Below are 113057 nucleotides of genomic sequence, written 5' to 3' on the forward strand. Positions count from 1 at the left end.
GCTTAAATTAGTACTTACAATCGGAACATAAGGTGAACAAGTGGCCGTAAGAATGAACCATCCGGGCCGGGGAGCGGCATCAAATTCAGCAGGTCGATTCGAGAAATATTTGACCGAACTGACCGAGGATGGGTGGGATTTCTCCGAAGATCTACCTCCGCTGCGGACCGAGGTTCAGGACGAAGTGGCCCGCAGTCTGATCACCTACAACAAATCACCGGATTTACCTTTTGATCGTTCGATCAATCCATATCGGGGTTGCGAGCATGGTTGCGTTTATTGTTTTGCCCGGCCAACCCATGCATATCTGGGCCTGTCGCCAGGGTTGGATTTTGAAACACGTCTGATCGCGCGCCCCAATGCCGCAGAGATATTGCGACGGGAGCTTTCTGCGCGACGCTATAAGGTGGCTACGATTGCGTTGGGCACTAACACCGATCCATATCAACCGATTGAGAAAAGCCGCGAGATAACAAGAGGCTGTCTTCAGGTGTTAAGTGATTTTCAGCATCCAATCGGCATCGTGACAAAAGGTACATTGATCGAACGTGATCTCGATATTCTAGCGCCCATGGCCCGCAACGGTCTTGTGCGGGTCGGGATTTCGCTGACCACTCTGGACGCTAATCTTTCCCGTCAGATGGAGCCACGTGCACCTTCTCCACTGCGCAGGTTGCGCACGATTCGCGTCTTGACCGAAGCAGGGATACCGGTGCGCGTTATGACCTCTCCTGTCGTGCCGGGATTAACCGATCATGAGCTTGAGAAGCTGTTGGAAGCCGGCAAGCAGGCGGGTGCAGACGCCGCAAGCTGGATCATGTTGCGGCTGCCGCGCGAAGTGTCCGAGCTGTGGCGGGAATGGCTGACCGAGCATCAGCCAGGCAGGGCCGAGAAGGTTATGGCGCGGCTAAGGGAGATGCATGGAGGAAAAGAGTATGATCCGCGTTGGGGTCATCGAATGCGGGGCGAGGGGACTTATGCCGAAATGATTGCGCAACGGTTCAGCGCCGCCGTGAAACGGCTGGGACTCGCCGTAGACCTACCGCCGCTGAATTGCGCGGATTTCGCGCCACCGCCCCAGTCTGGTGATCAGTTAAGTTTGTTCTGAATTCATGAGTCAGAAGCTGATACCGATTCCGGCCGAGAAACCGTTTACTGTATCGCTTCCATAATAGCGGACCATGAAACGGGTCGTTGATACCCAGGGCACCCAGGTATCGGATAGATCAACCTCAATCCCGCCACCGACGCGGGCGAGCCAATCCGTGCCCAGCACCAGTGCCTGATCCCCGATCAGATAGGATACCGACAGATCACCAACCCATCGAACTGGGCGCCCGAACATACTTTTACCCGTTGGAAATCGATATCGTGACCAAAGGACGGCATTCGCGGCGGTCGATTCAACCAAAAGGTCTTCGTTGTCGCCGATAGGCCAATATTCGATATGCGTATAGCGCAGGCTTGCTTCGAACTCCCGATCATTAGATAGCGATTTCTCGTACGCAACTGTCATCGAGCCACCCGCGCCACCAGCCCAGATACCACCGCTATCAAGGTAATCCCGGTCAAGGCCAAGGCGGTTGGCGATGGCTTGCGCCCCTATCGATGCATCGGATTGCGTGCGCCCGACCGAAATATGGGCCATCGGAGTCAGTTTCCAAAACTCCCCAATGTCAAACTGATAGCCGACTCCACCAGTGAGGGCGAGGCTGGTCCATTTCAGAGGTACACGATTAGTTTCTCCGGTGCCGCTGAAGGTCAGAACGGGATCATAGCGCGCGTATCCGATGTAGCCCTCGAGATAGATCGGTACGCCTTCGGCAAGACGAAATCCGCCACCCAGCTGTGCGGATTTGAAATCGTAGTCGCGATTATCCGTGTTCGATTGCAACGAAATTGCACTGGCAGAATCGTCCGGGATGCCAGCCAGCCCCAAAATCGCGAGCGAGCCAGCAGCATTTTCCTGCTGCTGCTGTTCAAAAGCTCTTTCAAGCAGGCTTTGTGCGGCGGCGGTCTGTGCAAACAGCAGCAAAAGGAACACAAGGGCGGAACGCATGATAACCGGAATCTTATTGCTGGACGCAGCAACACTAGGTTGAGTGGCGTGCCGCGAAAAGAACGAACAGGGCGCTAGTCCAAGATTGCCTCAGAACGGTTTCTTTTAGGTAACGCTAGGAACAGAAAAGACCCCGGCTAGCCGGGGCCTTCATTTCAACTTCTGTCACCGATCAGCGGTTTTCGATATCTACGTAGTCGCGACTTGTCGCGCCCAGATACAACTGACGCGGACGACCGATTTTGTTTTGTGGATCGGCAATCATTTCCTTCCACTGGCTGACCCAGCCAACCGTACGCGACAATGCAAAGATCGGAGTAAACATCGAGGTTGGGAAACCCATAGCTTCCATCACAATGCCCGAATAGAAGTCGACATTTGGGAACAGTTTCTTTTCGATGAAATATGGATCTTCCAGGGCCTGCATTTCAAGCGCCTTGGCGACCTGAAGTTTAGGGTTATCTTCGATACCCAACAGATCAAGAACCTCATCTGCAGACTGTTTCATCACAGTCGCGCGCGGATCGAAGTTTTTGTAAACGCGGTGGCCAAAGCCCATCAGGCGGAACGGATCGTCTTTGTCCTTGGCGCGTTCAATGAACTCGGGGATGCGGTCTACGCTGCCGATCTCTTCCAGCATTTCAAGGCAGGCCTGGTTTGCGCCGCCATGGGCCGGACCCCAGAGGCAAGCGATGCCCGCCGCGATACAGGCGAACGGGTTCGCACCAGACGAAGACGCCAGACGTACCGTCGATGTCGACGCGTTCTGTTCGTGGTCCGCCTGCAGCATGAAGATACGATCCATGGCGCGGGCCAGAATCGGGTTCACCTCATAATCTTCTGCAGGAACCGCGAAACACATTTGCAGGAAGTTTGACGCATAGTCCAGATCGTTGCGCGGATACACGAAGGGCTGCCCAATATGGTACTTATAAGCCCAAGCCGCGATCGTCGGCATCTTTGCAATCAGGCGATGAGACGCGATCTCGCGTTGACGCGGATCCGAAATGTCGGTCGAATCGTGATAGAAGGCAGACATGGCGCCGACCACTCCGACCATGATGGCCATCGGATGCGCATCGCGACGGAAACCGCGGTAGAAATACTGCATTTGCTCGTGCAACATCGTGTGGCGCGTGATGGTAGTCTCGAATTTCTCCAGATCTTTTGCCGATGGCAGTTCGCCATAAAGCAGCAGATAGCTGAGTTCGAGGAAGTGAGATTTCGATGCGATCTGCTCAATCGGATAACCGCGGTGCAGGAGTTCGCCCTTGTCGCCGTCAATAAAAGTGATGGTGCTGTCGCAGCTCGCCGTCGACGTGAAACCCGGATCATAAGTGAATACACCAGCTTGACCATAGAGCTTACGAATGTCGATCACGTCGGGCCCCGCAGTCGGAGAAAATACCGGCAGATCGTAGCTTTCGCCGTGGACAGTCAGTTTGGCTGTTTGTTGGCTCTCGGTCATGTATATCCCTTCCTCATTCGTACAGTTGCCGGATCGCTGTCCGTCAAAGCAGGCAACGACTGCGTGGTGTAGCGCAGTTCGTTCTTAGTGGAGCAGCATTACCCGAATGTGAAATCAGTCAGGGTTCGCTGCATCATCAAGCCGCGCCAGGGTTTCATTCCGCCCAAGCACAAGCATCATGTCAAATACCGAAGGTGTAACTGCCCGGCCTGCCAGCGCGGCCCGCAGCGGGCCGGCCAATTTGCCGAACTTAACCCCGTTCGCCTCTGCGAACGAATTCAGGGTCTCCTCCAGTTCGTTCCGAGACCAGCTAGCATTTTGCAGCTGCGGCGTCAATTCTTTCAGTATACCGTCGGATACTGACGTCAGGGCCTTAGCCGCCTTCTCGTCCGGTTGGATAGGTCTGGACGTCAGAACAAAATGGGCTTTTTCAAGGAGTTCCGGGAAAGTGCGCGCTCGATCCTTGAGGCAATACATCGCACGCGCTAGATCACTCGATTGTGTTTCGGTCAGCTGTGATTTGTTTGCCGCAGACAGATAATCCTGGATTTCCTGCTGCAACGCAGCATTCTCTCCTATGGCAATATGTTGTCCGCATAGGTTTTCCAGTTTCTTCAAATCAAACCGTGCGGGACTTTTGCCGATCCCTTCCAGATCAAACCACTCTTTGGCTTGAGCATCAGTAAAGAATTCATCGTCTCCATGGCTCCAACCAAGGCGCGCCAAATAATTGCGCATCCCCGCGGCAGGATAGCCCATGGCTTGATATTCCTGCGCACCCAATGCGCCGTGGCGTTTGCTAAGTTTTTTTCCATCCGGGCCGTGTATTAGCGGGATATGCGCCCAGACCGGGATGTCCCACCCCATCGCCTCATAGATCATCATCTGACGGGCAGCGTTGTTGAGGTGGTCGTCTCCCCGGATCACATGAGTCACGCCCATATCGTGATCATCGACCACAACCGCCAGCATGTAGACCGGCGTGCCATCCGAGCGCAGCAGGATCATATCATCAAGCTGATCGTTGCGAATGGTCACGTCGCCCTGCACCTGATCGCGGATCACGGTGGAACCCTCCTGCGGCGCTTTGATGCGGATCGCATAGGGGGCATCTGGGTGCGTGGCTGGGTCGGCATCCCTCCATGGGCTGCGAAACAGCGTCGACTTACCTTCGGCGCGCGCCTGTTCGCGGAACGTAGCGATTTCCTCTTGGGTCGAATAGCACTTGTAGGCCTTGCCCTCAGCAAGCAACTGACGCGCAACCTCGGCATGACGGGCGGCACCTTCGAATTGGCTGATAACGTCCCCGTCGTGGTCCAGCCCCAACCACTTCATACCCTGCAGGATCGCGGCCGTTGCTTCCGGAGTCGAACGTTCCCGATCTGTATCTTCGATCCGTAACAGGAACTTGCCCCCGCGGCCCCGCGCATAGAGCCAGTTGAACAGAGCGGTGCGCGCGCCACCGATATGCAGAAATCCGGTGGGAGAAGGGGCAAAGCGAGTGACGACCTGATCGGACATTGTGTGGATTAACCTTTTGGTAACCTTAGCGGGCATAGTTTGGCGACTATCTACCCAGCCCGAAGGACGGGGGCAACCATGCGTGTTCTGACACGGGTCGAGACCGCATTGCTGATCCAGCGGGGATATCTGTTCCCGTGGTCTCCGGTCTGTCTTGCGGTCGGGATCGGCTGGTACTTTAGCCTGAGGTTTGAACCCGGCGCAGGCGTGTACGCAGTGGTTGTTGCGTTTGTGTTGTTGGCGATTGGTTCCAGTCTTTGGCTGAGAGAGGCCTGGCGTCCGTTGCCCATCGGGATGACGCTGATTGCGTTGGGTTTCCTGCTGGCCGGAACGCGGGCCCATATGGTTGCAGAGCCAGTCTTGCAATGGCGCTATTATGGCCCGGTCGAGGGGAGGGTCATAGCGCTGGACCGCTCTGCGTCGGATGCGCTGCGGGTTATGCTGGATCAGATGCGGATTGTCGATATTCCCGCTGATCAAAGGCCCGGGCGCATCCGACTTTCGATACATGGCGATACTGTTGCGTTGTCCCCGGGTCAGCGGATCATGACCACCGCGCACCTTTCTCCGCCGCAAGGTCCGGTCGAACCGGGTGGATTTGATTTTCGCCGCCACGCTTGGTTCCAAAGGCTTGGCGCAGTTGGATATACCCGTGTTCCAGTTTTGTCTTCGGCCCCGGCTCGCGATGGACAAAGCGGCGTTCGTATTACGGCGTGGCGTATGGCGATCTCGGACAGAGTTCGTGCAATTTTACCCGGCGAGATCGGCGGATTTGCTGCCGCCGTCACCACAGGGGATCGCAGCGGTATGAGCAAGGCCTCGCTTGAGTCCTTGCGTGCCTCAAATCTGGCGCATCTTCTGGCGATCTCTGGATTGCATATGGGCTTGCTGACTGGTTTTGTATTCGTGGCATGCCGCATCGGATTGTCGATGGTGCCTATGCTGGCCCTGCGTTTACCTGTACGAAAAATCGCAGCGATCTGCGCCTTAGTCGCTGCCACTATCTATTTATTTCTCTCTGGCGGAAACGTCGCGACCGAGCGCGCATTTGTCATGGTTTGCGTCATGCTAGGAGCCGTGATGCTGGACCGCCGTGCGATCTCGCTGCGGGCGGTGGCCGTTGCCGCATTGATCGTATTGGTACTGCGCCCTGAAACACTGCTGAGCCCCGGGTTCCAGATGTCATTTGCTGCGACGACCGCTCTGGTCGCGGGTTTCGGAGCCTTGAGAGACTATGGTCCAATGCCCGGTCCACTCTGGATGCGACCGGTGTTGGCCTTGTTGATTTCATCGGCGATCGCGGGGATTGCAACTGCGCCCATCGGGGCGGCTCATTTCAACACCGTGTCCCACTATGGATTAATCGCAAACCTCGTCTCGGTCCCGGTGATGGGCACTCTGGTCGTCCCGAGCGCCGTTGTCGCAGCACTTCTTGCGCCATTCGGGCTTGAGGCGATCGCACTGCACGTGATGGGTTTGGGGCTGAATTGGATCCTTGCGGTTGCGTCCTGGGTTTCGGGACTTGAAGGTGCGCGGGGATTTGTTGTTAGCCCAGGCGCATTTGTACTGCCCGTTACAGCAGTGTCTTTCCTCTGGTTGATCCTGTGGCAAGGGCGCACGCGATGGATTGGATTGGCCCCGGCGGTGGTCGCTATTGCGATGTGGGGGCAGGGGAGCCGTCCTGATGTTCTGATCGCAGATACCGGAGGGCTCGTCGGCGTGATGACCGATCAAGGCCGTGCGCTGAGTAAACCAAAAGGCAGCGGTTTTGTCGCATCGGTTTGGTTGGAGAATGACGGAGACGACGCGGATCAGCCAAAGGCGGCGAAGCGCTGGCCTGAGTCCTCAGGCGGTGTCCAACGTTATCTGCTGGGTGACAAAGAGCTAGTGCACCTAACAGGCAAACGCGCTGCGCTTGCCTTTGAAGAGTGCCGGCCAGATCAAGTTATTATCGCGTCCGTTTCGCTGTCTCTGACAGGTGCGTGTCGTATCTATGACCCGGAGGCACTGCGAAGCACAGGCAGTCTTGCCATTTCCAAAGGGAGTTTGCTCACCAGTTCAGAGGCTTCAGGACGCCGCCTGTGGTCACCTCAACCCCGTCAGTAGCTACGGATCAAACCAACCAGCCGACCCTGTACTTTCACCTTATCCTCGGGCAACACACGCGTCTCATAAGCCGGGTTTGCAGCCTCAAGTGCAATGGCCTGACCGCGACGGAAAAAGCGCTTTAACGTGGCTTCTTGATCTTCAACCAGCGCCACCACGATATCCCCGTTATCTGCCGCCGTGGTTTCACGGATCACGACGACATCGCCATCGTTGATTCCGGCGTCGATCATCGAGTCGCCCCGCACTTCAAGCGCGTAATGTTCACCGCTGCCTGAAATCATCGAGCCCGGCACCGCCACGCGGTGCGAAACATGGCTTATCGCTTCGATTGGGACACCGGCCGCGATCCGCCCCATGACAGGCAGTTCCATCGCATCAACGGTGACGGGTTCGAAGTTCGCTGGGCGGGCCCCATCGGGCCGGTCACCTTCAATCACGCGGGGTTTGAAGCCCACCGTCGGCTCACCACCAAGGCTTTCGGGAAGCTTGACGATTTCAATGGCGCGTGCCCGGTGAGCAAGGCGGCGGATAAAGCCACGTTCTTCCAGCGCCGTGATCAGTCGATGGATCCCGGATTTGGAACGCAGGTCCAACGCAGCCTTCATTTCATCAAAACTGGGCGGAACACCGTCCGCTTGCACGCGTTTGTGGATGAATTCCAGCAAATCCAATTGCTTCTTGGTCAGCATCGCTCGCACCTCATCGCTCATGCGTTTTCTTTTGTTCTACGCATGTTCACGTTTTGTGTCAACGGATTTGCTAGATGGGCAGGTAGGTGACCTTATCACCGACAGGGCGCGCGGGATCATTGGGCTGTCTTACCAGCAATGCGTTTGCATGTGCCAAAACACTTAGGAGTGAACTGTCCTGATCGTCACAAGCCCGAATGCCATCTTTGTCCACAATCGCGCGCATATAGTGTTCGCGCCCACCGTTTTCAGTGAGTGGTGCCGTCAGCTGGGCCTGCTGCAGAGGTTGAAGTACATGTTCTATTCCCAGCATGCGCCGCACCATCGGAACCAAAAACAGATACCCACAGACCATTGCGCTAACCGGATTGCCGGGCAGGCCAACCATTGCTGCGTCGCCGAGGCGTCCAGCCATTAGTGGCTTACCGGGGCGCATGCGGATTTTGTAGAACGACTGCTCCAGCCCTAGGCCTTCCGAGACATCTGCTACCAGATCGTATTCTCCGACCGACGCGCCGCCGATGGTCACCACAAGGTCTGCGCCTTGCGCCAGACCAAAAGCCGTTTCCAGAGAGCCAACCGTGTCTTGTGCGATCGGTAGCACGCGCACATGCGCACCGTTGTTTTCAAGGAGTGCTTTCAGGCCAAACGTGTTTGACGCGATGATTTGATCGGGTCCAGGCGTCTCGCCGGGCATCACCAGTTCATTGCCCGTCGATATCAATGCCACCACAGGTTTTCGGGTCACAGGGACGGAGGCAATATTCATCGCTGCCAACAGCGCGATATCTTCGGGCCGTAGCTGGCGTGGGGCCATGATTTTGGTGCCGACGGCGAAATCTATGCCAGCAGGGCGGACATTGGTCTTTTCTCCGGGAGGGTGAGTGATGGTGATCAGGCTGTCTCGGCGCTCGACATCTTCTTGAATAACGACAAAATCCGCGCCGTCAGGCATCGGCGCACCCGTAAATATTCGCACTGCTTGACCGGGCCCGACCGTGCCTTCAAAGCGCTTTCCGGCTGCGGATTCGCCGATCACTTTGAACATCGCATGCAATTCAACTTCGGTCGCTTTCACCGCATATCCGTCCATCGAAGACGCTGCAAAAGGGGGTTGATCACGTGTTGCAGCGACGTCCTGCGCCAAGATGCGACCACCTGCCTCTGCAAGATGAACCGTTTCCGCAGACAGGGGCGTGACCAGATCGAACAATAGGGCTCGGGCGTCTTCGACGGAGATCATGACGCCTCGTAACGACCTGATTTACCGCCGTCTTTCAAAAGAACTCGGATGCCGCCAATCTCCATTGCCTTATCCACGGCTTTAGTCATGTCATAGACAGTCAGGGCGGCGGTTGAGACCGCCGTCAGTGCCTCCATCTCGACACCAGTTTGTCCCGCAGTTTTGACGGTGGCTTCGATCTGCACGCCGGGAAGATCCGGATCCAGGGTCAGCTCAACCGCAACTTTAGTAACGGGCAGAGGGTGGCACAGCGGAATTAAGTCCGGTGTTTTCTTTGCGCCCATGATGCCAGCGAGACGCGCAATACCAAGAACGTCACCTTTCTTAGCGCGGCCTTCTGAAATAATATCATAGGTTTCTTGGGCCATCCTGATGTAACCTGCGGCGATTGCAACCCGGTCGGTGACGGCCTTTTCGGACACATCCACCATGTGTGCCTCGCCCTTGGCATCGAAATGCGTCAGTGGCATCACATCACTCCGGGGATGAGTGGATTAGCCAGTAGCGAACGGGTGGCGCTGGCCACATCGTCTTGTCGCATCAGACTTTCGCCAATCAGGAAGCAGCGCGCGCCATAGCGGGCGATATCAGCAAGGTCAGCAGGCGTGCTCAGACCGCTTTCGCACACGATCGTGCGATCTGCTGGAACCAACTTCGACAGGTGGCGTGTCGTATCAAGTGTGGTCTCGAAGGTCTTGAGATTGCGATTGTTTATCCCGATCAGAGGGCTTTTCAGCTGCGTCGCCCGCTCTAGCTCCTCGGCGTCGTGTACTTCGATCAAAACATCCATATCCCAGTCGAACGCTGTCTGCTCAAGCTCTGAAGCTTGCGCATCTTCAACCGAGGCCATGATGATCAGAATACAGTCCGCACCCAGAGCTCGGGCTTCGACCACCTGATAGGGGTCATACATGAAATCTTTACGCAAAGCGGGCAGAGAACATGCTGCACGGGCTTCAGTCAGGAATTCCTTTGCCCCTTGAAAGCTAGGTGTATCGGTCAGCACCGACAAGCACGCAGCTCCTCCCGCTTCATAAGCTTGGGCCAGAGCAGGTGGGTTAAAGTCTTCGCGGATCAATCCCTTGGATGGGCTGGCTTTTTTAACCTCGGCAATCAGCCCATAGCCGGATCGCGTGGCTTTGTGCAGAGCTTCTGAAAACCCCCGCACCTCTGGTGCATTGCACGCCTCTGACTCTAATGTTTCCAGCGATTTAGCTGCCTTGTCTGAGGCGACTTCTTCAAGTTTGTAGGCTTTGATCCTGTCCAGAACGGTCTCGGTCATGCGGCTTCCTGTGTAATGCGTGCCAGAGCGTTGATCTTTTCACGGGCTTTGCCGCTGTCGATGCTTTCAGCGGCCATAGCGACCCCTTCACGCAGATCACTGGTGGCATCTGCGACAACAAGTGCAGCGGCAGAATTCAGCAGTACTGCGTCACGATAGGCCGATGGCTGGCCGTCCAGCAAGGCACGGAATGCGATGGCGTTTTCTTCCGGTGTCCCGCCGACAATATCCTCGAATGGGTGGACTGGCAGACCTGCGTCTTCAGGGTGAAGCTCGACCTCTTTGACAACGCCGTCCTCAACGGAGGCGATCCAGCTGACGCCTGTAATCGTCAACTCGTCGGTCCCGTCCGAACCATGCACCAACCAGGCATGCTCGGCGCCCAGCAGGCCCAGAGTTTCGGCCATTGGGCGGATCAGATCAGGGCTAAACGCTCCGGTCAGTTGGCGTTTCACACCAGCCGGGTTGGTGAGAGGACCCAGAATGTTGAATATCGTGCGCGTACCAAGTTCTTGCCTTGAAGGCATGACATGGGCAATCGCAGGGTGATGCATCGGCGCCATCATGAAGCCGATACCGACCTCTTGTAACGCCTTTTCAACCACTTCCGGGCCGACCATCACATTAATTCCAAGCTGACCAAGTGCATCCGCCGCACCGGATTTCGAACTTAGGTTCCGGTTGCCATGTTTTGCAACGGTGACACCGGCACCCGCCGTTACAAAGGCCGTTGCCGTCGAGATGTTGAGCGTTCCCTTGCCGTCACCACCGGTGCCCACGATATCCATTGCTCCCGCCGGGGCCTTCACAGCATTGCATTTGGCGCGCATTACAGCGGCGGCGGCGGCGTATTCGTCCACCGTTTCACCGCGTGTGCGCATCGCCATCAGCAATCCGCCGATCTGGCTCGGAGTCGCAGCACCGTCAAACAGAATACCAAAGGCCTGTTCAGCCTCGGCACGGGTCAAAGGTCGATCGGCCGCAGCACCGATCAGCGGTTTCAGAGCATCGCTCATGCGGGGACTTTCATTTCATTCAGGAAATTCTTGAGCAGGGCATGACCGTGCTCGGATGCGATGGATTCCGGATGGAACTGGACGCCGTGAATGGGAAGCTCTTTGTGCTGCAAGCCCATGATGGTGCCATCCTCAAGTTCGGCGGTGATCTCAAGGCACTCGGGCAGGCTTTCGCGTTCAACGACCAATGAGTGGTAGCGGGTCGCCTCGAATGGTGATGGCAAACCAGCGAATACACCTTTGCCGGTGTGATTCATCGTGCCCATCTTGCCATGCACGATCTCATGGCATCGCACGACCTTGCCACCAAAGACCTGACCAATGGTTTGATGGCCCAGGCAAACGCCCATCAGCGGCGTCTGTGTTTCGGCTGCCGCTTCGGTCAGCGCAAGGCAGATACCCGCCTGATCGGGATCACAAGGGCCGGGGCTCAGCAGGATGCCAGCCGGGTTCATCGCCATTGCTTCCTGTACATCCAGCGCATCATTCCGGCGCACGACCATCTCGGCCCCAAGTTCGCCCAGATAATGAACGAGGTTGTAGGTAAACGAGTCATAGTTGTCGATCAGCAGCAGCATTTGGGCACTTATCTTCCTATCGGCATTTCAGACTGGCGATGCAGCCCTTGAGCGCGGTATAATGTCGGGACATACATGCTCAGGCTTGTGCGGCAGCGTCAAGAGGACATACCCAACTTGGCGCAGTGCAAGTGAGCGCCGCAGAAGATGGCGTTTGGGTGGTTGAGGCACGAAACAACGCGAGAGGCGAGATTTCGATGAGCGGATTTTATGGTGGATTGATCGCTGGTGCGGTCTCTGTCCTGGCATTGGGCGCGGTCCTGTCGCTGTCCACCCCCTTGTCGCGCAAGCCAGAAGTTGCGGCAACAGCACCCGAAGTGGCTGATGCGCCTGATGCGCCTGAAACAGCGAATGTCGATAGCATTGGTGTCGATGCAGATCTGGTTGAGTTGCCACCATCGGGTCCCGAAAGCCCGGAGCTATCGTCAGATACTCTGGATGGTTTGGCAGACGTCGAGCTTGCGCCCGGGCCGCCTCCGCAGTCAAGTGACTCGCCTGTTGCCACCGCAGCACCTGCTGGAATTTCGACACCCGCGGTGACCGTTCAGACAGATGCGCCGACAGCACCGCCGGCGCCGCTTGCTGAACCGGAAACGCCCAGACCAGAGGCTGAACCGGCCAGGGTTGCAGACGCGCCTCCAGCACCAGAGCCTGAAGCGGTACCTGAACCCCGGATCGCGGAAGAAACGCCTGAGGAACAAGCACCTCAAGTGGCGGCATTGGAACCCGAGACCGAAGAATTGCCGGACGTAACTTTTGAGGTTCCGGTAACCGAGGGCGTGCCGAACGATAACCCGATTGCCGTTGAGGGCGAAGAAGATACACGCCCGGTCAGCAAGCCGCGCGTGCTGACGCTGCCTCAAATTGGCGGGGAAGGGACCGCGAGCTCTAATTCACTGATCGGCAAACGTGTCGTACCCCTGACCGAAAGGGATGACGCACCCGTTGAGCAAACCGAGGTAGTGCCTGAGGTGGCGGCAAAACCAATCGAAGCGCATGCCGCGATCTTTGAGAACCCCGAAGCCAAGCCATTGATGTCTATCATTTTGATCGACGATGAAGGAGCATTTGGAGCCGAGGCGCTTCAGGATTTTCCATACCCGCTAAGCTTTGCCATTAGCCCGTCAGACCCGGATGCAGCCGAAAAGATGGCGCGCCATCGCGAAGCGGGTTTTGAAGTGCTGGCAATGATTGACATGCACGAAGCCGCCAGCGCTCAGGATGCAGAAGTATCCTTGTCGGTGTGGTTGGATGAGTTACCACACACAGTAGGCATTCTAGAGGGCGTCGAAAGCGGTATTCAGGGCAACCGAAAACTGGCAGACCAGGTCGCCGCCATTGTTGGCGACACCGGCCGTGGTCTGGTGACACAGGATAACGGCCTGAACACTGCGCAGAAACTCGCCGCCCGCAATGGCGTTCCGTCCAGCGTCGTATTCCGCGATTTCGATGGGGCCAAGCAGGATCCCAAGATAATGCGGCGCTTTCTAGATCAAGCGGCATTCCGCGCCGGGCAGGAGGGTGCGGTTGTAATGCTTGGACGATTGCGCCCCGAAACGATCTCGGCCTTGTTGCTGTGGGGGCTTGAGGATCGCGGCAGCCGGGTGGCGATGGCACCGATCTCAGCCGTGATGATGAAAGAAGTCGAAAAAGGTGCTTCCGAAGCCTTGACGGACGGGTAAAAGCGGCACCTTGTTGCCGCTTTCTCAGCTGTTTCCGCTGCCGGTAAAACGCGCCGCATCTGCCGCCGCGCGTCGGATCGCGTTCGATTTGTGCACGGTCTCCATATATTCCGCCTCGGGGTCGCTGTCATAGACAACACCGCCGCCAGCCTGAATATAAAGCTTGTGGTCTTTCACGATGGCCGTACGCAATGCGATGCACATGTCCATGTCGCCACCAGCGCTGAAATACCCGACACCGCCGCCGTAGATGCCGCGTTTTTCGGGCTCCAACTCGTCGATAATCTCCATCGCGCGCACTTTTGGCGCGCCCGAGACTGTACCCGCAGGCATCCCGGCAAAGAAGGCATCCAGCGCGTCTTTGTCTTCGGCAAGTTCTCCGACCACGTTCGACACGATGTGCATCACGTGGCTGTAGCGTTCGATAATGAACTCTTCGGTGGGGCGGACGGTTCCGATCTTGGACACACGGCCCGTATCGTTGCGTCCAAGGTCCAACAGCATGAGGTGCTCGGCCAGTTCCTTTTTGTCGGCAAGCAGATCGATTTCGTTGGCCTTGTCTTCCTCGGGCGTTGCGCCTCGCGGTCGAGTGCCTGCGATTGGGCGGATCGTGACTTCATCCCCAAAGACGCGGACCAGGATTTCAGGGCTCGCGCCAACAACCTGAAAGCCACCGAAGTTGAAATAGAACATGAAGGGCGACGGATTCGTACGCCGCAAAGACCGGTAGAGGGCAAACGGAGATTGCGGAAAGTCCTGCGTCCAGCGTTGGGCTGGGACAACCTGGAAGATATCGCCTGCGCGGATATATTCCTTGGCCTTTTCAACGGCCTCCATGTAGCCCGATTTGGTGAAGTTGGATACTGGAGCGCCAACTTCAATCGCGTCACCCAGATCGCGTGTCTCGGCGGGCATTGCGCGCTCCAGATCACGCACAGCGTCCATGACACGCTCTGCAGCTTGTGCATATGCGGCCTTAGCGGATTGTCCGTCGCTGACCCAGGTCGGAGACACCACAGTGACCTCACCTTTAACACCGTCCAATACGGCGATCACCGAAGGCCGCAGCATGATCGCATCCGGCAGGCCCAGCGGGTCGGGGTTCACATCCGGCAAGTATTCCACAAGCCGCACCATGTCATAGCCCAGATAGCCAAACAGCCCGGCAGCCGCCTGTGGTAGGTCATCCGGCAGCGCGATGCGGCTTTCGGCCAGCAAATCGCGCAGGTTATCCATCGGGTTGCCATCCTGTGGCTGAAACGCGTCGGCATCAAACCGGGCCGACCGGTTCAGGGCCGATGTTTCGCCATGACACCTCCAGACGAGATCGGGTTTCATGCCAATGATCGAGTAGCGACCGCGCACCTCGCCACCTGTCACCGATTCGAGCATGAAGGCGTCTTTTTGTGCGCCCGTCAGCTTGAGCATCAAGGACACGGGCGTGTCCAGATCGGCGGCAAGTCGGGTATAGACAACCTGATTTTCACCCGCGTCATAGGCGCGCGCGAAAGTTTCGAATTCCGGGGTCAGGGCCATGTGCTGTCTCTTTAATAGCTTGACCGTACAGCGTTCAGCGCTTGCTGATCCAGTACAGGGCGCGCGCGGGTCTGGGCGTTGCGCACATAGATATCAAAGATGTTCTGCGCCAGTGCCTGGTCAAACTGCGCTGCAAGAGCATCCTGCATCTGACGCTGTTCGTCGGTCTCGGCTGGTGGCAGCTCTTCATCCAGACGCACGATCAGGGCAGTGCCGTTTCCGGGAATGACACGTAATTCACCCGGTTCCAGCTCGAAGACCTGTGTCATGAAATCTACCGGAGTATCCTCAAGGAACGCGGTACGCGTCAGGGCGTTTTCGACCCGGAAGGGCAGGCTAGTCGCCGTGAAATCTCCATCCGTCGCCAATTGGGTCAGCACCGAGTTTGCTTGATTTTGTAGCGCCTTTGCGGTCTCTGCTTGTGTCCAGGCCTCAGCAACCCGCCCTCGGGCATTTTCAAGCGGTTCGGGGCGGGGCTCAAGCACTTCATTCAGGCGCAAAGCAAAGATTGAACCGTCTTCGAGAAACGCGACTTCGGGAAAATCACCCTCTTGCACGGCCTCGGCGGCGGCACGGAAGCCGTCATAGGCCGCAACGCCATCATCGCTTTGCTGGGTCCAGTCGATCTGGCCAAGTTCCAATTCAGTCTCATCGACCAATTCTTCCAGCGTTGCGCCGCCAGCAAGCAAGTCGTTGATGTCCTCGGCCTGCGCCTCGATCTGACGGCGCGCGCGATCTGAGGCAAGTTCATCACGCAACTCGGGCTCAGCATCTTCAAAGCTTACATTGTTTTCTGCCAGCGATCCGTTGATCCGGAACAAGGCCGGACCAAAAACAGATGGGAGTGGGCCAACGACATCGTCGATCTCGGCAGCGAATACAGCGTCAGCGGCATCGCCAAGGTCCTCTCGGGTGACGTCACCCAGATCTACATCGCCCAGCTCAAGTTGCCGATCGCGGACCAGTTGTTCAAAATCTGTTCCACCAACCTCCAGCTGAGCCAAGGCCTCGGTTGCGGCTTCTTCGCTGGGATAGGTCAGGCGTTCGACCAAACGGCGCTCGGGCTGGAAATACTGTTCTGCGCGCTGGTCGTACAGGCGGCGCAACGAGTCTTCGTCGATCTCAATCGTATCAAGCAGCATCTCTGGTGACAAAATAGCATACGTCAGTTGCTTGGTGCGGGGCAGGGTAAACAGATCAGTGTTCTCGTCATAGAATGTCTGAATCTGATCTTCTGTCGGTTCTGCCACTGGCGTCTCCAACGCGTCGGCGGACAGCGTCGCCACTGTAAAGCTGCGGCGGGCCAGTACATAGTTCGCCATTGCTTCGGTCAGAGTACGTGGCATCTCAACCCCGCCCATGATTGCACCCTGCACGATTGTGCGGGCCGATTCCTTTCGCAGATCCGATTCGAACTCGGAATCGCTCATCCCGACCTGTTCAAGCTGAAAGCGATAGGCTTCGCGGTCGAATGTACCGTTCACCCCCTGGAATGCGGGTATCTGGACGATCTCGTTCTGCAGGTTCTCGTCGCCGATTGAAATGCCAAGCTGCCCGACCTCATTGTCGAGCGCAGCCAGTGCGATCAGGCGCGACAAGGCCAATTGGTCCAACCCAAGATCATGCGCTTGCGAAATCTGCATTGGCTGTCCGGTTTGCGCCTCGACCGCCCTGATTTCGCGCTGAAGTTCGCGGAAGTATTCGTCGACCGAAACGCTTTCATCGCCAACCTGCGCCACAGTGCGCACGGTCCCGGTCAGGCTGGTCGCACCAAATCCGGCTAGACCCAGCATCAGAAGGCCCATGAGAATCCAGACAAAGGTTTTGGATAGGTTTTTCATGCCTGCGGCCATGGTGCCCTCTTGGTTTGGTCGGCAAGTGTCTGCCCTGCTAGTTGCGGCCCTGAATACGATGCGTGCAGCCGAGGGGCAAGCTTAGAAGGACAGGGCCTGCAAACGGTCGAACAATTGCGCGATTCCGGCGCGGTCGAGATTGGCAAACGCGATGCGGACCTGTTGTTTCCCTGCCGGGTCATGCGCGGGCATGAACATGGTTCCGGGCAACAGCAGAATGCCCGCCTCAGGCACCAACTGCCGGGCCAAATCGTCCGATGCGATTTGATAGGGGTGTTTGAGATAGGCGAAGTAGGCACCCAGCCCCAGAAGACGCCAGCCTTTTGCCTCTAGCCGAGGCATTCCTTCGGCAATTGCAGCCCTTCGGTCTAGAATCTCATTACGCTCACCGGCAACCCAATGAGACAGGTTCTGCATTCCCCAAAGCGCAGCGAATTGACCGATCTGGCCGGGGCAGATCGCAACTGTGTCTAAAAACTTCTCAATCTCCGACAAAAGCGGCGAACCGGCAGCAATTGCGCCGACTCGGTGCCCAGTCAGGCGATAGGCTTTCGAAAACGAGTAGAGATGCACAAAGGTTTCGCACCAATCAGGCTGCTGGAACAATTCATGTGGCGCACCAGATCGGCTGTCGAAATCGCGATAGGTTTCATCAACCAGCAGACGAATCCCTGTTTCCTGCGCGAGTTTATGGAAGCGGCGTACCAGGTCTGATGGGTATTCGACACCACCGGGGTTGTTCGGCGTGACCAATGCAATGGCCCGTGTTTTCTCGGTGATCAGTGCGCGCGCCATCTCGGGGTCGGGCAACAGATCGTTACCGGTGGGCAAGTCGATGGCTTTGACACCGGCCATATCCAGCCACATTTTGTGATTGAAATACCACGGGGTTGGCAGAATGACCTCATCACCCTGATCCGTAATCGCCGAGATCACGGCCGAGAAAGCCTGATTGCAGCCCGAGGTAATCGCGACCTGATTAGCCTTAATTCTTGCTTCGTAGTGTTCGCTGATCTGTGCAGCCAGTTCGGTCCGTAATTCATCATTGCCCAGAACTGGGCCATAAAGATGTGCGCTTTCCTGTTCGACTGCGAATTCGGCTATAGCTTGCCGCAAGGCCAGTGGCGGTGGATCGACCGGAGCCGCTTGACTGACATTGATCAGCGGACGGTCTTCAGGAAACTCGACCCCGTCCAACCAACGCCGCGCCTCCATCACCGGAGGGGCAAAGGTGGCGGCGGTACGGGTCATATTCATGGAAAGTCCGTGTTTTTAGCGTTCAAGCAAAACGCTTGATCAATCGGTACCCCGGTAAGGTTCGACATATTGCAAGGCCATATCCCATGGGAAGAAGATCCAGGTGTCTTGGCTGACCTCGGTAATAAAGGTATCAACCATCGGCCGACCCTTGGGTTTGGCATATACGGTCGCGAAATGCGCTTTGGGATACATCTCGCGCACCAGTTCCAAAGTTTTGCCGCTATCGACCAGATCATCTATGATCAGGATACCGGTCCCATCGCCCATCAAATCAGCATTGGGGGCTTTTAGGATCTCAGCCTCTCCTTGTGACTGATGGTGATAGGACCGCACGCTGACAGTATCGACCGTGCGGATATCCAGTTCACGGCTGACGATCATCGCAGGGGCCATGCCGCCTCGAGTGATCGCTACGACGGCGCGCCAAGCACCATCATCGGGACCTTGCCCATCCAGACGCCAAGCCAAGGCGCGCGAGTCGCGATGAATCTGATCCCAGCTAATGTGGAAGCCCTTTTCGTGGGGCAGGCGGTCCTTGGCGCTCATGATCTATTACCCTTTTTCAACGTCCGGCGCATCGACGGCCTTCATGCCGACGATGTGATAGCCCGAATCCACGTGCAGATTCTCTCCGGTCACACCGCTGCTAAGGTCCGACAGCAGGTAAAGCGCCGATTTACCGACATCATCGATGGTCACGTTGCGACGCAGCGGAGAATTATACTCGTTCCACTTCATGATATAGCGGAAATCGCCGATGCCGCTGGCTGCGAGTGTCTTGATTGGACCCGCCGAGATCGAGTTGACGCGAATACCGTCTTTTCCCAGATCCTCAGCCAGATACTTGACCGATGCCTCAAGCGCAGCCTTGGCGACACCCATAACATTATAATGGGGCATGACCTGTTCAGCGCCGTAATAGGTGAGGGTGACTGCGCTACCGCCTTCGCCCATCATCTTCTCTGCGCGCTGCATAACGGCTGTAAAAGAGTAGACCGATACGTCCATCGTCAGATTGAAGTTAGCGCGCGATGTGTCGACGTAGCGCCCACGAAGCTCGTTCTTGTCAGAAAAGCCAATGGCGTGAACAACAAAGTCAAGCCTTCCCCATTTCTCTTCAAGCGAGTTGAAAAGGTTATCAATCGATTCCTCGTCGCTGACATCGCAGGGCAGAACGATTTCGCTGCCCAATTGCGCAGCCAGCGGGTCGACACGTTTTTTCAGCGCGTCTCCCTGATAGGAAAAGGCCAGTTCGGCCCCGGCGTCGGACAAGGCGCGGGCTATCCCCCATGCGATTGATTTGTCATTGGCCAGTCCCATGATGAGGCCGCGTTTTCCGGCCATCAACTGATTTGACATCTTCGGTTCTCCGCCTGTCGTCGCATTGTGTTGAGTTGGTTTATGCCATTGATTGTCCTGCGGCAAGGCCATGCGCTCTTGCCCGCAGCGGGTTCTCGCCTTAGGGTCGAGTTAATTATTTCCAGGGGATGGAAATGAACGAGCATAATGGCATCTTTGCCGGGACTGATCCGTTTGAAATCGCGGGTCGGTGGTTGGCTGAGGCGGAAAAGACCGAACCAAACGATCCGAACGCGATTGCATTGGCAACCGTGGATTCGGAAGGCTTGCCTAATGCAAGAATGGTTCTGCTGAAAGAAATCGAAAAAGACGCATTTGTCTTCTATACGAACTATAACAGCGCCAAGGCACAGGAACTGGACAGTGCCCATAAAGCGGCATTTGTGATGCACTGGAAATCTTTGCGGCGTCAAATTCGAGTTCGTGGTATAGTCAGCAAAGAAGACGGGCCTGGGGCAGACGCGTATTATGCCTCGCGCTCGCTTAAGAGCCGTCTGGGTGCCTGGGCCTCTCGCCAGTCGCAACCTCTGGAGAGCCGGGCATCTTTGATGGCCGAGGTGGCAAAGGTGACGGCAAAGTTGGGACCCAATCCGCCGCGCCCGGAATTCTGGGGAGGGTATCGGGTTTCACCTGTCGAAGTGGAATTCTGGGCTGATGGAGCATTCAGGTTGCATGACAGGTTTCAATGGAAGAGGCGTAACGCCGATTCCGATTGGCAAGTGCAGAGGTTGAATCCGTGATGTTCGCGTACCGTGAAATGCAACTGATTGCTATTAATAGTTTTTTTCAGCTTGAATTTGCGAGTGAATATCATAAACAACAAACCCTTAACGGCTTGCCTATTATCGTAACGGGAAAACAGTGCCAGAAGATTTGAACAGCATGTATCGCGTCCATGGACACGTTAAATGGTTCGATCCCGCAAAGGGATACGGATTTGTTGTGTCCGACGATGGCGGTCCGGACATTCTGTTGCATGTCAATGTGTTGCGCAATTTTGGTCAGAGCTCGGTCGCCGACGGTGCTGGTATCGAGATTATGACGCACAAAACTGATCGCGGTGTTCAGGCGGTCGAAGTGATCAGCGTCGATCCACCCGTACGGGCAGAAACAATGATGCTGGCCGACTTTGCGGAGCTTGATCCGACCGTGATCGGCAATGCTCCATTAGAGGCAGCGCGTGTCAAATGGTTCGACAAAGGCAAGGGATTCGGCTTTGCCAATGTCTTCGGAAGCAGCGAAGATGTATTCTTGCACATTGAGGTTCTTCGCCGTTCAGGTCTTGCGGATCTGCAACCGGGAGAAGCCTTGGCCATGCGTGTGATTGACGGAAAACGCGGACGGATGGCGGCACAGGTTCTTGCCTGGGAAGCGGCGTTGAGCACCTAGGTCTTAAAGTATGAGAACAGCATTACTCGTAGCGGCCCTGACATTTCTGATCAGTGGTGGCGCGCAAGCCGAATGCCGTTCTGACCGTGTTGAGTTGCGAAATGAACTTGCGCAGGTTCGATTTGATATCGAGTTAGCCGTTACCCCTCAGGAACGATCACGCGGGCTGATGTTTCGTGAGAATATGCCCAGCCGCTCTGGCATGCTGTTCATCTTTGATCCACCGCAGCGGGTGGCGTTTTGGATGAAGAACACGCTGATCCCTTTGGACATGATCTTTACCGACAAAGCAGGAACCGTCACCCGCGTGCATGAGGGTGCGATCCCCGGCGATTTGACCCCGATCGAAGGCGGCGATTCGGTTTATGCTGTGCTTGAAATCAATGCGGGACTTGCTGCGCGCTATGGTATTCGACCAGGAACACAGATGCGTCACCAAGTTTTTTCGCAAGGTCCTGCAATTTGGCCTTGTTAGGGCTTTTCAAATCAGATCGGCACGTTTAGGAAGGCGCACGGTCCGGGGCGTGGCGCAGTCTGGTAGCGCACCTGTTTTGGGTACAGGGGGTCGTAGGTTCGAATCCTGCCGCCCCGACCATTTCCACTCTTACACCGGCGTTCCGCCATAGTCGGTGTAGAGTCTGGAAAAATCCCTGTCCAATTCATCGCTTTCGATTGGAATCTTAAGTGTGCTTCCGCTTTTTTGGGGAACGATAAAAAACAATTCCGCATCCACACGGTAGCCTGCTTGATTCTTTGCTGAGCTTAGCCGCGTCACGATCTTCGGCAGATTTTGAGAATATCCATCAAAATTGAGAATCAGATAGGCTGTCGCCTCGGGCGAAAGTATTTCGCGGCATTCAAAACTGCTTGTCCCGGTTTTGACGAATTTGTCGCCAGGGCCAGCGCAGTCTGTCTTGAAGGAATTGAACAGGTTCTGCGGGTACCCATCGAATTGAGCGCTACGAGACGCAGGCGGAACGTCCTGTGCTGTGCAGGACACGATTAAGCCCATAATAGTTAACAACGAAATCAAACGCATGTTGAATAGATTTCCCATCCAGAAATGTCGTGATTTACAAACTATGGCACGCGCCACATTGCGGTGACGATGATTCTCTGAATATGTCCTTAATGCCGGACTGGTTGATCAATTTCCTCTAACTGTGGTGGAAAAAAAGAGAAATCACTCTGACGCAACGAACGTAGATTGATTGGTATCCGGGGATAGGCCTGTGGAGGAATCGCGATCCGGCAAGAAACCGCCGGTTCGTCAGATCAGGTCAAGCTAAAAGATTCCAAAAATGACTGAAAAAGCCCGTTGACCATCTATGGGAATATACGTCAGATTGTATAGGCCGAAGGACGAGCCACTAAATCTGGTAGCAATAACCAGAAATGGCATCGGACGAGGGACGGAATGCAAACCAGTATGACGTGAAACCGTATTTACGGTTCTGCGCTGTTATCGGCAGCGCTTGGTCCCTTGCGTCTCAATATTCCGGCAGGGCGGGCGGCACACCGCGACATCAAGATTTTGTGCCGGGTACTAAAATTTGGACAGATCGTAGCTGGGGCAGCGGACATGAAAATTGAAAGAAAATTCACCAAACCTGGACAGGATGCATATGCCGATCTGGATTTTGTGTCCGCAACATCCGAGATTCGCAATCCGGACGGCACAATCGTATTCCGTCTCGACGAAATCGAAGTGCCCGCAAAGTGGAGCCAGGTCGCCAGCGACGTCATCGCGCAAAAGTACTTCCGCAAGGCGGGTGTTCCGTCCAAGCTGAAGAAGGTTAAGGAAAAGGACGTTCCTGAATTCCTGTGGCGTTCGGTCCCAGCTGATGGCGCTGAATTTGATGGTGAGACGTCTTCGAAACAGGTGTTCGACCGTCTCGCAGGCGCTTGGGCCTATTGGGGTTGGAAGGGCGGCTATTTCTCGACCGAGGAAGACGCGCGCGCCTATTTCGACGAGATGCGCTATATGCTGGCGACCCAGCGTGCTGCACCGAACTCGCCGCAATGGTTCAACACGGGTCTGCACTGGGCCTATGGCATCGATGGCCCGGCGCAGGGTCACCATTATGTCGATTACAAAACCGGCAAGCTGACAAAATCGAAATCCGCCTACGAGCATCCGCAACCACACGCCTGCTTTATCCAGTCAGTGGACGATGATCTGGTGAACGAAGGTGGCATTATGGATCTGTGGGTGCGTGAGGCGCGCCTGTTCAAATACGGCTCTGGTACCGGGACCAACTTCAGCCATCTACGCGCAGAAGGCGAGGCGTTGTCGGGTGGCGGTAAATCCTCGGGCCTGATGGGCTTTCTCAAGATCGGCGACCGCGCCGCTGGCGCGATCAAATCAGGCGGGACAACCCGTCGGGCAGCAAAGATGGTGATCGTCGATGCGGATCACCCGGACATCGAGCAATTCATCGAATGGAAGGTGATCGAAGAGCAGAAGGTGGCCTCGATCGTTGCCGGATCAAAGATGCACGAGAAGATGCTGAATGGCATTTTCGAGGCCATCCGCAGCTGGGACGGCGCGCAGGATGATGCGTATGATCCCAATAAGAATGACAGCCTGAAGAAAGCGGTTCGCGAGGCGAAAAAGGTCGCGATCCCAGAGACTTATATCAAGCGCGTGCTGGATTACGCCAAGCAGGGCCACGACAGCATCGAATTCCCGACCTATGACACGGACTGGGATTCGGAAGCCTACAGCTCGGTTTCTGGCCAGAACTCGAACAACTCGATCCGCGTGACCAACGCGTTTCTGACTGCCGTTGAGAAAGACGCCGATTGGGAACTGATCAACCGTACCGACGGCAAGGTTGCTCGCACCGTCAAAGCGCGCAATCTGTGGGAGAAAGTCGGCCACGCAGCATGGGCCTGCGCCGATCCGGGCATCCAGTTCCACGATACCGTCAACGAATGGCACACTTGCCCCGAAGACGGTGAGATTCGTGGATCGAACCCGTGCTCTGAATACATGTTCCTCGATGACACGGCTTGCAACCTGGCGTCGATGAACCTGCTGACCTTCCTCAAGGATGGTGAGTTCCAGGCAGCCGACTACATGCACGCCTCGCGTCTGTGGACCCTGACACTAGAAATCTCGGTGACGATGGCGCAGTTCCCGTCGAAGGAAATCGCGCAACTGTCCTATGACTTCCGCACGCTGGGTCTAGGTTATGCGAATATCGGCGGCCTGCTGATGAACATGGGCTACAGCTATGACTCGGACGAGGGTCGGTCGATCTGTGGCGCGCTGACCGCAATCATGACCGGTGTGGCTTATGCGACCTCAGCTGAGATCGCCGGAGAGTTGGGGCCGTTCAAAGGCTATGAGCGCAACGCCGACCACATGCTGCGCGTCATCCGTAACCACCGCCGCGCATCGCAGGGCGTGACCGAGGGTTATGAGAAACTGGCGGTGAAGCCGGTGCCTCTGGACCACGGCAACTGTCCGGATAAACGTCTGGTCGATCTGGCCATGTCCGCTTGGGATGAGGCTCTGAGCCTCGGCGAGAAGAACGGTTATCGCAACGCGCAGGCCACAGTTATCGCACCGACCGGCACCATCGGTCTGGTGATGGATTGCGACACGACCGGGATCGAGCCCGATTTTGCGCTGGTTAAGTTCAAAAAGCTGGCCGGTGGTGGCTACTTCAAGATCATCAACCGTTCGGTGCCTTCGGCGCTCGAGAAGCTGGGCTATTCCTCGGCTCAGATCGAAGAGATCGTGGGCTATGCGGTTGGTCATGGAACCATCGGCAATGCGCCGGGGATCAACCACACCTCGCTGACTGGTCACGGCTTTGGTCCGAACGAGCTGGCCAAGGTGGACGCCGCGCTGGAAAGTGCTTTTGATATCCGGTTCGTCTTCAACCAGTGGACACTGGGCGAGGATTTCTGTACCGGCGTTCTGGGCATCCCGGCGACCAAGTTGAACGATCCGACCTTCGATCTGCTGCGCCATCTGGGCTTTACCAAAGCGGATATCGACGCAGCCAACGATCACGTCTGCGGAACGATGACGCTGGAAGGCGCGCCGCATCTGAAAGAAGAGCATTACTCGATCTTCGACTGCGCCAACCCGTGTGGCAAGAAAGGCAAGCGTTTCCTTGGGGTTGATAGTCACATCACCATGATGGCGGCGGCACAAAGCTTCATCTCGGGCGCGATCTCGAAAACGATCAACATGCCCAATGATGCGACCATTGAGGATTGCCAGAAGGCTTATGAACTCAGCTGGTCGTTGGGTGTGAAGGCGAACGCACTCTATCGTGACGGCTCGAAACTGTCTCAGCCTCTGGCCGCGGCGCTGGTCGAGGATGACGACCAGGCGGCGGAAATTCTGGAAAGCGGTTCAACGCAGGAAAAAGCTGTCGTTCTGGCCGAGAAGGTGATCGAGAAGGTTGTGGTCAAGGAAATGATCCGCAGCCACCGCGAGAAACTGCCCCATCGCCGCAAAGGTTATACCCAAAAAGCCATCGTTGGCGGCCACAAGGTCTATCTGCGCACCGGTGAGTTCGAAGACGGCAAGCTGGGTGAGATTTTCATCGACATGCACAAGGAAGGCGCTGGCTTCCGAGCGATGATGAACAACTTTGCCATCGCCGTGTCAGTCGGTCTGCAATACGGCGTGCCGCTGGAGGAGTTTGTCGACGCCTTCACCTTCACCAAGTTCGAACCTGCGGGAATGGTTCAGGGCAACGACTCGATCAAGAACGCTACGTCGATCCTGGATTACATATTCCGCGAACTGGCCGTGTCCTATCTGGACCGTACCGATCTGGCCCATGTGAAGCCCGAAGGCGCAACCTTTGACGATCTGGGTCGGGGCGAAGAGGACGGCCTGTCCAACGTCTCGGAAATCAGTGAAACTGCGGCGACCAAGTCATTGGAAGTGTTGAAACAAATCAGCTCGACCGGCTATCTGCGTAAGCGTCTGCCACAGGATCTGATGGTCTTCAACGGTGGTCAATCTGATGTGACCGGAATGGCGGAGACCGCAGCGACATTCGAAGCTCCTGCTGAAACGGCGGTTGCGACAGGAATGGACGCCCGCACCAAAGCAAAGATGCAAGGATACGAGGGTGATCCCTGCGGGGAATGTGGAAACTACACACTGGTGCGCAACGGCACCTGCATGAAGTGCAACACTTGCGGTGCGACAAGCGGGTGTAGCTGAGTTTAGCGCCCCGGCAACCCGGGGTGCAGGGGTCGGATAGCTGCCACAGGTACCGACCCCGACGAATACGGAGCAAGGCGCTGAGACTTACCATCGATGCCTTGGTCCACTCGGCCGACATGCCCGTGTTGGCCGGGAACAGGGTGGGGCGGAATATTTGCTCCCTCCCACTCTCTCACGGGGCGGGTGCGCTCGTCCCATGCGCAGTCCAGGCCGCAGGCAAAAAAACACCGGGCGGTCAACGAAATGAGCCTGGAAGGCGAAACTGACAGGGGGCTTCGGCCCCCTTTCTTTTTTCAAGTGCGAGTCGGTTTTTGAGCAGGGGATTGCCAGATTATCTTGCCCGGGTCGGGCAAGAGTTGCCGAAACCTGTGTGGGCCATTTTGCCCGGCAAACCTCCGCAGATGCGACTCGGACAAACACGCAGAGATTGGCTCGAATTGAGCAAAATCAATCGGAGCGGGTGACTTGTCCTTTGGGTGGCTTTCTTTTGGCGCTCGTCCGGACACAAACACTTAAGAAAACTCACTCAGGAGGCAAATATGAAACCGCAGAAATTGGCCGTAATCTCGGCGCTGGCCCTTGGACTTCCGACATTGGCGTTGGCCCAGAACGCAGCTGACACCAACGGCGATGGCGTGCTGACAATCGACGAGGTTCAGGCCGTTGTGCCAGAAGTTGACGCCGAGGGTTTCGCGCAGATGGACGCAAACGGCGACGGCGCGCTAGATCAGGATGAGATCACAATCGCCCAACAGGCAGGACTGTTGCCGCCCTCCAACGGTTGATCCACTTAGAAAAATGGCGGCCCGATTTATTCGGGCCGCTTATATTTCAGTAGGTTACGAAGGCAAGTGAATGTTAAACCTGTCGCGGAGTTCGGCATCCAGAAGAGGATCAAATCTGGCCGAGGATGGCACCGCCAGAATCTCTTCTTTCCGCTTCACCGCTTTCTCGATCAGATCAGGTTTTCCAAGTTCAACCCATTCTTTTGGAGACGAACGGTCGCCAAAGGTTGGATAGACGTAGTCCGCCTGCATACGGCCCAGTGTCGCATCTGTCCCTAGATAGTGACCGGGGCCGCCCATGCAGACCTCGGCCATCTGATCCAGCGCCAGAGTTTCATCCGACACTTCAATTCCACGTACGCAGCGCTGCGCTTGTCCGATCAGATCGTCGCTTAGGATTAAGCTCTCATGGCAGAAGCCCAGCAGTGAGGCGTGCATGCCTGCGGCCTCATAAACCATATTCAGGCCCGAAAGTCCGGCCATGACGTTCGAGCACATCTGTTCCCAACCGGCCTGCATATCAGGCAGTTTCGCGTCCGATGCTCCCGCGGCGGCTCCGCCAGGCAGGTCATAGAAATGGTGCATTTGGGCACAACCAGCGGTTAGCAGGGCTTGTTCCCCAGAGCCGATAGACATTGCACCGGTGCGCAGATCCAACCCAAAGGGCCAGGTGCCAAAAATCGCAGGCGCACCGGGCTTTACGGCGTTTACATAAACCAAACCGGCCAGACATTCAGCCGTGGCTTGCGTTATCGCCCCGGCAACTGTCGAGGGCGCTGTCGCTCCGGCCATGCCGGCGGACAGCAGCAGAACCGGCATGCCGGCCTTGATGCATCCCTCCATCACCTCGCAGCTTTCGGTGGCGAATTTCATCGGTGGTACAACAAAACAGTTGGAGTTGGACATGAAAGGCCGTTCGCGCCACTTGTCCTCTCCGCCTGCAATCATGTGCAGCATTTCGATCGCGGGTGCGACATGGCTGGGTTCAGTGAAAGACGTGCCGATGTGTTTGAACGTACCGGAAGTGGTGGCGTAGACCGTGTTCAGGTCCATCTCGAGGTTGTCCGCAATATCGCGGCACACCATAGGACGTTGAACAAAGTGAATGTTTTCAAGCTGTTCACAGATGCGGGATGCATCGTGGAGATCCTGAAGGGTCGAATCACGATATTCCTGCCCGTGCACATCGACCATGCTGACCGCCGCCCCGGCCGTTCCATAGTGAACCCGGTTGCCCGACAGCTCCAGATCGGACTTTCCATCCCGGCTGTACAGCGTGACCGAACGATTTGCTTTGGCGATAATGTCTTCGACCAATGCACGCGGGAAGCGGATGCGGCCATCGTCGCCTAGGAAACAACCGGCGGCCACCAGATAATCGATCCCGCTTTGTGGCGCATCGGCAAGTCCAATAGTTTCCAGCGCGGTCAATGCGGCCTCATGGATACGCTCAATCTGGTGCTGAGTTAGAACCTTTAGCGTTCCACCCTCCATGCCAGGTCGAATAGGGCGCAAATGCTCTGGCAGTGCCGAGGCGCGGGCTGCACGGCGCGCAGCGCGGCCACCGCTACGGGATGAGTTTCGGGTTTGTTCGTTCATTTTGGAATCCGGTCGAAGAAATGCGTATTGGGTTGAGTGAACTCAGACCGCCGCTGGTCGCCCTCGTGCCGCACGTCCACGATCCGCTCCGATGGTGCGGCTAACGAGACGTATTTTCCAAACTTCGTTGTGCATTGTGTTCCAATCTAACTGAGCTCATAGTTTCAACGCTCAGCGTCACAATCTGTTCTGTTTGCGACCTGCAAATGAATTTCCGCGCAAAAATTTCACCGGCGATGGGAACAGGTTAAATTGATATACAGAAATGTTTTTTTTCCGTTACGCTAAAAATCTGTTAACCTATCCCTAGTTAATTTTGAGACAACTGTTGGTTTAAATTGGAAGTAGGTGCGGATTTTCCTTCTGTTGGATATCGCCGCATTCTTTTATGGAACGCTTCTGGTTTGTTGGAGGGCTTGATGAAGTCAACGATTGCCGCACTCGTCATCGCGCTGTTCGCAGGTGTCGGGCCGGTATTGGCAGAAGACTGGACCGGAGCATATGCAGGTTTCAGTTTCGGTTATGCGGATGTTGACGGATCAGGCAATGTTGGCGGAAGCGATGTCGGTTTTGGCCCTGTGATCGGATACGACTACGATTTTGGAAATTTCGTGTTGGGTGGTGAACTGGAATACAACTGGCTCAACCTTGATCTTGGCCAGTCGGAAGGCAGTTTAGACAGCATGTCGCGTTTGAAATTACGCGGGGGCTACGATTTCGGCTCGGCACTGGGATACGTCGTCGTCGGCGCAGCGCGGGCTAGCACATCGGGCGATAGCGACACGGCAGCAGTATACGGCATCGGTGTGGCTTATCCTCTGGGTGATCGCTTCGTGATCAGTGGCGAGGCGTTGAGACAGGATTTTGAGAATGTTCCTCAGTCAGGTGGGAAGCTTGACGCAAACGTCTTCAACCTGCGCACTACATTCCGCTTTTAACAAACGCTTTAGGTAGGTTGAATAAACCACTTCGCGCTCTTCAAAACCACCAATCAGATACGATTGGTTAAGGTTGCTTGAACTTTCTTGGGGAGCGACGTGCGTATGATATCGTAGGATGATTCAAGGCGGTGGCGCATTTCTTCAGATTCTGTTGACCAGGGCAGACGAACCCAACTGCGATGGAAGTATGGTGCCTTGATCCCAACTCCAGCATCGATCAGCATTTGGGCAGTCTCAATGTCAGGTGTCTTGACTGACACCCCATCCCCGACTGAGCCGACGCAGGCGAACATTTTGCCGCCCACTTTCCAAGCGTCGTGACCTCCGCCCCAAGGATCGGAAAGCTCGGCCCCGGGCAGTTCAGCGCAAATGGAATAGACGTATTCACGGCTCATGAGAGGCAGAGTGCCGATACGGCTGGTAAAACTCAAGACTTGGCTCAGCGTAGAACTCGTGCTACCCACGGCGCATGAACCAGAAAACCTGCATCATTTTTTGCTGCATTACCTGCTGATTTATCAAGCGGGCCGGTTTCTTTCGTTTTCATCCCTGAGACAAGTTGCTAAGCCCGCGCCAACGCGTGACGAACATGCTGTTTCAGGAGCACGACCCGATGACGACGATCAAACTGCACAACACGAGGACACGGACGAAAGAGGATTTCGTGCCGATCGATCCAGGCAATGTGCGGATGTATGTCTGTGGTCCGACGGTTTATGACCGCGCCCATCTTGGGAATGCGCGGCCCGTGGTGGTGTTCGACGTGCTCTATCGTTTGCTGCGGCACGCTTATGGTGCGGATCACGTGACCTATGTGCGCAATTTCACCGATGTGGACGACAAGATCAACGCTACCGCTTTGGCGCGAAAACAGGCCGGGGCCGAAGGCTCTCTGGAGCAATTGGTTCAGGAACGCTCGGACGAGACCATAGGTTGGTATCTGCATGATATGGGCGCGCTTGGGGCGATGGAGCCCACGGAAATGCCGCGCGCAACACAGTATATCGCGCAGATGATTACGATGATCGAGAACCTGATTTCCAGGGGGCATGCTTATGCTGCCGAGGGGCATGTCCTGTTTGCGGTGGACAGTTGGAAAGAAGACTATGGCAGGCTGTCGGGTCGCTCGGTCGATGACATGATTGCCGGTGCGCGGGTTGAAGTCGCGCCTTACAAGAAAAACCCGATGGATTTCGTGCTGTGGAAGCCTTCGACCGATGAGTTGCCTGGCTGGGACAGTCCTTGGGGACGCGGGCGTCCGGGTTGGCATATTGAATGCTCGGCTATGAGCTATGAGCTGTTGGGCGAGAGCTTTGATATTCATGGCGGCGGCAACGATCTGATGTTCCCGCATCATGAAAATGAGATTGCTCAGAGCAAATGCGCACATCCGCATGGAGAATTCGCGCGCGTCTGGATGCACAATGAGATGCTGCAGGTCGAGGGCAAGAAGATGTCCAAGTCGCTGGGCAATTTCTTCACCGTGCATGACCTGTTGGAGCAAGGTGTGCCCGGCGAAGTGATCCGGTTTGTATTCCTTCAGACACACTATCGTAAGCCAATGGACTGGACCGAGAAGAAGGCGCGTGAGGCGCGATCAACTCTTGGACGTTGGTACTCGCTGATGTTTGACAATGAGTTTGGCGAAGTAGATTCGAAAGTGATTGATGCACTTTCCGACGATCTGAATACATCTGCGGCGATCACAAGACTTTATGAACTTGAAAAAAATGGTGAAGTCTCTGCACTTCTTGGGTCGTTGAAATTCCTCGGATTCGATATGCCTGCCTTCAAGAGGCACGTCGAGAGTCAAACACAGCATCTTCTTTCTTCGCTAGATAATGGCCTGCTGGAACAGGCGAAACACAAACTTGAGAAAGCGCGATCGCTTGCCTTGCGGAGCAAGGATTTCTCTGAGGTCGATCGCCTTAAGGCGGCTTATATCGCGGCAGGGCTAGAAGTTCGGATGAGTAAGGAGGGTGTGGAACTAGTGAGAGGCTCTGGATTCGATGCCACCAAGCTGGAGGGGGTCGAATGACCAAGGAACGCCTTTATCTCTACGACACCACCTTGCGCGACGGGCAGCAGACGCAGGGCGTACAGTTCTCGACTGCCGAGAAGGTTCAGATCGCGCAGGCATTGGATGGGCTTGGTCTCGACTATATCGAAGGGGGGTGGCCCGGGGCGAACCCGACCGACAGTGCGTTTTTTGAGCGCGCTCCCAAGACCTCGGCCCGTATGACCGCGTTTGGGATGACCAAACGCTCTGGTCGGTCGGCAGAGAATGATGACGTTTTGGCGGCCGTCATGAATGCCGGAACGCCAGCCGTTTGTCTGGTGGGAAAGTCACATGATTACCATGTGACTCACGCGCTTGGCATCTCGTTGGAGGAAAACACTGAGAACGTAAGGGCTTCGGTCGCGCATATCGTGGCGCAGGGGCGTGAGGCCTTGTTCGATGCTGAGCATTTCTTTGATGGCTATAAGGACAACCCGGAATATGCGGTTGAGGTCTGTCGTGCAGCGCTTGACGCCGGTGCACGGTGGGTCGTCTTGTGCGATACCAATGGCGGCGCGTTGCCCGCCGAGGTCGGGCGGATCGTGTCTGAGGTGATTGCGGCCGGTCTGCCGGGGGACCGATTGGGCATTCACACCCACAATGATACCGAAAACGCAGTGGCCTGTTCTCTGGCTGCCGTCGACGCGGGTGCGCGGCAGATTCAGGGCACTCTGAACGGGTTGGGAGAGCGTTGCGGTAACGCCAACCTGACCGCTTTGATTCCAACACTGATGATGAAAGGACCCTATGCTTCACGCTATGAGGTTAACGTGAAGCCCGAGGCTTTGGCTGGGCTGACCCGAATCAGCCGGATGTTGGATGACATCCTGAACCGCGTGCCCAGCAAGCAGAGCGCCTATGTCGGCGCGTCGGCGTTCGCACATAAGGCCGGGCTGCATGCCAGCGCGATCCTCAAGGATCCGACGACCTATGAGCATATCGATCCTGCAAGCGTCGGCAATGCGCGCATCATTCCGATGTCTAACCAGGCCGGGCAATCGAATCTGCGCAAACGTCTGACCGATGCGGGGTTGTCGGTCGAAGCGGGTGATCCAGCGTTAGGGCGTATCCTTGAGCGGATCAAACTGCGCGAGGCCGAGGGCTATTCCTATGACACCGCGCAGGCCAGTTTCGAGCTGTTGGCGCGGGATGAGTTGGGGCAATTGCCCGAGTTCTTTGAGGTCAAGCGCTACAAGGTGACCGTTGAGCGCCGGAAGAACAAATACAACAAGATGGTTAGCCTGTCAGAGGCGGTTGTTGTTGTGAAAGTGGATGGCGAGAAGAAGCTGTCGGTCAGTGAGTCGCTGGATGAAAGCGGCAGTGACCGTGGTCCGGTGAACGCGCTGGCAAAGGCTTTGGCCAAGGATTTGGGGCAATATTCGCAGATACTGTCGGATATGCGGCTGGTCGACTTCAAGGTGCGCATCACTCAAGGCGGGACCGAGGCGGTGACTCGCGTGATCATCGACAGCGAAGACGGGCAGGGACGGCGCTGGTCCACTGTCGGTGTCAGCGCGAACATAATCGATGCCTCGTTCGAGGCGCTATTGGACGCGATCCAGTGGAAACTGGTGAACGATTGCGCCCCGCAGTCCGCGGCAGCCGAATAAGGTGGAGTTCGACGACGACGTCAAGGCTTGTGCAGCGCTGGTGCATCGGGCCGATCCTGATCGCTTTATGGCGGCCATGGCCGCACCGGTCGAGGCACGGGCTGTCCTGTTCCCGATCTATGCGCTGAACGTCGAAGTGGCCCGCGCTCCATGGGTGACTCAGGAGAGCATGATCGCTGAGATGCGGCTGCAATGGTGGCGCGATGCCTTGCAGGAAATTGCCGAAGGTCCATCCGTGCGTCGGCACGAGGTTGTCACGCCGTTGTCGCGTATTCTCTCACCGCATCTGGCGGCGAAATTGGATGAATATGTCGCCGTAAGGCGTTGGGATATATACCGCGATCCGTTTGAGGATGAGGAGCATTTTGACTCCTATATCGATCACAGCGCCGGATCGTTGATGGTTGTGTCGGCGCAGGCTTTGGGAGCGTCGGATGAGACTGTTCTTCGAAATTTTGGTTATGCGGCCGGGATTGCGAATTGGATGCGTGCTATTCCCGAGCTCGAGTCGCGAGGTCGTATCCCATTGTTAGATGGCACACAGGATGGTGTTCGGACCTTAGCGCAGAAAGCGTTGGACCGGCTGGCGCGTGCGCGATCTGCGCGTGGCGAAATATCGGCGGCAGCACGGCCAGCACTCTTTGCAGGGTGGCAGACAGAATGGGTGCTGCAGGCGGCCTTGGCACGGCCAGAACGTGTGGCTGCGGGTGCCTTAGCGCAGGGCGAAGTTCGCCGTCGGTTTTCTTTGATCAAGACAGCCGCGACAGGGCGCTGGTAAGTCAGGCAGTTTGAGGGTCTGACGGCCTTAGCACCAGCCACAACAGCGCGCCTCCTGCCAGTGTCAGCAGCGGGATCATTGCTAAATTCACGGCTGTCCAGCCCTCGACCGCTGAGCCGCCCGAGCAATTCATCAGCCCGCCGGACGCCAACGACGCAAAGGTGACGCCGCCAAAGACCATAAGGTCGTTCAGGCCCTGCATCCGCCCGCGCTCGTGCACTTCGTGCGAGTCGGCGAGCATGCTGGTGGCGCCGATGAATCCAAAGTTCCAGCCGATTCCCAGCAGGATGAGGGCGACGAAAAAGTTACCCAGATCTACACCCTGCAGGGCAACAAGGCCCGCGCCGCCGAGGATGGCCAGACCAAGGGCCACGATTTTTTCAACGCCAAATCTTGCAATTAGGTGGCCGGTGAAAAAGCTGGGAATATACATCGCCAGTACGTGGCTGGTTACGATATCTGCGGCATCACCTTCGGTATATCCGCATCCGACAACGGCCAAAGGTGTCGATGTCATCACAAGGTTCATCAACGCGTAGGAGACCATCGCGCAGATGATCGCCACCGCGATGCGCGGGGTTTTCAGCAGCTCCAGCCGCGTGCGGCCCTTGGGTTCATCCTCGGTGGGCTTGGGTGGAGTGGGAATATCAAGAAAGAAGAAGAGGGTAGAACCCAACACATTGATTGCAATCACAGCCAAATAAGTGCCCAGAAACGGGATCACATAGGCTTGCGAGGTCAGCTTTACGATCTGTGGGCCAATGATGGCCGCCGCGAGCCCCCCGGCCATGACGTAAGAAATTGCCTTGGGCCGGAACGCATCAGAAGCGGTGTCGGCTGCCGCAAAGCGATAGAATCCATGTGCGCTCATATAGATGCCGGTCAGGAAGCTGCCAACAAGGAACACAGGGAATGAGCCGAGATAGAGGCCGTAAGCCCCGATAATGCCACCGGTAGCACCCGCTGTGGAGCCTACAAGGAACCCTGCGCGGCGTCCCCAGCGTTGCATGATGGCCGAGATCGGCGTGGCCGCCAGCATCGAACCCAGAACGATCAGTGAAATCGGCAGCGTCGCGAGGCAGGCGTTGCTGGCCAGCGATTGCCCGGCCAATCCGCCGACAATGAACATGATCGGCATCTGCGCACCCAAGATCGCCTGGGCCGCCACCAGAACGGCGACGTTTCGTTTGGCCTGACTGTCGTCGGGGGTGGCAGTGATCATTGTCATGGGCGAATGGTTATCTACGATTGAGACTAGGCACAAGCGGCTTGCATATGCGGCACATCCGCCTAACGTGCGGACGAGGATCACTTATCGGAGAGCGCATGTCCGTCGGACGCATCATCGAAACCCCGGACTGCGTGAGTGAAGGGGCCGAATGGCTGGCAGGGGCCTGCCCCCGTATGGCCTATGCGATGGAGCAAACCGGCCCTCTGCCGCTCAGGCGCAAGCCTGACGGGTTTGCCCAACTGCTCAGCGCCATTGTCAGCCAACAGGTCAGCGTGGCCTCGGCAAACGCGATCTGGAAGCGGTTGCAGGACGCAAAACTGACCGGCCCGCGCAAGATCATTTGGGCCACGGATGATGATCTGCGGGCGGTGGGTCTCAGCCGTCAGAAAATCCGTTATGCCCGAGCCTTGGCCGAAGCGCGGATCGACTACAAAGCACTTCGTGATGCCCCGGATGACGAGGTGGTCGCAATTCTGACCGAGGTACCGGGAATCGGTGTCTGGACCGCTGAGATTTATGCCATGTTTTCGCTTGGTCGCGCTGACGTGATTGCGCCGGGTGATCTGGCGTTGCAGGAAGCGGCTCGAATTCTTTACGATCTGCCAGAACGACCAAAAGACAAAGAGTTACGTCAGATGGCTGAAGCATGGTCGCCCTGGCGATCGGTTGCGGCCCGGGTGCTGTGGGCCTATTACCGGGTCGCAAAAGACAGAGAAGGGATCAGATGACACGAGTTTTGAATGCGCTCCGAAAAGAGCCGGTTTCGGGGGATACACGCTCGGTCGTTGTGTTCGTTCATGGTTATGGCGCCAATGGGGCTGACCTTTTGGGGCTGGCCGATCCGCTGGGGGAACATCTGCCGGATACTCTGTTCGTGTCACCCGACGCGCCGGAACAGATCCCAGGTATGCCCAATGGGTTTCAATGGTTTCCGATTCCGTGGATTGATGGCTCGTCCGAAGAAGAGGCCCGCCGTGGTATGGAAATGGCCGTCGAGGATTTCAACGCGTTCCTCGACGCGCTGATGGTGGACGAGGATGTCCTGCCCGAACAGGTTGTGCTGTTCGGTTTCAGCCAGGGTACGATGATGAGCCTGTATGTCGCCCCGCGCCGTGAAGATCCTGTGGCCGGAATTGTCGCGTTCTCGGGTCGGTTGTTGGAACCTGACTTGTTGCCGGACGAAACCGTCAGTCGGATGCCGGTGCTGCTGGTGCATGGCGATGCCGATGATGTGGTGCCGCCGCAATCGCTGCCTGAGGCGGCTGAGGCGTTGCAGGCCGCTGGTTTCAAAGAGGTCTACGCCCATGTGATGAAAGGCACCGGCCACGGGATCGCTCCGGATGGCTTGAGTGTTGCACTGGCCTTCATGCGGGATAAGCTCAGCCTCTGATCTCTGGGCGTCTACTAAAGGAGCATTTGATGCTGATCGTGACAGGTATTGTGGAAGTTGCCGAAGCAGGCGTCGAAAAAGCCTCGGTTGCTGCGCAGAAAATGGTCGCGGAAACCCTGAAAGAGCCAGGATGCATGATCTATGAGTTCAGCCAAGTTCTGGGCCATGCGACCCGGTTTCGGGTTTATGAAGAGTGGCAGGATCAGACTGCGCTGGAAGCCCACTTTGCGACCCCGCATATGGCCGCGTTTCAGGCTGAATTGGGTGAGGTCGGCGTGACCTCAAGCGAGATCTACCGCGTGATCGGGGGCGAAAAGCAGCCGCTGCGCTAGCCGGTCAGTCCCATAACCAACCTTCTGAGAACTCGACCGAATTGCCCGCCGGGTCTCGCACATACAGCGACAAGGCCCCATTGGGCCAGTCAAATTCGGCGTCGATAGGGATGTTCCAGTCCAACAGGTGCTTGCGCATCACTGCGATCTCGTCGCGGGTGAGGACAAGACATACGTGACCGGGGCCGCGAGCGCCATGTGGTGGGACCGGAAGTTCCGGGTTGCTCGGCGGTTTTTCAGTCTCGTCGGCAATGAACAACAACAGGACTGACCCGCCGATCCGATAGAAGACATGGCGGTTGGTCGCGCGCTGAATCTTTTCGAGGCCCAGTATTTGACCGTAGAAATCCTCGGCCGCGTCCAGATCGTCGACATAAAGTGCGGCTTCAAGGATCGCCGACGGGGCAGGAATGTCTGGTTTGACTTTCATGCCGTAAGTATATCACATCACGCAGTTTTTGTCATCGACGCGGACGTCGGTCGCGTTTGCGTGCTGGCGCTGCACTTATTGAAGGCATCGGCAGGCTGTCCCACTGACCGGGGTCAAGGCCGTCCAAAAACCAGTCGCCGATCCGTGCACGGATCAGGCGCAGGGTTGGATGCCCGACTGCTGCGGTCATCCGGCGAATCTGACGATTGCGGCCCTCGCGTATGGTCAGTTCGACCCAACTGTCCGGTACGGTCTGGCGGGCACGTATCGGCGGGTTTCGGGGCCATAAGCCTTCGGGCTCGTCAATCAGACGGGCCTTGGCAGGGCGTGTCAGCCCGTCCTTTAGCTCAATCCCATCGCGCAGTGCCTTCAGCACGGCCCCATCCGGGATACCCTCGACTTGAACCCAGTAGGTCTTGGCCATCTTGTGCTTGGGATCGGATATCTGTGCCTGCAACTTCCCATTGTCGGTCAGCAGCATCAAACCTTCGCTGTCCCGATCCAAACGCCCGGCAGGATAGACGCCGGGCAGATCGATGAAATCCGACAGCGTGCTGCGAGGTGAATCCGCATTGGCGCGGTCTGTGAACTGCGGCAACACATCATAAGGTTTGTTAAAGCGGATAAACCAGGACATGCCCCCGCCATACCGCCCGGACCACGGCAGCGCAACCTGTGGATAAATGTTACTTATCTGTTACGGAATCGGCCTAAGCATTACTCGAGATGTTGTGTAAAATCGGGACTTGTCAGAGTTTTAACACGATATATAGTTAAGTTAAGGCCGGGGCGGGTGTTCCCCGCTCTGATGTCACAAACGGGCAGTACAGAGCGAGGAGCGATTCTGTTATGGACGGAGACTTCAGGACCGAATTTGTCAGGGAACCCGGTGCGCTAAGGCATCATCCGGCATTGGTTCTGAACGCTGATTATCGCCCGCTTTCGTATTACCCGTTATCTCTGTGGCCCTGGCAAGAGGCGATCAAGGCGGCCTGGTTGGACAGGGTGGATATTGTGGCCGAGTACGACGAGGTCGTCCGAAGCCCGAGCACCGAAATTCGAATACCTTCGGTCGTTGTCCTGAAAGATTATGTAAAACCCAGAAAGCGCGTGGCCTTCACGCGCTTTAATTTATTTTTGAGGGACGAATTCAAATGCCAGTACTGCGGGAGCCGCGGAGAACTGACCTTTGATCACGTCGTCCCGCGCGCTGCCGGAGGTGTGACCAGTTGGCAGAACGTCGTGGCAGCCTGCAGCCCATGCAATCTGCGTAAGGGGTCAAAGTCGCTTCGGCAGGCCAGAATGTCTCTGAGTAAACCGCCGCGTCAGCCGGACGCTGAAGCCCTTAGAAATATTGGTCGCAAGTTCCCACCCAACCATCTGCATGATAGCTGGATTGATTTCCTGTACTGGGATGCCGAATTGGATCAGCAATAACACCTAACGCACGCGCCAAGCTGCGATCCAGACCAGGACCAGACCCGCCGAGAACAATCCATTCCAACCGGCCATTGATATCCCGAACATTTCCCATGGAATTTCATCACAGCGCGCTAATGGGGCGGACATGATCTGGTTCATCAGTTCTTCGGCGCTGAGGCCTCCAATATCACCAGAAGTGCATGTTGATGGGCCTTCCCACCAGCCTTGTTCGACACCCGCATGATAGAATCCGACCCCTGCGGTTGTGGCTGCCGCAAGGGCTCCCAACAGGGGCAATGGTCGAATGCCCGGAAAGGCGAAAGCAAGCACACCAAGAACGATCGCCGCGCCGTGCGGATAGCGTTGCCAGATGCACATTTTGCACGGCGCAAACCCGCCGATGTATTGAAATCCCCAAGCACCTAGCAATAGGGCGGCCGAACCTGTGGTTGCAATAAGTATGAGCGTTTTCTTGGTCATAGGTATTTTACAACTAGGAAGCCACCAAACAGCAGCACGATGAACATGGTGAACATCAGACCCAACCGCTTTTCGATGAAATCGCGGATTGGCTCACCAAATTTCCACAGCAGTCCGGCAACAAGGAAGAACCGCAATGCGCGTGCCAGAATCGAAGTGGCAATGAAAGTCCCCAGCGGCATCCCGGTCCAACCGGACATGATTGTGATGACCTTATAGGGGAACGGAGTTACCCCAGCTGCGAGCACAGCCCAGAAACCGAAATCGTTGAAGCGGGTGTTAAATTCTTCCATCGCGTGGGCCTTGCCCATGGCTTCGAGAATTGGCTGCCCGAGGCTCTCGTAGAAGAATGCCCCGATGGCGTAACCCAGCATTCCGCCCAGTACAGATGCCACTAAGGCAACGGTGGCGATCAGCCAGGCGCGCGATGGTCTCGCGATGATCATCGGAATCATCAGGACGTCGGGTGGAATCGGAAAGAAGGAGCTTTCAACAAAGGCCACAATGGCCAGTGCCCACAGCGCATGAGGATGTTCGGCCAGACGAAGGGTCCAGTCATAAAGTGGTCGTAACATAAAGAACTGTTGTCCTGATAACTGTTGTTGCAAGGCAAACCACGCACCTGCCTGACCGTCAACCTCCGTCGCCGAAACAATCGATGCTCTGGTTGTTTTTTGCCTCTGGACCTTCCTGCGCTTGAGCGCTAATCCATTGTTCGTGGCCCAAGTGGCGGAATGGTAGACGCAGGGGATTCAAAATCCCCCGGTAGTGATACCGTGCCGGTTCGAGTCCGGCCTTGGGTACCAAAGTAAAAACAGTAGGTTAGGGGAACCGACCTGCTGTTTTTTCTTTTTGGCGATTTTGTTTTGTCACAGAGAAAACTCGCAATCCTGCGCTAGTCGGTAATTTGGCTATATCAAGATACATTATTCGGTGACTGGTTAGACGTTCAGAAAATCGAATCTTTTGAGTTTTCGGTAAATATCTTATTTTGTTCGGTATTCGCCGTATTGGTTTGAGTATCGAATGCTCTCGATGGGCATCGCAACAGATCTTCAAGGGTGGTCGGTTCTTATTCAATACCCGGTCATTTCCAGATACCCTCGTCCTAAATGGCTGCCAGAGATCGTGACGGGGCCTTCCCAATACTCGAACCGAGTCCCCATCCAGGCTTTGGGTGTTAGGGCCGATGCAACTACATCAATACCTTTCTCAGGTAGTGATATTTGCCATCTGGTAGGTATATCGCGTTGAACGACGTGGTTTGTTTCTAGTGGTGTCAATAGTACCGATCCGTCCGGCAGAGATGTTGTTTGCCCATTTGCCTCGATCCATGTGGCAGCTGTGAAATCCCCACGTTCCCCACGCAGGCGAAACGCCATCAATTTGTCGCCGTTGTCAAAGCTGAGCGAAAACCAGTCCCAACCGCTTTGATCTTCGGCCAAAGGTTGCGAGGACCATTCGCGGTCCAGCCAGCCCTGTCCAGTTACTTCGATGTCTTGATTTGGTAGGTGAAGGATACCTTCTACTGTGTAGAATGGCTGTGAATAATAATAGCTGGCCTGCCCATCGGCAGATTTCACGGAATAACCCCTGTCGCCGTGGAACACCAATGGGCCTTGCGCTTGTAGGCTTAAGTCGTAACCAAAATCTGATCCTGACGCGCTAAGACTCAATTGGGTTAAATCACCTCCACGCATATGCCACTCGTCGATCCAGGCTTCGAAAGGTTGGGCGGTGACACCGGCCTGTCCGATACCTCCACGGGATAGCCGTTCCGCGAAATAGTGCGTGTCTGATGTTGTTACGGCTGCGTGACCCATCCAGATCTGAGGGCTCTGCCAGCCTTCTATCTCAGTTGGTTTCAGGGCCGACCGGAATAAAGTCCATTGAACACCATAGTCATTGCCTTCTGCGTCTTTGAGATTTGCAGTCAGATACCACCATTCTATCCGGTAAGAAGGGTGCGGGCCGTGATCTTTCGGGAACTGGAATTGGTAACCTGCTTCAGGCCGCGCAAACCCTTCGGCATTAACTCCCAGTCCGGCATAGCCTTGTGCCCAACTGGCTATGGGGAATATTAAGAATAGGAAGAAAGCTCTAACGTTCATTGGCAAAAACCTGTAGCAAAGCCGCAGGTGGCAGGCGGAGCAATCGCCAGGCAGGCCAAGCGGCGGCAAGAGTTGCGGCAGTCAATGTCAGCAGAAACAGCGCCAGCCAATCACCCGGAAACAGATGCATAGGCAGACGCCAACCGAATGCCTGCACGTTGATCACGGCAAGCAATACCCAAGCCAATATCAGCCCGAGTGGCAAAGCCAGACAGGCAGTTAAAGAAGCAAGCAGGGCGCTGCGCAAAAGCTCTAGCTGGGCAAGTTTCGAACGTGTCAGGCCCAACGCCCAAACCGGCGCGACCTGAGGCAAGCGTTGGGTCCACAACGTCAGCAAACTGGTCAGGATCGCAAATCCTGCGACCCCTAAGGTCAGCACATTCAGGGCTGAAGTGATGACAAAGGTTTTCTCAAAAATAGCAAGCGACCGGGCCTTCATGGCAGCTTGTTGCACCACGGCCGTGGGCGACAGTTCAAACTGGGCACGCAACGCTTGCGCCAACTCCGTGGCTTGCTCTGGCGCAATGCGGATTCCAAAGCGCCGGGTTTCCGTATCCGGAGCTATCCGATCCAGTATTGGCATTGATACGATCGCCTGTCCGGTTGGGTTCCCGTAGTCGGAATAGACCCCGCTTATGGTCAGAATATGATCCGGCGTGATCGCCACCGTATCTCCCGGCCACAAATTCGCACGGCGGGCAAGTTGTTCGTTGATCAGGATTGCGCCCCGGTTCAGGACGCTGTCCCAGACATCAGGTTCTTTGGCGATCAGTGGCCAGTTTCGGCGATAGCTTTGGTGATCAACGATTCCATACAGGAAAAGCGGTCCGGTTTCGTGCGTTATCTCTGTACTGCGGATCGGAAGGATTGCTGAAGTTCTTGTTGTAAGCCATTGGGTAATCGCCTCAGCTTGGGTTTCATCCTCAACGGTCACGTAAAGCTCTGAAGTTAGACGTTGATCCAGCCATCCGGTGAAAGTCAGGCGGAAACTGGAAACCATGGTTCCAACTCCGATATTTGCCGCCAGCGCCAGCAATAGGGCCATTAGCGCCAAGGAAAGCCCGGGCAGTTGCGCGCGCATATCGGCAAGAACCCATTGTGTGACCGGCTTTTTTGCTTTTTGGATCAACAAGCCCAACACAGCTGAAATGAAGAGTGGCAGTACCAATGCAGCCCCAGTCAGTGCCCCGGCGAGCAGTGCAAATCCGGCAATAAGACCACCGAAAGTAGTGTAGGCAATGATGCCCAAAGCAATCAAAGCGAATCCAAATCCGCCAGAAATCCAGGCAGATATCTTTCCGCCTCCCCAGGCCTGCAAGCCGGGTCCGGCGAGTATGGGCATGCGGGAAAGCCGCCAGAGCGCTTGCCCGCTTGCAGCCAGAGTGCCACCTGTTGCCATGGCAAGACCTGCGGCGACCCATTGAGGACGCAGTGACATTTGCCCGTCGATTGGTGCTCTGTAGAGGCCGCGTAAGGTAGAAGCAACGTCTGGAAGAAGCGCGCCGGCCAGGAAATATCCCAGCCCAAGCCCGAATAGGCCTCCGATCAGAGCCAGCAACAAAAGTTCACCCAGAACAATCCCGATCAGGTTCCGCATTGGAAGACCCAAGGCCCGCAATGTTCGGATTGTGCCGCGCCTCTGCGCGAAAGCTAGGCCGACGGTACCGTGGACGATGAACAAACCAACTGCGAATGACAGCAGACCAAAAGCAGTCAGGTTCAAGTGAAAACTGTCGGTGAGTTGGGTGGTATCCAATTGTGAAGATGGTGCAATACGCTGCAGTTCAGGTGCGATTTCCGACAGAGGTGGCAATTTGCGAGGCTGATCCGGCAAAATTGTCAGTCGGGATATTTGATTGGGGCGGTTGAGCAGTTGCTCGGCTACTCCGATATCTGTAAGGACCAGATCAGGCGGTAGCGCGCCGCTGGTAAGAATTGGTGGAAATCGGTCAGCGGATTGAAATACCTGCGAAAGTTGAGGCGACATCAGGAGCCGTCCCGGAGCTGTCAGCATATCAGCCGGATCTGGCGCATTGGTGCTTTGCTCGAGTTGCATAATGGCGGGCAGGGCAGGATAAGCGACCATATCCACGCCCATTAGGCGTATTGAACGGCCATTTACGCGCAGTGTGCCCTCGAGCACCGCGGCCACCTGCCAGCCTGCGCGTCTGAGTTCCGTATATCGCGACAGAGGGATCATGGACCCGGTCGCTCGCAGCTCGTCAAACTGTCCAATGGCAAGCTGTGCGCTGGCGCGCTCATAACTGGCGCGCGCCTCGGCGTTGATCGCTTGTACCGCCGACCAGAGGCAGGTCGCCAGCGCGATGCCGGTCAGAAGGGTCAGCAACTGCAATGGATGCGCCCGCCAATGGGACAGCAACGCCTGGACTGCAGCGCGTGTCATTCGATCCGTCCGCCTGTCAAATGGGCACGACGGTCCAGTCTGCTGGCGATCTCGTTCGAGTGGGTGACCAGCAAGAGGGCGGCCCCTGTATCGGCCACCAATGAAAGCATCAGATCCAACACTACCGCGCTTGCTGTCTCATCCAGATTACCCGTCGGTTCATCAGCCAGCAGTAAACGCGGCCGGATGGCCATGGCCCGCCCGATGGCAACGCGCTGTTGCTGCCCACCCGATAGCTGTTCAGGGAAGCGGTTCCGCAGATCGGCCAGTCCAAGACGCTTGGTCAGATGCTCGATCCACTCTGGGTCCTCACGTTCAGCAAGCCGCGCGTGGATTGAGAGGTTTTGAGCGATGGTCAGCGACGGGATCAGATTAAACTGCTGGAACACCAATGACAGCGTATTTCGGCGCAAGGCAGCACGCTCAATGTCATTCAGAGACGACATGGGCCTTCCATCCAGAGTGATTTCCCCGCCATCGAACCCATCTAAAGCGGCAACCAAGTGCAGCAAAGTGCTTTTGCCGCTGCCGCTTTCCCCGGTCAGCGCCAGGGTCTGGCCTTGTTCCAAGGTCAGCGAGACATCATTCAGGACCGGGCGTCCGCCGGGATAGGATTTTTGGACGTGATCAATCGATAGCAACATTTGAACACTCATTCGTTCTGTCACAATGTGCAGCGCAACGAAACAGTGTCCAGAGCAGAGATCGGTTCTATTCGCCGCAGCCCCGCACCTTGAGGGCGGGGTTGTCCAGCGCGCGCGAAAGTTCCATGCTGGCTGCAATCGGAACAAAGGCCATCTATATGACATTGTCGCAGCAGATTATTTGGGGCAGCTTTTACTTAGGTATTTGTTTTCTGATCGAAATCATGTTGCTGACATGGTGCGTTCTGGTCATCCGCAAACTCGTCGAAAGATGGGAGACCCGGAGCACGATCCTGGCAACCGCGGGCCCCATCAGCGTAGCGCTTGTGTTCATTGTGCTCACGCATACGGTACAAGTCTGGATTTGGGCGATTGTGTGGGTGTGGGGCGATGTACTGCCGGATTGGAATTCGGCCCTCTATTTCTCGTTGGTGACTTTCACGACGCTGGGTTACGGAGACATCGTATTGGGCGAAGGCTTGCGTATTTTCGGCGCATTCGCCTCGGTTACTGGACTTCTTGCCTTTGGGCTGTCTACGGCATTCCTCGTCGCCCTGATGACGCGAGTGTTTGAAGAACGGTTCTTGAACTAGAGGATTGGTGCAAACAGCCGTGCGAGCGGCGCAAAAAACCGGATGTGGAACGGCTGCTGGGGCAAGTCGCGTGTCAACTCGTAGCTAGAATGAAAATCGGTTTCCAGCATGTCAGATACAGCACCTGCCGCGCGGGGATCAAAAAACAGCGCCATCGCCTCAAAGTTCAGGCGGAAAGATCGGTTGTCCAGATTGGTGGTACCAACAGCTGCCAGTGTATCGTCAACGACAAACACCTTTTGATGCATAAAGCCATCGGTATAGCGAAACACACGTGCACCGCAGTCGCGGATTTCATCGAAATAGGCAAATGCCGCAAGCCAGGGCAGGCGATGGTCAATGACATCGGGCACGAGAATCCGCACATCTACGCCGCGCAACGCCGCGTGCTGCAACGCGGTCATGATGTCGATGTCGGGCACAAAATAAGGTGAGGCGATCCACAGCCGTTCCTTGGCCTCGGCGATGGCAGAAAAGAACATCATCGCGCCGGTTTCGGTATCATCGCCCGGACCAGTAGCGACCAGCAACGCGTTCATGTCCTGTTCAGATTCACTGCCTGCCCAATCGAGCTTATCGATCAGGTCTTCGTTGCGTGCCCAGTGCCAATCTTCGGTAAAGATCAGTTGCAACTGCCGCACAACGTGACCGGTCATCTTAATATGCGTGTCCCGCCAACGCCCGAACCGAGGGCTTTGCCCTAGATACTCGACACCAATGTTGTGGCCGCCGATGAAGCCTGTCTCACCGTCAATGATCACGGTTTTTCGATGGTTGCGATAATTGAGTTGAAAGCGGAAGTTCGGCCCGCGCTGTTCGCGCGGATCAGCCACATCCACACCCGACCCGCGCAGTGTTTCCAGATAGCTCGACGGCAGGCCATAGCTTCCTACGGCATCAGTCATAAACCGAACATGAACGCCGCGTTTGACCGCCGCAATCAGCCGATCTTGTACTTTTCGCCCCAGCTCATCATCGCGCACGATGTAGAATTGGATCAGGACATAATTCTTTGCCCCGTCGATTGCGTCCAGTATTGACTGAAACGTGGCATTACCATCAATCAGTAATTCGGCCCCATTGCCGCGTGAGACGGGTAGGTGGGCCAGAGCCTCGAATGGCCGCGGATTAATGCGCATCGTCTTAGGATCAGGTTTCGAGTAGTCGGCAAAAGTTTTGATCCCTTCCACCACACGTTCGCTTTCCTGTCGCGCGATGCGATAGCCTTTGAAGCGGTGGTGCCCCAGAAACAGATAGAACGGAACGCCAAACACCGGCGCAGACAGCAGGAAAACCACCCACCCAACTGCACCCTGAGGTGTACGCGCCGTTTGCGCAGCGCGCACGGCAAAGACGACCGCTAGGCAATAGAGAGCAAACAGAAAAAACGAAACGAGCAATGTCCACATGAGCGCGCAATGATCCGGTTTGTTTAGTTGGCCCCAGTGTAGATGCGCGACCAGTCATTGGCCATATCAACGATGACCCACCCCATGTCAGGGCCTTTATCCAACCCGTCGACCAGCCGACCGATCGGACTTTCGCGGTCATAGGCCCATTCACGGTCCGCATCAGTGTGGTGTATCAAAACGCCCAGCCGTGGCCCGTCGCCTGCGGTGGTCCATTCAAGCATGGCAAAATCCCCGTCCGAGTTTCCCCCAGCAAATATGGGGCGCTTGCCGATGGTGCGCTCGATGTTGATTGGCTTGCCTTCTTTGTCATCGATGAAGGCGATGCCGGGGGCCTTGTTGATTACAGGTGTGCCGTCCACGCTGTCATAGGTTGTTTCTCCATACGTGCCCAGAATCTGTTCGGGCGGGATGCCATAGGCCTGTTCGGCGAAGACACGCATGAAATGCAGACCGCCGCCCGATACGATATAGGTTTTGAAATCCTCATCCCGCAGATAGCGCAACAGCTCGACCATCGGCTGATAGGTCATCTGGTCGTAGGGCAGATCGGTTTTGGGATGTCGTGCAGTATCGAGCCAATCGGCGACCGACGCTTGGAAAACTTCAACGCTGCTGCCGGAATGCGACGCGTTAACCACTTCGATCAGAGCGTCGTGCCCACCTTCAAGAATGGTTTGCAGATCACCCTCGGCGGCCGCTTTCAGGGCTGGGGTCGATAAGATCGATGGGTCTTGTTCAGCAAGCTCTGCCAGTTGGTCCATGGCAAATATGAACTGAAAATAGACCGGTTGTTCAGCCCAGAGCGTGCCGTCATTGTCAAACACCGCGACCCGGTCGGCGGGGGTGACATAGTTCGGCCCTCCTGGATCTGTGACGTTGCCAATGAACTCAATAATCGTATTTTTTGAATCAGAAGCGTTCCAACTCGGAAGTGGGTCTGCGAACAGTGTAAGGGGAGTGTAGCTGAGCACGGCAGCTAGAGCGGCGTAACGCATATGACTCTCGACATCTTCAAAAAGGAAAAAGGCCGCCCTTTAGAGGGCGACCCTAAGAGTTACATTCAAGGCCTAATTGTTGGTCGGTGTTGTTAGCTTCTCCATAACCTGATCCAAGTTGAAGCTGGCCGCTTTCTGACGTGGTGGGAATTCCTGGAATGTGCTCAGGAAACTACCAACATACTGCTGCGCTGGAACTAGGAAATAGGCTCGGTCCAACAGCCAATCGTAATAGGTGTTAGAGGTCCGGTAGGCCCGTTCATACGGATCACGGCGCAGGTTGACGATCAAGGGTATGCGCAGCTCGGTCCAAGGTTCGATCCAGGCCCTCAGAGTTGCCCAGGCTTTCTGCTCCAGGAATATTAGCTTCCAGTCTTCGAAGCGCAGTGCCGTTAGGTCTCCGTCATCCGAGAAATAGAAAATCTCTTTGCGAGGACTTTCGGCAGTCTCACCAGTCAACAGAGGCAGGATGTTGTAGCCATCCAGGTGCACTTTGTATTCGCGCCCCATGCCAGACGAGCTATAACCTGCCTTCAACTTGTCCTTAATTTCGGGATCACCGGCGACCGCGAGGTATGTTGGCAACCAGTCCATGTGGTGCACGATCTCGTTGGTGACAGATCCGGCTTCGATTTGACCGGGCCAGCGGACCATCGAGGGAACGCGCCATCCGCCTTCCCAGTTGGTGTTCTTTTCACCCCAGAACGGCGTTGCGGCCGCATCGGGCCATGTGTTCATGTGCGGACCGTTGTCTGTGGAATAGTGAACTATGGTATTGTCGGCGATGCCAAGCTCGTCCAGCAGATCCAGCAGCTGACCCACATGCATATCATGTTCGATCATGCCCGCGGTGTATTCATCCGCAACGCGACCTGAGATTTCATTGGCTTTCGCGCGCATCTCGTCTTTGACGTGGGTACGGAAATGCATGCGGGTACCATTCCACCAGACATAGAAGGGTTGCCCTTGCTCATGTGCCCGCTTGATGAAATCAATCGCCGCCGCCACGGTTTCGTCATCGACAGTTTCCATGCGTTTGCGGGTCAATGGTCCCGTGTCTTCTATGGTACCATCTGACTTTGATTTGATAACGCCGCGCGGCCCATACGCCTCGCGGAAGGTGCGGCCATCAGCCAATACCCGGTCACCCGGATAGTCCTCGTTTTCTGGTTCTTCTTCAGCATTCAAGTGATAGAGATTGCCAAAAAACTCATCAAAACCGTGGTTTGTTGGCAGGTGTTCATCCTTGTCTCCAAGATGGTTTTTGCCAAACTGACCAGTGACATAACCGTGGTCTTTCAACAAACCAGGTATGGTTGGGTCTTCGACCTGCATGCCAAGATCAGCCCCCGGAAGACCGACCTTCGACAGGCCTGTCCGGAACACGGACTGTCCCATGATATAGGATGAGCGACCAGCAGTGCAGGATTGCTCACCATAGTAATCGGTGAAGATCATGCCCTCATTGGCCACGCGATCGATATTGGGTGTCTGATATCCCATGAGGCCCATGGTGTAGGCTGAGATATTCGATTGCCCAATGTCATCGCCCCATATCACAAGAATATTAGGTTTTTGATCCTGCGCCCAGGCGGGCAGTGCAAGCGCAACAGCAACGGTTGCCACTGCGAACTTGCGCATCGATTTGCGCCAGCTATATGCAATCATTTGTGGAGGTGACATAGGGTGCTCCTGATTAAACGAGCCTTAATGGCCCAGCAAATTTAGTTTTAGAGGCAGCGGCTAAATTGAACTCGATAGCCGCGTGCAAACTGTTGATTACCGGAAGAAAAAATATGTAATGGACCGGGAATCGAACAGAACTACTTTAAACGATGAAACGTGTCTATAACTTATCATATGATCATTTTGAAAGATACAAATGTTTGATAATGATGATGATATGCAGATCCTGACCCAAACCGACTGGTTTGGGGCACGCGGGCCGAATTTTCAGAATGATCTGATGACTTGTGCGGTTGTCCGAACGTTTGAACCAGGCGAAACACTCTATCACCATGGTGACCCGGCAAATGGTATTCACGCTGTGCTTGATGGGTCTGTTCAGATCACGGCACCCGCCGATGACGGGCAAGAATTTGTTGTGCATCGGGAAAGTGCAGGTTTCTGGATTGGAGATCTTGCTCTTTTCGCCGAAGCGCAAAGACTGGTCAGCGTGATGACCACCCAACAGACGCGTACATTGTTTTTTCCCAGTTCACGGGTGGAAAGAATGGTGCAAGAGAACCCGGAATATGTCCGCGATTTCTACGCGTTAACACGTGAAAACATGAAAACAGCCCTCAGGATTATGGCTAACTTGGCAGTTACGGGATCGGAGAAGCGCCTTGTCTTACGTCTGCTGCATTTGGACGAGGGTGCCTCGAAATCCGACGGCTGGATTATTGTATCGCAGGATGAGCTGGCTGCGATGGTCGCAGTGTCTCAACCAACGTTGCATCGTAACCTGCATCGACTTTCAGGTTTAGGCCTAGTTGAGCTGGGATATGGTCGACTACGTCTGATCGACAGGCGCAAACTTATCGCAAGCTGCCAAAGTTGAAGCCTAGGGATTAAGTGGCGGCAACACACCCGGTTTGGGACGACTAGAGTTATTCAGGGCATTCAGATTCCGCATGACCGAACTCCAATCCTCAAATCCAATTTGGCTCTTCTTTGAATACCGCTCAGCACCTATCTGGGTCAGGCTGCTCTCAAGGGGCGCGGCGCGTTCTGGTTGGAGGCTGCGCTCTTTCCAAAGTTCTATAGCTTCATAAGCTGCAGACAAATCCCGAGCTCGCAATGCTGCTCTCAAAGCTTCGGCGGCGTATTCCTCGGAGGCAAGATATCTACTGTGTCGCTTGTCTTTCCAGCGCTGATAGCGTGGGCGAAGAGATCGCACTGCGGCCCACAATGCCAAAACAACAATCGCAATCCAGAATGCAGCCTTTGCAAGGGTTTCAATATCCGGCGGCTGCCATTTTGGTGGTGCCAGCGTTAGCTCGGTCGGTGGGACCGAGGCCGTTTCAATTTGTTTGGTTTGCAAGTTAAACCAATCGATTGACACAGCTGGCAACCTTGTCTGGCCACCCTCTTGCGCAATATAAACCGTCTTTTCCATGCGTTGTCCGGACAACACCCCTCGATCTTCGGTTTCTGTAATGCGCGGCTCCTTAGGATATGCGCGCAACAACGGGTCTTGCTCGTGAGGTGTGAGCACTGGGATCAAAAGAGGCGTCGTGCCAGATATCTGCGCGCTCAATTCGCGCGTAATGGCGTCACCAGCCTGCATATCTGTCGTGCCTTCTATTTGCTGCTGGAGCGAAAACCCGTTTGCGATGATTAATGGATCAAGACCTCTAGCACCTTCCGGAATCTCGGCGCTGAGTTGTACAGGCGGAAGCGCCAACGAAACCTGAATTGGATCGTTGGTTTGAGGATCGGCATAAGTTACAACCACCTCTTGCGAGTCAAACGCAACCGGACCTGCTGCCAGAGGGTATAGGCGATAGCTGCGCTGCACACCGGACCAGGTCGCTCCGTTCAACGTCTCGCTGATTGGTCCAGAGGCACGTTCAGGAAGACGAACCACGAGGTTTTGTTGTTCTAAAGAGGGAAACACCGGAGGTTGTGGCATGAATGTTGGCACTAGAACTTTGATTCGAACGATCGCTGGTTGCCCTACAATGACCGGTTCGTCAGGCGCTTCGACCGAGACCTGAGGGGCGGTCGAATCGGTATTCTGCGCAAATACTGGAAGAGCAAGAAAAAGAATAAAGAAAGTAACGTATCTCATTCTGTTCGCTCCTGATTTTCAAGAAGAAAACGGTTGCGCAGAAAGTCTTGCATGTCGGTATCTATCGAGCTGATCCATTGATCAGCCGAAAGGGTTTGCGGCCCTTCTTTAGGAGCTTGAACCGTAGTTTCGTTACCGCGGGCTGCATCATTGTCGAAAACTGTGTCGTCCGCACCGATGCCAGCCTCTTCGCCCGTATCAGATTGTTCGCGGGTTGTTTCAATGTAATCAAGGATGGCTTTCGACACCTCGAGATTGTGCTGCGCTTCGGGCCATTCAGGACGCCGTTCCAAGGCGGTCTCGAAGGCGGATATGGCTGGGCGATACTCACGGTTCCGTATCCGTGCCATACCTTCAGCAAACGCGGCTTCCGGTGTGTCCAGCCCGGCAAATATCGAGGACGCCTCTGAATATTGACCGTCCCTGAAATAAGCATACCCCTTGTGATACGAGCCCTCAAACAATTCCGCCGCTTCAGCAAAGCGCTGTTGATTCATTGCAATCTGACCTTGCTGATCGGCCGTAAGGAACCAATCTTTCCACCCTTCGGCTCGAGCTCCTGATGGTGGTATTATCATCAAAGCCAGTAGTGCCCAGCGGATCACCCAGCCTCTTCTGAACCAAAGAAGTGATAGTAACGCAGCAGGCCATGCCAAGATCCAGCCATTGTCCTGCCAATCAAGACGTTCATCATCCAGAGCTGCAGTGTAGGCAGTTTGGATTTGACGCTGCAGACGACTGATGTCCCGATCGTCATCCGAAAACGCTACCACGGATGCGCCTTGGACGTTGCCTAGCTGAACAATTCGCTCACCATTAGGCAGCATAGTGAGAAAGAAAATGTCGTTAATCGAAGTGTTTAACCCAGATACCTGAGACGGGTCTAAGTCATCCAAAACAAACAGCACTGCCCCCGGGCTCTCACTTTCATCCAGTATGGATTGCGCTAAATCGAGAGCATCGGCCGCTGCGGCGCCTGGGGTTGGCATCACAGCCGGCGTTAAGCCTTCAAGCAGAGGGCGAAGAATGTTGGCGTCTTCGGTTAGGGGAGCAACTCGGTGCGGCGTTCCGGAATAAGCGATCAGGGCAGTGCGGGCTCCAGCGCGCTCATCGATCAGATCAGCGATCTTGAACCGTGCTCGGTCCAACCGTGAAGGAGCAATATCCGTGTTCTCCATGCTGTCGGTGACCTTTAGAGCGATCACTAACGGTGCGGTATCTGCAATTAGCGGGTTGGGTGTACGCGACCAGGTTGGACCGGAGGCCGCGAGGGCAACAAGTGTGGCGATGACCATCGCAATATCAATTGGTTGAATGCGACGGGTTTCAGTCTTGCCAAGCTGCAATGCGGTCGCCAGATGCGGAGCGATCCCTGAGGGTAGCTTGGTTTCGGCCGCAGGCTTGGGTCTGATCAACCACCATAGCGCCACGATTGGGATTAAAAACAGAAGGTAATAACCTCGAATAAAATGGAAATCAGGAAGTTCCATTATTGAGCAACCTCCTTGCGCCGCTGGGTAAAATGGAACGAGATTGTGCTGATAAGAATAACGATCAGCGCACTCGCCAATGGAATATGGGCAAGGCTATTTGTCGGGCGATAGGTTTGAGTTTCTACTATTCTGGGGTTTAACTGATCTATTCGCTCGTAGGTCTGTGCGAGGGCCGACGCATCATCTGCAAAGAAATATTCTCCACCGGTGCGATCCGCGATGTCCTTTAACGCTTGCAGGTCCACGCGATCTTCGCCCGTAGCATTAGGGTCTCCAACACCAATCGTATAGATGACCACATTCTTTTCTGCGGCAATCGCCGACGCGTTTACAGGCGTCATACGGCTGGATGTATCGGCCCCATCGCTTAGGACGATCATCAGGCGTTGATCCACTTCGCTGGACTCGAATGTTCTGATCCCAAGCCCGATCGCGTCACCCAGCGCAGTGTTCGGACCAGCCATGCCAACTTGAGTTTGATCCAGGAAGCCATTCAAACTATTAAGATCTTCTGTAAACGGCGCTTGTATGAACGCGCGTGTTCCAAAAATGATGAGGGCCATCCTGTCACCATCGCGCTCGGCGATGAATTGTTTTAGGACATCTTTAACTGCTTCCAACCTCTGCACCGGGCCGCCAGTCTCGGATTTGAAATCGCGCTGATCCATCGAGCCCGAGATATCCAACGCGAGGACGACGTCCCTCGCAGATTTTTCAATCACTATGGGATCACCCAACTGTTCTGGTCGAGCCAGCGACAGAACCAACAAAATCCAGATTGACACGACGCTTGCCGTTTGAAGGCGGGATCGAACTGGGATGACTGAGCCGGATTTCGGCTCGACGCCCGCAGCCTGCGCAACGCGGCGAAAGAAGGGAATACGAATTGAAGTGTTTTTTTCGCGATGGGGTGGAGCAAAAAAATAGACCAGCGCCGGAAGCGGAAGTAGCAGAAAAACCCACGGAGCAGCGAAGGAAAACATCACTTTCTCCGATATGGTTTGTGGGCTTTAACCCAATGGCGCGCAAGCTGCGTGACGGCAGGGTTTGGCGGTATGGCTTTATACGGGGCTTCAACTAACGCTCGACAATCTTCCGAATTTAATGATTTTCTATCAATGGTTTGTGATAGAAAGCTCAGCCAATCTTCGCCATGAATCCCTGCGACCTGCTCGCGAGGATATGCGGCCAACGCAGTACGCCGAAGGATCTCGGCAACCTTGGCCACAGAGATGCCAGGCGCTGCGAGTTCTGCCAGCGCGTACCGCCTATAGGCGTTCGCACGCCTGTGCCGCAGTATCAGGACTGTAGCGACCGAAAAAATTGCCAGCAGGATGACAGCGACCACGACCCATCCCCAGGTCTGGGGCATCATTGAAATAGCTTCAGGTTCTGGCGCTGGTTCGAGCATATCCAACAGATCAACCAGCGATTTTCCTGTGGTATCGATGCTCATCGCCGACCTCCGCGGTGCCCGAATAAGCGCAATAGCTGATCCAAAGCCGGTTCCGAGGTTGTCATAGGAACTACCGGAAAACCATATCGTCGGGACCATGTGTGCAGTTGTGCTAACCTATCCTCCATGGATATTCGAATTTTGTCTGATAACTCAGGGTCGGAACTGTCGATTTCAATCTGCTCGCTACCATCAGAGACAGTCATCCTTAGGTTGGGCGCGAGTGCCGTTGCAGTTGGATCCGCGATATTGAAAACGATCAAATCGTTTGAGAACGCCAGTTGACGCAACAAATTCTCCGATCTTTCATCGAGCCCGTCGCAGTCTGAGAACAGGCATATTAGTCCGCTGGTTTGGGTGATGCGGGTAGCCTCGAAAAGCATGTCATTCAGAAACACGGTTGGCTGTGGGGTCAAGCCTGCATGCAAGCGGGAATTTGCTGTTCCGATGGAGGACAAGAACCGCGTAAGGGCTGCCGCGCGGCGCTGTGGTCTGTGCTCGGCAACGTCTGTATCGCTGAATGCGAGACCTCCAACACGATCGCCTTGACCAAGAATTCGATGCGCAGAAATTGCTGCGGCTTCGGCAGCGATGACAGATTTCATGTAGACTTCTGTTCCGAAGAACATCGATATGCGCTGATCGACCAACAGCAGGGCAGGGCGATCACGTTCTTCTGTGTAGACCCTAACATGGGGCTTTCCGGTGCGTGCAGTGACCTTCCAGTCGATGGTTCGGATATCGTCGCCCGGCAAATAGCCACGCAATTCTTCAAAATTCAGGCCGCGACCACGCAGACGCGAGGCGTGACGACCATTCAGGATCGAGCGCGCGGGTTGACGCGGTAACAGGCTGAGTGCCTGCGATCTGGGGCCCAATTGCAATAGATGGTCCGCGTCGACACGGACGCGTGGGTCGTTCGGATATGGCGCAGTCTGGTTCATGCAGCCGTTTTCCTTAGCGATTAGGGAAGCGCCACCAGGCGAAGGAGTTCTGCGATTATGTCATCTGCGGATTTGACTGATCCTTGTGCTTCGAAACTGAGTGTAACGCGATGACGAAATACGTCATGCGCAATGGCGCGGATGTCTGCAGGGTCGACATAATCGCGTTCGTTCATCCAGGCATGGGCGCGCCCGCATTTGTCCAACGCCAGTGAGGCGCGTGGACTGGCGCCGATCTCAATCCAACTCGCGAGTTCGGAGCTCAAAGCTTCGGGCGTACGCGTCGCCTGCACGAGGTCGGCCATATAACGATCCATCGCGTCAGACACATGGATTTGACCGATCTCTGACCTTGCCGCAAAGATGGCTTCCTGTGGTATCGCGGCTGGAATTTCACGCGCCCCACCTTTGTTGGCAGCGATATCTTCGCCCCGGACTAGGCGAATAACTTCAACCTCGTCTTCGACGGGGGGGTAAGTGATTTGAACATGCATCAGGAATCGGTCCATCTGTGCTTCGGGCAGTGGGTAGGTACCTTCCTGTTCGATGGGGTTCTGGGTGGCCATGACGATAAACAGAGGATCCATTTTATGCGTGGTTCCTGAAACAGTGACCTGCCGTTCCTCCATCGCTTCCAGCAACGCCGCCTGCACCTTGGCGGGCGCACGGTTGATTTCATCCGCTAGTACGATGTTCGCAAAAATCGGTCCCGGTTCGAACTTGAACTCACCCCCCGCATCGGTCTGCTGGAATATCTCGGTCCCAGTCACATCCGAAGGCAGTAGGTCCGGCGTAAACTGAATGCGGCTAAAGCTTGCATCCATATTCTTCGCCATTGCCTTGACCGCGCGTGTCTTGGCCAGACCAGGCAGGCCCTCGATCAAAAGGTTACCATTGGCCAAGAGACCGATCAGCAGGCGATCAATCACCTCGATCTGGCCAATGATCGATTGGCCCATACGGGATCTGAGATCCATAATCTGGTTGAGTGCGCTCATAACAATTGTCCCGTAATAGCCCGATATACCGGTCTCGCGTTCTATCGTCTGCGATTGCCGAGAGTCGGGATCTTGAAGTAATGATAGAACGTTAGCAGGGCGAAGTTGCTCAGACTACAATGAATTCCGAGTTCTGAGTTTTTGAATATCACTCTTTAACTCCGCGCGGATGGGCCCGGGATTACTGGGATCACGTAGTGTGGTTGTCCAGTGGGGTAGTCGGTCGCGACCGGTCTTTCGGTTCCAACTCAGCGCGTTTAGGATAGATTGCTGTTCTTCTGTCAGATGAGAAGGGATTTCATATCCGTTCAGGGTTGCCCAAACACCGCTCCACAGACGGCCGACAGACCAAGGATTATAACCCCCGCCACCCAAAATCAAAAACCGAGGTGTTAAGTTTTGGAGGCTAGAAACGGCACGCCAGTGCGCATTGTTTGACAATGCGAGGCGCGACAATGGGTCTTCGGTGACGGCGTCGGCACCGCATTGCAGGATAATGGCTTGTGGGTGGAAAGCCTTAGTTACAGGAAGAATCATCCCCTCCAGAATGGCTTGGAATTCATCGTCATTTAGACTTCGACCAACAGGTAAATTCCATGCGGCGCCACCTGCGTCATCTTCCAGTAGTCCGGTAAAGGGCCATCTGCGCGCCTCATGAATCGAAATTATGCGCACCATTGACGAACCGTGGAACGCAGCCTCGACGCCATCGCAATGATGGGCGTCGATGTCTATGTAGACAATTCGTTCAAGCCCAAGATCGAGCAGTCTTAGGATCGCGAGAACTGGATCGTTTAGGTAACAGAAGCCGTTGGCGCGACTTTCCAATCCATGATGCGTACCTCCTGCTGGGTTGAACACAATACCACCGTTCCAAATTAACTCGGCTCCCAGCATAGATCCTCCGGCGGCAGTGGCTGGCCGTCGATACATTTCTCCAAATACCGGATTGGACAATGTGCCCAGACCAAACCTGCGTTTTACCTCGTCGGAGACCGACTGTGTTTTTTCGGCGTTTAGTAATGCTGAAATGTAAGCAGGTGAATGAAATCGCTGCAGTGCCTTAGGTTTGGCACACGGGCTGGTCCGATAGTTCTGCGAGTTCAGCCAACCCATCGATCTGCAGAGGTCAATCACAGTGGAAACGCGCGGGATTGCAAGCGGGTGTTTCGCGCCATAGCTCGAGGTGCGATAGATTTCCGAGCCTATGAAGATGGGTCGAGGTTTATTGTTTGTCTTCAACACTCGCATGGCTGTCATCGTCCAATTGACCATCCAGCGACATCAGAACGGCAACAGGCCTGAGTGCTGGAATATGACTGAAAATAATCAGGATACACACCGTTAAGGGCACGCTAAGAAACGCTCCGATCAGACCCCAGACTGTGGTCCAGAATGTTAGTGCCAATATGACAAGAAAGGTCGACATATTAAGAGACCGGCCAAGCATGGCTGGGTCCAGGAAATTGCCGATCACAAATTGCAGCGTGCCGCAGCCCAAGACAATGATAAGGAATGGTCCAATGGTTTCAAATTGCACCAATGCGATCATGGACGGAAAGATCACTGCAATGATCGAGCCGATAGACGGGATGAAATTCAACGCGAATGTTAGAACGGCCCATGTCTCGGCATATTCCAGCCCCAGTGCTTTGAATATGGAATAGCTTATGAGGGCCGTGATCAGGCTGATCAAAGTCTTCACCCCGACATAGCGCTGCAGACTGTACGAGATAGCATCCAAAACCGAAGCCAGATCAGCGCCAAGCTGCGGGTTGCCTGCTGCAAGTTGGATTTTCTTGCGAAATGCCAGGCGCTCGGCCATCAGAAATGCGACATACAGGCTGATCAGGAAAAACTGGTTCAGTAGTGATGTGGCACTGCCCAGCAAAAGCCGTGCAACATAGGACATGTCGATGCTGACCAGATTGTCCCGAATGAAACTGGTGACGTCATTTCCGACCAATCCGGTAATTCTGTGCACCGCACCATCAAACTGGCTTTCATAGGTGTTGATCGAACGCGCAAATTGCGTGGCCTGACTGCCGAGAATATACATGATCATGAACAAGCCTGCCAAAACGACAGTAACTCCGGCTAAGTTCGCGATCCAGATTGGTACACGTGTCACCGCGATTACCCGGTCACTGAGGGCCAGGATCAGTACATTGATCAGCAGTGCCATGGTCAACGGCACCAGAAAATTCGCCCCTGCATAAAGGCCAAGCACCACAAGAGTGGCCACGATCACAACATCCCTCAAAACGCCCAGCTGCAGGCGCGCTCGGGATGGGCTATTTTCGGGATCAGAGGTCATGAGTTGGCCTGGGTCTGCTTGCCGCTGGTGCGTGATTTGGGACATCTTGCACGATCCTGCACAGGCTTACCAGTTTATGCAATCCATACAGAAGGTTAAGCGCTGGAATTCCTTGCAAATGGCGAATTGGCGGTTCTGCCAGCGCAAAAGGCGCGTTAGGCTGTTGCGATGTCACGTGTATCGATTCTCTCATCCAATCAGTTTCTGCGCGCGCTCTGGCTTGCTTTTCGTCGGTTCAACGACAAAGACGGTTTTGTCATGAGCAGCCATGTGGCGATGTCATTGATGATGGCGCTGTTTCCGTTTGTGCTATTCACAGTGGCGTTGGCGGGGGCTTTGTCACAGGGATATGTGACGGACGAGTTGATAGAGCTGATTTTTGGTGCCTGGCCCAAAGACGTCGCCGATCCGATTGTTTCTGAGTTGCGGGCTGTGCTGGCAGGGGCAGGGTCGGGCGTGATCACATTGGGCGGTTTGTTAGCGATCTACTTCGCATCCAATGGTGTTGCTGCCGTACGTCGCGCCATGACGCAAGCCTATCATGACAAAGATATCTGGCCGTTCTGGAAAACCCGGCTGTTGTGTTTTGCGCTTGTTATTATCGGTGGGGCCGCAATTTTGGCCATCGCAGCGGTTGAGGTGGTTTTGCCTGTCTACACGCGTCTGGTCTCGGAAAAGACGGCTGTTGATGTTGATAACTGGCTGTCCGTTGACCGCCTGCGATGGACGTTCACCGTTGCAGTACCGGCAGGCACAGTTATTCTGGCTCATCTGATCTTACCCACACGGCGGCATAGGCTTTCGCAAATACTTCCGGGGGTCATCCTGACCTTGGCATTATGGGCTGCAGGTGGATGGGGGTTTTCGATCTATATCGCCCAGTTTGCCACCTATAGCGCGACCTATGCGGGCCTCGCAGGGGCAATGGCAGCGCTGATTTTCCTGTACCTGTGTTCCGCCATGCTGATCCTGGGTGCCGAGTATAACGGGGCCTTGATAGACTTAAAAAATGCGGAAACCACTTGATGTACTTCCGCAAGCTCATTCTGATTGCGATCTTGTGGGCAACCACGCCGCCCGGCTGGGCACAGGAATATGTCGGATCCGAGCTGTGCGCAGATTGCCATCGAGACGAAACTGAAGCCTGGAAAGGGTCACATCACGATCTCGCTTGGACCGAGGTAGAAGATGGCCGAGTTCTGGCTGATTTCGATGGGACCAGCTTTTCCCATGATGGGATGATCGTTTCTTTCGTGGATAAAAACGGCGTTCTTTCAGCGCAAGTCACCGAAAAAGATGGCGTTATCACCGACTATCCGGTGCATTCGGTGGTCGGCATTGCGCCGTTGCAGCAATACCTCTTTGAAACTGAACCAGGCAGATTGCAGAGTTTCGATGTCGTCTGGGACGCGGAAGAAAGCCGCTGGTATCACCTCTATCCAGAACAGGATTTACCACCCAATGACGGGCTGCATTGGACAGGGCCCTACAAGAACTGGAACGCGCGCTGTGCCGAGTGCCATGCGACCGGTTACGTGAAGAATTACGATGCCGAGACAAGGCGCTATGCGTCGACACAAGTTGAAATCGGCGTCGGTTGTGAGGCTTGTCACGGGCCGGGATCAGCGCATCTTGAGTGGACGACTGGGAAAGCGCTTGATGACGGGTTGGGCGCGTTTGGGTTTCCAATCAATTTGGGCAGGGGGCAGACCGAGGCAGACATCCAGCAATGCGCCGGGTGCCATTCCCGGCGCGAGGCGCTGGAGGATGGTAATCCGGTCCCCGGTACGCCTTTTCATGACGCATATAATTTGGCTGTCCTGCGACCGGGCGCTTACCACCCGGATGGGCAGATTTTGGACGAGGTCTACGTATATGGCTCGTTCCTTCAATCGCGCATGTATGCTGAGGGGGTAGGGTGCATGGATTGCCATGATCCTCACCGGGCCGAGGTAAAAGCCGAAGGGAATGGCTTGTGCACGCAGTGTCATTCGCCCGCTGGAAATTCGGAATTCCCAACCCTTCGATTGGCCAGTTATGACACGCCCGAACACCATCACCATGCAGAAAACTCTGATGGCTCCCAATGCAAGAACTGCCACATGATCGAGCGAGTCTATATGGGCGTGGACGGCAGGCACGATCACAGTTTCCGAATCCCCCGACCGGATTTGGGGCTTGGAGTTGACGCTTGCACCGATTGTCATGCGGAAGAGGGGCAGCCCTGGGCTGCGCAACAGATTTCTGACTGGTTCCCAAACTCTGCCCATCGAACCGTTCATTATGGTACAGCGTTTGCTGCGGCGGGCATTGGTCAATTGGACGATCCCGAAGCGTTAATCGCGATCGCTTTGGACATAGAGCAGGCAGGAATTGTCCGCGCGACTGCACTCTATCTGCTGCAACCCTTTGCGACGTCTGTACTTGCGCAGCGGGTAGCGCCGCTCTTATCCGATCCGGATCCGCTGGTTCGCGCCAACGGGCCGGTTTTGCAACGCCAAGCGCCGATGCCGGAACGTGTTGCGCGGCTTGAGCCGCTATTGTCCGACCCCTTGCGCAATGTCCGAAATTCGGCAGCCAAGGAGTTTCTTGCCATCCCTGCACAAGCCATGACGCAGGATCAACGGGCGGCCGCTCAGCAGGGTATGGCCGACTGGCAGCGCAGTATCTCGCATCGTCTGGATTTTCCTGAAACCCACTTAGTTTTGGGAGGCTGGGCACTGACGCTGAGAAATGCCCAAGCCGCGGAAAAGGCATTCCGAGAGGTTGTTACACTAGATCCACAGCGGTCTGAGGCCTGGCCGATGCTGGTTCAGCTGGCCCACATAAATCGTGGCCCACAGGCAGCGATTGCGACATTGGACGAGGCTTTATCCATCCTTCCAGATGATCCGAACCTAATGCAGTTGGCGCGCGATATGGGGCGGTAACAGGCACCAATCCGGCAGATTTACGCCACGTTACGGGCCCATTTGTTGGCTAGACACCGATGTCAGCACTTGGACTGTCAACAGGTGATGTATGCCGGATCGCACAGCTACTATCATAAAGCCGATTTCTGCTGATCGGAAAACAACGTTGGATCAGCGAATTGAAGAACTTCGCGCGCGCGAGCCTGTCGATATAAATCATGGAGAGGCAATCTTGTTTCAGGGGATTGCGACGGCGTCACTCAAGAAACAGCGTATTGCCCAGGGTAAGATCGATCTGGACTAGCACAGCGACCGGACAAACCCTAAAGCCCAAGCTTTTCTCGCAAACGCGATAGGTGCTGCATCATGTTGTACTGCCAGCCCGGTTGATAATTTTGTCGGAAGCCAGAACCGCCTGACAACTGAAGAAATTGACGTTCCTGCAAGATCGCAAATTGTTCACCAGACCCGTCAAGCGCATGACTGTTGTGAAGATTCAGCCAATTCAGGTTCTCGATTTGTAAAACAGGCACCAGCGTTTCAATTTGGGTATTGCCGATATCAAGGCGTTCAAGCGATGGCAGTGTCGCGAGAGTAGAAACATCAGAAACCCAGGTATCATGGAGGTAAACCAGCTTTAGGTTCGGTAAACCGTTAAGTGCACTAAGATCGGAGACCCGCGTCATGTTCACGTCAAGCCGCTCGAGTGTTGCGTTCCCTTCCAGCCCGGTCAGATCACTTAGATTGGTTCCCCGTGCATTCAGAGATTTGAGATTCGGAATATCCGGGATGTTGGCCGGCAGCTTTCGAAGTTCAGTAAGATCTTTAAAATCAAGATCGTTCGTTCCCGCAGAAACGACATCTTTAACCCGCTGCTCGGCTATCAGTAGTTGTTGGTTTGCAGTTTTCTGCAGCTTGTACTGCCAGGCGGCCAACGCAATCAGGGCAACAATAAGTGCTAGGACAGTTTTTCTCATGTGATCGGCGGATAAAACGACAATGCGGCCAATCTATGACCGTTTAGCGCAGCGCGAAATGCAGGCAATCACGGTAAACCGCAACGTGTCGTGCAAGAGGACTTAATCGCCACCCGAGAATTACAATTGGTTAAAAGATTCAACCTTACAGTCGCTTAGCCACGGAAACCGGTGGCGACAACGAATTTTTCCGAGCTGTCCGAGCGTGACGCGGGTGGCTTTACATTGGCCACCTTGTTAAATTTCTGCTTGAGCAGCTTCTGAAGGTCTCCCTCGGCACCGCCCGCAAGAACCTTTGCGACGAAGGTGCCACCTTCTTCCAGCACATCAAACGCAAAATAGGCTGCCGTTTCGCACAAGGCCATAATCCTAAGGTGATCGGTCTGCTTGTGGCCTGAGGAGGCAGCCGCCATGTCGGACATGACCACATCCGCTTTACCGCCCAGCCAGTCTTTGACCTTCTGGTCGGCATCATCTTCCATGAAATCAAGCACATGCGCGGTGGCCCCCGCAACGGGTTCGACCTCTTGAAGATCGACACCTAGAACCGTGCCAATACGCTTACCGCTCTTCTCGCCTAATGCGTTAACACGTTGCACTGCAACTTGCAGCCAACCACCGGGGGCACAACCCAGATCAACCACGCGCGCGCCGGGCACAAGGAACCGGAATTTATCGTCTAGCTCCAGTATCTTGAACGCTGCGCGTCCGCGATACCCTTCGACCTGCGCCCGCTTGACATAAGGGTCGTTCAATTGCCGCTCAAGCCAGCGGGTCGAGCTGAGCTTACGCCCGCGCGCTGTCTTAACTTTAACCTTCAGGTCACGTTGTCCGCGACCCGAGTTGCCTTTGCCGGTTGGTGTCTTCGCCATCAGAACGGTCCGTCTTCCAATACACCGTCCGCGCTCATCTGCGCATAGAGCAAACCTTCGCGTAGCCCCCGATCCGCCACAGAAAGGCGATCAGTGGGCCAGCAGCGCAACAATGCCTGCAAAATGGCCGAGCCGGACATGATCAGGGCCTGCCGATCTTCTCCGATCCGGGGATCACGGCGGCGCCCACGAGGGCCGAGTTCTAGATAGCCTCGTATGACCTTGTCAATCTGATCGCTGGTCATTCGCAATCCGTCCACCTTGGTTCGGTCATAGCGTTTTAGACCCAGATGCGAAGCAGCCACCGTGGTGACGGTTCCGCTAGTGCCCACGATCTGGAACCCTTCGCGAGCCTGTTCATCTTTGTAAGGTGCAAAATCAGCAAGGTTTTCTTCAAAGAACCAGCTCATCAGCGCAAATCGCGCTGCATCGTCTTCGACGTCGTTGAACTGGTCCCGCAAAGTGGCCACTCCCAACGGTACACTGATCCAATCCACAACTTTAGCCGCAGGAAATGGGCTGTCGGCGGTATGAAATCCGTTATGCAGCCGCATGATCGAGGCAGGTCGGTCGCGGCGCGGAACCGAGGATATGTCGATCCAGACCAACTCGGTCGAGCCGCCGCCAATATCCACGACCAACAATTGCTCGGTTTTGGTTGATACCAGCGGCGCGCAGGAAATGACGGCCAGGCGCGCTTCTTCCTCGGGCTGAATGATGTCAAGCGTCAGGCCAGTTTCACGTTTGACCTGACGGATGAAGTCGCGCGAGTTCTTGGCACGACGACAGGCCTCGGTCGCGATCAAGCGCATGCGCTTGACCTTGTTCCGTTTCAGCTTTTGCTGACAAATCCGAAGGGCTTGCACCGTACGCGCCATAGACGCCCGCGACAATCGTCCGGTGCGTTCCAGACCAGCGCCGAGTTGCACTGATTTGGAGAAGCTGTCTACCACATGAAAGCCACTGCCCTTGGGCTGGGCGATCAACATGCGGCAGCTATTTGTCCCCAAATCCAGCGCCGCATATAACGCATCTGGATCGGGTCTTGCCGGCGCGGGGCTTTCGACCGCTTTCGGGAACGCGCCCGCACCTTTGGGACGCTTGGGCGCCATCTGAAACGCCCTCCGATTTTCGAGTTACCCCGACCATAGGTTGCGCTTATCAATCACGCAAGACACTCATTAAAGTCATGAGGATTTTGATGTTCGGTTTCGAGGCAGGGGTCTTTAAAAGCAGCGATATCCGATCCTGGGCAAAAAGGTCGCTGCAAATACGCCGTGTGTCGAAAATCGACCGACCTGCGCCCATATTGAAGTTTAGAACCGGCCCATCGGGTTAGGAGGAATCACAGTTATGCCTGACGTCACCATCGTATACTGGCGCGACATTCCCGCTCAGGTCATCGTCGGCAAAGGCCGTCGTGGTGCCAAGCGGCAATTGGAAGAGCGGTTTGAACAAGCCATCGACCGGGCCGCAATGAAGGTGAACGCCAAGGATAGTGATGCCTATCTGGCCGAGTGGCGCAAAGCCGAACCTTTCGCGGTTGAGGGCGACCCGTCCGAGATTGCCGAGGCCGAGGCCGCGCGCCTGGAAACGGAATACGATCAGGACCGTATCAAGTCCCTGATCGCCAATGACGGTTGGGCATGAGCCCCAGATCTTTATGGGAGGCCGCTATGGCTTTGCTGAACTTCAAGAAACGTGATGCGGTCGAAAACGGCCCTGTGAACCCGACCGTCGAAGCCTTTCTGCAGGGCTATTCGATCGAGGTAATGCCGCGCACCGCCGAAAAAGTCGAAGACTTCCGCGCGCTGCTGCCCGAAGGCACACGCGTTTACATCGCCCATATCGAGGGCACGCCAATCGAAGACATGGTCAAAACGGCCAAGCGCATTGCGGCTGAAGGTTACCCTGTCATGCCGCACTTCCCTGCGCGGATCATCAAGGATGCGGCGACTCTGGAAAACTGGATTTCGATGTACCAGGGCGAGGCGGGCGTTGAACAAGCGCTGCTGCTCGCCGGTGGTGTCGCGAACCCTCACGGCGACTTCGACAGCTCGATGCAATTGCTGGAAACTGGCTTGTTCGACAAGGCTGGATTCAAGCGTCTTCACGTTGCGGGTCACCCCGAGGGGAACAAGGACATCGACCCAGACGGTTCGACCAAGAATGTCGATGATGCGCTGCGTTGGAAGCAAAAATTCAGCGAAACAACAGATGCGGAAATGGCGCTGGCCACTCAGTTTGCGTTTGATGCCAAGCCGATCATCGCCTGGGCGGACAGCCTGAAAGAGGCTGGCATTGATATCCCAGTCCATATCGGTATCGCGGGCCCTGCCAAGCTGCAGACTCTGATTAAATTCGCCATTGCTTGCGGTGTAGGCCCGTCGCTGAAAGTTCTGCAAAAGCGCGCAATGGATGTATCCAAACTGCTGCTGCCTTACGAGCCGACTGACATAATCACCGAACTGGCCAACCACAAAGCGGCCAACCCGGATTTCAACATCACCAACGTCCACTTCTTCCCGCTTGGCGGCATCAAAACCAACGCCAACTGGGCGATCAACAACGGCGGCGCTTCGGCAAAGCCAGCAAACTCCTAAGGAACGGACATGACCCGTACAGTCGTCGAATCAAAAACAAAAACAGCCGTTCTGGGCTTTGATGAACCGTTCTGCGTGATCGGAGAGCGGATCAACCCGACAGGCCGCAAGAAACTGGCCGCCGAATTGGAAGCGGGCGATTTCTCAACCGTTGAGAAAGACGCATTGGCGCAGGTTATGGCGGGCGCGACCGTTTTGGATATCAACGCGGGCGTTGTCTATAACTCGAATCCTAACCCGAACGAGACCGAGCCGCCACTGATGACCAAGATTGTCGAGCTGGTACAGGGTCTGGTCGACGTACCGTTGTGCATCGATTCATCGGTTCCGGGTGCGCTAGAAGCCGGTCTGGCAGCCGCAGAGGGCCGTCCGCTACTAAACTCGGTCACTGGCGAAGAAGAGCGTCTGGAACTGGTTCTGCCGCTGGTAAAGAAATACAACGTACCGGTTGTGGCGATCTCGAACGATGACACCGGTATTTCGGAAGATCCCGATGTGCGATTTGCCGTTGCCAAAACCATTGTTGAGCGCGCAGCGGATCATGGTATCCCTGCACATGACATCGTGGTCGACCCGCTGGTCATGCCGATCGGTGCGATGGCAACTGCAGGCCAGCAGGTGTTCGCTCTGGTCCGTCGTTTGCGCGAAGAGCTGGGTGTGAATACCACTTGTGGTGCGTCCAACATCTCGTTCGGGCTGCCGAACCGTCACGGTATCAACAACGCTTTCCTGCCGATGGCAATGGGCGCTGGCATGACGTCGGCGATCATGAACCCGGTTGCTCTGCCGGTAACGCAGAAGAAGATTGCCGAGAAGAAGGAACAGGTTGCCGCCGCTGGCATCATCCTGCCAGAAGGCATGGATGACGAAACCTTCGTTCAGATGTTCGGCCTGGGTTCGACCAAACCGCGCGCTGGTAAAGAGATGGAGGCCATCCGCGCCGCAAATCTACTCACAAATAATGACCCGCATGGTGGTGAATGGATCAGGTCCAACAAAGCGCCTGAGGAAGCCGGTGGCGCTGGTGGGCGTCGGGGCGGTGGACGTCGTCGTCGCGCTTAATCTATGGAAAACAACAGATTGAGCCGGGTCTTTGACCCGGCTCTTTCGTTTTTGTCGGTACTGGTTTGGCTTGAACCCCAGTCAGGACAAGTGGTAGTCAATTCTTAGCCGCGGGTATGATGTAATGGTAGCCTGTCAGCTTCCCAAGCTGAACGCGCGGGTTCGATTCCCGCTACCCGCTCCAATTCTATCGATCAACTCGATACACGAGCCTGCAGCAGGTTGATGACTGCTGGAACCTGTACGCCTTTTGGTGTTTGGAATGTGCGAAATTTTTCGGCGACTCCACGCACGATCGCTTCAACATCCTCCTGTGTACCTTCGAAATGGGCGATCACCCGCGCGGCGGGGCCGACCCGGGTACACAAAAGCGCAGCATCTCCGACGGATGCAGGGGCGGTCAGCGCAAGGGGGACCGCTTCAATATGGATATCTTTTAAACCAGCCTGCGCCATCAGGTTTGAAACCCTGTCGCGGTCATGGAATGCTAAAGGGCCGGGTGCATTCCGGTCCACCTTGGGTGGTTGGCCCAACCGTTTGACGGCGGCAACATGCGGGATCTTGAACCAAGGGTTCTCTGACAGACCACCCCAGGCTGCAAAGGTTATCTGACCGCCTGGTTTCAAGGCCCGAGCCATATTGGCGAAGGCTACTACGGGATCAGTGAAGAACATCACTCCAAACCGCGAGATCATTGCATCAAAACCGCCTGACGAAAGCTCAGCGACCTGAGCGTCGGCATATGTGAACTCGAGATTGTCGAGCTTGGCCTCGTCTGCGCGCATCCGCGCTCGTTCGAGAAATTGTTCCGAAATATCAATGCCCAGAACATGCCCCCCGGGTCCAACCTGCTGCGCCGCCCGAAGTGCACTTGCCCCGGTGCCGCAACCGATATCGATGACGCGCATTCCACCAACCAGCGCGGCGTGATCGAGGACCAGATCCAGTACGGGCGCGAACAGATGGTCCAACTGATCCTCGAAGGTCAGCCAGCGCATGCCCATTTCGGACTTGCCCCAGAATTCTTCCTGATCACCGTTGATTGTCAGCATCGCGCCCTCCAGGTTTTGAAGGGACTATGACCTCCTGCGGCGGCGACGACCAGACTTTTCATCGTCTCCGCCGCCGGTGTTGAAGGACGGAGCGGGCAGGGTGACGACTTGCGCCAATTCAGGGAACGGATCGGTTTTGTGCGGGATCGCGTTGGCGGCGACGAAATGGTCTTGGAACTTGGGTTCGATCGCGGTTTCGACCTTGGTGATCTCGCGCACGACGCGCTCGATCTCGGCCCGCGATCCGATGTTGCACAATGCAATTCGCGCGCCTGTACCCGCGGCATTGCCCGCGCTGGAAACCTTGTCCAGAGGCGCGTCGGGAATCATGCCTAGAACCATCGCGTGTTTGGTCGAGATATGCGCGCCGAACGCCCCGGCCAGTACCACGCGGTCCACGCGGTCGACCTCCATCTCGTCCATCAACAGACGCGCACCGGCATAAAGCGCGGATTTGGCCAACTGGATGGCACGGATATCGCCCTGAGTTACCGTGATACGCGGGCCACCTTCAGCGCTGGCATCGTGGATCAGATAGGAGTTTGTTCGGCCTTCGGGAACACAACGGGGAGTACCCGTCTGTTCAGCCGAGCCGATCAGGCCACTTTCGTCCAGCAGGCCAGCGATACGCATCTCAGCGACAGCCTCGATAATACCCGAGCCGCAGATTCCCGTGATGCCAGTTGTTGCGATGTCCTGATCAAAGCCCTCTTCGTCCGACCATTTCTCGGACCCGATCACGCGGAAACGCGGTTCTTTGGTGACGGGATCGATTTCGATGCGCTCAATCGCACCGGGGGCCGCGCGCTGGCCCGAACTGATCTGAGCACCCTCGAATGCGGGTCCAGTGGGCGAGGAACAGGCCAGAACGCGGTGGGTGTTGCCCAACAGGATTTCGGCATTGGTGCCCACATCCACGATTAGCACGAGGTCTTCGGATTTGCCGGGTTCTTCAGATAGGGCAACGGCAGCACAGTCTGCGCCCACATGGCCCGCGATGCACGGCAAGATATAGACCTGCGCACGCGCGTTCATATTGGTCAGGTCCATTTCTCGCGCGGGCAGGGACATGCTTTCCGAAGTTGCCAACGCAAATGGAGCCTGGCCGAGTTCAACCGGATCAAGCCCGAGCAGTAGATGGTGCATCACCGGGTTACAGACAAATACTGTTTCAACAATCAGCGCTGCGTCAATCTCGGCCTCATCTGCGATTGAGTTTGTCAAATCATTAATCGCCTCGCGCACGGCATTGGTCATTTCTTTGTCGCCGCCGGGATTCATCATGGCATATGAGACGCGACTCATCAGGTCTTCACCGAACCGGATTTGTGGATTCATCAGACCTGATGAGGCCTTGACCTCACCCGTCTCCAGATCGGTCAAATGTGCCGCAATGGTTGTCGAGCCAAGGTCGATGGCCAAACCATAGAGTCCGTGTTCGTGCAGACCGGGCCAGATTTCTACGATGCGCGCCACTTCATCCTTGTGGCCTTTGTGGACGGCGACCGTGACCTCCCATTTCCCTTTGCGCAGAACTGGCTGCAGCTTGGACAAAAGGGACAGATCGGCAGTGACGGCTTCGATCTTCCACTGCTCACGCAGGGCGCGCTCCAACCGTTCCAGATCGCCGGTGGGCGAATGCATGTCTGGCTCTTCCACCACTACGAAATAGAGGCGCGTGGCTGGGTCCATTGTGATCGCACGGGCCGCCGCGGCCTTGCGGACGACTTGACGGTGCACCTGGCTTTCGGGCGGAACATCAATCACTACATCGCCTTGAACTGATGCCTGACAGCCAAGACGCCGACCCGGTTTCAGGCCGCGCTTGTCATCATAGCGCTGCTCGACGGCGTTCCATTCGCTCAGGGCATCCTCGGAAACCGTCACACCGTGCTTGGGGAACTCGCCATAGCTGGGGGTGATCTGACATTTCGAACAGATGCCACGCCCGCCGCAGACCGAATCCAGATCGACGCCCAATTGGCGCGCAGCAGTCAGGATTGGCGTGCCAACGGGAAAGTGCCCACGTTTGCCGGACGGAGTGAAAACGACAAGAGGATCGGTGGTCATGAATGGCCTGCCTTTGTATTCGCGCGTATGCCGGCGAACATATGGGTTTGAACGCAAAGGGAAAGGGCATTCAGCGGCACGTTTTGCATTGCTTGCGTCGTTTTCGGGCGTGGCAGAAGCCCGCAGGGGAAAACAACTTGGGTTCGGGGCTTTCCCTCGGGTGAAATCCATGTAATAGGGTCACCGTCAAACGGGCTTTTGCATGGGGTTTTCAGATGCAGATTCGTGAGGCACTCACCTTTGACGACGTACTTCTTGTTCCGGGCGCATCTTCTGTGCTTCCGGCGACGGCGGATACAACCACGCGTGTGACGCGCGAGATCACTATGAACATTCCGCTGCTTAGCTCGGCAATGGACACGGTAACCGAGGCGCGTATGGCCATTGCCATGGCGCAGGCCGGGGGCATCGGCGTTGTGCACAAGAACCTGTCGGTCGAGGAGCAGGCCCGAGAGGTGCGGCGCGTGAAACGGTTCGAATCCGGGATCGTCTACAATCCTGTGACATTGCGCGCGGATCAGACGCTGGCTGATGCACAGGCGCTGGTCGAACGCTATAATTTCACCGGCTTTCCTGTAGTTGATGAAAGTGGCCGGGTCGTGGGGATCGTGACCAACCGCGACATGCGCTTTGCGACCTCAGACGATACGCCAATCAAAGCGATGATGACTTCGGACAACCTCGCGATGCTGCAAGAGCCCGCCGATCTGGAAGAAGCCAAAAGCCTGATGCGTGCCCGTCGGATCGAAAAGCTGCTGGTCGTCGATGGCGAGGGCAAGCTGACCGGCTTACTGACGCTGAAAGACACAGAACAGGCTGTGCTAAACCCTACAGCTTGCAAGGACCGGTTGGGCCGTCTGCGCGTAGCTGCAGCGACCTCTGTCGGGGACGCGGGTTTTGAACGGTCCGAGCAGCTGGTCGATTCCGGGGTTGATATCATCGTTGTAGATACCGCGCATGGTCATTCGCAAGGGGTTCTGGACGCAGTGAAGCGCGCCAAGACGCTATCCAACGAGGTTCAGATCATCGCTGGCAACGTGGCCACCGCCGAGGCCACCAAAGCACTGATTGATGCAGGCGCTGATGCAATCAAGGTGGGCATCGGGCCCGGCTCGATCTGTACAACGCGGATGGTCGCTGGTGTTGGGGTTCCCCAACTAACTGCGATCATGGATTGTGCGGCAGCAGCGGGTGACGTGCCAGTCATTGCTGATGGTGGCATCAAATTCTCGGGTGATTTCGCCAAGGCGATCGCGGCGGGGGCATCTTGTGCCATGGTTGGTTCGATGATCGCTGGCACAGACGAAAGTCCGGGTGAGGTCATCTTGTATCAGGGCCGTTCGTTCAAATCCTATCGCGGCATGGGAAGTTTGGGCGCGATGGCGCGCGGCTCGGCGGATCGGTATTTTCAGAAGGATGCAGCCAACGACAAGTTGGTACCCGAGGGAATCGAGGGTCAGGTGCCCTACAAAGGGTCCGCCAGTGCGGTTGTGCATCAACTGGTTGGCGGCTTGCGCGCAGCGATGGGCTATACCGGATGCGCAACGGTGGATGAAATGCGTCGCAACTGCAACTTTGTCAAAATCACTGGTGCAGGCCTGAAGGAAAGCCATGTGCATGACGTGCAGATTACGCGCGAAAGCCCGAACTATCGGATCATGTAATCGCTATGGTGCTCGTATCTGGGCATCGAAGTTTATGACAAAGTCAAACGGACCCAGCTATGACACCCGCAGCCCGAGTTCAGGCCTCGATCGATATCCTCGATGAAATTTTGGCCGGAGCGCCAGTCGAGAAAGCGTTGACAGGTTGGACGCGGCGCAGTCGGTTTGCGGGCTCGAAAGATCGTGCGGCAATCCGCGATCACGTATTCGATGCGTTACGCTGCAAACGATCCTTTGCTGCGCGTGGTGGAGCTGAAACCGGGCGCGGCTTGATGATCGGCGCGATGAGATCTTCGGGTCAGGATCTTGCTCAGTACTTCTCGGGCGCGCGATATGCGCCAAATTCGGTAACAGATGCCGAGAAAGACCGAGGCTTTCAGACCGAGGCCGAAGCCCTCGACATCCCTGAATGGTTGTGGCCCGAATTCAAGGCGTCATTGAAAGATGAGGCCAACGCAGCCGCATTTGCATTGCAGGGGCGGGCCCCGGTACATTTGAGGGTAAACCGGTCGCGGGCTGATCTGGTTGAAATCATCCAACTCCTCTCGGATGAAGGCATAGTGGCGCAACCTCATCCAGCGTGTGACACTGCTTTGGAAGTCACCGCTGGTGCACGAAGAATTTCACAATGCAATCAATATATTGAGGGATTAGTCGAGCTGCAGGACGCCGCCAGTCAGGCCGTTACTGCAGCGTTGGATTTGCGACCTGGAATGAGGGTTCTGGACTATTGCGCCGGTGGTGGTGGCAAAGCCTTGGCCTTGGCGGCAAGGGCCGAAGGCGTTCAGGTATTTGCGCACGATATCAATCCAGGTCGCATGGCAGATTTGCCTGCACGTGCAAAGCGGGCGCGCGCAGAAATTTCACTGCTGACGTCGGATCAGGTATCAGGACAGGCACCCTTTGACATCGTTCTGGTGGATGCGCCCTGTTCTGGAAGCGGATCATGGCGCCGTTCGCCCGCGGGGAAATGGGCGCTGACACCTGAGCGCTTGCTTGAACTTACCCGCATTCAGGCAATGATTTTGAAGAGCGTCGCGCCATTGACCGCAGACACAGGTACGATTGCTTATGCCACATGTTCAATGCTGTCTGTCGAAAACGACGCGATAGTGGACAGTTTTCTGCAAGAGCATTCGGATTGGCGGTCTGGATTTCGAAAGACGTGGCTGGTTTCACACGGGGCGGATGGATTTTATTCGGCCCACTTGACTAGAAATTAGATCCGATCAAACAACTTAAAGGAGTTATCACCGCTGATTTATTAAGCGGCAATTAACGATTGTGGGCCGATATTGGTCAAATATGTCTTAACTAGAGCTGCTTTATGCCCAGTGTTCCCCAAGCGTTTCCCCGTTTGTCAGATCGGGTCGTATCTGATCGCGGGCGCTATGTGTCTTTGGGTTTGATTGCCCTTCTTCTCTGCTTGCTTGCTGCCTTGGGTGTCCTTCCAAAACAATGGAATATTGGTGTTGCAACCGTCGGTCTGTCTTTTTTTGCGGTTGTTGGGTTTGCTATCTTAGGCAATTGGATCGCCAAGCAAATCGAGCAGCGTGCAAAAGGCGTGATTGCAGCTCTTTTGGAGCAAGATACCGGAGCCTGTATCGTTACGGATCAAAATGGCCGAATTGTCCTGGTCAATTCGCGGGCCAGCCTCGGCCTAGGTGCCATACCAGAGAAGCAATTGGATGACACATTGCGATCTGTATTCGCCAATCCGGCGGCGATTCTGCTGCGTCTTCAAACTCAGCTCCGAACGCGGGTGAAAGCTGAAGAGGATGTAGTCACACGTGGTCAAACCATACCGGTGACGGTATCGAAACTGGATCAAGATTGGTATTGCTGGCGCTTCGCATTAGAGGCTGAGCAAGCCTGGCGAAATGTCGGGTTACCGGTCATCACCATTGGTCGGAATGAAGTTATTCTAAACACCAATGATGCAGCTGCAAAATTTTTTGGCCGCACGCCCGCCACGTTTGCAGAGTTATCACCAGAGAATGCTGTGCTGGGCGATCCCGGCGGGCTTAGCAGTGCAATTCGAGTAGTGACGCCCGAGGGTGATAAAACTGTCCTGGTTTCTCAGTTACGCCGAAGCGGAATTGCACGCGAACTGATTTTGACCCCGATCACTGATAGCGGTGCAAAACACGAGGCAACTTCGTTCGCTGATTTGCCGGTTCCGATAATGAGATTGGCGCCCGATGGTGAGATCATCGAAGCCAACCACCTTGCAATCGAACTGGTGGGTGAGGTTCGGCTGGGCAATTCCAGAATTGACGAGGTTATGCACGGGCTTGGCTATTCCATTCGTGATTGGCTCGCTCGTACGGTTGAACAGACTTCTGCTCCAAAGTCAGAGTTTCTGCGCCTTACCCGTAAAGACAAAGAAGTGTTCGTTCAGGTCACGCTGTCTCGTATTGTGAGTGACGGTCAGGTAAATCTGATCGCAGTTCTGAATGACGCAACCGAGTTAAAAACGCTTGAGGCGCAGTTCGTTCAGGGACAAAAAATGCAGGCCGTGGGCCAGTTGGCAGGTGGGGTTGCACATGATTTTAACAATCTTCTGACCGCAATATCAGGGCATTGCGATCTTCTGTTGCTGCGCCACGACCAAAATGATCCGAATTATGGTGACCTTGTACAGATCAACCAGAATGCCAACCGCGCTGCCGCTCTGGTCAGTCAGTTGCTTGCATTTTCGCGAAAGCAAACCCTCAGGCCCGAGGTGTTGGATTTGCGAGACACGATTTCCGATCTGATCCACCTTTTGAATCGCCTTGTGGGCGAGAAGGTCCGCTTGACGCTCAGCCATGATCCCGTGCTCAAGCCGGTTTGTGCCGACAAACGACAGCTTGAGCAGGTGTTGATGAATCTGGTTGTAAACGCGCGCGATGCGATGCCCGACGGCGGTGAGATTCGGATCGAAACCGAAGTTCTGAATCTAGAGCGGGCCTATTCGCGCGACAGGGCGACAGTGCTGCCGGGCGAGTATGTGATGGTCAAGGTCATAGACAGCGGCATAGGTATCCCTCCGGACAAGCTGCAAAAGGTATTCGAACCTTTCTACACCACCAAGCGCACCGGAGAAGGGACAGGTCTGGGTCTTTCGACGGTATACGGCATTGTAAAACAGACCGGAGGATTCATTTTCGTGGACAGCGTACCCGGTACGGGTACCGAATTTACCGTTCTTCTTCCTGTCAGTGATGTGGCGCAGACATCTGAACCGATCACACCAGAGGCCCCGGAAGAGCAAAAGCCGCGGCAAGGTGAAGGTGTTGTTCTGTTAGTCGAGGACGAAGCCCCCGTCCGCGCTTTTGCCACGCGTGCGCTGCGTCTGAAGGGGTACACAGTGCTTGAGGCGGAATCAGCCGAGGATGCGCTGCATATGTTGGAGGACCCAAATCTCACGGTCGACGTTTTTGTCACAGATGTGGTGATGCCTGGCATGGATGGTCCGACCTGGGTGCGCGAGGCAATGAAAACGCGCTCCGAGGTCCGGGTGGTCTTTATGTCCGGCTATACGGAAGGCGCATTTGGTGAATCCGGTCCTGAGATTGAAAACTCGACCTTTCTGCCAAAACCATTTTCATTGACGCAGTTGACCGAAGCGGTGTTTCAGCAACTCAACTGACGCCGTTACTCAGCAGATTGATGCAGAGCAAATTCCGCTGCGAATAAGCTGCGAAATTGCTGGTCTGTGTCTTTCGAGAGTTCAAGCTTGAGCTTGGGCGAAACATTCTCTTGCGGAAGCTGTATGTCGCAGTTCAGGCGATTTCGTAGGAAATCGAGTATCGTGCCTTGGTTTTCGTACTTAAACACGTGGCTCACTCCGGCACCATTGCTGCGGGGCATTAGGAATTCGCTCTGGCGTCCGACATCCGCACAGGCCGGAGGGGATTTCTGCATATGGGCAACTACAAATGCCTCAAAATCAAGACCCTGAGTAGAGTGTGGATGATTGTTCAATTCCTGCCGCGTGCGATATCGATACCAACTTCCTAACCAGTCGATGGGATCTCGGACGACGGCCATAACCTCCATTTCAGTGTCAAACAGCTTCTTGAACATGGTTTGATAGAACCGATCAAAGCGGCGCATGTTTGCGTGTTTTAATTCAGTTGGACCTGAGACAACGATATCGGCACGGTCTTTCAGAGCAGATTGGTAGGCTGTGCTGCCGGTTTTGGGGACGGACAAAAGCGCGAGACGCTCTTCATAAAAAACAAGCATTTATCTTTTCTCTACAACGCTTTTCGATTGGCAGATTGTCGTAAACGACTCTTTAACACAATTGCCTAAGACTGAATTTCATAAGTTTTAGTTGAAATGTTCTCTTTTTGGTCCCATAAGGAACAAGAGGCGAACAAAGCAGCGATTGCCGCCCGTCAAAGGGTGTGACAAAAGGGATAGTGACAGGACAATGGCGGATCTTCTGACGATGAGCGACAAGAAAAACGCAGACAAGCAAAAGGCGCTCGACAGCGCATTGGCTCAGATCGAACGGCAGTTCGGCAAGGGCTCGATCATGAAGTTGGGCGAGGATTCCAAGCAGGATATCGAGGCAAGCTCGACCGGCTCACTGGGCCTGGATATTGCGCTGGGTATCGGTGGTCTACCGATGGGGCGGATTGTTGAAATCTACGGGCCTGAAAGTTCGGGTAAAACCACGCTGACACTGCATTGCATTGCTGAACAGCAAAAACGTGGCGGTGTTTGCGCTTTTGTAGACGCAGAACATGCACTTGACCCGCAATATGCCCGCAAGTTGGGTGTTGATCTGGATGAACTGCTGATTTCGCAGCCCGATACCGGTGAACAGGCGCTTGAGATCACTGATACGTTGGTGCGCTCTGGTGCGGTGAACATGGTTGTGGTCGACTCGGTTGCGGCCCTGACGCCGAAATCCGAGTTGGAAGGCGACATGGGCGATAGCAGCGTGGGCGTTCAGGCCCGGCTGATGAGCCAGGCAATGCGCAAACTGACCGGCTCGATCAATCGCTCGAACTGCATGGTGATCTTCATCAACCAGATAAGGATGAAGATCGGCGTGATGTTCGGTAGCCCCGAAACCACGACCGGTGGCAACGCACTGAAGTTCTACAGCTCGGTTCGTCTGGATATCCGCCGCATCGGCGCGATCAAGGATCGCGACGAGGTGGTCGGCAACCAGACCCGCGTCAAGGTTGTGAAGAACAAGGTGGCGCCGCCGTTCAAGCAGGTGGAATTTGACATCATGTATGGCGAAGGCATCAGCAAGATGGGCGAATTGCTAGACCTGGGCGTTAAAGCCGGAGTGGTTGAAAAGTCAGGTTCATGGTTCAGCTATGGCGACGAGCGGATCGGGCAGGGGCGTGAAAACGCCAAGCAATATCTGCGTGACAATTCCCGCGCCGCGTTGGAGATCGAAGACAAGATTCGCGCGGCCCACGGTCTGGATTTTGAAATGCCCCCCGAGGCGGAAGAGGATGATATCCTCGAAGCGTAATGCACTCTGACGGCATCAGCAGAAATCCCCCGGCATTCCGATAGTGCTTAGAATACCTGGAACGGGGCGGCTCAAGGGAGCCGCCTTGTTTCGTTTGGGTCGTCCAATGCTGTGGACACTCCTTGGACAGAGGGCTAAACCTTCGCAGACCATTATGAATGCGCGTTGAGAGAGCCCAAATGCCCACGCTGAATGATATCCGCTCGACCTTTCTGAACTACTTTGCCAAGCAAGGCCACGAAGTGGTTGCGTCCAGCCCATTGGTGCCGCGCAATGATCCGACGTTGATGTTCGTGAACTCAGGTATGGTTCAATTCAAGAACCTGTTTACCGGCGTAGAAACCCGTGATTATCATCGCGCGACCACAGCACAGAAATGTGTGCGCGCAGGTGGCAAGCATAATGATCTGGATAACGTGGGCTATACCGCGCGCCATCATACGTTCTTTGAAATGTTGGGAAATTTCTCGTTCGGAGATTACTTCAAGCCGGAAGCAATCCCATTCGCCTGGGAGCTGATTACCCAAGAATTTGGGATCGACAAGAACCGCCTGCTGGCGACAGTATACCATACCGATGACGAAGCCTTTGAAATTTGGAAGAAGGTGGGAGTTCCCGAGGACCGGATCATTCGCATCGCCACCAATGACAACTTCTGGCAGATGGGTCCAACCGGGCCATGTGGCCCGTGTACCGAGATATTCTATGATCACGGCGATCACATCTGGGGTGGCCCTCCGGGTTCCGCCGAAGAAGATGGCGACCGGTTCATCGAAATCTGGAACATCGTTTTCATGCAAAACGAGCAGTTCGAAGACGGCTCGATGGTCGAGCTCGATATGCAGTCGATCGATACTGGCATGGGGCTTGAGCGGATCGGTGCACTGCTGCAAGGCAGTCATGACAACTACGACACAGATCTGTTCAAAACACTGATCGAGGCTTCCGCAGAGGCCACCGGAGTTGATCCTTATAGGGATCAGAATGTGCATCACCGTGTGATTGCGGATCACCTGCGTTCGACATCTTTCCTGATCGCTGATGGGGTGATGCCGTCAAATGATGGGCGTGGATATGTTCTCCGTCGTATCATGCGTCGTGCGATGCGCCATGCACATTTGTTGGGCGCGAAAGATCCGGTGATGCACCGTTTGGTGCCAACTCTGGTTCAACTGATGGGCGCGCAATACACCGAACTTGGTCAGGCGCAGCCACTGATTGAAGAGACATTGCTGCTGGAGGAAACGCGCTTCAAACAAACCTTGGATCGCGGCTTGAAACTGCTTGATGACGAGGTCTCTGGTTTGTCGGAAGGTGATCCGCTGCCGGGTGATGCGGCATTCAAGCTTTATGACACATACGGTTTCCCGCTGGATCTTACTCAGGATGCGCTGCGCGAGAAAGGACGTACAGTAGACACTGATGGGTTTGATGCCGCTATGGCCGAACAAAAAGCAAAGGCGCGCGCTGCCTGGGCTGGTTCTGGCGAAGCAGCTGATCAGGTCGTCTGGTTCGATGTGTTAGATTCCGCCGGTGCTACCGATTTCCTTGGTTACGACACGGAAAAAGCCGAAGGTCAGGTGGCTGCACTGGTAGTCGATGGTGCCTTGGTCGATAGTATTGAGAAAGGCGGCAGTGGCTGGGTCGTGGTTAACCAGACGCCGTTTTATGGTGAAGCCGGTGGTCAGGTTGGCGATACAGGTGAAATCCGCAGGCTCGATGAACGAAATGACATTTCCCGTGTTGTAGACACCAGAAAATTTGCCGACGGCAAGGTCTATGCACACAAGGTGACAGTTGATCATGGATCGATCTCGACGGGTGACGCTGTTGAGCTTGAAGTCGATCACGCAAGACGTACGGCCATTCGCGCAAACCATTCAGCGACGCACCTGTTGCACGAAGCCCTTCGTGAAACGCTGGGTGATCATGTGGCTCAGCGCGGCTCATTAAATGCATCCGACCGATTGCGCTTTGATTTCAGCCACTCAAAGGCTTTGACGCGGGAAGAGATTCAAAAGGTCGAGCGTGAGGTGAATGCCTTTATTCGCCAGAACTCGGCTGTCGAGACGCGTATCATGACGCCAGACGATGCCCGTGCGCTGGGTGCACAGGCGCTGTTTGGCGAGAAATACGGTGATGAGGTCCGTGTCGTGTCGATGGGTAAGGCACCTACCGGCAAAGGGCAGGATGGTGAGACCTGGTCGATCGAATTGTGTGGCGGCACCCATGTGCGCCAGACAGGTGACATAGGTACGTTTGTCCTTCTCGGCGACAGCGCCAGCAGCGCAGGTGTGCGCAGGATTGAGGCGCTTACTGGGGATGAAGCTTTCAATCACCTGTCGGCTCAGGATCAGCGTCTCGGCGCTATTGCTTTGGAGTTGAAAGCACAGCCTGATGACGTTGTTGCGCGTGTGAAATCGTTGATGGATGAGCGCAAATCGCTTCAAAACGAAGTTGCTCAACTGCGCCGTGATCTGGCGATGGCTGGTGGCGCAGGGCAGGGTGGCTCTGAAGCAAAAGAGGTCAATGGTATGGCCTTCCTCGCCCAATCACTGACCGGCGTGTCCGGAAAGGACTTGCCAACGCTGATCGATGAGCACAAGAACCGGTTGGGTTCAGGTGCTGTGTTGTTAATCGCAGATACAGGTGGAAAAGCTGCCGTTGCCGCCGGTGTTACACCAGATCTGACTGACAAAGTTTCGGCCGTTGATCTGGTTCGCGCTGCCGTTGCCGAACTTGGCGGCAAGGGTGGTGGTGGTCGGGCTGACATGGCACAAGGCGGAGGCAAAGATGCCTCGAACGTTGAAGCAGCCATAAAAGCCGCAGAACAGGTTTTGGGAGGATAAGATGCCTGCACTCTGGATTGCTCATGTCACTGTGACCGATGCCGATGCATACGGAAAATACGCCGAGCTGGCAGGTCCCGCGATCGCCGCCCATGGCGGTGAGTTCATAGCCCGTGCCGCGCGGTACGTGCAGTTGGAAGGCAAGGAACGTCCGCGTAATGTGGTCGCCCGCTTCCCCTCGGTTGAAGCTGCTGTTGAGTGCTATAATTCGCCCGCTTACCAACAAGCACTGGATCATGCCCGAGGCGCCAGCGAACGTGAACTGGTTGTAGTCGAAACCACTGAGTGAGAATCATTCTGATTCTTTGGACCAGCGGAACGGAAGTTCCGACGGCTTAGTTTTACGTGTGGCCTCGGGATGCGGGGGCGCGCATCCTTCAATTTTCAAAAAATACAATAATAACAATATTATAATCTGAGAATTCTAACAATCCCACCACAGCGAGAATACGAATGTGGCGGCGACTGCCATGATCTTGTGCAAAAATGGTCATGGAAATTGACGATTTTCCGCCGTTTTCCCCCCTCAAACTATTCAAAGATTGCGTAAGTGCCGAGTTTGCCGGATATTCTCTGTTCGAACTCAATGAACTTCACGAAGCGCCAATCGTCTGGATTAAATCTAATCTGAGGGACAGACATGACGACCAGAGGCACTACCCTGAATGCATTTTCCGAATACACAGCGAAGTTCTGTGGACGCATCAGTTTGGCCGTGTTGATCGCAAGTTCGACAATTGTCGCCTCAGAAGCCTCGGCCCGTGATGCCGCATTCATTCAAAGCGTTGTTGCCTCGCCTCCGCCGACAGGGGCACAGCAGTTGTGTCGTCAATACACATGGGCTTGTGCTCATAAGGGAGCCGCTTCGCTTTCCAGCGCACAAGAACTGAAGCTCGTAAAGCAGATCAACCGTCGCGTAAATGCGTCGACGCGAGAGGTCACCGACCAAAGGCAGTACAAGACCCGCGAGATGTGGGCCCTACCGACATCTCTTGGCGGGGATTGTGAAGATTTTGCCCTGCTTAAAAAGCGTGATTTGATCAATGCAGGAATCGATCCCCGCAAACTATTGATCGCGACTGTTTTGGATACCCGCAGAAACTCTCATGCCGTGCTGGTCTACCGTTCGAGCCAAGGTGATCTGGTTCTGGATAACCTCACAAACCGGATCAAGCTCTGGTCAGAGACGCGCTATCTGTTCCTGCGCATGCAGGATCCGAAGCAGCCACGCAAATGGGTTGGGGTTTATGGGCGGAGCTAGCGCGCAGTTAGGAGTATCGGCCTTGAAATCCAAATGGTGGAAATGAGATCAAAAGATACGGGCGCGTGAATCTGCACAGCGCCCGTTTATTTCGTCTTAACTAGACTTTGCCGCCAATCTTCAGACCGGTGGCCTGTACTCGCAGGGTCTAACGGGTAAACTCTTCTGCCCGCTGATGTGCTTCCTCCATTTCCTGCGCACCATCGCTCATTTCACGGGCCGAGTTCCGATATTCAAGAGCCAGCCGCCGATATTTCTCGGCCTCGCTTCTTTGCTCTGCGGCACCTTCCGGGTTTTGTTCTTGGTCACGAATTTCAGCTTTGTTCTCGTGCCACTGAGCTTTTGATTCGTACGAATCCGCCTGAGCGTGCAAATCTGAGGCTGCTTGCCGCTTTTCTCTTAGGATGTCTTGTATATCGCGCGGATCGGTATCGTCAGTCGAATCTTTGGGCTCGCCACCTTTGGGATTGTCACCACCTTTGGGATTATTGTCGCCCCTGGGATTGTCACCGCCCTTGGGGCTATCGTCGTCGTCAGATGTCCGCTCATCGTCTGGCTCGTTGCCACCGCGAGGGTTTTCATCATCAGGACCATCGCCGGAACGTCGATCCGCCAGGCCAAGCGATGCTGTCGGAAGGTCGGTCAGCAGGGATGCAAATGCAGGGCAATCCAGCAGCGTCTGCTCCAGAATGGATTCAAAATCCGCCCGACGTTGGATGTATTTTATCATCCGAGAACTTACGACGTCGCAGGCGCAAAGGGTGTTTGAGGACACGGATTGCTTTGCCGTCTTTACAGTACACATCTCAGATGCCTGCGCAGTACCAGCAGATATAAACGGGAATGTAGAAGCAACAAATACTATCGAAAATAGTTTGGAATTAATGCGCATAGCATTTCTCCTTAGATACTCATTAACTAACTCGCCGTATACTCGTGCGGCGCCACACTTTGAACACAAAATCTCCTTTTTAGGCCTTATTTTCAAGTGGCCAATGATGAGTGCACAAGGATCAATATTGGCTTACGCAAGGGAAAGGCGTTTAAAAACAAATAGAAAGCCCGCCAAATTGGCGGGCTCTAGATTTCTGGACTATTTCCATATTGACGCAAATTTGCCACGAATGGGCCATTGTTGCGTATGTGTGAACTGAGTTACTGCAGGACCTACGCAGATCGTGCCATTCTCTTCCGCTCATGTGGATCCAGATAGCGTTTACGAAGCCGGATCGCATTTGGCGTCACCTCAACCAGTTCGTCATCGTCGATATACGCGATCGCCTCTTCCAAAGAGAATTTTATGTGAGGCGTCAGGCGCACCGCGTCATCCGATCCGCTGGCGCGTACGTTGGTCAGCTTCTTGCCTTTAAGCGGGTTCACTTCCAGATCGTTGTCACGAGAATGTTCACCGATCACCATGCCTTGATAGACATCGGTTTGCGGCCCCACGAACATGCGTCCACGTTCCTCCAGGTTCCACAAGGCGTAGGCGACGGCCTGGCCTTTTTCCATTGAGATCAAGACGCCTGCGCGACGACCGGGGATCGATCCCTTGTGGGCAGCCCATCCATGGAAAACGCGGTTCAGAACACCGGTCCCGCGCGTGTCGGTCAGAAACTCGCCGTGATATCCGATTAGACCACGTGATGGGACATGGGCAATGATGCGGGTTTTGCCAACTCCTGCGGGGCGCATCTCGACCAGTTCACCTTTGCGTGCTCCGGTGATCTTCTCGATCACCGAGCCCGAGAATTCGTCATCGACATCGATGGTGACTTCTTCGATGGGCTCAAGGCGTTGACCGTCTTCGTCGCGGAACAAAACCTGCGGGCGCGAGATGCTGAGTTCGAACCCTTCGCGGCGCATATTCTCGATCAGAACGCCCATCTGGAGTTCGCCACGGCCAGCGACCTCAAAGGCTTCACCACCGGGTGTATCGCTAATGCGGATGGCGACATTTGATTCAGCCTCCTTCATTAGACGATCACGAATGACGCGGGACTGAACCTTTTTACCGTCTCGGCCTGCAAGCGGAGAATCATTGATGCCGAAGGTGACGGTGATCGTTGGTGGATCTATCGGCTGAGCGGGCAAAGCCTCGTTTACTTGCGGAGCAACCAAAGAATCCGCAACCGTGGCTTTGCTCATTCCCGCAATGGTGACGATGTCCCCGGCTTCGGCCACATCGATAGGCTGTTGTGCGAGACCACGGAACGCGAGAATCTTTGTCGCACGGAAATTCTCGATCAATGTTCCGTCACGGCTGAGCGCCTTGAGGCTATCACCCGCTTTCAACGTTCCGCTCTCGACACGACCGGTCAGGATGCGGCCGATGAAAGGATCGCTGCCAAGCGTGGTGGCAAGCATTCGGAACGGCTCGTCTTTTTTCTCAATTTGCTTGGGGGCGGGGACGTGATCGACAATCAGATCGAAAAGGGCAGTCAGATCCTTGCGGGGGCCGTCCAATTCCATATCTGCCCAACCTGAACGGCCCGAGGCATACATGGCGGGAAAATCAAGCTGATCGTCGTCAGCACCAAGGTTGGCGAAAAGGTCAAAACATTCGTCCAGCGCGCGATCTGGTTCGGCATCCGGTTTGTCGACCTTATTCAATACAACGATGGGGCGCAGTCCCAATGCCAGCGCCTTGGAGGTCACGAACTTGGTCTGCGGCATGGGACCTTCGGCGGCGTCGACCAGAAGAACAACTCCGTCCACCATGCTGAGGATGCGTTCGACCTCGCCTCCGAAATCGGCGTGGCCGGGGGTATCGACGATGTTGATACGAGTGTCTTTCCATTCGACCGAAGTCGCCTTGGCCAGAATGGTGATGCCACGTTCCCGTTCCAGATCATTGCTGTCCATTGCGCGCTCGGCAACGGCCTGATTCTCGCGGAAAGCGCCGGATTGTTTAAGAAGCTCATCCACCAGGGTCGTTTTACCGTGGTCCACGTGAGCGATGATTGCGATATTGCGCAGGTCCATGAGAGGTCAACCTTTGAACGGGAAGTTGGCCCGGCGCATAACGCGGCGCGACAAAATATACCAGCCCTAACCGGCGTTCAGTGACCCGCGGTCGAAGAAAACAGGTGAATGATCAGAATTCCAGACAGTATCAGAACAAGCCCCAGGATCGCCGGCCAGTCGAGTTTCTGACCAAATACCAGAAAACCAATCAGTGCTATTAGGAAAATCCCAAGTCCCGACCAGATTGCATAGACAATCCCGACAGGCATCACTTTCAGAGTGAGCGCCATAAGATAGAATGCGCTGCCATAGCCAACGACCACCAGGGCAGAGGGCCAAAAGCGGGTAAACTGATGGCTGGCTTGCAGTGCAGTGGTCCCGATGGTTTCCGCAATGACCGCCAGCAGCAGAATGAAATATGTTTTGGGCAAGATTGATGCCTTTCCGAAGTGTCGCGGAAGGTTGACCATAGTTGGCTATTGCCGGGCAAGAGGATTCTGACGGCGCAGAATAAAGAGTGACTTTACCAAAGGTCAGGTAAACCTGACTATTCGATATTCCTGAGGCATGATAATGGGTTGGGTGTTTTAGTTAGTTTTTAACGAGTTTGATTGAATGACGACATTTGCAAAATCAGTCATTATCGTTTCGGTGTTGATCGTAGCGCTAGGGTGGCTTGCAGACGGGGGGTCCGTCGACATTGATGCAGCCCAGAATGTTGAGCGGTTAAAGGGTATTCCAGTTTAGGCGCACACCGAACGATCTGACGAAAAGGAGCTTTCGGGCTCCTTTTCTTTTGTTCGCAACAAGATTGCATTCAATTCTTATTGCTTCTCGATCGCTTTGAGTTTTGAGCGATGATCGGACAATTTCTTGACCACAAACTTACGGGCCTTGCGTTCTGCGAGCCGTACCCGAACTTCGGTCAAAAACGCTTCTTCCAGCGTTTGAGATGACGCGCCCAAAAGCTCGCCGACCTCCACATAAAACCGATCCTCACCGGTTTCGTCCATGACCTTCATCGTATCCTCTGCCAATCTCGAGGCAAGGGTGGTGATGGTATCAGACATCAGCGCGTATTCTCGGTCAGGCGACGCTTCACATAATCCGTCACGTCGGTCATCAGCGTGTCCATGTGGCGATCCTGGAAGAAGTGATCCGCGCCTTCAACCTCGTGATGCGTGATTGTGATCCCTTTTTGCTCGTGCAATTTGCTAACCAGCGAAGTGGTATCCGCAGGGGGTGCAACGCGGTCTGACGACCCGTTGATGATCAGGCCGGAAGACGGGCAGGGGGCCAGGAAAGAAAAATCATACATGTTCGCCGGGGGTGACACGCTAATAAAGCCGGTGATCTCGGGACGACGCATCAGCAGTTGCATTCCGATCCAGGCGCCGAATGAGAATCCTGCAACCCAGCAATGCTTGGAGTTGTTGTTCATGGACTGAAGATAATCCAGCGCCGACGCGGCATCGCTAAGCTCGCCAACACCCTGATCATATTCGCCTTGGCTGCGGCCTACGCCACGGAAGTTAAAGCGCAGAACCGTGAAGCCCATGTTGTAGAAGGCATAGTGCAGGTTGTAGACCACCTTGTTATTCATGGTCCCGCCAAATTGAGGATGCGGATGCAGCACGATTGCGATCGGTGCGTCTTTTTCCTTTTGCGGGTGGTAGCGGCCTTCCAGGCGGCCTTCGGGTCCGGGAAAAATCACCTCGGGCATGTGTGCTTTAGTCCTGTTTTTTGACGCCTCGGCCCCGAGATTATCTTGACGGTAATCGTCAGGCACCTTAGAACGGTTCTAATTACATTGTGTCGCGTGAAAACGCTGTCAGTGGGAGATACGCACTGGCTGCGGCGGCGTCAATGTTTTCGCGGTTCTTGCCTTAAGGAATTCAAATGAAGCTGTCGACCAAAGGACGCTATGCGATGGTTGCTCTGGCGGATATTGCTCTGCAATCCTCTGACAAGCTTGTTACACTTGGTGAGATTTCCGAGCGCCAGGATATTTCTCTTCCTTATCTGGAACAGCTTTTTGTAAAACTGCGTCGTGCTGAGTTGGTCAGCTCGGTTCGGGGTCCGGGTGGAGGTTATCGTCTTGCGCGCCCTGCATCCGAAATTCGAGTGGTTGAGATTTTGGCTGCGGTAGATGAAACCGTCGATGCGATGCACAAAGGGGCGGGGGCATCGGGTGCTTCGTCCGGCAGTCGGGCGCAATCCCTGACCAATCGTTTGTGGGAAAGCCTGAGCGCACATGTGTATGTGTTCCTGCATCAAACGCGGTTGTCGGATGTGATCCGAAATGATCTGGCACCGTGCCCGGCAGTTCCAAACTTGTTTGCGGTCGTGGACGACTGAGCTGATGAAACAGATTTTCGTTCCACAGGAATCCATGTTGGAAAAGATGTATCTATGAAACGGGTTTATCTCGATCATAATGCGACGGCTCCATTAAGGCCCGAAGCCCGCGCTGCAATGATTGCCGCGATGGATCTGGCCGGCAATCCGTCATCCGTTCACGCCGAGGGCCGTGCCGCAAAGGCTTTAGTCGAGAAAGCACGCGCACAGATTGCCACCGCGTTTGGGGCGGATGGCGCTGACATCGTGTTTACCTCGGGCGCTACCGAAGCGGCGGCGTTGGCAATGTCAGGACGTGGTCTGCAGGGGGCCGCGATCGAGCATGATGCGGTACGTGCTTGGGCCAATGAAGTTTTACCAGTGTCGAAAGACGGGCAAGTTATGGTTTCAGATCCCGCCTTAACTGCATTGCAACTTGCAAACTCCGAGACGGGCATCATTCAATCTCTCCCGTCTGATCTGGCTGTAACTGACGCCACTCAGGCGTTTGGAAAGCTGCCAGTCGCGTTCAACTGGCTGGGCGCGGAAATGGCCTTGATTTCTGCACATAAACTGGGCGGTCCCAAAGGGATCGGTGCGTTGGTGATGAAACGCGGCACGGATTTGGCCGCGCAAATCAAAGGTGGCGGGCAGGAGATGGGGCGTCGCTCGGGCACTGAGAATGTTATCGGAATCGCGGGCTTCGGTGCGGCTGCTGAAGCTGCATCCCGCGATCTTGCAAATGGTGTCTGGGAAAAAGTTCGTGAACTTAGAAATATTCTAGAAAACGCTCTTGAGGCCGGATCGAAATCTACTATTTTTGTCGGGAAAGATCAGGAGCGACTCCCCAACACGTTGTGCTTTGCCACTTCGGGCTGGAAGGGAGAAACCCAGGTCATGCAGATGGATTTGTCAGGATTTGCGATCAGTGCAGGCTCAGCCTGCTCCAGTGGCAAAGTGCGCGCCAATGCTGTGCTGACGGCCATGGGATTTGATGAACACGCGGCGGCCAGTGCGATACGCGTATCGCTTGGTCCCGAGACGACGGAAGAGAATGTGCTGCGTTTTGCGGAAACGTGGCTTGAGAAAGAGAAAAAGCATCGCGCGCGCGCCGCGTGATCTGACGGAGGGTGTCTTATGGCCGCTTTGGACCAGACCCAGGTAAAAGAAGGTGTCGATCAGGAAACCGTGGATGCGGTACGCGAGGTCGGAACCTACAAATACGGCTGGGAAACTGAAATCGAGATGGAGTACGCCCCGAAGGGTGTAAACCCCGATATCGTCAAGCTGATTTCAGGCAAGAATGATGAGCCCGAGTGGATGACCGAGTGGCGTCTCGCCGCGTTCGAACGCTGGACCAAGATGGATGAACCGAACTGGGCCATGGTCAGCTATCCTAAAATCGATTTTCAGGACCAGTATTATTATGCTCGTCCGAAATCGATGGAAGAGAAGCCCAAATCCTTGGATGAGGTCGACCCCAAGCTGCTGGCGACATACGAGAAACTGGGTATCCCTCTGAAAGAACAGATGATTCTTGCCGGAGTTGAAGGTGCCGAAGATGCGCCAGCCGAGGGGCGCAAGGTCGCCGTCGATGCGGTGTTTGACTCGGTTTCGGTTGGTACGACTTTCCAGGAAGAGCTGAAAAAAGCGGGTGTTATCTTCTGCTCGATTTCCGAGGCGATCCGAGAGCATCCGGAACTGGTGAAGAAATATCTCGGAACCGTGGTTCCAGTATCCGACAATTTCTATGCCACTCTGAACTCCGCTGTGTTTTCGGATGGTTCGTTTGTCTATGTGCCACCGGGTGTCCGCTGTCCAATGGAATTGAGCACCTATTTCCGCATCAACGCGGAAAATACGGGGCAGTTCGAACGGACGCTGATCATTGCCGACAAGGGCAGTTATGTCAGTTACTTGGAAGGTTGTACTGCACCACAACGAGATACCGCACAGCTACACGCGGCCGTGGTGGAAATCATTATCGAAGAAGATGCCGAGGTGAAGTATTCGACGGTTCAGAACTGGTTCCCCGGTGATGAGAACGGCAAAGGTGGTATCTACAACTTCGTGACCAAGCGCGCCGATTGCCGTGGGGATCGCTCCAAGGTGATGTGGACGCAGGTTGAAACCGGCTCGGCTGTGACTTGGAAGTATCCGTCCTGCATCCTGCGTGGCGATGACAGCCAGGGTGAGTTCTACTCGATCGCGATCACGAACAACATGCAGCAGGCCGATACTGGCACGAAGATGGTTCATCTGGGCAAGAACACCAAGTCGCGGATCGTGTCGAAAGGGATCAGTGCGGGTAAGGCGCAGAATACCTATCGCGGACTGGTCTCGATGCATCCAAAGGCCAAGGATAGTCGCAATTACACCCAGTGTGACAGCTTGCTGATTGGTGACAAGTGTGGGGCGCACACGGTTCCGTATATCGAGGTCAAAAACAACTCGTCCCGTGTCGAGCATGAGGCGACGACTTCGAAGGTCGACGAGGATCAGTTGTTCTATTGCCGTCAACGCGGCATGGACGAGGAAGAGGCCGTGGCGCTTGTTGTCAACGGGTTCTGCAAGGACGTGCTGCAGGCACTGCCGATGGAATTCGCGATGGAGGCTCAGCAATTGGTTGCGATCAGCCTAGAGGGATCGGTCGGCTGATGACGCCAAAACCTCAACAACGTATCCGCAAGGATGATGTGCTGACAGCGCTTGGCTACGCGCTGCCGGTGATCGGCGGCCTGTTGGGGGTGGCATACGTCAACACGAAATACATGGACTTCATCAACCCGGTCTGGGCAGTGGGCGGAGGCGCGCTGCTGGGTTGGATCATCGCTCGGGTGATCCGCAAGGTGCTGGGATAGACAATTATCTGGGGTCAATCTGCGCCCCTTGCGAGATGCAAAAGGACAAAAAATGCTGGAAATCAAAAACCTGCACGTAAAACTTGAGGAAGAAGACAAACAAATCCTCAAAGGTGTCGATCTCACTGTTGAGGCCGGCAAGGTGCATGCGATCATGGGGCCGAATGGCTCTGGCAAGTCTACGCTAAGCTATGTCTTGTCCGGTCGTGACGGATATGAAGTGACAGATGGTACCGCCACACTTGAGGGTGAAGATCTGCTTGAGATGGAGCCGGAAGAGCGCGCGGCTGCTGGCGTATTTCTCGCATTCCAATATCCGGTTGAGATTCCCGGTGTCGGCAACATGACGTTCTTACGCACAGCGGTGAATGCTCAGCGTAAGGCACGTGGTCAGGAAGAACTGTCTGCGGCGGATTTCCTGAAAGAAATCCGCGCCAAGGCAAAGGCGCTGAAGATCGACGCGGATATGTTGAAACGCCCAGTTAATGTTGGATTCTCGGGTGGTGAGAAAAAGCGCAACGAAATCCTGCAGATGGCAATGCTTGAGCCCAAGTTATGCATCCTTGACGAGACCGACTCGGGGCTCGATGTGGATGCGATGAAGCTGGTTTCGGAAGGCGTGAATGCGTTGCGCGACGAAGGGCGCGGTTTCCTTGTTATCACGCATTATCAGCGTTTGCTGGATCACATTAAACCAGACGTCGTACACATCATGGCCGATGGCCGTATCGTCAAATCCGGCGGACCCGAGTTGGCTCTGGAAGTTGAGCACAATGGGTATGCTGACATTCTGGCCGAGGTAAACTGATGGCTCTCGCTCAAGCAAAACAGACGGCAACGGAAGAGCGGCTTGCAGCTCTGAGCATGCCAGATGCGGGTTGCACGCGTAAGGCGCGAGAGGCTGCTCTGGCGCGGGTGCGCGAAATGGGTCTGCCCGGACGTCGGGATGAATACTGGAAGTATACCCAGCCCGATACATTGATCTCGGCACAAGCACCCGCGGCGGCGTTGTTTCAGAACGACGAAGCGCCGATGTTCAACGAATTTGACAGGCTGAAGATTGTCTTCATCGATGGTGTATTTAGCCCTGAAGAGTCAGATCAACTGTCGATGGAAGGTGTCACTATCGACAGGTTGGAAGATATTTGCTGCAAAGATATCCATTGGGCCAAAGAGTTATACGGTGTTCTTGAAGCAAATGGTCAGACTCCGGTGCATCGCCCTCTGGCGGCATTGAACACTGCATTTGCGTCAGATGGTGTTGCCATCCATGTGACCGGAAAACCTGCCAAACCGATCAGCCTGATCTATCGCCATGCTTCGGAAACCTCGGATGCGATCCTGCACCATGTAGTTCGTGTTGAAAATGGCGCCGAGGTGACCATCCTTGAAAATGGCCCGGCCGCATCGCGTTTCAACAAATGTATGGAGATCGATATCGCCGATGGCGGTACGCTGCACCATGTTCGCGCGCAGGGTCGCGATCATCAGCGGCGAGCAGCGACGCATATGTTCACTCGAATGGGAACGGAGTCTGTGTACAAATCCTTCACACTTACTGTGAACGGTGTTCTGACGCGGAACGAGCAGGTGGTTGAACTTACCGGCGACGATGCCTTGGTCCATGTTGCGGGTGCTTGCGTTGGAGATGGTGAATTCCATCATGACGACACGGTATTTGTGACCCACGATGCGGTGAATTGCGAAAGCCGTCAGGTGTTCAAGAAGGTGTTGCGCAACGGGGCGACAGGCGTCTTTCAGGGAAAGATCCTCGTCAAGGCGGGTGCGCAGAAAACCGATGGATATCAGATCAGCCAATCTTTGCTGCTGGATGAGGACAGCCAGTTTCTCGCCAAGCCCGAGTTGGAAATCTACGCGGATGACGTCGCCTGTTCGCACGGCTCGACCTCTGGTGCGATAGACGAAACGGCGTTGTTCTACCTGCGATCGCGTGGTGTCCCGACCAAAGAGGCGACGGATATGCTGACTTTGGCTTTCCTCGCGGAAGCGGTTCAGGAGATCGAAGATGAAGCTCTGGCCGAAGTGATTGTCACACGATTGCAAGATTGGCTGGCACGCCGCCGCTGATGTCCGTCACAACAGATATCGTTGCCACGTATCGCGGACCGGGGCGAGTTGTGCGTCGCCTGTTGGATATGGGCCCGCGTGAAGATCGTGCGCTGGCATTTGTGATGGCCTTCTGTGTAGTTGGTTTCATCGCCCAATTGCCAAGCCTTGCACGCCGTGCCCACATTGAGGGGCTGGAACTGAACATGCTCATGGGCGGCGCCTTGTTGGGCTCGGTCTTCATACTTCCTCTGTTCTTCTATCTTCTGGCGTGGCTCTCACAGTTGGTGGCACGGGTTTTTGGAGGCCGTGGAAACGGCTATGGCGCAAGGCTGGCGTTGTTCTGGGCGTTGTTGGCATCGGCCCCATTGGTGTTGTTGAACGGGTTGGTCGCGGGCTTTATCGGTCCGGGCCCGGAACAAACGCTAGCCGGAATGTTATGGGTTGCGATTTTTACCTGGTTCTGGTTGTCCGGTCTCAGACAATCGCAAAAGGCCATTAAATGAACTCTGCCGTGCTGCTGAATATGGTCGTCCTGACGCTGACAAACCCGGCCGAGGCTGCCAAGCGATTGCTGGCAATGCGCTTTGGTCCAGACGTGCTGTGGATTGCATTCTTTCTTGCCGTGATCCTGAATGCGTTGGTTCAAACTCTGTCCGGCTTTGTCATGCCGTTTATTAACCCAGAGGTTCAACAATTTGCCGAGCCTTTATCGCGGACCTTGTTTGTATCAGTTGCAGCGATTCTGATCAGCGTTGTTGCTTTCCTCTTGGTAGGGCGGGTACTGGGCGGAAAGGGGTCGTTCAACGACCTCATGACTCTGGTCGTCTGGCTGCAGATCCTGCAGATTATCGGGCAGGCGATCATACTGACATTGGTCTCGGTGCTGCCGTTTTTGTTCTTGCCGGCCAGCCTCGTGATGCTGGTGCTGAGCCTCTACATCACCTTACATTTCCTCAACGAAGCGCATCGATTTCAATCGCTGGGTAAATCGTTTCTGGTGATCCTATTGTCTGGCCTCGTGGCTATCCCGTTTGTCCTCTGGCTGTCGCCTGTATAGGGAACCTTTGTCCATGTATGACGTACAGAAAATTCGCGCCGACTTTCCGATCCTGTCGCGACAGGTCAACGGAAAGCCTCTGACCTATCTCGACAATGGCGCATCCGCGCAAAAGCCTCAGGCTGTTATTGACGCAGTCACGCAGGCCTATGCCCATGAGTATTCGAACGTTCATCGCGGGCTTCACTACCTGTCCAATCTTGCGACCGAAAAGTACGAGTCCGTCCGGGGCACTGTCGCGCGTTTTCTGGGCGTTTCGAACGAGGAAGAGATTGTATTGAACTCGGGTACGACCGAGGGGATCAATCTCGTCGCTTACGGTTGGGCGATGCCGCATCTGCAGGCGGGGGACGAGATCGTGCTCAGCGTGTTGGAACATCACGCAAACATCGTACCCTGGCACTTCTTGCGCGAACGGCAGGGCGTCGTTCTGAAGTGGGTTGATGTGGACACAACCGGTCATCTTGATCCACAAGCCGTCATCGACGCAATCGGGCCGAAGACAAAGCTGGTGGCGGTGACACAGTGTTCAAACGTTTTAGGCACACTGGTCGACGTCAAATCGATCACACAAGCGGCCCACGCCAAAGGTGTTCCGGTACTGGTGGACGGTAGCCAAGGCGCTGTCCATATGCCCGTGAATGTCGAGGATATCGGCTGCGACTTTTACGCGATAACGGGCCACAAGTTGTACGGCCCGTCCGGTTCAGGTGCGATATTCATCAAATCGGAACGCATGGCCGAAATGCGCCCCTTTATCGGGGGCGGCGACATGATCAAAGAGGTGTCAAAAGATCAGGTGATCTACAATGACCCACCGATGAAGTTCGAAGCCGGAACGCCGGGCATCGTGCAGACCATCGGTATGGGCGTTGCGCTGGATTACATGATGGACTTAGGCATGGAGAACATTGCATCACATGAGGCGGGTCTGCGCGACTATGCGATGCAACGACTGAACGGGCTGAACTGGCTGCAGGTTCAGGGAACCACACCTGACAAGGCCGCAATCTTCAGCTTTACGCTGGACGGGGCAGGGCATGCCCACGATGTTTCGACGATACTTGACAAAAAAGGTGTCGCAGTGCGTGCGGGCCATCACTGCGCGGGGCCATTGATGGACCATCTGGGTGTCACCGCCACCTGCCGCGCCAGCTTCGGCCTCTACAACACGACCGAAGAGGTCGACACGCTGATCGATGCTTTGGAATTGGCCCACGATCTGTTTGCCTGATGTGGTCGCATTTGCAGTTGCACCCGGATTGGAACGAGGGTAGCTAACGGCCAAGGCACCTGTAGCTCAGCTGGATAGAGCGCTGCCCTCCGAAGGCAGAGGCCAGAGGTTCGAATCCTCTCAGGTGCGCCACTTCTCGAGTGTTTGTTTTTGCTCTGCACAGTAGCGTTTGGTATGCAATCTAGCTACCGACAAAACAAAACCCCCATCAGAAACAACTGAGGGGGTTCATATTATGGTACGAGATAACGAGTTAAATCAGCCGCGCCACGAACGGATGACACCGCAATCCATATGCACGAAATTCGACCGATAGTACTGGCCAACGCCCCCGGCGCGGCAGGAAATTGCAGCTTTCGCCATTTGCGAGACCGAGCGCGAGGATAAACGCAAGTCCGCTGCCTGACCTTTCATGTGCAAGGAATTCTTGGCGACACCGCGAGAGCGACGGCGCAGCATGGCATTGGTTTGCGGTGAGCGGTAACCAGACAGCAGCATATAGGGTTCGCTTACATCCAGCATATTATGCGCCGCAGCCATGATGTCGATCGTGCGCAGGTCCATGTCCTTGACCTGATCGCTGCGCCAATCACGCATGAAGTGATTAACCTCTTTCACCGCGTCCTTAATATATTTTCCGTCAACCCAATATACCATATCGATCCGCTCACCGGTGCGGCCCGAATACATACGAATGCGGCGAATGTCGCCACCGCCGCGAAGAAAACCTGCTGCTTTGGAATAGGTTGGTGCCGCGACAACCGCCGTTGCGGCGAATGCGCCCAATAGGGCACGCCGGGTCAAGCCCGATGTACTGCTCTTGGTCATTTCAGTTTCGTCCCGTACTGTTCCTGCCTGCACGCGATGTTACGCGCGCTGTATTAATTTTTTATCCCATCCCAGATGCGGGATTTATTGCACAGTCGGAATCATCCGCCAAGGAGTCTTTGCCTTCGCTTTAATCAAGGGGGAATTTTCGGCAGTTTTTTGCGCAACTGATGCAAACATGCATGATAATTCTGCATCCCGGGTTCCAACGATGCAAACACGCATCACGGTAAAAAGAAGAGGCTAATTGATATATTTGTGAATAGACATTGACTGCGCCTCCAAACATTATTTCTAAACGCCGCTGAAATTTTGCGGCAATTCATTGAATAACCAAGGCTATCTGATGTCGTTTGTTTCTCGGGCTCGTTCTAGTGTATTTGCAGCTACCTTTGTGGCAGTTTCAGCTTCTCTCGCCTTGGCGGGAACGTCTGACACCGCCTTCCAGATGGCGGTGGCTGAAAGCACGGTTTCAAACACTGCGATCGCTGAGTTCTACCGGAAAAATGCGTTTGATCCGGTGTGGGTAGGCAGCACTCCTGAACATGAAGCGCGGCGCGCTGCCTTGATCAAGGCTTTGTCAACAATCGACATGCATGGGCTTCCGCGCGCGCGCTATGATGTCTCGGCATTGATTGCGAAGATGCAGGACGCCAGAACAACCCGTGATTTGGGTTTGATCGAGGCTGAGCTAAGTCAAGTTTTTGCTAAATATGCCAACGATATACAGTCCGGTGTTACTTCACCTTCGCAAATCGATGTTGGCCTTGTACGGGATGTTGAACAGCGCAACCCGCAAGAACACCTGAAGCGTCTTGTTGCCGGCGATGGTGATGAGTACTTCAGTGAGATTATGCCTCAATCACGCCAGTATCGCGCGTTGATGAAGCAGAAAATTGCGCTCGAAACGCTGATCGAAAAGGGCGGGTGGGGTGAGACCGTTCCTGTCACAAAGCTTGAGCGCGGAGACACAGGCGCGAATGTCATCAAATTGCGCAATCGGTTGGTCGCTATGGGTTATTTGAAGCCCACTGCAAGCCCCAACTATGATGACGTGTTGCTTGCTGCCGTTCAGGCGTTTCAAACCGCACATGGGCTTGAACCGGATGGCGTTGCAGGTAATGGAACAATCACCGAGATCAATCGGCCAGTATCCGACCGTCTGAAAGCGGTTTACGTTGCTTTGGAACGTGAGCGTTGGCTGCCCGAAGAACGTGGTGAGCGCCATATTCTGGTGAATCAGGCAGACTTTTCGGCAAAGATCGTTGATGACGGTCAGGTCACGTTCGAGACACGCGCAGTCATTGGCAAAAATACACATGATCGCCGTAGTCCAGAATTTTCGGACGAGATGGAGCATATGGTGATCAACCCCAGCTGGTATGTTCCGCGTTCAATCATCACCAAAGAGTACCTGCCGAAATTACAAGCTAACCCGAACGCAGTGGGGCATATCCAGATTACTGATCGTGGGGGGCGGCAAGTTAACCGGGGCGCTGTTGATTTCACCCAGTTCACCGCAAGGAACTTCCCGTTCTCGATGCGTCAACCACCAAGCAGAAGCAACGCGCTGGGTCTGGTGAAGTTCATGTTCCCGAACAAGCACAACATCTATCTCCACGATACGCCACAGAAGTCTTTGTTCGCGCGCGAGGTTCGGGCTTTCTCACACGGATGTATTCGATTGGCGCAGCCATTTGAATTTGCATATGCATTGCTGGCCAAACAGGAAGAGGATCCAAAATCTTTCTTCCAACGTGTGTTGAACACTGGAAAAGAGACGAAGGTGAACCTTGAAAACCCGGTGCCGGTGCATCTGATCTACAGAACGGCCTATGTCGGACCGAAGGGTGAGGTTCAATATCGCCGTGATGTATATGACCGTGATCGCAAGATCTGGGAGGCATTGCAAAAGGCAGGGGTAGCCCTGCCGGACGTTCAGGGGTAATCACGGGGCAACTACGCGCCACGAGGAAGCCCGCATGCAATTCACAGTTCAGCAAATCGCCGACGCTCTTGGTGCTGTGGCCGAGGGTCAGACGAGTTTGACGATCCTTCGCGCAGCCGAGCCAGGCGATGCGGGACCAACCGATCTGGCGATGGCAATGTCGCCCAAATACGCCGAAGCCTTGGCGAATGGCGCGGCGCGGGCCGCTGTACTTTGGGATGGGGCAGATTGGCAGGCTTTGGGTCTTGAGGCCGCCATCTTTGTTCAGCGCCCGCGTATGGCGATGGCCGGAATAACGTCGATGCTGGATCGCGGGCAGGGCATTGCACCGGGGATCCACCCATCGGCTGTTATCGATGAAACTGCTGAGATTGGAGAGGACGTATCGGTCGGTCCGCTTGCCGTGATCGGAGCGCGGGCAAAGATCGGTAAGGGTTCGGTTATCGGCGCGCATTGCGTGATTGGGATGGATGCTTCGCTGGGTGAAGGCGCTCTGCTTCGCGAGATGGTAAGCATTGGGGCGCGGGCGCAGATTGGTGATCGTTTTATTGCTCAGCCGGGCGCGCGTATCGGAGGTGACGGGTTCAGCTACGTCACGCCTGAGGTATCAGGCGCTGAAAACGCGCGGAAAACACTTGGCGATCAAGGGGATGCAAAAGCGCAGAGCTGGTTGCGCATTCACTCACTTGGGGGGGTAGAGATTGGCGACGATGTTGAAGTTGGGTCGAACTGTACGGTCGACAACGGCACTATCCGCAACACCGTGATCGGAAGCGGGTCCAAGTTGGATAACCTTGTACATGTAGGTCACAACACGCGCGTGGGGCAGGATTGCTTGCTATGTGGTCAGACCGGAGTATCCGGTTCAGTTGAGATCGGAAATAACGTTGTATTGGGTGGTCAGACCGGCGTTTCCGACAACATCTTTGTCGGTGATGGGGTAATATCCGGTGGAGGCACCAAGATCCTGTCGAATGTGCCTGCTGGCCGCGTGATTATGGGCTATCCAGCGATCAAAATGGAAAGCCACACAGAGATTTACAAAGCCCAACGCCGGTTGCCCCGTTTGGCCCGTGACGTTGAGGCGTTGAAAAAGGCTGTTTCCAAACAGGCTCCAAGCGATTAAATCAACCCCAACACGATAACCAGGGGATCGAGATGAGCATCAGCGACCGCGTCATTGCAATCATTGCCGAGCAGGCCGTGCTTGAGCCTTCGGATGTGACGCCCGACAGCACGCTCGAGGATTTGGGCATCGATAGCCTGGGTCTGGTCGAGAGCATCTTTGCCATCGAAGAAGAGTTTGATATCACGGTGCCCTTCAACGCGAACGAACCCACCGCAAGTGATTTCGATATTTCAAACGTGGCCGCGATTATTGCGGGCATAGAAAAACTTGTATCGGAAAAGGTCTGACCTCCGGTATGAAACGCGTCGTCATTACGGGTGCGGGCACCATCAATTCTCTGGGTCATTCTGTCCCTGATACGCTGGAAGCCATGCGTGAAGGCCGATGCGGTATCTCAGATCTTGAGTTCCGTGATGTAGACCGGTTGTCGATCAAGATCGGCGGGCAAGTGCGCGGTTTTGAGGCTGAGGGGCGGTTCAATCGTCAGCAGATGACGCTGTATGATCGGTTCACACAGTTCACGCTGACCGCTGCCAAAGAGGCGATTGACCAGTCAGGCATTGTGTTCTCGGGCGATACCGCGGCACGGTCAGGCGTTGTTTTGGGAACCGCCGGGGGCGGTGTTTCAACCTGGGATGACAACTATCGTTCGGTCTACGAGGACGGTAAAAACAGGGTGCATCCATTTGTTGTCCCCAAATTGATGAACAACGCAGCAGCCAGCCACGTTTCGATGGAACACAACCTGAAAGGCCCCAGCTTCACGGTGTCGACCGCTTGTGCATCATCGAATCATGCCATGGCACAGGCGTTTCAGATGGTGCGCAGTGGGGCTGCACCAGCCATGGTAACTGGTGGGTCGGAATCGATGCTTTGCTTTGGCGGTGTTAAGGCGTGGGAAGGGCTCCGTGTCATGTCCAAAGATGCCTGCCGCCCATTCAGTGCGAACCGAAACGGGATGGTGCAAGGCGAAGGAGCGGGTGTCTTTGTCTTCGAAGAATATGAACATGCGCGTGCGCGTGGCGCTGAAATCCTGTGCGAAGTCGTGGGCTTTGCCATGTCTTCAGATGCGGCCGACATCGTTATGCCAAGCAAACAAGGGGCTTCTCGGGCGATGGCCGGTGCCTTGGCGGATGCCAAATTAAACGCCAGTGACGTGGGGTATATCAACGCGCATGGCACTGGCACGGCTGCCAATGATAAAACCGAATGCGCTGCGGTTGCTGATGTATTTGGCCCTCATGCAGACGACCTTATGATCTCGTCCACCAAATCAATGCATGGTCATTTGATTGGTGGAACTGGCGCGGTCGAGTTGCTGGCCTGTATCATGGCCTTACGCGACGGAATTGTCGCCCCGACTATCGGCTATGAAGAGCCTGACCCCGAATGTGCACTCGATGTGGTGCCGAACGAAGCGCGTGAGGCGAAGGTCGATGTCGCACTTAGCAACGCGTTTGCCTTTGGCGGATTGAATGCCGTTCTCGCGCTAAAGCGGATATGAAAAAGCCGTCGCTGTTAAGCAACGGCCCGGGTTTTAGCTAAATTCGGTATCAGTTTGCTGACTCAGTCAGGCCATCAAATGCTGCGGTGAAACCGCTTAGCGACATCTCCATGTTCAGCACCTGATCCGGCAGGCGGGCAGGGACCAGCGAGAGCACTGCAGTGGATCCCGATCTCATGGCATCGATATCGCCCTGTGTCAGTCCCAGTTGCGCAAGACATCCTACCGGGACACAGTGGTGATAGTTATACAACTTGCGCGGCGCACCATCGATTGAAACCGCCAACTGAGCCTGCAGAAGTGTTTCAAGCGGAACCACGACATTTGCCCAAGCGACGGCGGCACCTCCTTGCGGCAACTTGCCGATCGACACCTCGGCGATTGGATCGCCTTGCTGATTGTTCAGAATCTGAACCATGGCGCACGGATCCTGGCTAGCATCGGATTTGATGCAAGAAATTTTCCAATCGCCCGATTGCTCTTTCTCATATTGCTCGCCAATCCGGGGACCGGTCTGGCCCAAATCCAGATCAGAACCGACCTCGGCCCCGGTTTCCGGAGCGTCGGTGCTTTCCTGCGCCAGGGCCGTGGTGCAGAAAAGTCCTGCCGCCACGATGCTAAGGGGTGCCAATTTCCTGATCATAAATGCCTCATCTTGATGATCCAGCTTTTTGCCTCGTCTAACATTGTTGTAGGGCGGTGTCAGGAACAATCCGAACGACGGTCTGCAAATTACTCAATTTTTTGCCGATACGCGCCAAACACAGCAAATTAAGCAGTGAACAGGCAATGAAAAAGGGAGCCGGTGGAGCGGCTCCCTTCTTGAATTTTTCTCCCCGTCGGACTGGCCGACTTAGTTATGCGCAGACGTTACGAAAGCGAAACCCATCGGTCAACTGCTAACCCCCAAAAAAAGAACCGATATCGTTGGATTTGGTCAGAATTCATAAAAAAGCCGTGCCCGAAGGCACGGCCAGTCGACAGGGAGGAAGTTTGCCACCGCAGTCAGACCACGATGAGCAACATTTACTCTCGCAGCGAAAGGTTAACTTTGTATGCTTGCAGCAGATCGGTAGAATTCAGGGCAGTTTCTTAATGGACAACAAAATATTCGTAGGCGGCGGCGGTGATGGATACTCAGTGGCACAGGGGTTGTCATTGAAATACGCGAACCGACACGGTCTTATCGCCGGCGCGACCGGAACAGGTAAGACGGTAACGCTGCAAATTCTGGCCGAAGGGTTTTCGCAAGCCGGTGTTCCGGTGTTTCTGTCCGATGTCAAAGGTGACTTGTCGGGATTGGCGCTGCCCGGAAGCGAAAGTCACAAGCTGCATCAAGCCTTTCAGGACCGCGCTGCAAAGATCGGGTTCGATACATTCTCGTACACCGCGTGCCCGGTTACTTTTTGGGACCTGTTCGGTGAACAAGGCCATCCCGTCCGAACGACCGTGACAGAGATGGGCCCGCTGTTGTTATCCAGACTGATGGAGCTTAGCGAGGCGCAGGAAGGTATTCTGAATATCGCCTTTAGGGTCGCGGATGAAGAGGGCATGCCGCTGCTGGACTTGAAAGACCTGCAGGCATTGCTGGTCTGGATTGGCGAAAACCGAGCCCAGCTGTCGCTACGATATGGCAACGTTTCCACGGCATCGATTGGTGCCATTCAGCGGCGTTTGCTGGTGCTTGAAAATCAGGGCGGCACGAACCTGTTCGGTGAGCCTGCGCTGGAACTTTCAGATCTGATGCAAACTGACGAAAGCGGGCAAGGTATGGTGAACATCCTGGCCTCGGACAAATTGATGGGGTCTCCGCGTCTATATGCGACTTTCTTGTTATGGTTGCTCAGTGAACTCTTCGAGGAATTGCCCGAAGTTGGTGATCCGGAAAAACCCAAGCTGGTGTTCTTCTTTGACGAGGCGCATTTGCTGTTCGAGGACGCTCCGAAAGTGCTGGTGGACAAGGTCGAACAAGTGGCGCGGCTTATCCGATCGAAAGGTGTGGGCGTATACTTTATCTCGCAAAACCCAGCCGACATTCCCGAAGATATCCTCGGCCAGCTGGGCAATCGGATCCAGCATGCGCTTCGGGCATTTACCGCACGCGACCGAAAAAACCTGCGTCTAGCGGCAGAGACCTATCGCGAGAATCCGGCTTTCGATACCGAGGCCGCCATTCGCGAAGTCGGCGTAGGCGAGGCGGTAACCTCGATGCTGCAAAAAAAAGGGGTCCCGGGTGTCGTCGAACGTACCCTGATCCGACCGCCGGGTTCTCAGCTTGGTCCGATAACCAAGGTTGAGCGTCAATCGTTCATCGAAGCGTCTCCGATGGGTGCCAAATACGGCACCCGGATCGATCGCAAATCTGCCTTTGAAATCCTGCAGGAACGGGCCAATGCGGCGGCCAACGCGGCTGAACAGGCCGAATCCGATGAAGTTTTGGAGCAGCAGAGCCCGATGGAACGGGAATATGCCGCGGCCCGCAGATATTCGGGCAGTCGTGTCGGGCGCTCTTCTTCGCGTGTCTCGCGAAAGAAGGATACTTTCGCCACGGCCATGAGCGAGGCCGTGATCAAAGAGCTGAAAGGAACGACAGGTCGCCGTATTGTTCGCGGCATCCTGGGCGGATTGTTTCGCAATCGCTGAAACGTAGGATCAGGCGCGCGATCAACAGGTCGCACGCCGCCTGATCAGCGCTTCAATCGTCGCAGGCCTTCTTGTTTGCAGTAGTTGTCTGCCTCGGGCACCGACATCTTGGTGGCGGGGAAATCGATCGCACGATCCCAGCTGACCCAGTCATGCCGGTAAAGCTGGCAGGTCACGACCCCTTTTGGTGTCTGCACCTTGACCGGGGTGGTTTCCAATTCCTCGGGCGTGGGTACGCAGGCCGATAACAATGCCAATGTCGGAACGGCCATAGCGAATATTTTGAGTGGTTTGTTCATAGCGAGGTCGATGCTCTCATCCTGGTAAACGTTCAGATCGTTAACAACCCTGCGCCAATCTCGCACAGAGCTCGGCACAGCAGCGATGTGGTGGTTCGCAGTGTGCAGGTTTAGCCCTTTCTGATCTTCCGCACAATAAAACGCGCCGGTTCACGGCGCGTTAGGGGAAATTCTCACGAAATTTTGCTTATTTCTCTGGGATCAACCCTCTTGGGCTGAATCTGAGAACAATCAGCAGAATAAGCCCCATCGTGAACAACCGCATATGTGCTGCGCTGTCTATCAGATGCGATTTCAAAGCGCTGCCATCGGGCATTCCTGCGGTAATCAGGTTCATCAGCCACAGGCCAATGGGTTCAACCTGCACCCACAAGAACCAGATTAGGAACGCTCCCAGTACGGCTCCGAAATTGTTGCCCGATCCGCCGACGATGACCATGACCCAAACAAGGAAGGTAAAGCGCAAGGGGTTGTAGGTACCTGGTGTCAGCTGCCCGTCGAGCGTGGTCATCATTGCACCGGCAATGCCGCAGATGGCCGAACCCAGAACAAAGATTTGCAGGTGCCGGCGGGTGACGTCCTTGCCCATCGCCTCAGCTGCAACTTCATTGTCACGAATGGCACGCATCATGCGGCCCCAAGGACTTTTTAATGCCATCTGAGCCATCCAGAGCAGTATCAGCAACACGATGAGGAACAGCAACGAATACCCAAGCTTCACGGATAGGGTCGAGGCGGTGACGGGGTCCAGCCCGAACCATTCGGCCCGCGCGATGAAAGAGGGGTCTTGCTGCAGCTCAACCTCATAGCCCACCACTGGTGCGGGGCGTGGTATGCCGTAGACATTCTTGACCCCTCGGGCCAACCAGTCTTCGTTTTTCATAACCGCGATGATGATTTCGGCGATCCCAAGCGTAGCAATCGCCAGATAGTCCGAACGCAAACCCAGAGCGGTTTTACCGATCAGCCAGGCCGCGCCTGCGGCCAGCAGCCCTCCAGCCGGCCAAGCGAATAGGACCGGCAGGTTCAGCCCGCCGATATTGCCTGCTACAGCAGGATCAATCGCTTCGATCGAAGCAACATTGGGATCAAAGATTGCGCGGTAAACAAAAAAGCCAACAACCAGAATGCCGATGATCGCAAATGTCCGTGTGCGCCCTTTCGGCATCTTCTGCGCGACCATAACGGCCGCAACCACGGTTGCCGCACCCAGCAGAAGCGAAAGTATGACCCCGTAACCTCCACTTGACCATGCGCCGGGTGTCGGTGGGGTTGAGATCAGAACAACCGCAAGCCCGCCCAGCGCGACAAAGCCCATGACACCGACATTAAAGAGGCCCGCAAAGCCCCATTGCAGGTTCACTCCGATCGACATGATGGCTGAGATCAGGCCCATGTTCAGGATCAGGATCGCCGCGTTCCAGCTCTGCGTGAACCCGGTCAACAGGATCAGGCCGCCAACGACAACAAAAAGCAGCGTGTTTTTGACGGGCTCGCTCATATTACTTTTCCTTTGAACAGGCCTGTCGGCTTAAACAGCAGCACGATCAGCAAGATGGCGAAGCTGACGGCGAATTTGTAGTCGGTGGACAGGAACTGGACCAAACTGGACGGTTCCAGGTTTTCCGGTGCCAGATAGGTCAGCACCTTTTTCCACGCATAGGTGACGGTCACCTCAGAAAACGCGATAATGAAACCGCCCGCGATGGCGCCCAGAGGGTTTCCGAGGCCGCCCACAATGGCCGATGCGAAGATCGGCAGCAAAAGCTGGAAATAGACGAAAGGCTTGAAGCTTTTGTCGAGGCCGTAAAGCACACCTGCAGTGGTCGCCAGGGCGGCGACGATGATCCAAGTGATCATCACCACGCGTTCGGGGTTGATACCGGACAGCAACGCCAGATCCTCGTTATCCGAATAGGCGCGCATCGACTTGCCTGTGCGGGTTTTGTTGAGGAACCAGAACAAGGCGGCCACGGCTAGTACTGCGACAACAACCGTAATGGCCTGAGAGGTCTTGATCGCAAGCCCTTCGTTTAGCCCGGTCCAGGCCTTGAAATCCCGCGCTTTAATCAGGAACCGCGCACCGTCTGAGAACCTCTGGTCATCTGGCCCGATGATGAACCGTACCAGCCCGTTCATGATGAACATCACGCCCATGGATACGATCACCAGAATAACCGGTTTGGCCTTCTGTTCTCGGTAGAACCGATAGACCAGTCGATCGGTGATCAGCACCAGCACAATACAGCCCAGAATGGCAAAGGGCAGGGCCAGCAGAGCTGTCGGCAACGGCCCGAAACTGACCCCGGCGGCCTGCATGGCCCACGTGACCAGCACGGCGATCATCGCGCCAAAGGCCATCGTATCGCCATGGGCAAAGTTCGAGAACCGAAGGATGCCATAGATCAGCGTCACCCCTAAAGCACCCAGCGCCAACTGGCTGCCATAGGCGATTGCGGGAACAAGAACGAAGTTGGAGAGCGCCACAAGGGCGTTGAGGAAGTCCATTAGTTCGTTACCTCATTTTCCAAGTTCGTTCGTTTTTTCGACCTGATTTCAGAGTGATCAAACACGAGAGTAGCTGTCACTGGCGTCATCCCCCCAAGAAACTCTTGCGAACTTCCGGATCGGCCAGCAGTTCCTTGCCCGTGCCGGTATAGGCATTCCGCCCCTGAACCAGCACATATCCCTTGTCCGCAATCTCCAGCGCCTGACGGGCGTTCTGTTCGACCATCAGGATCGGCAGGCCGGTGCGCGAGACCTCGATGATCCGGTCAAACAACTCATCCATTACGATGGGTGAGACCCCGGCTGTGGGTTCATCCAACATTAGCACCTTGGGCTGGGTCATCAGCGCGCGGCCCACGGCGACCTGTTGGCGTTGACCGCCTGACAACTCTCCGGCGGCCTGATTGCGTTTGTCGCGGAGAATGGGGAAGAGGTCATAGACCTGTTCCATCGTCTCCGTGAAATCGTCGCGGCGGATGAAAGCGCCCATCTCAAGGTTCTCTTCAACCGTCATCGACGTGAAAATATTCGAGGTCTGTGGCACAAAGCCCATGCCACGCTGCACACGATCCTGCGGGCTGAGATTGGTGATGTCTTCGCCATCCAGGCGCACAGACCCTTGGCGCACGTCTAGCATGCCAAAAACGGCCTTCATTGCGGTCGATTTACCCGCACCGTTGGGTCCCACGATCACCGCAATCTCACCCTTGTCAACGGCAATGGTGCAATCATGCAGGATGTCCGGCCCTTTGCCATAGCCGCCGGTCATGGTGTCACCAATCAGGAAAGGGCCGCCCTCGACTCGGTGAGTCTCGCCACTTTTGCGATGCGCTGGAGTCATGGTGCCGACACCATGCGGATTGGTGATTGAGGCGTCCTTGTTGCCCTTATCGTCCTGGTAGGGGTTGTCGCTCATGCGCCCGCCTCCAGCTTGTCTTTGTTCTTAAGGCCGGTGCCCAGATAAGCTTCGATCACGTGTTCATTGGCTTTGATCTCGTCCAGAGTGCCTTCGGCCAGCACCTTACCCTCGGCCATACAGATGACCGGGTCGCAGATCTTGCCAATGAAATCCATGTCGTGCTCGATGACGACGAAGGTATAGCCGCGTTCCTTGTTCAGGCGCAGAATCGTGTCAGCAATGGTCATCAGCAGGGTGCGGTTCACGCCCGCGCCGACCTCGTCCAGAAACACGATCTTGGCGTCGATCATCATGGTGCGGCCAAGTTCCAGCAGTTTCTTCTGCCCACCCGAGACCTGACCGGCCTTGTGATCTGCCAGATGCTCGATGGTCAGGAACTCAAGCACCTCATCAGCCTTGGCTTTCAGTGCGCGTTCCTCATCGGCGATACGTTTACGCCCGAACCATGTGTTCCACAGCGATTCACCCGATTGCGCACCGGGTACCATCATCAGGTTCTCGCGGCAGGACATCGAGGAAAACTCATGCGCGATTTGGAAGGTGCGCAGTAGACCTTTGTGAAACAGCTCATGCGGAGGCAGGCCAGTGATATCCTCACCATCCATGTGGACCTTGCCGCTGGTCGGTGGAAGAACACCCGCGATCACGTTGAACAGAGTGGTTTTTCCGGCCCCGTTCGGACCGATCAGGCCGGTGATGGACCCTTTTTGGATTTCCAGCGATGCCCCGTCCACCGCATGAAACCCGCCGAAATGCTTGTGCACGTCTTCGACGACGATCATCTTTTCCCCTTGCCGCCCTGTTCGGCGTTCTTGTTGTCATATCCCCTTAAGGGAGGTGCGGCCTTTTGTCATTGAAACAGCCCGGACACAAGGCCCGGGCTGCTTGATTTTATGACGATGAAGTTCGGATCAACGGAAGTTGACGGTCTTGTTCTCGCCGTCGGTCACTTCGATCTCGCGGTAGGATCCCGCGCTTTCACCGGGTCCGATCAGTTCAACACCAGATGCGCCGACATAGTCGATGTCCTGACCAGCAGCCAACAGTTCCAGACCTTTGGCCAGTTCACCGGGGTAGATTTTCTCACCCGGAGCGTTGGCAACGTCCATGATCTTTGCACCGTATTCTGCCGGAGCGGTCGAGCCTGCGGCCTGCATGGCCAGCATGAACAGTGCGGCGGCGTCGTATGCTTCAGGTGAATAGGGCGACGAGCCGTCAAAACCAGCAGCTTCTGCCATGGCAAAGTACTTCTCGGCACCTTCTCCACCCGAACCGGCGATCTGTCCGAACGAGCCGTTCAGATCGGGCCCGACATTTGCGGGCAGCGAGTCACCGATCATTCCGCCGGGCAGACCGAACGTGTCGAACGCGCCGCTGTCCAGAGCCGACTGGATGATGCCCAGACCGCCTTGGTCCAGATAGCCAGCTACAACCAGAATGTCGCCACCGGCGGAGGCCAGCGCGCCAACTTCGGCCGAGTAGTCAGCCTTGCCGTCTTCATGTGCAGCGACGATGGTGACTTCCCCACCCGAAGCTTCGAATGAAGACTGGATCGCGTCTGCCAGACCTTTGCCGTAGTCGTTGTTGGTGTATGTCAGAGCGATCGAGCTGATGCCGCGATCGTTCAGGATATCTGCCATCACCTGACCTTCACGCGCATCCGACGGGGCGGTGCGGAAGAACAGGCCGTTATCCTCCATGGTCGACAGGCCAGGCGATGTTGCCGAGGGCGAGATCATGACCATGCCGTTCGGAATCGCAACGTTCTGCAGGATGGCGCCAGTTACGCCCGAGCAGTCACCGCCGATAATGCCAGCGACGCCATCCGCGATCATGCGTTCGCCGTTCGATGTCGCCAGGCCGTTGTCGATGCAGCCGGTGTCAGCTCGCGTTCCGGTAACGGTTGAGCCATCCAGCAGCTTCCCGGATTCGGTAACTTCGGCCATTGCCAGCTCAGCGCCCGAACCCATGGCAGGTGCCAGCGATTCAATCGGACCCGTAAAGCCAAACAGTACGCCCAGCTTAACGTCGTCGGCCATTGCGGTTCCCGCCAGCAGGGCGGTTGCTGCAGTAGCGGTAAGCAGCTTTTTCATTAGGTTACTCCCTATTTATTGTTTGAACGTCGTCGTTCTGGGCATGACCCTAGGCAAGCTGCTCGGAAAAGAAAAGTCCTAACAAAAAAGTGCTTTTGTCCGCAGACAATCTATCTGCTTTGATGGGAATTGAGCCTTAACACCGAAGTATTGTTGGGAAGAGGGTAGAGATGCATAGAATTTTCGCGATTCTGATTCTGTCCTGTTGGTCGGTGTCCGGCTGGTCCGATGTTATCGAGACGTCGGTCGGGAAAATTCAACTCAGCCAAGTGGTGAAAGGCCTGGATACGCCTTGGGCCATTGGCATTCTTCCGGACAACAGTTTCATCGTGACCGAACGCGATGGAGAGCTTCTTTATGTTGCTGAAGGCGAGGCAAAGCGCGTCAAAGGGGTGCCAAAAGTGGCCGCGAACGGGCAGGGTGGTTTGCTTGATGTCACGATTGCTCGGAATTTCAGTCAAACCCGAGAGCTTTTTCTAACGTTTTCAAAGCCGCAAAGAGGTGGTGCGGGTACTGCAGTTGCAGTCGCGCGGTTCTCCGAAAGCGGGGATCGCCTGACCAACCTGCGCATAATCTTTGAGGCCGTGCCCGGCGGTTCCGGGGGTCGGCACTTTGGCTCGCGTGTCGTCGAGGCCGAGGATGGCTCTTTGTTTGTCACGATCGGAGATCGTGGGGATCGTCCGGCAGCTCAAGACCGGTCAAACCATTTGGGAAAGGTTATTCGAATAAATCGAGATGGATCAGTTCCTCGTGACAATCCGTTTGTCGACAATCCCGATGTCCGGCCCGAAATCTGGTCGTTTGGACACAGGAACCCTCAGGGAGCCAACTTGGATCAGCAGGGTCGGCTTTGGGTATCTGAACACGGGGCCAAAGGGGGCGATGAGGTCAATCTGATCCGGCCCGGAGCTAACTATGGATGGCCCGTGATCTCTTATGGGGTGCATTACTCGGGTCAGAAGATTGGCGAGGGAACGTCGAAACCGGGGATGGAGCAGCCTAAACACTATTGGGACCCGTCTATCGCACCCTCGGGATTGCTTGTGTATTCAGGTAAGCTCTGGCCAAAGTGGAAGGGGGATCTGTTCGTAGGCTCTTTGAAATTCGACTATATCGCACGGCTTTCGGGCAATCCGCTGCGCGAGGTAGAACGGATCAAGGGTCCTGAAACAGAACGTGTCCGTGATATCGTAGAGGCGTCCGATGGGTCGATCTGGTTCATTTCGGTCGGGCAGGGCGCGGTTTATAGGATGTCGCGCCTCTGATAACCTGCAACGAAGTTATTGAATTTTCCAAGTCATCGAAGCGTTTGAGTAACCCGGTGGCCAGTTGTTTTGAGGTGCCAAATGAGTGGCTTCGTAATTGAACTGTGCAGCACTATACCGCCGAAGAGCGAACTGAATTCGATCTTGAAAGAGTATTACGCGCTTATCGTTGTCAGAATGCAGGCAATGGGATTTGAGATAGATCCAGCTGCCCCTGAAAGCGCGCTGGCCGAGTTCTGGGCAAATACGGATGACTATTTGCCCCCGAACGGATGTTTGGTTGTGGCCAGAAATCAAACCCGAGACATCATTGGATGCGGAATGCTGAAACGCTTTGATTCCCGTACAGGTGAGCTAAAGCGTGTCTTTGTGATTGAGGGAGCAAGAGGAACCGGCGCAGGGCGTGCCCTGATTATGGCCCGTGAACAAGCTGCACGCGATATGGGTCTTAAGCGCCTGATCGCTGACACACTGACGCCAAATGTCGAAATGCGAAGCTTGTATCCCAAGCTCGGATTCGTTGAGCTTGAAGAACCGATCGAAACAACAACCTATCTGGATCAGCCGATGCTTCGGCCGCACCTGCATTACTTCGAAAAAGAGTTGTAGGTCTGGCAGCGTCCTTGGATCAAACAGACAATCGCCCGCTCTGCGCTCCACGTTCACGATAAGGCGTCGTATTATAGTGTGCCCGGTAGCATTTTGAGAAATGCGATGGGCTGGCAAAGCCACAGGCGAGCGCCACGTTGATGACACTCATATCTGTCTGCATCAGCAAGTTTCGCGCTTTGTGCAGGCGCAGTTCCATGTAGTAGCGCTTGGGGGAACGGCTAAGATAGCGGCGGAACAGGCGTTCAAGCTGACGCGTGGACATGCCCACGTCCTTGGCCAGAATCGATGGCGAGATCGGCTCTTCTATGTTCTTTTCCATCATCAGGATGACTTGGCTGAGCTTGGGATGGCGAACGCCAATCCGAGTTGGCGTCGAAAGGCGCTGAGTGTCCTGATCCGTGCGGATCGAGGAATATATCATCTGATCCGCGACTGCATTTGCCAGATCTTCACCATAGTCATCGGCAATTAGTTTAAGCATCAGATCAATCGACGATGTTCCACCTGCGGTGGTCATTCGGTTCCCATCCACCAGAAATACGGATTTGGTCAGTTCGACCGTATCGAATTCCTCGGCAAAGCTATCAGAGTTTTCCCAGTGGATTGTGGCGCGTTTACCTTCCAACAATCCCGCTTTCGCAAGCGTATAAGCAGCAGTGCAGAGACCACCAATCTTCAGCCCCTTGCGGGCTTCGCGGCGCAGCCAGTTCAACACACGTTTTGTGGTGGCCGCCTGAACGTCGACCCCACCGCAGATCAGGATCACTTCATCGCGCTGCAATTCTTCAAGATCTGCATCCAATTTGAAGGTGGTTCCGGCTGAACAATGCACCAGCTCTCCGCCTTCACCCGCCAGCGTCCAAGTATACAAATCGCGATTTGCCATACGATTGGCGATGCGCAGACTGTCGAGGGCCGATGCAAAGGACAGCAGTGAAAACTTGTCCAAAAGGACAAACACAAAATTAAGCGGTTTGCCCGCGTCATTTTCCACGGTGACAACTTGGCGTTGCTCTTGCATGGCGAACTGTCCTTGATTCGGTACACGTCAGCTTCTTGGCGACGGCAGATATGCCCGTCAACATGCTCAAAGCTTGTTTGCGCCGTCAAGAGGTGCAAATCGCATATGGCCTCTCTTCAATGCTTTTTGTATAGAGACGATCTGAATTACCTCAGCGGAGATCCAAGCTATGACCGAGTGGCAAAAAACGAACTGGCGCAACAAGCCCCGAGTTCAGATGCCCGACTATACCGACGCGGCTGCGTTGGGAAAAGTCGAGGCGCAGCTTTCAAAGTATCCCCCGCTGGTTTTTGCCGGCGAAGCGCGGCGGCTCAAGCAGCATTTGGGTGCTGCAGGCCGTGGTGAGGCATTCCTGCTGCAAGGCGGAGATTGTGCTGAAAGCTTTGAACAGTTCAGTGCGGACGCTATCCGTGACACGTTCAAGGTGATGCTGCAAATGGCGATGGTGCTAACCTATGGCGCCAAGGTGCCTGTGGTGAAAGTTGGCCGCATGGCGGGTCAATTCGCCAAGCCACGCAGCGCTCCAACGGAAATTGTGGATGGTGTAGAACTGCCCAGCTACCGTGGTGATATCATCAACGAACTGGACTTCACGCCCGAGGCCCGAATTCCTGATCCGAGCAAGATGCTGCAGGCCTACACTCAGGCGGCCGCCACGCTAAACCTGCTGCGCGCGTTTTCGACCGGTGGTTTCGCGGATATGAGCCATGTCCACTCCTGGACACTTGGCTTTGCCGACGGACAAGACGTTCAGAAATACTCTGAGATCGCCGACCGCATTCAGGATTCGATTGATTTCATGGGGGCGGCGGGCATCACTGCGGATACGACGCATGAGTTTTCGTCGGTAGAGTTCTACACCAGCCACGAAGGCCTGCTGCTTGAGTACGAAGAAGCGCTGACCCGTCTGGATTCGACCTCGGGCAATTGGTTGGCCGGCTCGGGCCACATGATCTGGATTGGCGATCGTACCCGCCAGCCCGACGGTGCGCATGTCGAATTCTGCCGCGGTGTCCTGAACCCGATCGGTCTGAAATGCGGTCCGACAACCAGCGCCGAAGACCTCAAGGTTCTGATGTCGAAACTGAACCCGGAAAACGAAGAGGGTCGTCTGACTTTGATCGCGCGTTTCGGCGCAGGCAAAGCGGGTGAGCATCTGCCGCGTCTGGTCCAGGCTGTGAAAGAAGAAGGTGCCAAGGTCACTTGGGTTTGTGACCCGATGCATGGCAACACGATCAAATCGGCGACCGGGTACAAGACACGACCGTTCGATTCCGTGCTGCGTGAAGTACGCGACTTCTTTGGAGTGCATCAGGCCGAGGGCACCGTTCCGGGTGGGGTGCATTTCGAGATGACCGGTCTGGACGTCACCGAATGCACCGGCGGTGTCCGCGCGGTGACCGAAGAGGATCTTTCCGATCGCTATCACACAGCGTGCGACCCGCGCCTGAATGCGTCGCAGTCGCTAGAACTGGCCTTCCTTGTTGCGGAAGAACTGACCAATCTGCGCCGGGATCGGGGCAAGCGCGCCGCGAGCTAAAGCAGCAATGGATCAAAGACGAAAACGGCGGGCAATTTGCCCGCCGTTTTTTTATTCATCCCGCGACGAAACCAGCTTTAGGTGCGGTGCGCCTTTGAACCCGCTCGGACTTTCGGCAAATCCTTCTGCCATGTTCGGCGCGTGTTTTGGCGGGGTCTGTAAATCGGAAACCTTGTTTACCCGGTGATCGGATATTGTGAACCGGCGCGGCGTGAGACCGATCATCCCATCACTGACCATGACACCCAGGACTCTGCTGATATCTCCCAGATCGCTCTTGAGTGGCAGCAAGATCATGCGCGCTTGTAAGCTTACCCGACCCAACTTGCCCTTTGAGACGAGCCCAAGTTCGGCAACTGCAGGTGCAGAGAACACCTGATCTAGAAGCTGCTTGGTGTCATCTCGGGCATCGGGCTCGAAGAACGAAGTGAGTGGCATCCCGCGAACTTCCATTCCCGCCAGTTTATTCAGATGACTCCCGGCCAGACGAAATCGGGCAAGACCGGGTGCGATGCGTTCAAGAATGAAGGTGTATTCCAGTATATTCTCAAGCCCGCGCGGATCGATTTGTGACCGCATTGGAACGCCATCTGCTGTCAGCAATGCTGTCCAATAGGCTTCGGCCTGACGAATAGGGGACAGGCTGCGTCCACTGTCAAATCGGTCCATCGCGATGATCTTTCCAAATTCAGAACCGGATTTAGTACTGAAAAACCTCTTCATTTCATCACCCCAACGTCAATCGATCACGATTTTTCTAAAATGCCACCTAATGGGCAATGCTGCGACCCACCAGCCTTTTCCGCTGCAAGATTGACAGGGGTTAATACAATTTTGGAGCAATTCTTTAACGAATGGTTAACCTCTCGGAATTGATCCGGATTTGAGCAAGGACTTGCCCCCTGCTGGTCAATGGCATTAGGTGCGACCAGTGAATTTGACGGA

The 113057-nt window shown here is 55.3% G+C and carries 106 protein-coding genes and 4 tRNA genes; 53 read left to right on the plus strand and 57 right to left on the minus strand.

Going from position 1 to position 113057, the window contains the following annotated elements:
- Positions 1-52: 52 nt before the first annotated feature.
- Positions 53-1108 carry a PA0069 family radical SAM protein gene (locus ACR3EJ_RS12285; protein ID WP_170539952.1) on the plus strand — a complete coding sequence of 352 codons (1056 nt, stop codon included), beginning with the start codon at positions 53-55 and terminating at the stop codon, positions 1106-1108.
- A gap of 9 nt (positions 1109-1117) precedes the next feature.
- Here the strand turns inward: ACR3EJ_RS12285 and ACR3EJ_RS12290 are convergent, their stop codons facing one another.
- The 3 genes from ACR3EJ_RS12290 to gltX form a co-directional block, all read right to left on the minus strand.
- The gene (locus tag ACR3EJ_RS12290) at positions 1118-2059 is read right to left on the minus strand and encodes an autotransporter domain-containing protein (protein WP_170539949.1); all 942 of its coding nucleotides are present in this window, start codon (positions 2057-2059) and stop codon (positions 1118-1120) included.
- 172 nt (positions 2060-2231) lie between these two features.
- Positions 2232-3527, minus strand: a complete 1296-nt coding sequence (gene gltA, locus ACR3EJ_RS12295; protein ID WP_170539946.1) for a citrate synthase — start codon at positions 3525-3527, stop codon at positions 2232-2234.
- A 114-nt stretch (positions 3528-3641) separates the two neighbouring features.
- Positions 3642-5048: a glutamate--tRNA ligase gene (gene gltX / locus ACR3EJ_RS12300; RefSeq protein ID WP_170539943.1), complete on the minus strand. Its 1407-nt coding sequence runs from the start codon at positions 5046-5048 to the stop codon at positions 3642-3644.
- Between the two features lie 78 nt (positions 5049-5126).
- Between gltX and ACR3EJ_RS12305 the strand changes: the two genes are divergently transcribed.
- Positions 5127-7154 carry a ComEC/Rec2 family competence protein gene (locus ACR3EJ_RS12305; RefSeq protein WP_170539940.1) on the plus strand — a complete coding sequence of 676 codons (2028 nt, stop codon included), beginning with the start codon at positions 5127-5129 and terminating at the stop codon, positions 7152-7154.
- Here the strand turns inward: ACR3EJ_RS12305 and lexA are convergent.
- The 6 genes from lexA to ACR3EJ_RS12335 all read right to left on the minus strand — a co-directional run bounded on the left by lexA (position 7148) and on the right by ACR3EJ_RS12335 (position 11965).
- The gene (gene lexA, locus ACR3EJ_RS12310; protein ID WP_170540423.1) at positions 7148-7846 is read right to left on the minus strand and encodes a transcriptional repressor LexA; all 699 of its coding nucleotides are present in this window, start codon (positions 7844-7846) and stop codon (positions 7148-7150) included. The two genes, ACR3EJ_RS12305 and lexA, sit on opposite strands and share 7 nt — an antisense overlap.
- Positions 7847-7916: 70 nt before the next feature.
- The gene (locus ACR3EJ_RS12315) at positions 7917-9089 is read right to left on the minus strand and encodes a molybdopterin molybdotransferase MoeA (protein ID WP_170539937.1); all 1173 of its coding nucleotides are present in this window, start codon (positions 9087-9089) and stop codon (positions 7917-7919) included.
- Positions 9086-9559 (minus strand): cyclic pyranopterin monophosphate synthase MoaC, encoded by a 474-nt coding sequence (moaC, locus tag ACR3EJ_RS12320; RefSeq protein ID WP_170539934.1) that lies wholly within the window; start codon positions 9557-9559, stop codon positions 9086-9088. Before moaC ends, ACR3EJ_RS12315 begins: the two co-directional genes overlap by 4 nt.
- Positions 9559-10371, minus strand: a complete 813-nt coding sequence (gene trpC, locus ACR3EJ_RS12325; protein ID WP_170539932.1) for an indole-3-glycerol phosphate synthase TrpC — start codon at positions 10369-10371, stop codon at positions 9559-9561. The genes moaC and trpC overlap by 1 nt, the downstream gene beginning before the upstream one ends.
- Positions 10368-11387, minus strand: coding sequence for an anthranilate phosphoribosyltransferase (gene trpD, locus ACR3EJ_RS12330; protein ID WP_170539929.1), 1020 nt, complete (start codon positions 11385-11387; stop codon positions 10368-10370). The genes trpC and trpD overlap by 4 nt, the downstream gene beginning before the upstream one ends.
- The gene (locus ACR3EJ_RS12335; RefSeq protein WP_170470574.1) at positions 11384-11965 is read right to left on the minus strand and encodes an anthranilate synthase component II; all 582 of its coding nucleotides are present in this window, start codon (positions 11963-11965) and stop codon (positions 11384-11386) included. The genes trpD and ACR3EJ_RS12335 overlap by 4 nt, the downstream gene beginning before the upstream one ends.
- A 197-nt stretch (positions 11966-12162) precedes the next feature.
- Between ACR3EJ_RS12335 and ACR3EJ_RS12340 the strand changes: the two genes are divergently transcribed.
- Positions 12163-13647 (plus strand): divergent polysaccharide deacetylase family protein, encoded by a 1485-nt coding sequence (locus ACR3EJ_RS12340; RefSeq protein WP_480422948.1) that lies wholly within the window; start codon positions 12163-12165, stop codon positions 13645-13647.
- Between the two features lie 24 nt (positions 13648-13671).
- Here ACR3EJ_RS12340 and trpE read toward each other — a convergent pair whose 3' ends face one another.
- The 5 genes from trpE to fabI all read right to left on the minus strand — a co-directional run bounded on the left by trpE (position 13672) and on the right by fabI (position 19655).
- Positions 13672-15183 carry an anthranilate synthase component I gene (trpE, locus tag ACR3EJ_RS12345; protein WP_480422949.1) on the minus strand — a complete coding sequence of 504 codons (1512 nt, stop codon included), beginning with the start codon at positions 15181-15183 and terminating at the stop codon, positions 13672-13674.
- 11 nt (positions 15184-15194) lie between these two features.
- Positions 15195-17036, minus strand: coding sequence for a SurA N-terminal domain-containing protein (locus tag ACR3EJ_RS12350; protein ID WP_170703201.1), 1842 nt, complete (start codon positions 17034-17036; stop codon positions 15195-15197).
- Between the two features lie 81 nt (positions 17037-17117).
- Complete coding sequence (locus ACR3EJ_RS12355) at positions 17118-18293, minus strand: aminotransferase (RefSeq protein WP_170539921.1); 1176 nt, start codon at positions 18291-18293, stop codon at positions 17118-17120.
- A 39-nt stretch (positions 18294-18332) separates the two neighbouring features.
- Positions 18333-18842, minus strand: coding sequence for a xanthine phosphoribosyltransferase (gene gpt, locus ACR3EJ_RS12360; protein WP_010440275.1), 510 nt, complete (start codon positions 18840-18842; stop codon positions 18333-18335).
- A gap of 6 nt (positions 18843-18848) precedes the next feature.
- Positions 18849-19655, minus strand: a complete 807-nt coding sequence (fabI, locus tag ACR3EJ_RS12365; protein WP_010440274.1) for an enoyl-ACP reductase FabI — start codon at positions 19653-19655, stop codon at positions 18849-18851.
- 134 nt (positions 19656-19789) lie between these two features.
- Between fabI and pdxH the strand changes: the two genes are divergently transcribed.
- From pdxH to ACR3EJ_RS12385, 4 genes are all read left to right on the plus strand, one after another.
- Positions 19790-20395: a pyridoxamine 5'-phosphate oxidase gene (gene pdxH / locus ACR3EJ_RS12370; protein ID WP_010440273.1), complete on the plus strand. Its 606-nt coding sequence runs from the start codon at positions 19790-19792 to the stop codon at positions 20393-20395.
- A gap of 121 nt (positions 20396-20516) precedes the next feature.
- Positions 20517-21044, plus strand: a complete 528-nt coding sequence (locus tag ACR3EJ_RS12375) for a cold shock domain-containing protein (protein ID WP_170539918.1) — start codon at positions 20517-20519, stop codon at positions 21042-21044.
- 10 nt (positions 21045-21054) lie between these two features.
- Entirely contained in the window at positions 21055-21519 is a 465-nt protein-coding gene (locus ACR3EJ_RS12380; protein ID WP_170539915.1) for a DUF192 domain-containing protein, read from the plus strand.
- Positions 21520-21562: 43 nt separating this feature from the next.
- Positions 21563-21639 (plus strand) — tRNA-Pro (locus tag ACR3EJ_RS12385).
- Positions 21640-21648: 9 nt separating this feature from the next.
- On the opposite strand, the gene ACR3EJ_RS12390 is transcribed toward ACR3EJ_RS12385, so the two are convergent.
- Positions 21649-22083 carry a hypothetical protein gene (locus ACR3EJ_RS12390; RefSeq protein ID WP_170539912.1) on the minus strand — a complete coding sequence of 145 codons (435 nt, stop codon included), beginning with the start codon at positions 22081-22083 and terminating at the stop codon, positions 21649-21651.
- 543 nt (positions 22084-22626) lie between these two features.
- Between ACR3EJ_RS12390 and ACR3EJ_RS12395 the strand changes: the two genes are divergently transcribed.
- Positions 22627-26244: a vitamin B12-dependent ribonucleotide reductase gene (locus ACR3EJ_RS12395; protein ID WP_170539909.1), complete on the plus strand. Its 3618-nt coding sequence runs from the start codon at positions 22627-22629 to the stop codon at positions 26242-26244.
- Between the two features lie 542 nt (positions 26245-26786).
- Entirely contained in the window at positions 26787-27032 is a 246-nt protein-coding gene (locus tag ACR3EJ_RS12400) for an EF-hand domain-containing protein (protein ID WP_170539906.1), read from the plus strand.
- A gap of 54 nt (positions 27033-27086) precedes the next feature.
- On the opposite strand, the gene ACR3EJ_RS12405 is transcribed toward ACR3EJ_RS12400, so the two are convergent.
- The gene (locus tag ACR3EJ_RS12405) at positions 27087-28631 is read right to left on the minus strand and encodes a trimethylamine methyltransferase family protein (RefSeq protein WP_170539903.1); all 1545 of its coding nucleotides are present in this window, start codon (positions 28629-28631) and stop codon (positions 27087-27089) included.
- A gap of 419 nt (positions 28632-29050) precedes the next feature.
- Here ACR3EJ_RS12405 and ACR3EJ_RS12410 point away from each other — a divergent pair, with 419 nt between their 5' ends.
- Entirely contained in the window at positions 29051-29569 is a 519-nt protein-coding gene (locus ACR3EJ_RS12410) for an outer membrane protein (protein WP_170539900.1), read from the plus strand.
- Between the two features lie 53 nt (positions 29570-29622).
- On the opposite strand, the gene ACR3EJ_RS12415 is transcribed toward ACR3EJ_RS12410, so the two are convergent.
- On the minus strand, positions 29623-29967 hold the full coding sequence (locus ACR3EJ_RS12415) for an MmcQ/YjbR family DNA-binding protein (protein ID WP_170540420.1): 345 nt from the start codon (positions 29965-29967) through the stop codon (positions 29623-29625).
- Between the two features lie 218 nt (positions 29968-30185).
- Between ACR3EJ_RS12415 and cysS the strand changes: the two genes are divergently transcribed.
- The 3 genes from cysS to ACR3EJ_RS12430 are packed head-to-tail and all read left to right on the plus strand — an operon-like array spanning position 30186 to position 34019.
- Positions 30186-31610, plus strand: a complete 1425-nt coding sequence (cysS, locus tag ACR3EJ_RS12420) for a cysteine--tRNA ligase (protein ID WP_170539897.1) — start codon at positions 30186-30188, stop codon at positions 31608-31610.
- On the plus strand, positions 31607-33241 hold the full coding sequence (gene cimA / locus ACR3EJ_RS12425; protein WP_170539894.1) for a citramalate synthase: 1635 nt from the start codon (positions 31607-31609) through the stop codon (positions 33239-33241). The genes cysS and cimA overlap by 4 nt, the downstream gene beginning before the upstream one ends.
- A 1-nt stretch (position 33242) precedes the next feature.
- On the plus strand, positions 33243-34019 hold the full coding sequence (locus ACR3EJ_RS12430; RefSeq protein ID WP_170539890.1) for a squalene/phytoene synthase family protein: 777 nt from the start codon (positions 33243-33245) through the stop codon (positions 34017-34019).
- 1 nt (position 34020) lies between these two features.
- Here the strand turns inward: ACR3EJ_RS12430 and ACR3EJ_RS12435 are convergent, their stop codons facing one another.
- Positions 34021-35247: an MFS transporter gene (locus ACR3EJ_RS12435; RefSeq protein ID WP_170539887.1), complete on the minus strand. Its 1227-nt coding sequence runs from the start codon at positions 35245-35247 to the stop codon at positions 34021-34023.
- 98 nt (positions 35248-35345) lie between these two features.
- Between ACR3EJ_RS12435 and ACR3EJ_RS12440 the strand changes: the two genes are divergently transcribed.
- The 3 genes from ACR3EJ_RS12440 to ACR3EJ_RS12450 are packed head-to-tail and all read left to right on the plus strand — an operon-like array spanning position 35346 to position 36972.
- On the plus strand, positions 35346-35978 hold the full coding sequence (locus tag ACR3EJ_RS12440; RefSeq protein WP_170539885.1) for a DNA-3-methyladenine glycosylase family protein: 633 nt from the start codon (positions 35346-35348) through the stop codon (positions 35976-35978).
- The gene (locus ACR3EJ_RS12445; RefSeq protein ID WP_010440258.1) at positions 35975-36640 is read left to right on the plus strand and encodes an alpha/beta hydrolase; all 666 of its coding nucleotides are present in this window, start codon (positions 35975-35977) and stop codon (positions 36638-36640) included. Before ACR3EJ_RS12440 ends, ACR3EJ_RS12445 begins: the two co-directional genes overlap by 4 nt.
- A 29-nt stretch (positions 36641-36669) precedes the next feature.
- Entirely contained in the window at positions 36670-36972 is a 303-nt protein-coding gene (locus ACR3EJ_RS12450; protein WP_170539883.1) for a putative quinol monooxygenase, read from the plus strand.
- A gap of 4 nt (positions 36973-36976) precedes the next feature.
- On the opposite strand, the gene ACR3EJ_RS12455 is transcribed toward ACR3EJ_RS12450, so the two are convergent.
- Positions 36977-37402 (minus strand): VOC family protein, encoded by a 426-nt coding sequence (locus ACR3EJ_RS12455; RefSeq protein ID WP_170539881.1) that lies wholly within the window; start codon positions 37400-37402, stop codon positions 36977-36979.
- Between the two features lie 31 nt (positions 37403-37433).
- Positions 37434-38039 (minus strand): rRNA large subunit pseudouridine synthase E, encoded by a 606-nt coding sequence (locus ACR3EJ_RS12460; RefSeq protein WP_170539879.1) that lies wholly within the window; start codon positions 38037-38039, stop codon positions 37434-37436.
- Between the two features lie 212 nt (positions 38040-38251).
- Between ACR3EJ_RS12460 and ACR3EJ_RS12465 the strand changes: the two genes are divergently transcribed.
- Complete coding sequence (locus tag ACR3EJ_RS12465; RefSeq protein WP_010440254.1) at positions 38252-38839, plus strand: HNH endonuclease; 588 nt, start codon at positions 38252-38254, stop codon at positions 38837-38839.
- A gap of 3 nt (positions 38840-38842) precedes the next feature.
- Here the strand turns inward: ACR3EJ_RS12465 and ACR3EJ_RS12470 are convergent, their stop codons facing one another.
- Positions 38843-39304 carry a disulfide bond formation protein B gene (locus tag ACR3EJ_RS12470; RefSeq protein WP_170539877.1) on the minus strand — a complete coding sequence of 154 codons (462 nt, stop codon included), beginning with the start codon at positions 39302-39304 and terminating at the stop codon, positions 38843-38845.
- Positions 39301-39879 (minus strand): YqaA family protein, encoded by a 579-nt coding sequence (locus ACR3EJ_RS12475; protein ID WP_170539875.1) that lies wholly within the window; start codon positions 39877-39879, stop codon positions 39301-39303. Before ACR3EJ_RS12475 ends, ACR3EJ_RS12470 begins: the two co-directional genes overlap by 4 nt.
- Positions 39880-40024: 145 nt before the next feature.
- On the opposite strand from ACR3EJ_RS12475, the gene ACR3EJ_RS12480 reads away from it, so the two are divergent.
- Positions 40025-40110, plus strand: a tRNA-Leu gene (locus ACR3EJ_RS12480).
- A 270-nt stretch (positions 40111-40380) separates the two neighbouring features.
- On the opposite strand, the gene ACR3EJ_RS12485 is transcribed toward ACR3EJ_RS12480, so the two are convergent.
- Genes ACR3EJ_RS12485 through ACR3EJ_RS12495 form a run of 3 tightly spaced genes read right to left on the minus strand, consistent with a single transcriptional unit; the run spans position 40381 to position 44463 of the window.
- Positions 40381-41415 (minus strand): lipocalin-like domain-containing protein, encoded by a 1035-nt coding sequence (locus ACR3EJ_RS12485; RefSeq protein ID WP_170539873.1) that lies wholly within the window; start codon positions 41413-41415, stop codon positions 40381-40383.
- Positions 41405-43819, minus strand: coding sequence for an FtsX-like permease family protein (locus ACR3EJ_RS12490; protein WP_170539871.1), 2415 nt, complete (start codon positions 43817-43819; stop codon positions 41405-41407). The genes ACR3EJ_RS12485 and ACR3EJ_RS12490 overlap by 11 nt, the downstream gene beginning before the upstream one ends.
- Positions 43816-44463, minus strand: a complete 648-nt coding sequence (locus tag ACR3EJ_RS12495; protein ID WP_170539869.1) for an ABC transporter ATP-binding protein — start codon at positions 44461-44463, stop codon at positions 43816-43818. Before ACR3EJ_RS12495 ends, ACR3EJ_RS12490 begins: the two co-directional genes overlap by 4 nt.
- A 158-nt stretch (positions 44464-44621) precedes the next feature.
- Between ACR3EJ_RS12495 and ACR3EJ_RS12500 the strand changes: the two genes are divergently transcribed.
- Positions 44622-45056 (plus strand): potassium channel family protein, encoded by a 435-nt coding sequence (locus tag ACR3EJ_RS12500; RefSeq protein ID WP_170540417.1) that lies wholly within the window; start codon positions 44622-44624, stop codon positions 45054-45056.
- Here the strand turns inward: ACR3EJ_RS12500 and cls are convergent.
- From cls to ACR3EJ_RS12515, 3 genes are all read right to left on the minus strand, one after another.
- Positions 45053-46465 carry a cardiolipin synthase gene (gene cls, locus ACR3EJ_RS12505; RefSeq protein ID WP_170539866.1) on the minus strand — a complete coding sequence of 471 codons (1413 nt, stop codon included), beginning with the start codon at positions 46463-46465 and terminating at the stop codon, positions 45053-45055. The two genes, ACR3EJ_RS12500 and cls, sit on opposite strands and share 4 nt — an antisense overlap.
- Before the next feature lie 23 nt (positions 46466-46488).
- Complete coding sequence (locus ACR3EJ_RS12510; protein WP_170539863.1) at positions 46489-47463, minus strand: HAD family hydrolase; 975 nt, start codon at positions 47461-47463, stop codon at positions 46489-46491.
- A 72-nt stretch (positions 47464-47535) separates the two neighbouring features.
- A complete protein-coding gene (locus ACR3EJ_RS12515; protein WP_037321012.1) occupies positions 47536-49104 on the minus strand; it encodes an arylsulfatase in 1569 nt (522 codons plus the stop codon).
- 241 nt (positions 49105-49345) lie between these two features.
- Between ACR3EJ_RS12515 and ACR3EJ_RS12520 the strand changes: the two genes are divergently transcribed.
- Complete coding sequence (locus ACR3EJ_RS12520; protein WP_170539860.1) at positions 49346-50026, plus strand: Crp/Fnr family transcriptional regulator; 681 nt, start codon at positions 49346-49348, stop codon at positions 50024-50026.
- A gap of 3 nt (positions 50027-50029) precedes the next feature.
- Here the strand turns inward: ACR3EJ_RS12520 and ACR3EJ_RS12525 are convergent, their stop codons facing one another.
- The 8 genes from ACR3EJ_RS12525 to ACR3EJ_RS12560 form a co-directional block, all read right to left on the minus strand.
- On the minus strand, positions 50030-51259 hold the full coding sequence (locus ACR3EJ_RS12525; protein ID WP_170539858.1) for a BatD family protein: 1230 nt from the start codon (positions 51257-51259) through the stop codon (positions 50030-50032).
- Positions 51256-52749 (minus strand): vWA domain-containing protein, encoded by a 1494-nt coding sequence (locus ACR3EJ_RS12530; RefSeq protein WP_170539855.1) that lies wholly within the window; start codon positions 52747-52749, stop codon positions 51256-51258. The genes ACR3EJ_RS12525 and ACR3EJ_RS12530 overlap by 4 nt, the downstream gene beginning before the upstream one ends.
- Entirely contained in the window at positions 52749-53735 is a 987-nt protein-coding gene (locus ACR3EJ_RS12535; RefSeq protein ID WP_170539852.1) for a vWA domain-containing protein, read from the minus strand. The genes ACR3EJ_RS12530 and ACR3EJ_RS12535 overlap by 1 nt, the downstream gene beginning before the upstream one ends.
- On the minus strand, positions 53735-54208 hold the full coding sequence (locus tag ACR3EJ_RS12540) for a DUF4381 domain-containing protein (protein WP_170539849.1): 474 nt from the start codon (positions 54206-54208) through the stop codon (positions 53735-53737). The genes ACR3EJ_RS12535 and ACR3EJ_RS12540 overlap by 1 nt, the downstream gene beginning before the upstream one ends.
- Positions 54205-55152: a DUF58 domain-containing protein gene (locus ACR3EJ_RS12545; RefSeq protein ID WP_170539846.1), complete on the minus strand. Its 948-nt coding sequence runs from the start codon at positions 55150-55152 to the stop codon at positions 54205-54207. Before ACR3EJ_RS12545 ends, ACR3EJ_RS12540 begins: the two co-directional genes overlap by 4 nt.
- 20 nt (positions 55153-55172) lie before the next feature.
- Entirely contained in the window at positions 55173-56150 is a 978-nt protein-coding gene (locus ACR3EJ_RS12550; protein WP_170539843.1) for an AAA family ATPase, read from the minus strand.
- 114 nt (positions 56151-56264) lie between these two features.
- Positions 56265-57401, minus strand: a complete 1137-nt coding sequence (locus ACR3EJ_RS12555; protein ID WP_170539840.1) for an acetoin utilization protein AcuC — start codon at positions 57399-57401, stop codon at positions 56265-56267.
- Positions 57376-58512: an AI-2E family transporter gene (locus ACR3EJ_RS12560; RefSeq protein WP_480422950.1), complete on the minus strand. Its 1137-nt coding sequence runs from the start codon at positions 58510-58512 to the stop codon at positions 57376-57378. The genes ACR3EJ_RS12555 and ACR3EJ_RS12560 overlap by 26 nt, the downstream gene beginning before the upstream one ends.
- Positions 58513-58635: 123 nt before the next feature.
- On the opposite strand from ACR3EJ_RS12560, the gene ACR3EJ_RS12565 reads away from it, so the two are divergent.
- From ACR3EJ_RS12565 to ACR3EJ_RS12575, 3 genes are all read left to right on the plus strand, one after another.
- Positions 58636-59493, plus strand: coding sequence for a YihY/virulence factor BrkB family protein (locus ACR3EJ_RS12565; RefSeq protein WP_170539836.1), 858 nt, complete (start codon positions 58636-58638; stop codon positions 59491-59493).
- Entirely contained in the window at positions 59493-61397 is a 1905-nt protein-coding gene (locus ACR3EJ_RS12570) for a cytochrome c3 family protein (protein ID WP_170539834.1), read from the plus strand. The genes ACR3EJ_RS12565 and ACR3EJ_RS12570 overlap by 1 nt, the downstream gene beginning before the upstream one ends.
- A 91-nt stretch (positions 61398-61488) precedes the next feature.
- Positions 61489-61683 (plus strand): hypothetical protein, encoded by a 195-nt coding sequence (locus ACR3EJ_RS12575; RefSeq protein WP_170703218.1) that lies wholly within the window; start codon positions 61489-61491, stop codon positions 61681-61683.
- A 19-nt stretch (positions 61684-61702) separates the two neighbouring features.
- Here ACR3EJ_RS12575 and ACR3EJ_RS12580 read toward each other — a convergent pair whose 3' ends face one another.
- The 3 genes from ACR3EJ_RS12580 to ACR3EJ_RS12590 all read right to left on the minus strand — a co-directional run bounded on the left by ACR3EJ_RS12580 (position 61703) and on the right by ACR3EJ_RS12590 (position 64340).
- Positions 61703-62356: a leucine-rich repeat domain-containing protein gene (locus ACR3EJ_RS12580; protein WP_170539832.1), complete on the minus strand. Its 654-nt coding sequence runs from the start codon at positions 62354-62356 to the stop codon at positions 61703-61705.
- 155 nt (positions 62357-62511) lie between these two features.
- Positions 62512-63228 (minus strand): RlmE family RNA methyltransferase, encoded by a 717-nt coding sequence (locus tag ACR3EJ_RS12585; protein ID WP_170539829.1) that lies wholly within the window; start codon positions 63226-63228, stop codon positions 62512-62514.
- Positions 63228-64340 (minus strand): Ppx/GppA phosphatase family protein, encoded by a 1113-nt coding sequence (locus ACR3EJ_RS12590; RefSeq protein ID WP_010440229.1) that lies wholly within the window; start codon positions 64338-64340, stop codon positions 63228-63230. Before ACR3EJ_RS12590 ends, ACR3EJ_RS12585 begins: the two co-directional genes overlap by 1 nt.
- Positions 64341-64581: 241 nt before the next feature.
- Here ACR3EJ_RS12590 and ACR3EJ_RS12595 point away from each other — a divergent pair, with 241 nt between their 5' ends.
- From ACR3EJ_RS12595 to ACR3EJ_RS12610, 4 genes are all read left to right on the plus strand, one after another.
- Positions 64582-64878, plus strand: a complete 297-nt coding sequence (locus ACR3EJ_RS12595; RefSeq protein ID WP_010440228.1) for a virulence factor — start codon at positions 64582-64584, stop codon at positions 64876-64878.
- 26 nt (positions 64879-64904) lie between these two features.
- Positions 64905-65831: a methylenetetrahydrofolate reductase gene (locus ACR3EJ_RS12600; RefSeq protein WP_170539827.1), complete on the plus strand. Its 927-nt coding sequence runs from the start codon at positions 64905-64907 to the stop codon at positions 65829-65831.
- 9 nt (positions 65832-65840) lie between these two features.
- Positions 65841-66893: a dihydropteroate synthase gene (locus ACR3EJ_RS12605; protein WP_170539824.1), complete on the plus strand. Its 1053-nt coding sequence runs from the start codon at positions 65841-65843 to the stop codon at positions 66891-66893.
- Between the two features lie 110 nt (positions 66894-67003).
- Positions 67004-67077 (plus strand) — tRNA-Gly (locus ACR3EJ_RS12610).
- A 10-nt stretch (positions 67078-67087) separates the two neighbouring features.
- Here the strand turns inward: ACR3EJ_RS12610 and ACR3EJ_RS12615 are convergent.
- Positions 67088-67945: a class I SAM-dependent methyltransferase gene (locus tag ACR3EJ_RS12615; protein ID WP_170539822.1), complete on the minus strand. Its 858-nt coding sequence runs from the start codon at positions 67943-67945 to the stop codon at positions 67088-67090.
- A 24-nt stretch (positions 67946-67969) separates the two neighbouring features.
- Positions 67970-70015, minus strand: coding sequence for an ASKHA domain-containing protein (locus tag ACR3EJ_RS12620; RefSeq protein WP_170539819.1), 2046 nt, complete (start codon positions 70013-70015; stop codon positions 67970-67972).
- A 215-nt stretch (positions 70016-70230) separates the two neighbouring features.
- On the opposite strand from ACR3EJ_RS12620, the gene guaB reads away from it, so the two are divergent.
- The 3 genes from guaB (at position 70231) to ACR3EJ_RS12635 (ending at position 75313) form a co-directional block, all read left to right on the plus strand.
- Entirely contained in the window at positions 70231-71679 is a 1449-nt protein-coding gene (guaB, locus tag ACR3EJ_RS12625) for an IMP dehydrogenase (protein ID WP_170470449.1), read from the plus strand.
- Between the two features lie 59 nt (positions 71680-71738).
- Complete coding sequence (locus ACR3EJ_RS12630) at positions 71739-72902, plus strand: RsmB/NOP family class I SAM-dependent RNA methyltransferase (protein WP_170539816.1); 1164 nt, start codon at positions 71739-71741, stop codon at positions 72900-72902.
- A 104-nt stretch (positions 72903-73006) separates the two neighbouring features.
- Complete coding sequence (locus tag ACR3EJ_RS12635) at positions 73007-75313, plus strand: PAS domain-containing hybrid sensor histidine kinase/response regulator (protein WP_170703220.1); 2307 nt, start codon at positions 73007-73009, stop codon at positions 75311-75313.
- Positions 75314-75318: 5 nt separating this feature from the next.
- Here the strand turns inward: ACR3EJ_RS12635 and ACR3EJ_RS12640 are convergent, their stop codons facing one another.
- Positions 75319-75912: a sulfotransferase family 2 domain-containing protein gene (locus ACR3EJ_RS12640; protein ID WP_170539810.1), complete on the minus strand. Its 594-nt coding sequence runs from the start codon at positions 75910-75912 to the stop codon at positions 75319-75321.
- Between the two features lie 190 nt (positions 75913-76102).
- Between ACR3EJ_RS12640 and recA the strand changes: the two genes are divergently transcribed.
- The 4 genes from recA (at position 76103) to ACR3EJ_RS12660 (ending at position 81277) form a co-directional block, all read left to right on the plus strand.
- Positions 76103-77167, plus strand: coding sequence for a recombinase RecA (recA, locus tag ACR3EJ_RS12645; protein WP_010440218.1), 1065 nt, complete (start codon positions 76103-76105; stop codon positions 77165-77167).
- A 179-nt stretch (positions 77168-77346) separates the two neighbouring features.
- The gene (gene alaS, locus ACR3EJ_RS12650; RefSeq protein WP_170539806.1) at positions 77347-80016 is read left to right on the plus strand and encodes an alanine--tRNA ligase; all 2670 of its coding nucleotides are present in this window, start codon (positions 77347-77349) and stop codon (positions 80014-80016) included.
- 1 nt (position 80017) lies between these two features.
- Positions 80018-80305 (plus strand): DUF1330 domain-containing protein, encoded by a 288-nt coding sequence (locus tag ACR3EJ_RS12655; protein ID WP_170539803.1) that lies wholly within the window; start codon positions 80018-80020, stop codon positions 80303-80305.
- 351 nt (positions 80306-80656) lie between these two features.
- Entirely contained in the window at positions 80657-81277 is a 621-nt protein-coding gene (locus ACR3EJ_RS12660) for a transglutaminase-like cysteine peptidase (protein WP_480422951.1), read from the plus strand.
- Between the two features lie 148 nt (positions 81278-81425).
- Here the strand turns inward: ACR3EJ_RS12660 and ACR3EJ_RS12665 are convergent, their stop codons facing one another.
- From ACR3EJ_RS12665 to ACR3EJ_RS12675, 3 genes are all read right to left on the minus strand, one after another.
- The gene (locus ACR3EJ_RS12665; protein ID WP_170539796.1) at positions 81426-82007 is read right to left on the minus strand and encodes a hypothetical protein; all 582 of its coding nucleotides are present in this window, start codon (positions 82005-82007) and stop codon (positions 81426-81428) included.
- Positions 82008-82444: 437 nt separating this feature from the next.
- Complete coding sequence (gene typA / locus ACR3EJ_RS12670) at positions 82445-84262, minus strand: translational GTPase TypA (protein WP_170470428.1); 1818 nt, start codon at positions 84260-84262, stop codon at positions 82445-82447.
- 77 nt (positions 84263-84339) lie between these two features.
- Complete coding sequence (locus ACR3EJ_RS12675; protein ID WP_029621809.1) at positions 84340-84675, minus strand: DMT family transporter; 336 nt, start codon at positions 84673-84675, stop codon at positions 84340-84342.
- A 184-nt stretch (positions 84676-84859) separates the two neighbouring features.
- On the opposite strand from ACR3EJ_RS12675, the gene ACR3EJ_RS12680 reads away from it, so the two are divergent.
- The gene (locus ACR3EJ_RS12680; protein WP_260026172.1) at positions 84860-84991 is read left to right on the plus strand and encodes a hypothetical protein; all 132 of its coding nucleotides are present in this window, start codon (positions 84860-84862) and stop codon (positions 84989-84991) included.
- Positions 84992-85068: 77 nt separating this feature from the next.
- Here ACR3EJ_RS12680 and ACR3EJ_RS12685 read toward each other — a convergent pair whose 3' ends face one another.
- Together ACR3EJ_RS12685 and ACR3EJ_RS12690 are read right to left on the minus strand one after the other, a co-directional pair.
- Positions 85069-85314: a hypothetical protein gene (locus ACR3EJ_RS12685; RefSeq protein WP_010440209.1), complete on the minus strand. Its 246-nt coding sequence runs from the start codon at positions 85312-85314 to the stop codon at positions 85069-85071.
- Complete coding sequence (locus ACR3EJ_RS12690; RefSeq protein ID WP_010440208.1) at positions 85314-85967, minus strand: alpha/beta hydrolase; 654 nt, start codon at positions 85965-85967, stop codon at positions 85314-85316. The genes ACR3EJ_RS12685 and ACR3EJ_RS12690 overlap by 1 nt, the downstream gene beginning before the upstream one ends.
- A gap of 176 nt (positions 85968-86143) precedes the next feature.
- On the opposite strand from ACR3EJ_RS12690, the gene iscR reads away from it, so the two are divergent.
- The 10 genes from iscR (at position 86144) to ACR3EJ_RS12740 (ending at position 93935) form a co-directional block, all read left to right on the plus strand.
- Positions 86144-86602, plus strand: coding sequence for a Fe-S cluster assembly transcriptional regulator IscR (gene iscR / locus ACR3EJ_RS12695; protein WP_010440207.1), 459 nt, complete (start codon positions 86144-86146; stop codon positions 86600-86602).
- A 54-nt stretch (positions 86603-86656) separates the two neighbouring features.
- Complete coding sequence (locus ACR3EJ_RS12700) at positions 86657-87700, plus strand: cysteine desulfurase family protein (RefSeq protein WP_170539793.1); 1044 nt, start codon at positions 86657-86659, stop codon at positions 87698-87700.
- Positions 87701-87718: 18 nt separating this feature from the next.
- Positions 87719-89239 carry a Fe-S cluster assembly protein SufB gene (gene sufB, locus ACR3EJ_RS12705; protein ID WP_170539790.1) on the plus strand — a complete coding sequence of 507 codons (1521 nt, stop codon included), beginning with the start codon at positions 87719-87721 and terminating at the stop codon, positions 89237-89239.
- A complete protein-coding gene (locus ACR3EJ_RS12710) occupies positions 89239-89442 on the plus strand; it encodes a hypothetical protein (RefSeq protein ID WP_010440204.1) in 204 nt (67 codons plus the stop codon). Before sufB ends, ACR3EJ_RS12710 begins: the two co-directional genes overlap by 1 nt.
- A 52-nt stretch (positions 89443-89494) precedes the next feature.
- Positions 89495-90250, plus strand: coding sequence for a Fe-S cluster assembly ATPase SufC (gene sufC / locus ACR3EJ_RS12715; protein ID WP_010440203.1), 756 nt, complete (start codon positions 89495-89497; stop codon positions 90248-90250).
- Positions 90250-91530: a SufB/SufD family protein gene (locus ACR3EJ_RS12720; protein ID WP_170539787.1), complete on the plus strand. Its 1281-nt coding sequence runs from the start codon at positions 90250-90252 to the stop codon at positions 91528-91530. Before sufC ends, ACR3EJ_RS12720 begins: the two co-directional genes overlap by 1 nt.
- Positions 91530-92015 carry a YIP1 family protein gene (locus tag ACR3EJ_RS12725; RefSeq protein ID WP_010440201.1) on the plus strand — a complete coding sequence of 162 codons (486 nt, stop codon included), beginning with the start codon at positions 91530-91532 and terminating at the stop codon, positions 92013-92015. The genes ACR3EJ_RS12720 and ACR3EJ_RS12725 overlap by 1 nt, the downstream gene beginning before the upstream one ends.
- Positions 92012-92569, plus strand: a complete 558-nt coding sequence (locus tag ACR3EJ_RS12730) for a Yip1 family protein (protein WP_170539784.1) — start codon at positions 92012-92014, stop codon at positions 92567-92569. Before ACR3EJ_RS12725 ends, ACR3EJ_RS12730 begins: the two co-directional genes overlap by 4 nt.
- 13 nt (positions 92570-92582) lie before the next feature.
- On the plus strand, positions 92583-93803 hold the full coding sequence (locus ACR3EJ_RS12735; protein ID WP_170539781.1) for a cysteine desulfurase: 1221 nt from the start codon (positions 92583-92585) through the stop codon (positions 93801-93803).
- Between the two features lie 55 nt (positions 93804-93858).
- Positions 93859-93935 (plus strand) — tRNA-Arg (locus ACR3EJ_RS12740).
- Between the two features lie 126 nt (positions 93936-94061).
- Here the strand turns inward: ACR3EJ_RS12740 and mepK are convergent.
- On the minus strand, positions 94062-94631 hold the full coding sequence (gene mepK / locus ACR3EJ_RS12745; protein ID WP_010440193.1) for a peptidoglycan L,D-endopeptidase MepK: 570 nt from the start codon (positions 94629-94631) through the stop codon (positions 94062-94064).
- Between the two features lie 346 nt (positions 94632-94977).
- Here mepK and ACR3EJ_RS12750 point away from each other — a divergent pair, with 346 nt between their 5' ends.
- From ACR3EJ_RS12750 to ACR3EJ_RS12765, 4 genes are read left to right on the plus strand one after another with little or no spacing between them, the layout of a single operon-like run.
- Positions 94978-96579 carry a L,D-transpeptidase family protein gene (locus ACR3EJ_RS12750; protein ID WP_170539778.1) on the plus strand — a complete coding sequence of 534 codons (1602 nt, stop codon included), beginning with the start codon at positions 94978-94980 and terminating at the stop codon, positions 96577-96579.
- 34 nt (positions 96580-96613) lie between these two features.
- The gene (gene lpxD, locus ACR3EJ_RS12755) at positions 96614-97705 is read left to right on the plus strand and encodes a UDP-3-O-(3-hydroxymyristoyl)glucosamine N-acyltransferase (RefSeq protein WP_170539775.1); all 1092 of its coding nucleotides are present in this window, start codon (positions 96614-96616) and stop codon (positions 97703-97705) included.
- Between the two features lie 32 nt (positions 97706-97737).
- Positions 97738-97995 (plus strand): acyl carrier protein, encoded by a 258-nt coding sequence (locus tag ACR3EJ_RS12760; RefSeq protein ID WP_010440190.1) that lies wholly within the window; start codon positions 97738-97740, stop codon positions 97993-97995.
- Positions 97996-98003: 8 nt separating this feature from the next.
- On the plus strand, positions 98004-99212 hold the full coding sequence (locus ACR3EJ_RS12765; protein ID WP_170470313.1) for a beta-ketoacyl-[acyl-carrier-protein] synthase family protein: 1209 nt from the start codon (positions 98004-98006) through the stop codon (positions 99210-99212).
- A gap of 49 nt (positions 99213-99261) precedes the next feature.
- Here the strand turns inward: ACR3EJ_RS12765 and ACR3EJ_RS12770 are convergent, their stop codons facing one another.
- Positions 99262-99855, minus strand: a complete 594-nt coding sequence (locus ACR3EJ_RS12770; RefSeq protein ID WP_170470310.1) for an invasion associated locus B family protein — start codon at positions 99853-99855, stop codon at positions 99262-99264.
- Between the two features lie 452 nt (positions 99856-100307).
- Here ACR3EJ_RS12770 and ACR3EJ_RS12775 point away from each other — a divergent pair, with 452 nt between their 5' ends.
- Positions 100308-101855 carry a helicase HerA-like domain-containing protein gene (locus tag ACR3EJ_RS12775; protein ID WP_170539771.1) on the plus strand — a complete coding sequence of 516 codons (1548 nt, stop codon included), beginning with the start codon at positions 100308-100310 and terminating at the stop codon, positions 101853-101855.
- Between the two features lie 44 nt (positions 101856-101899).
- Here the strand turns inward: ACR3EJ_RS12775 and ACR3EJ_RS12780 are convergent, their stop codons facing one another.
- From ACR3EJ_RS12780 to ACR3EJ_RS12805, 6 genes are all read right to left on the minus strand, one after another.
- The gene (locus ACR3EJ_RS12780; protein WP_170539769.1) at positions 101900-102154 is read right to left on the minus strand and encodes a hypothetical protein; all 255 of its coding nucleotides are present in this window, start codon (positions 102152-102154) and stop codon (positions 101900-101902) included.
- Between the two features lie 187 nt (positions 102155-102341).
- The gene (locus ACR3EJ_RS12785) at positions 102342-103655 is read right to left on the minus strand and encodes a branched-chain amino acid ABC transporter permease (protein WP_170539766.1); all 1314 of its coding nucleotides are present in this window, start codon (positions 103653-103655) and stop codon (positions 102342-102344) included.
- Positions 103652-104662, minus strand: a complete 1011-nt coding sequence (locus ACR3EJ_RS12790) for a branched-chain amino acid ABC transporter permease (RefSeq protein WP_170539763.1) — start codon at positions 104660-104662, stop codon at positions 103652-103654. Before ACR3EJ_RS12790 ends, ACR3EJ_RS12785 begins: the two co-directional genes overlap by 4 nt.
- An 85-nt stretch (positions 104663-104747) precedes the next feature.
- Positions 104748-105578 (minus strand): ABC transporter ATP-binding protein, encoded by an 831-nt coding sequence (locus tag ACR3EJ_RS12795; RefSeq protein WP_170539760.1) that lies wholly within the window; start codon positions 105576-105578, stop codon positions 104748-104750.
- Entirely contained in the window at positions 105575-106363 is a 789-nt protein-coding gene (locus ACR3EJ_RS12800) for an ABC transporter ATP-binding protein (RefSeq protein WP_170539756.1), read from the minus strand. The genes ACR3EJ_RS12795 and ACR3EJ_RS12800 overlap by 4 nt, the downstream gene beginning before the upstream one ends.
- 129 nt (positions 106364-106492) lie before the next feature.
- A complete protein-coding gene (locus ACR3EJ_RS12805; protein WP_170539753.1) occupies positions 106493-107674 on the minus strand; it encodes an ABC transporter substrate-binding protein in 1182 nt (393 codons plus the stop codon).
- 170 nt (positions 107675-107844) lie between these two features.
- Here ACR3EJ_RS12805 and ACR3EJ_RS12810 point away from each other — a divergent pair, with 170 nt between their 5' ends.
- Both ACR3EJ_RS12810 and ACR3EJ_RS12815 read left to right on the plus strand, forming a co-directional pair.
- The gene (locus tag ACR3EJ_RS12810; protein ID WP_170539750.1) at positions 107845-108939 is read left to right on the plus strand and encodes a PQQ-dependent sugar dehydrogenase; all 1095 of its coding nucleotides are present in this window, start codon (positions 107845-107847) and stop codon (positions 108937-108939) included.
- Between the two features lie 81 nt (positions 108940-109020).
- On the plus strand, positions 109021-109548 hold the full coding sequence (locus tag ACR3EJ_RS12815) for a GNAT family N-acetyltransferase (protein WP_010440178.1): 528 nt from the start codon (positions 109021-109023) through the stop codon (positions 109546-109548).
- Positions 109549-109567: 19 nt separating this feature from the next.
- Here ACR3EJ_RS12815 and ACR3EJ_RS12820 read toward each other — a convergent pair whose 3' ends face one another.
- Complete coding sequence (locus ACR3EJ_RS12820) at positions 109568-110572, minus strand: GlxA family transcriptional regulator (protein WP_010440177.1); 1005 nt, start codon at positions 110570-110572, stop codon at positions 109568-109570.
- Between the two features lie 169 nt (positions 110573-110741).
- Between ACR3EJ_RS12820 and ACR3EJ_RS12825 the strand changes: the two genes are divergently transcribed.
- The gene (locus tag ACR3EJ_RS12825; protein WP_010440176.1) at positions 110742-112112 is read left to right on the plus strand and encodes a class II 3-deoxy-7-phosphoheptulonate synthase; all 1371 of its coding nucleotides are present in this window, start codon (positions 110742-110744) and stop codon (positions 112110-112112) included.
- A 51-nt stretch (positions 112113-112163) separates the two neighbouring features.
- On the opposite strand, the gene ACR3EJ_RS12830 is transcribed toward ACR3EJ_RS12825, so the two are convergent.
- Positions 112164-112835 carry a PAS domain-containing protein gene (locus ACR3EJ_RS12830; RefSeq protein ID WP_170539747.1) on the minus strand — a complete coding sequence of 224 codons (672 nt, stop codon included), beginning with the start codon at positions 112833-112835 and terminating at the stop codon, positions 112164-112166.
- Positions 112836-113057: the final 222 nt, after the last annotated feature.

The sequence above is a fragment of the Ruegeria sp. AB11 genome (assembly GCF_056536325.1).

Coding starts and splice junctions, on each gene's coding strand:
- lpxD (WP_170539775.1), top strand. CDS start 96,614: ATGCAATTCACAGTTCAGCAAATCGCCGACGCTCTTGGTGCTGTGGCC.
- ACR3EJ_RS12455 (WP_170539881.1), bottom strand. CDS start 37,402: ATGAAAGTCAAACCAGACATTCCTGCCCCGTCGGCGATCCTTGAAGCC.
- ACR3EJ_RS12570 (WP_170539834.1), top strand. CDS start 59,493: ATGTACTTCCGCAAGCTCATTCTGATTGCGATCTTGTGGGCAACCACG.
- ACR3EJ_RS12735 (WP_170539781.1), top strand. CDS start 92,583: ATGTATGACGTACAGAAAATTCGCGCCGACTTTCCGATCCTGTCGCGA.
- ACR3EJ_RS12690 (WP_010440208.1), bottom strand. CDS start 85,967: ATGCCCGAGGTGATTTTTCCCGGACCCGAAGGCCGCCTGGAAGGCCGC.
- ACR3EJ_RS12805 (WP_170539753.1), bottom strand. CDS start 107,674: ATGAAAAAGCTGCTTACCGCTACTGCAGCAACCGCCCTGCTGGCGGGA.
- ACR3EJ_RS12565 (WP_170539836.1), top strand. CDS start 58,636: ATGTCACGTGTATCGATTCTCTCATCCAATCAGTTTCTGCGCGCGCTC.
- ACR3EJ_RS12555 (WP_170539840.1), bottom strand. CDS start 57,401: ATGCGAGTGTTGAAGACAAACAATAAACCTCGACCCATCTTCATAGGC.
- iscR (WP_010440207.1), top strand. CDS start 86,144: ATGAAGCTGTCGACCAAAGGACGCTATGCGATGGTTGCTCTGGCGGAT.
- ACR3EJ_RS12800 (WP_170539756.1), bottom strand. CDS start 106,363: ATGATCGTCGTCGAAGACGTGCACAAGCATTTCGGCGGGTTTCATGCG.
- ACR3EJ_RS12395 (WP_170539909.1), top strand. CDS start 22,627: ATGAAAATTGAAAGAAAATTCACCAAACCTGGACAGGATGCATATGCC.
- trpE (WP_480422949.1), bottom strand. CDS start 15,183: ATGGCCCTGACCCCGGAATTCGAAACTTTCGCGCGCGCCTATGACGCG.
- ACR3EJ_RS12340 (WP_480422948.1), top strand. CDS start 12,163: ATGAGCGGATTTTATGGTGGATTGATCGCTGGTGCGGTCTCTGTCCTG.
- ACR3EJ_RS12585 (WP_170539829.1), bottom strand. CDS start 63,228: ATGGCGAAGACACCAACCGGCAAAGGCAACTCGGGTCGCGGACAACGT.
- sufB (WP_170539790.1), top strand. CDS start 87,719: ATGGCCGCTTTGGACCAGACCCAGGTAAAAGAAGGTGTCGATCAGGAA.
- ACR3EJ_RS12700 (WP_170539793.1), top strand. CDS start 86,657: ATGAAACGGGTTTATCTCGATCATAATGCGACGGCTCCATTAAGGCCC.
- ACR3EJ_RS12830 (WP_170539747.1), bottom strand. CDS start 112,835: ATGAAGAGGTTTTTCAGTACTAAATCCGGTTCTGAATTTGGAAAGATC.
- ACR3EJ_RS12560 (WP_480422950.1), bottom strand. CDS start 58,512: ATGTCCCAAATCACGCACCAGCGGCAAGCAGACCCAGGCCAACTCATG.
- ACR3EJ_RS12390 (WP_170539912.1), bottom strand. CDS start 22,083: ATGCGTTTGATTTCGTTGTTAACTATTATGGGCTTAATCGTGTCCTGC.
- ACR3EJ_RS12635 (WP_170703220.1), top strand. CDS start 73,007: ATGCCCAGTGTTCCCCAAGCGTTTCCCCGTTTGTCAGATCGGGTCGTA.
- ACR3EJ_RS12730 (WP_170539784.1), top strand. CDS start 92,012: ATGAACTCTGCCGTGCTGCTGAATATGGTCGTCCTGACGCTGACAAAC.
- lexA (WP_170540423.1), bottom strand. CDS start 7,846: ATGCTGACCAAGAAGCAATTGGATTTGCTGGAATTCATCCACAAACGC.
- ACR3EJ_RS12795 (WP_170539760.1), bottom strand. CDS start 105,578: ATGAGCGACAACCCCTACCAGGACGATAAGGGCAACAAGGACGCCTCA.
- cysS (WP_170539897.1), top strand. CDS start 30,186: ATGACGACGATCAAACTGCACAACACGAGGACACGGACGAAAGAGGAT.
- ACR3EJ_RS12405 (WP_170539903.1), bottom strand. CDS start 28,631: ATGAACGAACAAACCCGAAACTCATCCCGTAGCGGTGGCCGCGCTGCG.
- ACR3EJ_RS12415 (WP_170540420.1), bottom strand. CDS start 29,967: ATGAGCCGTGAATACGTCTATTCCATTTGCGCTGAACTGCCCGGGGCC.
- gpt (WP_010440275.1), bottom strand. CDS start 18,842: ATGAGCGCCAAGGACCGCCTGCCCCACGAAAAGGGCTTCCACATTAGC.
- ACR3EJ_RS12685 (WP_010440209.1), bottom strand. CDS start 85,314: ATGTCTGATACCATCACCACCCTTGCCTCGAGATTGGCAGAGGATACG.
- ACR3EJ_RS12580 (WP_170539832.1), bottom strand. CDS start 62,356: ATGAGAAAAACTGTCCTAGCACTTATTGTTGCCCTGATTGCGTTGGCC.
- ACR3EJ_RS12515 (WP_037321012.1), bottom strand. CDS start 49,104: ATGCGCAAGTTCGCAGTGGCAACCGTTGCTGTTGCGCTTGCACTGCCC.
- ACR3EJ_RS12825 (WP_010440176.1), top strand. CDS start 110,742: ATGACCGAGTGGCAAAAAACGAACTGGCGCAACAAGCCCCGAGTTCAG.
- ACR3EJ_RS12680 (WP_260026172.1), top strand. CDS start 84,860: ATGACGACATTTGCAAAATCAGTCATTATCGTTTCGGTGTTGATCGTA.
- trpD (WP_170539929.1), bottom strand. CDS start 11,387: ATGAGCGATGCTCTGAAACCGCTGATCGGTGCTGCGGCCGATCGACCT.
- fabI (WP_010440274.1), bottom strand. CDS start 19,655: ATGTCAAATCAGTTGATGGCCGGAAAACGCGGCCTCATCATGGGACTG.
- moaC (WP_170539934.1), bottom strand. CDS start 9,559: ATGCCACTGACGCATTTCGATGCCAAGGGCGAGGCACACATGGTGGAT.
- ACR3EJ_RS12760 (WP_010440190.1), top strand. CDS start 97,738: ATGAGCATCAGCGACCGCGTCATTGCAATCATTGCCGAGCAGGCCGTG.
- ACR3EJ_RS12435 (WP_170539887.1), bottom strand. CDS start 35,247: ATGACAATGATCACTGCCACCCCCGACGACAGTCAGGCCAAACGAAAC.
- ACR3EJ_RS12510 (WP_170539863.1), bottom strand. CDS start 47,463: ATGCGTTACGCCGCTCTAGCTGCCGTGCTCAGCTACACTCCCCTTACA.
- ACR3EJ_RS12590 (WP_010440229.1), bottom strand. CDS start 64,340: ATGGCGCCCAAGCGTCCCAAAGGTGCGGGCGCGTTCCCGAAAGCGGTC.
- ACR3EJ_RS12540 (WP_170539849.1), bottom strand. CDS start 54,208: ATGAGCATCGATACCACAGGAAAATCGCTGGTTGATCTGTTGGATATG.
- ACR3EJ_RS12615 (WP_170539822.1), bottom strand. CDS start 67,945: ATGCTGACAATCAACGGTGATCAGGAAGAATTCTGGGGCAAGTCCGAA.
- ACR3EJ_RS12315 (WP_170539937.1), bottom strand. CDS start 9,089: ATGATCTCCGTCGAAGACGCCCGAGCCCTATTGTTCGATCTGGTCACG.
- ACR3EJ_RS12820 (WP_010440177.1), bottom strand. CDS start 110,572: ATGCAAGAGCAACGCCAAGTTGTCACCGTGGAAAATGACGCGGGCAAA.
- ACR3EJ_RS12630 (WP_170539816.1), top strand. CDS start 71,739: ATGACACCCGCAGCCCGAGTTCAGGCCTCGATCGATATCCTCGATGAA.
- ACR3EJ_RS12785 (WP_170539766.1), bottom strand. CDS start 103,655: ATGAGCGAGCCCGTCAAAAACACGCTGCTTTTTGTTGTCGTTGGCGGC.
- trpC (WP_170539932.1), bottom strand. CDS start 10,371: ATGACCGAGACCGTTCTGGACAGGATCAAAGCCTACAAACTTGAAGAA.
- cimA (WP_170539894.1), top strand. CDS start 31,607: ATGACCAAGGAACGCCTTTATCTCTACGACACCACCTTGCGCGACGGG.
- ACR3EJ_RS12780 (WP_170539769.1), bottom strand. CDS start 102,154: ATGAACAAACCACTCAAAATATTCGCTATGGCCGTTCCGACATTGGCA.
- ACR3EJ_RS12720 (WP_170539787.1), top strand. CDS start 90,250: ATGGCTCTCGCTCAAGCAAAACAGACGGCAACGGAAGAGCGGCTTGCA.
- ACR3EJ_RS12725 (WP_010440201.1), top strand. CDS start 91,530: ATGTCCGTCACAACAGATATCGTTGCCACGTATCGCGGACCGGGGCGA.
- ACR3EJ_RS12495 (WP_170539869.1), bottom strand. CDS start 44,463: ATGTTGCTATCGATTGATCACGTCCAAAAATCCTATCCCGGCGGACGC.
- ACR3EJ_RS12470 (WP_170539877.1), bottom strand. CDS start 39,304: ATGACCAAGAAAACGCTCATACTTATTGCAACCACAGGTTCGGCCGCC.
- ACR3EJ_RS12285 (WP_170539952.1), top strand. CDS start 53: ATGAACCATCCGGGCCGGGGAGCGGCATCAAATTCAGCAGGTCGATTC.
- ACR3EJ_RS12530 (WP_170539855.1), bottom strand. CDS start 52,749: ATGGAACTTCCTGATTTCCATTTTATTCGAGGTTATTACCTTCTGTTT.
- ACR3EJ_RS12465 (WP_010440254.1), top strand. CDS start 38,252: ATGGACGGAGACTTCAGGACCGAATTTGTCAGGGAACCCGGTGCGCTA.
- ACR3EJ_RS12550 (WP_170539843.1), bottom strand. CDS start 56,150: ATGAGCGCACTCAACCAGATTATGGATCTCAGATCCCGTATGGGCCAA.
- ACR3EJ_RS12765 (WP_170470313.1), top strand. CDS start 98,004: ATGAAACGCGTCGTCATTACGGGTGCGGGCACCATCAATTCTCTGGGT.
- ACR3EJ_RS12790 (WP_170539763.1), bottom strand. CDS start 104,662: ATGGACTTCCTCAACGCCCTTGTGGCGCTCTCCAACTTCGTTCTTGTT.
- ACR3EJ_RS12750 (WP_170539778.1), top strand. CDS start 94,978: ATGTCGTTTGTTTCTCGGGCTCGTTCTAGTGTATTTGCAGCTACCTTT.
- ACR3EJ_RS12305 (WP_170539940.1), top strand. CDS start 5,127: ATGCGTGTTCTGACACGGGTCGAGACCGCATTGCTGATCCAGCGGGGA.
- ACR3EJ_RS12810 (WP_170539750.1), top strand. CDS start 107,845: ATGCATAGAATTTTCGCGATTCTGATTCTGTCCTGTTGGTCGGTGTCC.
- ACR3EJ_RS12400 (WP_170539906.1), top strand. CDS start 26,787: ATGAAACCGCAGAAATTGGCCGTAATCTCGGCGCTGGCCCTTGGACTT.
- ACR3EJ_RS12660 (WP_480422951.1), top strand. CDS start 80,657: ATGACGACCAGAGGCACTACCCTGAATGCATTTTCCGAATACACAGCG.
- ACR3EJ_RS12460 (WP_170539879.1), bottom strand. CDS start 38,039: ATGTCCTGGTTTATCCGCTTTAACAAACCTTATGATGTGTTGCCGCAG.
- ACR3EJ_RS12520 (WP_170539860.1), top strand. CDS start 49,346: ATGTTTGATAATGATGATGATATGCAGATCCTGACCCAAACCGACTGG.
- ACR3EJ_RS12490 (WP_170539871.1), bottom strand. CDS start 43,819: ATGACACGCGCTGCAGTCCAGGCGTTGCTGTCCCATTGGCGGGCGCAT.
- sufC (WP_010440203.1), top strand. CDS start 89,495: ATGCTGGAAATCAAAAACCTGCACGTAAAACTTGAGGAAGAAGACAAA.
- ACR3EJ_RS12600 (WP_170539827.1), top strand. CDS start 64,905: ATGGCTTTGCTGAACTTCAAGAAACGTGATGCGGTCGAAAACGGCCCT.
- ACR3EJ_RS12535 (WP_170539852.1), bottom strand. CDS start 53,735: ATGTTTTCCTTCGCTGCTCCGTGGGTTTTTCTGCTACTTCCGCTTCCG.
- gltA (WP_170539946.1), bottom strand. CDS start 3,527: ATGACCGAGAGCCAACAAACAGCCAAACTGACTGTCCACGGCGAAAGC.
- ACR3EJ_RS12410 (WP_170539900.1), top strand. CDS start 29,051: ATGAAGTCAACGATTGCCGCACTCGTCATCGCGCTGTTCGCAGGTGTC.
- alaS (WP_170539806.1), top strand. CDS start 77,347: ATGCCCACGCTGAATGATATCCGCTCGACCTTTCTGAACTACTTTGCC.
- ACR3EJ_RS12575 (WP_170703218.1), top strand. CDS start 61,489: ATGCCGGATCGCACAGCTACTATCATAAAGCCGATTTCTGCTGATCGG.
- ACR3EJ_RS12450 (WP_170539883.1), top strand. CDS start 36,670: ATGCTGATCGTGACAGGTATTGTGGAAGTTGCCGAAGCAGGCGTCGAA.
- ACR3EJ_RS12290 (WP_170539949.1), bottom strand. CDS start 2,059: ATGCGTTCCGCCCTTGTGTTCCTTTTGCTGCTGTTTGCACAGACCGCC.
- ACR3EJ_RS12445 (WP_010440258.1), top strand. CDS start 35,975: ATGACACGAGTTTTGAATGCGCTCCGAAAAGAGCCGGTTTCGGGGGAT.
- ACR3EJ_RS12710 (WP_010440204.1), top strand. CDS start 89,239: ATGACGCCAAAACCTCAACAACGTATCCGCAAGGATGATGTGCTGACA.
- ACR3EJ_RS12545 (WP_170539846.1), bottom strand. CDS start 55,152: ATGAACCAGACTGCGCCATATCCGAACGACCCACGCGTCCGTGTCGAC.
- ACR3EJ_RS12595 (WP_010440228.1), top strand. CDS start 64,582: ATGCCTGACGTCACCATCGTATACTGGCGCGACATTCCCGCTCAGGTC.
- ACR3EJ_RS12525 (WP_170539858.1), bottom strand. CDS start 51,259: ATGAGATACGTTACTTTCTTTATTCTTTTTCTTGCTCTTCCAGTATTT.
- ACR3EJ_RS12355 (WP_170539921.1), bottom strand. CDS start 18,293: ATGAATATGACCCGTACCGCCGCCACCTTTGCCCCTCCGGTGATGGAG.
- pdxH (WP_010440273.1), top strand. CDS start 19,790: ATGAACGAGCATAATGGCATCTTTGCCGGGACTGATCCGTTTGAAATC.
- ACR3EJ_RS12350 (WP_170703201.1), bottom strand. CDS start 17,036: ATGGCCGCAGGCATGAAAAACCTATCCAAAACCTTTGTCTGGATTCTC.
- ACR3EJ_RS12815 (WP_010440178.1), top strand. CDS start 109,021: ATGAGTGGCTTCGTAATTGAACTGTGCAGCACTATACCGCCGAAGAGC.
- gltX (WP_170539943.1), bottom strand. CDS start 5,048: ATGTCCGATCAGGTCGTCACTCGCTTTGCCCCTTCTCCCACCGGATTT.
- ACR3EJ_RS12335 (WP_170470574.1), bottom strand. CDS start 11,965: ATGCTGCTGCTGATCGACAACTATGACTCGTTTACCTACAACCTCGTT.
- ACR3EJ_RS12775 (WP_170539771.1), top strand. CDS start 100,308: ATGGACAACAAAATATTCGTAGGCGGCGGCGGTGATGGATACTCAGTG.
- ACR3EJ_RS12440 (WP_170539885.1), top strand. CDS start 35,346: ATGTCCGTCGGACGCATCATCGAAACCCCGGACTGCGTGAGTGAAGGG.
- ACR3EJ_RS12485 (WP_170539873.1), bottom strand. CDS start 41,415: ATGAACGTTAGAGCTTTCTTCCTATTCTTAATATTCCCCATAGCCAGT.
- guaB (WP_170470449.1), top strand. CDS start 70,231: ATGCAGATTCGTGAGGCACTCACCTTTGACGACGTACTTCTTGTTCCG.
- ACR3EJ_RS12665 (WP_170539796.1), bottom strand. CDS start 82,007: ATGATAAAATACATCCAACGTCGGGCGGATTTTGAATCCATTCTGGAG.
- ACR3EJ_RS12605 (WP_170539824.1), top strand. CDS start 65,841: ATGACCCGTACAGTCGTCGAATCAAAAACAAAAACAGCCGTTCTGGGC.
- ACR3EJ_RS12655 (WP_170539803.1), top strand. CDS start 80,018: ATGCCTGCACTCTGGATTGCTCATGTCACTGTGACCGATGCCGATGCA.
- ACR3EJ_RS12640 (WP_170539810.1), bottom strand. CDS start 75,912: ATGCTTGTTTTTTATGAAGAGCGTCTCGCGCTTTTGTCCGTCCCCAAA.
- ACR3EJ_RS12770 (WP_170470310.1), bottom strand. CDS start 99,855: ATGATCAGGAAATTGGCACCCCTTAGCATCGTGGCGGCAGGACTTTTC.
- recA (WP_010440218.1), top strand. CDS start 76,103: ATGGCGGATCTTCTGACGATGAGCGACAAGAAAAACGCAGACAAGCAA.
- ACR3EJ_RS12380 (WP_170539915.1), top strand. CDS start 21,055: ATGAGAACAGCATTACTCGTAGCGGCCCTGACATTTCTGATCAGTGGT.
- ACR3EJ_RS12620 (WP_170539819.1), bottom strand. CDS start 70,015: ATGACCACCGATCCTCTTGTCGTTTTCACTCCGTCCGGCAAACGTGGG.
- ACR3EJ_RS12475 (WP_170539875.1), bottom strand. CDS start 39,879: ATGTTACGACCACTTTATGACTGGACCCTTCGTCTGGCCGAACATCCT.
- ACR3EJ_RS12500 (WP_170540417.1), top strand. CDS start 44,622: ATGACATTGTCGCAGCAGATTATTTGGGGCAGCTTTTACTTAGGTATT.
- mepK (WP_010440193.1), bottom strand. CDS start 94,631: ATGACCAAGAGCAGTACATCGGGCTTGACCCGGCGTGCCCTATTGGGC.
- typA (WP_170470428.1), bottom strand. CDS start 84,262: ATGGACCTGCGCAATATCGCAATCATCGCTCACGTGGACCACGGTAAA.
- cls (WP_170539866.1), bottom strand. CDS start 46,465: ATGTGGACATTGCTCGTTTCGTTTTTTCTGTTTGCTCTCTATTGCCTA.